This window comes from Roseateles sp. P4_D2, assembly GCF_056401875.1.
Window position 1 is genome coordinate 111924 of sequence record NZ_JBFUIM010000011.1, and the last position, 114451, is coordinate 226374.

General features: G+C 67.7%; 97 protein-coding genes and 1 other RNA gene (2 of these 98 only partly in view). 35 read left to right on the plus strand and 63 right to left on the minus strand.

The genetic code is table 11. From position 1 onward, the window contains the following. Together AC1DW0_RS19975 and AC1DW0_RS19980 are read right to left on the minus strand one after the other, a co-directional pair. On the minus strand, positions 1-680 hold the 5' portion of the coding sequence (locus AC1DW0_RS19975; protein WP_477947562.1) for an MFS transporter. Its footprint begins 661 nt before the window's first position; only the first 680 of its 1341 coding nucleotides appear in the window; it begins with the start codon at positions 678-680; the stop codon falls past the left edge of the window. Positions 681-845: 165 nt separating this feature from the next. Then, positions 846-2606 carry a DUF885 domain-containing protein gene (locus tag AC1DW0_RS19980; protein WP_477947564.1) on the minus strand — a complete coding sequence of 587 codons (1761 nt, stop codon included), beginning with the start codon at positions 2604-2606 and terminating at the stop codon, positions 846-848. A gap of 380 nt (positions 2607-2986) precedes the next feature. On the opposite strand from AC1DW0_RS19980, the gene mfd reads away from it, so the two are divergent. Beyond that, positions 2987-6442, plus strand: coding sequence for a transcription-repair coupling factor (mfd, locus tag AC1DW0_RS19985; protein WP_477947565.1), 3456 nt, complete (start codon positions 2987-2989; stop codon positions 6440-6442). 2 nt (positions 6443-6444) lie between these two features. On the opposite strand, the gene AC1DW0_RS19990 is transcribed toward mfd, so the two are convergent. Then, a complete protein-coding gene (locus AC1DW0_RS19990; protein ID WP_457443277.1) occupies positions 6445-9360 on the minus strand; it encodes an AAA family ATPase in 2916 nt (971 codons plus the stop codon). A gap of 31 nt (positions 9361-9391) precedes the next feature. Further along, positions 9392-10138: a PEP-CTERM sorting domain-containing protein gene (locus tag AC1DW0_RS19995; protein WP_457323681.1), complete on the minus strand. Its 747-nt coding sequence runs from the start codon at positions 10136-10138 to the stop codon at positions 9392-9394. Positions 10139-10268: 130 nt separating this feature from the next. Here AC1DW0_RS19995 and AC1DW0_RS20000 point away from each other — a divergent pair, with 130 nt between their 5' ends. Genes AC1DW0_RS20000 through AC1DW0_RS20010 form a run of 3 tightly spaced genes read left to right on the plus strand, consistent with a single transcriptional unit; the run spans position 10269 to position 12305 of the window. Further along, complete coding sequence (locus AC1DW0_RS20000; protein WP_056197974.1) at positions 10269-10814, plus strand: PEP-CTERM sorting domain-containing protein; 546 nt, start codon at positions 10269-10271, stop codon at positions 10812-10814. A gap of 13 nt (positions 10815-10827) precedes the next feature. Then, entirely contained in the window at positions 10828-11574 is a 747-nt protein-coding gene (gene serB, locus AC1DW0_RS20005) for a phosphoserine phosphatase SerB (RefSeq protein WP_056197976.1), read from the plus strand. Continuing rightward, positions 11571-12305, plus strand: a complete 735-nt coding sequence (locus tag AC1DW0_RS20010) for a substrate-binding periplasmic protein (protein ID WP_477947568.1) — start codon at positions 11571-11573, stop codon at positions 12303-12305. Before serB ends, AC1DW0_RS20010 begins: the two co-directional genes overlap by 4 nt. On the opposite strand, the gene AC1DW0_RS20015 is transcribed toward AC1DW0_RS20010, so the two are convergent. From AC1DW0_RS20015 to AC1DW0_RS20030, 4 genes are all read right to left on the minus strand, one after another. Further along, complete coding sequence (locus AC1DW0_RS20015; RefSeq protein WP_457392440.1) at positions 12306-13136, minus strand: PEP-CTERM sorting domain-containing protein; 831 nt, start codon at positions 13134-13136, stop codon at positions 12306-12308. It lies immediately after the preceding gene. 32 nt (positions 13137-13168) lie between these two features. After that, positions 13169-13909 carry a PEP-CTERM sorting domain-containing protein gene (locus AC1DW0_RS20020; RefSeq protein ID WP_457392443.1) on the minus strand — a complete coding sequence of 247 codons (741 nt, stop codon included), beginning with the start codon at positions 13907-13909 and terminating at the stop codon, positions 13169-13171. A 17-nt stretch (positions 13910-13926) separates the two neighbouring features. Beyond that, positions 13927-16248 carry a pectate lyase family protein gene (locus AC1DW0_RS20025; RefSeq protein ID WP_477947571.1) on the minus strand — a complete coding sequence of 774 codons (2322 nt, stop codon included), beginning with the start codon at positions 16246-16248 and terminating at the stop codon, positions 13927-13929. Positions 16249-17027: 779 nt separating this feature from the next. Next, complete coding sequence (locus tag AC1DW0_RS20030) at positions 17028-17258, minus strand: RNA-binding S4 domain-containing protein (protein WP_477947573.1); 231 nt, start codon at positions 17256-17258, stop codon at positions 17028-17030. Between the two features lie 256 nt (positions 17259-17514). On the opposite strand from AC1DW0_RS20030, the gene AC1DW0_RS20035 reads away from it, so the two are divergent. Then, positions 17515-18252, plus strand: a complete 738-nt coding sequence (locus AC1DW0_RS20035) for a PEP-CTERM sorting domain-containing protein (protein ID WP_457349785.1) — start codon at positions 17515-17517, stop codon at positions 18250-18252. Positions 18253-18342: 90 nt separating this feature from the next. On the opposite strand, the gene AC1DW0_RS20040 is transcribed toward AC1DW0_RS20035, so the two are convergent. The 4 genes from AC1DW0_RS20040 to AC1DW0_RS20055 are packed head-to-tail and all read right to left on the minus strand — an operon-like array spanning position 18343 to position 22518. Next, on the minus strand, positions 18343-20058 hold the full coding sequence (locus AC1DW0_RS20040; RefSeq protein WP_477947575.1) for a thiamine pyrophosphate-binding protein: 1716 nt from the start codon (positions 20056-20058) through the stop codon (positions 18343-18345). A 30-nt stretch (positions 20059-20088) separates the two neighbouring features. Further along, positions 20089-20580 (minus strand): hypothetical protein, encoded by a 492-nt coding sequence (locus tag AC1DW0_RS20045; RefSeq protein WP_477947577.1) that lies wholly within the window; start codon positions 20578-20580, stop codon positions 20089-20091. Positions 20581-20621: 41 nt separating this feature from the next. Beyond that, positions 20622-21182 carry an Lcl domain-containing protein gene (locus tag AC1DW0_RS20050; protein ID WP_477947579.1) on the minus strand — a complete coding sequence of 187 codons (561 nt, stop codon included), beginning with the start codon at positions 21180-21182 and terminating at the stop codon, positions 20622-20624. Between the two features lie 10 nt (positions 21183-21192). Next, a complete protein-coding gene (locus AC1DW0_RS20055) occupies positions 21193-22518 on the minus strand; it encodes a hypothetical protein (protein ID WP_477947581.1) in 1326 nt (441 codons plus the stop codon). Positions 22519-22615: 97 nt separating this feature from the next. On the opposite strand from AC1DW0_RS20055, the gene AC1DW0_RS20060 reads away from it, so the two are divergent. Continuing rightward, positions 22616-23176, plus strand: coding sequence for a YceI family protein (locus tag AC1DW0_RS20060; RefSeq protein ID WP_477947583.1), 561 nt, complete (start codon positions 22616-22618; stop codon positions 23174-23176). Between the two features lie 276 nt (positions 23177-23452). Here AC1DW0_RS20060 and AC1DW0_RS20065 read toward each other — a convergent pair whose 3' ends face one another. The 5 genes from AC1DW0_RS20065 to AC1DW0_RS20085 form a co-directional block, all read right to left on the minus strand. Beyond that, a complete protein-coding gene (locus AC1DW0_RS20065; RefSeq protein ID WP_477947585.1) occupies positions 23453-25630 on the minus strand; it encodes a S46 family peptidase in 2178 nt (725 codons plus the stop codon). Between the two features lie 119 nt (positions 25631-25749). Continuing rightward, positions 25750-26118 carry a hypothetical protein gene (locus AC1DW0_RS20070; RefSeq protein ID WP_056198000.1) on the minus strand — a complete coding sequence of 123 codons (369 nt, stop codon included), beginning with the start codon at positions 26116-26118 and terminating at the stop codon, positions 25750-25752. A 109-nt stretch (positions 26119-26227) separates the two neighbouring features. Then, positions 26228-27055, minus strand: a complete 828-nt coding sequence (locus AC1DW0_RS20075; protein WP_056198002.1) for a cupin domain-containing protein — start codon at positions 27053-27055, stop codon at positions 26228-26230. Positions 27056-27067: 12 nt separating this feature from the next. Further along, on the minus strand, positions 27068-27781 hold the full coding sequence (locus AC1DW0_RS20080) for a sigma-70 family RNA polymerase sigma factor (protein WP_082532694.1): 714 nt from the start codon (positions 27779-27781) through the stop codon (positions 27068-27070). Positions 27782-27790: 9 nt separating this feature from the next. Further along, positions 27791-28198, minus strand: coding sequence for a cupin domain-containing protein (locus tag AC1DW0_RS20085; RefSeq protein ID WP_056198005.1), 408 nt, complete (start codon positions 28196-28198; stop codon positions 27791-27793). Positions 28199-28283: 85 nt separating this feature from the next. On the opposite strand from AC1DW0_RS20085, the gene AC1DW0_RS20090 reads away from it, so the two are divergent. Continuing rightward, a complete protein-coding gene (locus AC1DW0_RS20090) occupies positions 28284-28769 on the plus strand; it encodes an SRPBCC family protein (protein WP_056198007.1) in 486 nt (161 codons plus the stop codon). Between the two features lie 152 nt (positions 28770-28921). On the opposite strand, the gene dcd is transcribed toward AC1DW0_RS20090, so the two are convergent. From dcd to AC1DW0_RS20115, 5 genes are read right to left on the minus strand one after another with little or no spacing between them, the layout of a single operon-like run. After that, positions 28922-29488 carry a dCTP deaminase gene (dcd, locus tag AC1DW0_RS20095; RefSeq protein WP_056198009.1) on the minus strand — a complete coding sequence of 189 codons (567 nt, stop codon included), beginning with the start codon at positions 29486-29488 and terminating at the stop codon, positions 28922-28924. Positions 29489-29502: 14 nt separating this feature from the next. Further along, entirely contained in the window at positions 29503-31062 is a 1560-nt protein-coding gene (locus tag AC1DW0_RS20100; RefSeq protein ID WP_477947588.1) for an ABC transporter substrate-binding protein, read from the minus strand. Between the two features lie 8 nt (positions 31063-31070). Continuing rightward, complete coding sequence (locus AC1DW0_RS20105; RefSeq protein ID WP_477856699.1) at positions 31071-33077, minus strand: amidohydrolase family protein; 2007 nt, start codon at positions 33075-33077, stop codon at positions 31071-31073. A gap of 15 nt (positions 33078-33092) precedes the next feature. Continuing rightward, complete coding sequence (gene rnhA / locus AC1DW0_RS20110) at positions 33093-33581, minus strand: ribonuclease HI (RefSeq protein ID WP_056198020.1); 489 nt, start codon at positions 33579-33581, stop codon at positions 33093-33095. Next, a complete protein-coding gene (locus AC1DW0_RS20115) occupies positions 33578-34309 on the minus strand; it encodes a class I SAM-dependent methyltransferase (protein ID WP_056198022.1) in 732 nt (243 codons plus the stop codon). Before AC1DW0_RS20115 ends, rnhA begins: the two co-directional genes overlap by 4 nt. A gap of 24 nt (positions 34310-34333) precedes the next feature. Between AC1DW0_RS20115 and gloB the strand changes: the two genes are divergently transcribed. Together gloB and AC1DW0_RS20125 are read left to right on the plus strand one after the other, a co-directional pair. Further along, complete coding sequence (gloB, locus tag AC1DW0_RS20120; RefSeq protein ID WP_056198025.1) at positions 34334-35119, plus strand: hydroxyacylglutathione hydrolase; 786 nt, start codon at positions 34334-34336, stop codon at positions 35117-35119. After that, positions 35116-36699 (plus strand): transglycosylase SLT domain-containing protein, encoded by a 1584-nt coding sequence (locus AC1DW0_RS20125; protein WP_477947590.1) that lies wholly within the window; start codon positions 35116-35118, stop codon positions 36697-36699. Before gloB ends, AC1DW0_RS20125 begins: the two co-directional genes overlap by 4 nt. An 8-nt stretch (positions 36700-36707) precedes the next feature. Here AC1DW0_RS20125 and AC1DW0_RS20130 read toward each other — a convergent pair whose 3' ends face one another. Genes AC1DW0_RS20130 through dnaX form a run of 4 tightly spaced genes read right to left on the minus strand, consistent with a single transcriptional unit; the run spans position 36708 to position 39876 of the window. Continuing rightward, complete coding sequence (locus tag AC1DW0_RS20130; RefSeq protein ID WP_056198029.1) at positions 36708-37100, minus strand: MAPEG family protein; 393 nt, start codon at positions 37098-37100, stop codon at positions 36708-36710. Between the two features lie 10 nt (positions 37101-37110). Next, entirely contained in the window at positions 37111-37692 is a 582-nt protein-coding gene (gene recR, locus AC1DW0_RS20135) for a recombination mediator RecR (RefSeq protein ID WP_457443302.1), read from the minus strand. Positions 37693-37699: 7 nt separating this feature from the next. Next, positions 37700-38026, minus strand: a complete 327-nt coding sequence (locus tag AC1DW0_RS20140) for a YbaB/EbfC family nucleoid-associated protein (RefSeq protein WP_056198033.1) — start codon at positions 38024-38026, stop codon at positions 37700-37702. Between the two features lie 14 nt (positions 38027-38040). Next, positions 38041-39876, minus strand: coding sequence for a DNA polymerase III subunit gamma/tau (dnaX, locus tag AC1DW0_RS20145; RefSeq protein WP_477947593.1), 1836 nt, complete (start codon positions 39874-39876; stop codon positions 38041-38043). 41 nt (positions 39877-39917) lie between these two features. Between dnaX and AC1DW0_RS20150 the strand changes: the two genes are divergently transcribed. The 3 genes from AC1DW0_RS20150 (at position 39918) to ffs (ending at position 41684) form a co-directional block, all read left to right on the plus strand. Then, positions 39918-41030, plus strand: a complete 1113-nt coding sequence (locus tag AC1DW0_RS20150) for an AIR synthase-related protein (protein ID WP_477947595.1) — start codon at positions 39918-39920, stop codon at positions 41028-41030. 159 nt (positions 41031-41189) lie between these two features. Continuing rightward, entirely contained in the window at positions 41190-41576 is a 387-nt protein-coding gene (locus tag AC1DW0_RS20155; protein ID WP_477947597.1) for a SirB2 family protein, read from the plus strand. A 10-nt stretch (positions 41577-41586) separates the two neighbouring features. Further along, positions 41587-41684, plus strand: an RNA gene (gene ffs / locus AC1DW0_RS20160) — signal recognition particle sRNA small type. Positions 41685-41722: 38 nt separating this feature from the next. On the opposite strand, the gene AC1DW0_RS20165 is transcribed toward ffs, so the two are convergent. The 7 genes from AC1DW0_RS20165 to AC1DW0_RS20195 all read right to left on the minus strand — a co-directional run bounded on the left by AC1DW0_RS20165 (position 41723) and on the right by AC1DW0_RS20195 (position 52436). Next, positions 41723-42151, minus strand: coding sequence for a hypothetical protein (locus tag AC1DW0_RS20165; protein WP_056198038.1), 429 nt, complete (start codon positions 42149-42151; stop codon positions 41723-41725). Between the two features lie 49 nt (positions 42152-42200). Then, entirely contained in the window at positions 42201-43127 is a 927-nt protein-coding gene (locus tag AC1DW0_RS20170) for an OmpA family protein (protein ID WP_056198040.1), read from the minus strand. Between the two features lie 18 nt (positions 43128-43145). Further along, positions 43146-43514 (minus strand): DUF4398 domain-containing protein, encoded by a 369-nt coding sequence (locus AC1DW0_RS20175; RefSeq protein WP_457349748.1) that lies wholly within the window; start codon positions 43512-43514, stop codon positions 43146-43148. A gap of 192 nt (positions 43515-43706) precedes the next feature. Next, on the minus strand, positions 43707-46103 hold the full coding sequence (locus tag AC1DW0_RS20180) for a protein kinase domain-containing protein (RefSeq protein ID WP_477947600.1): 2397 nt from the start codon (positions 46101-46103) through the stop codon (positions 43707-43709). A 9-nt stretch (positions 46104-46112) separates the two neighbouring features. Next, complete coding sequence (locus AC1DW0_RS20185; protein WP_477947601.1) at positions 46113-47888, minus strand: HDOD domain-containing protein; 1776 nt, start codon at positions 47886-47888, stop codon at positions 46113-46115. Between the two features lie 286 nt (positions 47889-48174). After that, on the minus strand, positions 48175-52017 hold the full coding sequence (gene hrpA, locus AC1DW0_RS20190) for an ATP-dependent RNA helicase HrpA (RefSeq protein ID WP_477947603.1): 3843 nt from the start codon (positions 52015-52017) through the stop codon (positions 48175-48177). 26 nt (positions 52018-52043) lie between these two features. Continuing rightward, entirely contained in the window at positions 52044-52436 is a 393-nt protein-coding gene (locus tag AC1DW0_RS20195) for a VOC family protein (protein ID WP_056198050.1), read from the minus strand. A gap of 86 nt (positions 52437-52522) precedes the next feature. On the opposite strand from AC1DW0_RS20195, the gene argA reads away from it, so the two are divergent. The 9 genes from argA (at position 52523) to hemH (ending at position 65038) form a co-directional block, all read left to right on the plus strand. After that, complete coding sequence (gene argA / locus AC1DW0_RS20200; RefSeq protein WP_056198052.1) at positions 52523-53866, plus strand: amino-acid N-acetyltransferase; 1344 nt, start codon at positions 52523-52525, stop codon at positions 53864-53866. Positions 53867-53945: 79 nt separating this feature from the next. Next, a complete protein-coding gene (locus AC1DW0_RS20205) occupies positions 53946-54224 on the plus strand; it encodes an oxidative damage protection protein (protein ID WP_056198054.1) in 279 nt (92 codons plus the stop codon). Positions 54225-54645: 421 nt separating this feature from the next. Next, on the plus strand, positions 54646-54942 hold the full coding sequence (locus AC1DW0_RS20210) for an H-NS histone family protein (RefSeq protein WP_056198055.1): 297 nt from the start codon (positions 54646-54648) through the stop codon (positions 54940-54942). A gap of 162 nt (positions 54943-55104) precedes the next feature. Further along, a complete protein-coding gene (locus AC1DW0_RS20215) occupies positions 55105-55260 on the plus strand; it encodes a hypothetical protein (protein WP_457394390.1) in 156 nt (51 codons plus the stop codon). A 10-nt stretch (positions 55261-55270) separates the two neighbouring features. Continuing rightward, entirely contained in the window at positions 55271-58432 is a 3162-nt protein-coding gene (locus tag AC1DW0_RS20220) for a putative bifunctional diguanylate cyclase/phosphodiesterase (RefSeq protein WP_477947606.1), read from the plus strand. A gap of 9 nt (positions 58433-58441) precedes the next feature. Then, entirely contained in the window at positions 58442-60322 is a 1881-nt protein-coding gene (gene dnaG, locus AC1DW0_RS20225; protein WP_477947607.1) for a DNA primase, read from the plus strand. A 341-nt stretch (positions 60323-60663) separates the two neighbouring features. Then, positions 60664-62916, plus strand: coding sequence for an RNA polymerase sigma factor RpoD (gene rpoD, locus AC1DW0_RS20230; protein WP_056198062.1), 2253 nt, complete (start codon positions 60664-60666; stop codon positions 62914-62916). 61 nt (positions 62917-62977) lie between these two features. After that, on the plus strand, positions 62978-63946 hold the full coding sequence (locus AC1DW0_RS20235; protein ID WP_056198063.1) for an adenylate/guanylate cyclase domain-containing protein: 969 nt from the start codon (positions 62978-62980) through the stop codon (positions 63944-63946). Between the two features lie 3 nt (positions 63947-63949). After that, positions 63950-65038 carry a ferrochelatase gene (gene hemH / locus AC1DW0_RS20240; protein WP_056198065.1) on the plus strand — a complete coding sequence of 363 codons (1089 nt, stop codon included), beginning with the start codon at positions 63950-63952 and terminating at the stop codon, positions 65036-65038. Here hemH and AC1DW0_RS20245 read toward each other — a convergent pair. Further along, entirely contained in the window at positions 65035-67749 is a 2715-nt protein-coding gene (locus tag AC1DW0_RS20245; RefSeq protein ID WP_157281640.1) for a beta strand repeat-containing protein, read from the minus strand. The genes hemH and AC1DW0_RS20245 overlap by 4 nt on opposite strands. Before the next feature lie 117 nt (positions 67750-67866). On the opposite strand from AC1DW0_RS20245, the gene AC1DW0_RS20250 reads away from it, so the two are divergent. The 6 genes from AC1DW0_RS20250 (at position 67867) to AC1DW0_RS20275 (ending at position 75842) form a co-directional block, all read left to right on the plus strand. Then, entirely contained in the window at positions 67867-68268 is a 402-nt protein-coding gene (locus tag AC1DW0_RS20250; protein ID WP_056198069.1) for an RNA-binding S4 domain-containing protein, read from the plus strand. Between the two features lie 81 nt (positions 68269-68349). Next, positions 68350-68874: a nucleotide exchange factor GrpE gene (grpE, locus tag AC1DW0_RS20255; RefSeq protein ID WP_056198072.1), complete on the plus strand. Its 525-nt coding sequence runs from the start codon at positions 68350-68352 to the stop codon at positions 68872-68874. Between the two features lie 127 nt (positions 68875-69001). Beyond that, a complete protein-coding gene (dnaK, locus tag AC1DW0_RS20260; protein WP_056198074.1) occupies positions 69002-70966 on the plus strand; it encodes a molecular chaperone DnaK in 1965 nt (654 codons plus the stop codon). A gap of 67 nt (positions 70967-71033) precedes the next feature. Beyond that, positions 71034-72188: a molecular chaperone DnaJ gene (dnaJ, locus tag AC1DW0_RS20265; RefSeq protein ID WP_056198076.1), complete on the plus strand. Its 1155-nt coding sequence runs from the start codon at positions 71034-71036 to the stop codon at positions 72186-72188. A 243-nt stretch (positions 72189-72431) separates the two neighbouring features. Further along, positions 72432-74072 (plus strand): response regulator, encoded by a 1641-nt coding sequence (locus tag AC1DW0_RS20270; protein WP_082532698.1) that lies wholly within the window; start codon positions 72432-72434, stop codon positions 74070-74072. A gap of 99 nt (positions 74073-74171) precedes the next feature. Next, positions 74172-75842, plus strand: coding sequence for a phosphoethanolamine transferase (locus tag AC1DW0_RS20275; protein ID WP_056198077.1), 1671 nt, complete (start codon positions 74172-74174; stop codon positions 75840-75842). Here AC1DW0_RS20275 and AC1DW0_RS20280 read toward each other — a convergent pair. Beyond that, positions 75839-76963: a PA0069 family radical SAM protein gene (locus tag AC1DW0_RS20280; RefSeq protein ID WP_477947612.1), complete on the minus strand. Its 1125-nt coding sequence runs from the start codon at positions 76961-76963 to the stop codon at positions 75839-75841. The two genes, AC1DW0_RS20275 and AC1DW0_RS20280, sit on opposite strands and share 4 nt — an antisense overlap. A gap of 94 nt (positions 76964-77057) precedes the next feature. Here AC1DW0_RS20280 and AC1DW0_RS20285 point away from each other — a divergent pair, with 94 nt between their 5' ends. From AC1DW0_RS20285 to AC1DW0_RS20300, 4 genes are all read left to right on the plus strand, one after another. Beyond that, positions 77058-77801 carry a hypothetical protein gene (locus AC1DW0_RS20285; protein ID WP_056198080.1) on the plus strand — a complete coding sequence of 248 codons (744 nt, stop codon included), beginning with the start codon at positions 77058-77060 and terminating at the stop codon, positions 77799-77801. Between the two features lie 94 nt (positions 77802-77895). Next, on the plus strand, positions 77896-79197 hold the full coding sequence (locus tag AC1DW0_RS20290; protein ID WP_235531991.1) for an MFS transporter: 1302 nt from the start codon (positions 77896-77898) through the stop codon (positions 79195-79197). A gap of 282 nt (positions 79198-79479) precedes the next feature. Continuing rightward, a complete protein-coding gene (locus AC1DW0_RS20295) occupies positions 79480-80007 on the plus strand; it encodes a DUF421 domain-containing protein (RefSeq protein WP_056198082.1) in 528 nt (175 codons plus the stop codon). A 62-nt stretch (positions 80008-80069) separates the two neighbouring features. Next, complete coding sequence (locus AC1DW0_RS20300; protein WP_056198084.1) at positions 80070-82073, plus strand: PAS domain-containing hybrid sensor histidine kinase/response regulator; 2004 nt, start codon at positions 80070-80072, stop codon at positions 82071-82073. Positions 82074-82081: 8 nt separating this feature from the next. Here AC1DW0_RS20300 and dnaB read toward each other — a convergent pair whose 3' ends face one another. The 7 genes from dnaB to ppsA all read right to left on the minus strand — a co-directional run bounded on the left by dnaB (position 82082) and on the right by ppsA (position 89860). Next, on the minus strand, positions 82082-83506 hold the full coding sequence (dnaB, locus tag AC1DW0_RS20305) for a replicative DNA helicase (protein WP_457349733.1): 1425 nt from the start codon (positions 83504-83506) through the stop codon (positions 82082-82084). A gap of 155 nt (positions 83507-83661) precedes the next feature. Next, complete coding sequence (gene rplI, locus AC1DW0_RS20310) at positions 83662-84114, minus strand: 50S ribosomal protein L9 (protein ID WP_457349731.1); 453 nt, start codon at positions 84112-84114, stop codon at positions 83662-83664. Positions 84115-84126: 12 nt separating this feature from the next. Next, positions 84127-84417, minus strand: a complete 291-nt coding sequence (gene rpsR, locus AC1DW0_RS20315; protein WP_056198092.1) for a 30S ribosomal protein S18 — start codon at positions 84415-84417, stop codon at positions 84127-84129. A gap of 45 nt (positions 84418-84462) precedes the next feature. Then, a complete protein-coding gene (gene priB / locus AC1DW0_RS20320; RefSeq protein ID WP_457349729.1) occupies positions 84463-84756 on the minus strand; it encodes a primosomal replication protein N in 294 nt (97 codons plus the stop codon). A 50-nt stretch (positions 84757-84806) separates the two neighbouring features. After that, positions 84807-85172 carry a 30S ribosomal protein S6 gene (gene rpsF, locus AC1DW0_RS20325; protein WP_056198096.1) on the minus strand — a complete coding sequence of 122 codons (366 nt, stop codon included), beginning with the start codon at positions 85170-85172 and terminating at the stop codon, positions 84807-84809. 148 nt (positions 85173-85320) lie between these two features. After that, positions 85321-87378 (minus strand): sodium:solute symporter family protein, encoded by a 2058-nt coding sequence (locus tag AC1DW0_RS20330; RefSeq protein WP_457349727.1) that lies wholly within the window; start codon positions 87376-87378, stop codon positions 85321-85323. An 85-nt stretch (positions 87379-87463) separates the two neighbouring features. Continuing rightward, the gene (gene ppsA, locus AC1DW0_RS20335) at positions 87464-89860 is read right to left on the minus strand and encodes a phosphoenolpyruvate synthase (protein ID WP_477947617.1); all 2397 of its coding nucleotides are present in this window, start codon (positions 89858-89860) and stop codon (positions 87464-87466) included. 442 nt (positions 89861-90302) lie between these two features. Between ppsA and ppsR the strand changes: the two genes are divergently transcribed. Beyond that, positions 90303-91124 carry a posphoenolpyruvate synthetase regulatory kinase/phosphorylase PpsR gene (ppsR, locus tag AC1DW0_RS20340; RefSeq protein WP_457349723.1) on the plus strand — a complete coding sequence of 274 codons (822 nt, stop codon included), beginning with the start codon at positions 90303-90305 and terminating at the stop codon, positions 91122-91124. Then, complete coding sequence (locus AC1DW0_RS20345; protein WP_457349721.1) at positions 91124-92008, plus strand: EamA family transporter; 885 nt, start codon at positions 91124-91126, stop codon at positions 92006-92008. The genes ppsR and AC1DW0_RS20345 overlap by 1 nt, the downstream gene beginning before the upstream one ends. A gap of 53 nt (positions 92009-92061) precedes the next feature. On the opposite strand, the gene AC1DW0_RS20350 is transcribed toward AC1DW0_RS20345, so the two are convergent. The 21 genes from AC1DW0_RS20350 to rpsB all read right to left on the minus strand — a co-directional run bounded on the left by AC1DW0_RS20350 (position 92062) and on the right by rpsB (position 112221). Then, positions 92062-92757 carry a hypothetical protein gene (locus tag AC1DW0_RS20350; protein WP_457391760.1) on the minus strand — a complete coding sequence of 232 codons (696 nt, stop codon included), beginning with the start codon at positions 92755-92757 and terminating at the stop codon, positions 92062-92064. A gap of 76 nt (positions 92758-92833) precedes the next feature. After that, positions 92834-94294: a glycogen synthase GlgA gene (gene glgA, locus AC1DW0_RS20355; protein WP_457349719.1), complete on the minus strand. Its 1461-nt coding sequence runs from the start codon at positions 94292-94294 to the stop codon at positions 92834-92836. Then, on the minus strand, positions 94291-95550 hold the full coding sequence (glgC, locus tag AC1DW0_RS20360; RefSeq protein ID WP_457443330.1) for a glucose-1-phosphate adenylyltransferase: 1260 nt from the start codon (positions 95548-95550) through the stop codon (positions 94291-94293). Before glgC ends, glgA begins: the two co-directional genes overlap by 4 nt. Positions 95551-95618: 68 nt before the next feature. After that, positions 95619-96803: a DUF2325 domain-containing protein gene (locus AC1DW0_RS20365; protein WP_477947620.1), complete on the minus strand. Its 1185-nt coding sequence runs from the start codon at positions 96801-96803 to the stop codon at positions 95619-95621. A 66-nt stretch (positions 96804-96869) separates the two neighbouring features. After that, on the minus strand, positions 96870-97058 hold the full coding sequence (hemP, locus tag AC1DW0_RS20370; RefSeq protein ID WP_056198114.1) for a hemin uptake protein HemP: 189 nt from the start codon (positions 97056-97058) through the stop codon (positions 96870-96872). 94 nt (positions 97059-97152) lie between these two features. Further along, the gene (locus AC1DW0_RS20375; protein WP_056198116.1) at positions 97153-97923 is read right to left on the minus strand and encodes a TrmH family RNA methyltransferase; all 771 of its coding nucleotides are present in this window, start codon (positions 97921-97923) and stop codon (positions 97153-97155) included. Beyond that, positions 97920-98561 carry a ribonuclease HII gene (gene rnhB / locus AC1DW0_RS20380; protein WP_056198118.1) on the minus strand — a complete coding sequence of 214 codons (642 nt, stop codon included), beginning with the start codon at positions 98559-98561 and terminating at the stop codon, positions 97920-97922. The genes AC1DW0_RS20375 and rnhB overlap by 4 nt, the downstream gene beginning before the upstream one ends. Beyond that, positions 98533-99657 (minus strand): lipid-A-disaccharide synthase, encoded by a 1125-nt coding sequence (lpxB, locus tag AC1DW0_RS20385; RefSeq protein ID WP_056198120.1) that lies wholly within the window; start codon positions 99655-99657, stop codon positions 98533-98535. The genes rnhB and lpxB overlap by 29 nt, the downstream gene beginning before the upstream one ends. Before the next feature lie 4 nt (positions 99658-99661). Further along, positions 99662-100450, minus strand: coding sequence for an acyl-ACP--UDP-N-acetylglucosamine O-acyltransferase (gene lpxA / locus AC1DW0_RS20390; protein ID WP_056198122.1), 789 nt, complete (start codon positions 100448-100450; stop codon positions 99662-99664). A gap of 11 nt (positions 100451-100461) precedes the next feature. Then, positions 100462-100956 (minus strand): 3-hydroxyacyl-ACP dehydratase FabZ, encoded by a 495-nt coding sequence (gene fabZ / locus AC1DW0_RS20395; RefSeq protein WP_235531993.1) that lies wholly within the window; start codon positions 100954-100956, stop codon positions 100462-100464. Beyond that, positions 100957-101985, minus strand: coding sequence for a UDP-3-O-(3-hydroxymyristoyl)glucosamine N-acyltransferase (gene lpxD / locus AC1DW0_RS20400; RefSeq protein WP_056198124.1), 1029 nt, complete (start codon positions 101983-101985; stop codon positions 100957-100959). A gap of 12 nt (positions 101986-101997) precedes the next feature. Further along, entirely contained in the window at positions 101998-102504 is a 507-nt protein-coding gene (locus AC1DW0_RS20405; RefSeq protein ID WP_394326333.1) for an OmpH/Skp family outer membrane protein, read from the minus strand. A gap of 2 nt (positions 102505-102506) precedes the next feature. Continuing rightward, positions 102507-104864 (minus strand): outer membrane protein assembly factor BamA, encoded by a 2358-nt coding sequence (bamA, locus tag AC1DW0_RS20410; RefSeq protein ID WP_056198129.1) that lies wholly within the window; start codon positions 104862-104864, stop codon positions 102507-102509. A gap of 15 nt (positions 104865-104879) precedes the next feature. Continuing rightward, on the minus strand, positions 104880-106235 hold the full coding sequence (gene rseP / locus AC1DW0_RS20415; protein WP_457322945.1) for an RIP metalloprotease RseP: 1356 nt from the start codon (positions 106233-106235) through the stop codon (positions 104880-104882). A gap of 2 nt (positions 106236-106237) precedes the next feature. After that, positions 106238-107407 (minus strand): 1-deoxy-D-xylulose-5-phosphate reductoisomerase, encoded by a 1170-nt coding sequence (ispC, locus tag AC1DW0_RS20420; protein ID WP_457349702.1) that lies wholly within the window; start codon positions 107405-107407, stop codon positions 106238-106240. Next, positions 107404-108240, minus strand: a complete 837-nt coding sequence (locus tag AC1DW0_RS20425) for a phosphatidate cytidylyltransferase (RefSeq protein WP_056198136.1) — start codon at positions 108238-108240, stop codon at positions 107404-107406. The genes ispC and AC1DW0_RS20425 overlap by 4 nt, the downstream gene beginning before the upstream one ends. 106 nt (positions 108241-108346) lie before the next feature. Beyond that, positions 108347-109060, minus strand: a complete 714-nt coding sequence (gene uppS, locus AC1DW0_RS20430; RefSeq protein WP_056198138.1) for a polyprenyl diphosphate synthase — start codon at positions 109058-109060, stop codon at positions 108347-108349. An 11-nt stretch (positions 109061-109071) separates the two neighbouring features. Then, positions 109072-109632 carry a ribosome recycling factor gene (gene frr / locus AC1DW0_RS20435; protein ID WP_056198140.1) on the minus strand — a complete coding sequence of 187 codons (561 nt, stop codon included), beginning with the start codon at positions 109630-109632 and terminating at the stop codon, positions 109072-109074. A gap of 75 nt (positions 109633-109707) precedes the next feature. Further along, positions 109708-110418, minus strand: coding sequence for a UMP kinase (pyrH, locus tag AC1DW0_RS20440; protein WP_056198141.1), 711 nt, complete (start codon positions 110416-110418; stop codon positions 109708-109710). A 93-nt stretch (positions 110419-110511) separates the two neighbouring features. Further along, complete coding sequence (gene tsf / locus AC1DW0_RS20445) at positions 110512-111405, minus strand: translation elongation factor Ts (RefSeq protein ID WP_056198143.1); 894 nt, start codon at positions 111403-111405, stop codon at positions 110512-110514. Positions 111406-111474: 69 nt separating this feature from the next. Beyond that, the gene (gene rpsB, locus AC1DW0_RS20450; protein ID WP_056198145.1) at positions 111475-112221 is read right to left on the minus strand and encodes a 30S ribosomal protein S2; all 747 of its coding nucleotides are present in this window, start codon (positions 112219-112221) and stop codon (positions 111475-111477) included. 321 nt (positions 112222-112542) lie between these two features. On the opposite strand from rpsB, the gene AC1DW0_RS20455 reads away from it, so the two are divergent. Together AC1DW0_RS20455 and AC1DW0_RS20460 are read left to right on the plus strand one after the other, a co-directional pair. Next, positions 112543-113799 (plus strand): NAD(P)/FAD-dependent oxidoreductase, encoded by a 1257-nt coding sequence (locus AC1DW0_RS20455; protein ID WP_457349700.1) that lies wholly within the window; start codon positions 112543-112545, stop codon positions 113797-113799. Between the two features lie 4 nt (positions 113800-113803). Then, on the plus strand, positions 113804-114451 hold the 5' end (the start) of the coding sequence (locus AC1DW0_RS20460; RefSeq protein ID WP_457349698.1) for an NAD(P)H-hydrate dehydratase. 711 nt of this gene lie beyond the right edge of the window; only the first 648 of its 1359 coding nucleotides appear in the window; it begins with the start codon at positions 113804-113806; the stop codon falls past the right edge of the window.

Here is a 114451-nt window from a genome sequence, read left to right on the forward strand (position 1 = left end):
GCCTGGGTCTCGGGCAGGTCGGACCGCATGATCAGCGCGACGATGGCCAGCAGCGCGCCGATGAAGAAGGGAATGCGCCAGCCCCAGGCCTTGAGCTGGGCGGCGTCGAGCACGAAGTTCTGCAGCACCAGCAGCACGACGAGCGCCGTCAGCTGGCCACCGATCAGCGTCACGTACTGGAAGCTGGCATAGAAGCCGCGGTGCTTGGACGTCGCCATCTCCGACAGATAGGTGGCGCTGGAGCCGTACTCGCCACCCAGGCTCAGGCCCTGCAGCAGGCGCGCGAACAGCAGGATGGCTGGTGCCCAGACGCCGACGGCCGCGTAGGTGGGCGAGCAGGCGATCAGCAGCGAGCCGCCGCACATCAGCAGCACCGAGGCCATCAGCGCCAGGCGCCGGCCGTGGCGGTCGCCGATGTAGCCGAACAGCAGGCCACCGACGGGCCGGATGAAGAAGCCCAACGCGAAGATGGCCGCCGTCGACATCGACTGGGCCACCGGATCGGATGATGGGAAGAAGGACGACGAGAAGTAGAGCGAGAAGGCCGCGTAGCAGTAGAAGTCGTACCACTCGACGAGGTTGCCGAGGGAGCCGACGAGGATGGCCTTCAGGCGGCTGAACTCGATGCGGTCGGGCGCTGCCGCCACAGCGGCCGAAGCCGGGGGATAGATCGCTGACATGGGGCTTGTCTCCTGGGTTGTGTGCCCCAGGATGAGCAGCTTGCGTGCCAAGACCGTGCGTGGCCGTGCGCCAGGGTGGCGCGCGATGCACGCCCCGTCACTTCGGCGGATTTCCGCCGAGCATGACGCCGCGCAGCCGCCGCTGGCGGAGATCCGCCGCCGCGCTCAGCGCTGCTTGGCGACCCACTCCATGACCAACTCGCGCAGCACCGGCAGCGGCACCTGGCCGGCGGTCAGCACGACGCGATGGAAGCCCTTGACGTCGAACTTCGGGCCCAGCGCCTGGGTCGCCTCGGCACGCAGCTTGGTGATCTCCAGCTGGCCGATCTTGTAGCCCAGCGCCTGGCCGGGCCAGACGATGTAGCGCTCGACTTCGGAGACGACATCGCTCTCGGCCATGGAGGAGTTGTCGAGCATGAACCGAATGGCTCGCTCCCGCGTCCAGCCCTTGGCATGCAGGCCGGTGTCCACCACCAGGCGCATGGCGCGCAGTTGCTCGTCCGACAGACGGCCGTACCACTGATAGGGGTCGGTGAAGAGGCCGAGTTCCTTGCCCAGGCTCTCCGCGTAGAGCGCCCAGCCTTCGACGTAGGCGGTGTAGTTGCTGCCGAAGCGGCGGAAGGCCGGCAGCGTCGCATCTTCCTGCGCGATGGAGATCTGGAAATGGTGGCCGGGCGAGGCTTCGTGCAGGGACAGGGTCTCCATGCCGAAGATGGGCTGGGCCTTCAGGTTGAAGGTGTTGACGTAGAACACGCCCGGCCGCGAGCCGTCGGTCGTGCCGTTCTGGTAGGAAGCGCCGGCGGCGCTCTCGGCGCGGAAGGCCTCGACTTCCTTGACCTCGTAGTCGGCCTTGGGTTGGATGTCGAAGAGCTTGGGCGTCAGGCCGTTGATCTTCTTCTGCAGGTCGCGGTAGCCATTGAGCAGGTCCTCCGGCTTGCTGAAGTAGAACCTGGGGTCGTCCTGCAGGTACTTGAAAAAACCTTTCAGGTCGCCCTGAAAGCCGACCTCCTTCCGCACGCCCTCCATCTCGCCGAGGATGCGCGCGACCTCCTTCAAGCCAATGGCATGGATCTGGTCGGGTGTCAGCTTCAGCGTGGTGGACTGCTGCACACGGTGGGCATACCAGGCCTTGCCGTCGGGCAGGGCCGACCAGCCCGTGCTCTTGCGCGCCTTGGGCATGTACTCGTCGCGCACAAAGGCCAGCAGGCGGGCATAGGCGGGCAACACGCCCGTCGACAGCAACTTGCGCATCTCGGCCGCAATGCGCTCGCGGTCGGCGGCGGGCACAGCCTCGGGGACGTTCTTGATCGGCCCCCAGAACAAGCTCTTCTCGGGGTCGGTCACGGCCAGGGCCGTCAGTTGCGGCAGCACCTTTTCCATGACCGCGCGCGGCTGGGTCACGCCGGCCTTGAGGCCGTCGCGCATATTGGCAATGCTGCCGTCGAACAGGGGCACCGCCAGAGCCAGGCGCTTGAGCCAGTCGTCGTAGTCCTTGGTCGTCCTGAAGGGCTGGATGGATTGGCCCGTGCCCATCTGCGCCAGGAAGCTGGGCAGGCCACCGATCTGGCTGATGGGCTGCATCCAGTCCGGGAAGCGCTCGCCAGCCAGGTTCTGCTCCAGGTCGAGCTTGAGGATGCTGTAGGAGACGCGGTCCTTGGGTTCCAGTTTGGCCTTGCTGAAACCGGCCAGGGCCTTCAATTGCTCCTGCAACTCGCGCTTGGCCTGGGCGCGGTAGGCCGCGGTCGTGGTGTCGATGAGGCGGTCGTTGTAGCGCGGGTCGCCGAGGGACGTGGCGAGGATGGGCTGGCGCTGCAGCGTCAGTTCCCACTGGGCGTCCAGCCATTGGTGGAAGCGTTCGCTCTCAGAAGGGGCGGCCCAGGCGGGCAGGCTTGCGACAAGCAGGCTCAGGGCAAGGCGACGACGCATGAGGTCTCCAGTTTCGAGGTGGCGCGATGCTAGCCATAGACCTGCTGACAGCCAAAGGGCATGGCTTCCCTAGAATCGCGGGCCTGTTAACACCACGGCAATGGGCCGCGAAGGCCAGCCGCCAGGGCCAATCAAGGCGCAGCGCGCCGGCCGCACTCATGTGCGGGCAAGCGCTGCAACGCAGAGTGGTCCTGGCAGCTGGCCTTCCCGGAGGGTTGTGGCCAGAAAGGCCGCGCTCGGCGTTGCAAATCCTCGCCGGATGACCGACCCGGCTGCGGTTTGCGCCTTGCTCGCGGCCTTTCTGGTCACAACGCGGCCCATCGCCGTGGTGTCAACAGGCCCCTGCCCCGCTTCGGGGCTGTTGTCGTTTGTAGAGCTCCATGACGCTGCCATCGCTGCCTGCCATTGCGCCGGGCAAGAAGTTCACCCACCCCCGCCCCGTCGGCTCGGCCGACGCCCTGCTGCTCGCGCGCTTCGTGCAGCAGCAGCGGGATGCCGGTCGCATGGCCGCCATCTTCACGGCCGAGCCGGGCGACACGCAGCGCCTGGAAGACGAGCTGAAATTCTTCGCGCCCGAGCTCAAGGTGGCCGTCTTCCCCGACTGGGAAACCCTGCCCTACGACAGCTTCAGCCCCCACCAGGACCTGATCTCCGAGCGCCTGGCCACGCTGTGGGAGCTGCTGCAAAGCAAAAAAACGAAAAGCATCGACGTGGTGCTGATGCCCGCGTCGACCGCGCTGACGCGCCTCGCGCCGCCCAGCTTCCTGGCCGGCACCACCTTCAACTTCAAGCAGAAGCAGCGCCTGGACGAGGCCTCGCTGCGCTCCCAGCTCACGCTGGCCGGCTACACCCACGTCAGCCAGGTCGTGCAGCCGGGCGAGTACGCCGTGCGCGGCGGCCTCATCGACTTGTTCCCCATGGGCTCTGCCGTGCCCTATCGCGTCGATCTGTTCGGCGATGAGGTCGATTCCATCCGCACCTTCGACCCCGACAGCCAGCGCAGCCTCTACCCCGTGCCCGAAGTGCGCCTGCTGCCCGGCCGCGAGTTCCCGATGGACGAGGTGGCGCGCAAGAAGTTCCGCGAACGCTGGCGCGAGAAGATGGACGGCGACCCGAGCAAGGCGCGCATCTACCGCGACGTCGGCGAGGGGATCGCCTCAGGTGGCATCGAGTACTACCTGCCACTGTTCTTCGACCAGACGGCCACGGTCTTCGACTACCTCGGTGGCGAGGCCGGCCTGGCCCTGCACGGCGAGGTGGATGAAGCCATCCAGCGCTTCTGGACCGACACCAAGGAGCGCCACCGTTTCCTGCAGCACGACCCCGAGCGGCCGCTGCTGCCGCCGCAAGAGATCTTCCTGACGGCCGAGGACTTCTTCGGCCTGACCAAGCCGCACGCGGTGCTGTCGGTGCGCGGCGGCGAGCCGGTGGACTTCGCCCGGCCTCTGCCCGACATCAGCGTCGAGCGCGGCGTGCAGGAACCGCTGGCCCGCCTGGCCGCCCACCTGAAGGCGACGCCGCACCGCGTGCTGCTGCTGGCCGAGAGCGAAGGCCGCCGCGAGAGCCTGCTGGAGCAGCTGCGCGACAGCAAGATCGAACCGCCGTCGGTCAAGGACCTGGCCGAGTTCCTGGCCGGCGACGAGAAATACGCAATAACCGCCGCGCCGCTGGCGACGGGATTCTTTTGGAACGACGCGCAGCAACCCGTTCAGCTTTTCACTGAGACGGAACTGTTCGCGACGATGCCGACGACCCGGCGGCGGCGCAAGCAGGAGCAGGTCAGCGACGTCAATGCGCTGATCAAGGACCTTTCCGAGCTGAAGGTGGGCGACCCGGTCGTGCACATCAACCACGGCATCGGCCGCTACCAGGGCCTGGTCAACATCGACGTGGGCGACGGCAGTTCGGAGTTCCTGCACCTGGAGTACGCCGACAAGGCGACGCTGTATGTGCCGGTGGCCCAGCTGCACCTGATCGGCCGCTACACCGGCGTGAGCGCCGAGGAAGCGCCGCTGCACAAGCTGGGCTCGGGCCAATGGGAGAAGGCCAAGCGCAAGGCCGCCGAGCAGGTGCGCGACACCGCCGCCGAGCTGCTCAACCTCTACGCCCGCCGCGCTGCTCGCGAGGGCCACGCCTTCCGCTACTCGGGCCACGACTACGAAGCCTTCGCCGCGTCCTTCGGCTTCGAGGAAACGCCCGACCAGCGCGCCGCCATCCACGCCGTCATCCAGGACATGATCAGCCCCAAGCCCATGGACCGCCTGGTCTGCGGCGACGTGGGCTTTGGCAAGACCGAGGTGGCGCTGCGCGCGGCCTTCGTCGCGGTGATGGGCGGCAAGCAGGTCGCCATCCTGGCGCCCACCACGCTGCTGGCCGAGCAGCATTACCAGAACATCGTCGACCGCTTTGGCGCCTGGCCGGTCAAGGTGGCGGAGATGAGCCGCTTCCGCTCGGCCAAGGAGATCAAGGCCGCCATGGAGGGCATCGCCGACGGGACGCTGGACATCGTCGTCGGCACGCACAAGCTGCTGTCCGCCGAGGTCAAGTTCAACCGCCTCGGCCTGCTCGTCATCGACGAGGAACACCGCTTCGGCGTGCGCCACAAGGAGGCGATGAAGGCCATGCGCGCCGAGGTCGACGTGCTGACGCTGACGGCCACGCCGATTCCTCGCACGCTCGGCATGGCCTTGGAAGGCCTGCGCGACCTCAGCGTCATTGCCACCGCGCCGCAGCGCCGCCTGGCCATCAAGACCTTTGTGCGCGCCGAAAGCAGCGGCACCATCCGCGAGGCGGTGCTGCGCGAGTTGAAGCGCGGCGGCCAGGTCTATTTCCTGCACAACGAGGTCGAGACCATCGAGAACCGGCGCCAGAAGCTCGAAGAGCTGGTGCCCGAGGCGCGCATCGTCATCGCCCACGGCCAGATGCCCGAGCGCGAGCTGGAGCGCGTCATGCGCGAGTTCGTGGCCGGCAAGCACAACCTGTTGCTCTGCTCGACCATCATCGAGACCGGCATCGACGTGCCGAGCGCCAACACCATCATCATTGCCCGTGCCGACAAGTTCGGCCTGGCCCAGCTGCACCAGCTGCGCGGCCGCGTCGGGCGGTCCCACCACCAGGCCTATGCCTACCTGATGGTGCCGGACATGCAGGGCCTGACCAAGCAAGCCCTGCAGCGGCTGGACGCCATCCAGGCCATGGAGGAACTGGGCTCGGGCTTCTACCTCGCCATGCACGACCTTGAAATCCGCGGCGCCGGCGAGATGCTGGGCGAGCATCAGAGCGGCAACATGATGGAGGTGGGCTTCCAGCTCTACAACGACATGCTCAGCGAAGCCGTGCGGTCCCTCAAGGCCGGCCGCGAGCCCGACCTGCTGTCGCCGTTTGCCGCCACCACCGAGATCAACCTGCACGCCCCGGCCCTGCTGCCCGATGCCTACTGCGGCGACGTGCAGGTGCGGCTGTCGCTCTACAAGCGCCTGGCCACGGCCGAGAAGAACGAGCAGATCGACGCCATGCTGGAGGAAATCACCGACCGCTTCGGCAAGCTGCCCACGCAGGGCCAGACCCTCTTCGACACCCACCGATTGCGCGTGCTGGCCAAGCCCTATGGCGTCAGCAAGATCGACGCGGCGCCGGCGCTGATCAACATCAACTTCCGCCCCAACCCACCCATCGACCCGATGCGCGTCATCGAGCTGGTGCAGAAGAACCGCAACATCAAGCTGGTGGGTAACGAGAAGCTGCGTGTCGAGAAGCAGCTCTCCAGCCCGCAGGACCGCGCCCAGGCCGTGCGCGAGGTGCTGCGACTGCTGGGCCAGCCAATCAAGACCGAATAGCCCTAGCGTCCTTGAACCGGCGCCAGCCCGCGCAGCGCCGCATCGGCGCGGCTCAGCAGCTCGGCGAAGCCCTGGCGCTGCGCCAGCTCCACCGCCTCCAGCAGCAAGGGCCGCGCGTCGCGCGCCGGCAACCCCTCGGCCTGCAGCAGCAGCCCCTCGGCCAGCGGCTCCAGCAGGCCGGCGTCGCGTGCGACGGCCACCTGGCGGGCGGCAGCAGCCGCATCGCCGGCCAGCAGTTCCAGCCGTGCCAGGCGGATATGCACAAGCGGATGCTGGCTGCGTGGCAGCAGCGCACGCAAGCGTTCGGCCAGAGTGGGGTCGTGCGGCAGGCCGCGGGCCTCGCGCAGCAGGCCGCGCAGCCAGGCGAGGTGTGACACGCGCAGCGGGTCGCGGCTGCTCGCCAGCAAGGGCTCGGCCAAGCCCAAGTCGGCTTCAGCAAGATCGAGGCAGCCGCTCTGCCAGTACAACCGCGCGCGCCGCGTCAGCGCCTCGGCCTCGAACAGGGCCGAACCTTGCGAGCGGCCCAGCTCCAGCGCGCGGTCCAGCACGCCGCGCGCCTCGCCGTAGCGGCCGGCGCTGGTCAGCGTGAGGCCCAGCATCAGCAGCGACAAGGTCTCGGTATGCGCCACGCCCTGCCAGCTCAGCAGGCTGCGCCGCGCCATCTGTTCGGCGCGATCCAGCTCGCCCAGCGCCTGCAGCATCACGCCCAGGTCGCTCTCGATGGTCAGGCCCCGACAGTAGTCGGGATGGCGCTCCAGCAGCAGCTCGAAGGCATCGCGCGCGGCCCGCACCTGGCCACCGAACCAGTGGATCTGGCCTTCGTAGCTCAGCAGCGAGGGCCGCGCCGGTGCGAGTTGGCGCAGCTGGCCCAGCAGCGCCCAGGCGGCCGGGATGTCGGGCTCGCGCATGGCCAGCTCGATCAACACCTCACAGGCATTGCAGCGCTCGGCCAGCGGCAGCCGCGGCAACAGCGGCCGCAGGCGCTCGGCCAGCGTGGCGGCATGCGCCAGGTCGCCCGAGAACACGGCGTTGTCCACCAGGCCGGCCAACGCCTGCCCCTGGATCTGCTCGCGCTGCGCCGGGTCGGCCACGGCGCCGGCCAGCTCCAGCACCTGCTGCAGCGCTTGGCGACCGGCAGGCAGGTCATGCAGCAGCGCACATTCGGCCAGACTGAGCCGGGCTTGCAGCGCCAGCGCCGGCTCGCGCGACTCGGCGGCAACGCGCTGCCACAGCGCCTGGGCCTCGTCGTAGCGGCCGCGCAGCTTCTGCTGGGCCGCGCCGCGGTGCAGCCAGGCCAGCGCCGTCTGCGCCTCACCGGCGCCCTGCCACAGCGCGGCCACGGCCAAGGGCTCGGCGGCGCCTTCCGCGCGCGCGCCCAGCGCCAATGCGGCCCGTTGTCGCAGCGCCTGCGCCTCGAAGGCCGGCAGCACCACGAGAACCGCTTCGCGCACCAGGTCATGCCGGCATTGCAGGGCGCCGTCGGGCTCTTCGCGCAGCAGCGCGGCCTGCAGTGCCGACCGGGCCGCGGGCAGCAATTCGGCATCGGGCACCGCGGCCACGCTGCCCAGCACCGCCAACGGCAGCGGCCGGGCCAGCACGGCGGCTGCGCCGACAAGGCCATGCGCTGCCGGGCTCAGGGCCTGCCAGCGCCGCAGCAGCAACTCGTGCACGCGCGGGGACACGGGCGCGCCGTCGGCCCGGGCCCGCAGCAGCTCACCCAGCACAAAGGCATTGCCGTGGCTGGCCGCGAGCAGCGCGGGAGCGTCGGCGGCGCTCTGGCCAGCGCGGTTCAGCAGCTGCTGCACAGCCTCCAGCGCCAGCCCCGGCAGCGCCAGGCAACGAACGTCCTGCTGCCGGGCCAGCCAGTCGCGGTGCTCGGCCGGCAGTTCCTCGCTCCGCGCGGCGCCGCGCCAGCGCAGCCGGCCGCGGTGGCTCAGCAGGGCCAGCAGCTCCAGGCTGGCCGCGTCCACCCATTGCAGGTCATCGACCAGCAACAGCGGCCCCAGCGCCTCCAGCACGCGCGCCAGGCCCTCCAGCAGCCGGGCACGGGCACTCAAGGCGTCCAGCGGCGGCAAGGGCTCGTCGATGGCCAGCTCGGGCAGCAGCCGCGCCAGGTCCAACCGGTAGGCGGCCAGGCCGCGCTCGGGCTGGCGCAGCAGCGCCCGCAACGTGTCCAGGCGCGGCAGCAGCAGTTCGACGACGGGCCGGTAAGGCATCTCCGCCAGCCCCTCGCGGCCTTGCAGCACGGGGGCGCCGGGGAAGGCCGCCTTCAGCACGCTGGTCTTGCCCACGCCGGCCTCGCCCAGCAGCACCAGCGCCGGCGCGGCCTCGCGGCGGATCTGGCCCAGCCATTCAGCGCGGCCGCACAGCGCCTGATCGGTTTCGGTCGGCGGCGCCCCGCCCCGCTCCAGCAGCACACGCAGCGGCGCCTGCCAGGCTGCGGTGCCGGCGCGTTGCAAAGCGCGCCGAGCGGCTTCGTCCCAGCGGCGTTGCAGCAGCGCGCCATGGTCGTCGGCCCAGCGCCAGAACTCGTCGAAGCCGGCAAACCTGAAACCCTGCAGCCAGGCCATGGCCGGACGGGCCAGCAGCTCGGCGCCGTCGGCCTCGGCGCAGGCCATCTCCAGCAAGGCCAGGTCGTGCGGCAGCTGGAGACAGACGCGCTGCCGCTCGGCCACCAAGGCATCGGCCTGGCCGAACCCGGCCAGCAGCTGGCGCAGCCGGTGCAAGTTGATGCGCAGATGGTGCCGGGCCTGTTCGCGCTCGGCATCCGGCCAGAACAGCGCCGCAAGCTGGCCACGCTCCACCCAGTGGCCCAGGCAGGCCAGATGGATCAGCAGGCAGCCCGGCAGTGTGGCGGGCAGAGGCAGACTTTCAGCGGCATCGGCCTGCCAGGCCGGCGCTCCCAGCAGCTTGAGCATGGCGCGCAGTGTGCCGTGGCGCTTCCCGCGGTCAAGCGCGGCGGCGGCGCAATACCAGCAAGCCGATGCCGGCCGCCAACATCAGCCATGCCGAGGGTTCGGGCACCGGCGTCAGCGTGGCGGAGAAGTTGTCCAGGCTGAGGAAGGCGCTGCCGCCGGTGCAGCCGTTGACGCTGTTGCAACTGGTGCCAAGCGTGTAGCGGAAGCCCACGTAGATCGGCAGGGCGCCCGCGCTGAAGTCGGGGCGCTGCGCGGACCCGGCCACCGGTGGCACCCAGTCGGCCGCCGCGGCCACGAAGGACCACTGCTGCGACAGGTAGTCGGGCTTGATCATTGCCTTGCCAGTCACGAGGTCGCTGCCGATGACGGTGTAGGTCACGCCGTTTTGCATCAGGGCCGGCCGGATGCTGCCAAGCGTGTCGAAGGCAAAGCTGCTGGACAGCCCGCGGATGTCGGCGCTGAATTCCAGCTTCTGCAGCGCGCCCAACTGCGCCGGGTCGTAGGCCAGCGCCGTATAGAAGGCGCCCAGCCGGTTCATCGAGCTGGACAGGCCGGGGCTGCTCGGCGTGACATAGCTGATCACCCAATGCGAGCCCGGGTTGCCCAGGTTGGCGTCGATGACCATGTTGGCGTCTGCCGGACCATCGTCGGTGATCTGGATCAGGCTCCAGTCGGCGGCATGGAAGTCACCGACCTGCAGGCTCAGGCCCGAGGCGGCGGCATGCGTGGCGAGCGCCAGCGCGAGGCCGGCGACAGAAACAGAGGCGAGGCGAGACATGAGCGAACTCCACGGCTTGAGGACGTGGCGGACTCTGCGCGACCAGCGTCTCTGCACCGTCTCAAGCTAGGGGCTGCCTGCGCCCGCGTCCCTGCCTAGACTGCGCCACCCTGCCGACCGGAGCATCGCGATGAAGAAGCTGGCTTTTGTTGCTGCAGTCCTGCTGCCCACCCTGGCCAGCGCCGCCGGCCTGGAGGGCACGACGGTGGACCTGCGCTATGACTTCGACAACGGCACAACCGTCTTTCACACCCAGGACAGCGTCCTTGTCGGCGCCGGCACCGAGCTGAGCTGCCCGGGCGCCGCCCAGGTCTGCCAGGTGCTGACGTCGCCGACCCAGACCCTGGATTTCGGCGACAGCAGCGTCCGCTATGACTACACCGGCCCGGGCAGCGGCTTCGACAACATTGCCGTCAACCACTTCCGCTTCGAAAGCCTGTTCGGCAGTGGCACCGCCATCACCGGCGTACAGCTGACGAGCAATGGCATCGCCGGCCTGGACGCGTCACGGCTGAGCTTCACCGCTCACAGCGTGCAGGTCGACATGCGCGGCCTGCCACTGGCGAGCCAGGCCTTCTTCCAGCTCGACCTGCAGACGGCGCCCGTGCCCGAGCCGGCCAGCGCCGCGCTGCTGTTGGGCGGTCTCGCGCTTTTGCTTGCCCGGCGCCGCGCATGAGCGCATCGGGATAATGCGGCCCATTGATGGCCTGCCCTATCCTGACTCCGTGACCTCCCCCGCTTCTGACGGCCTCGTCCTGCGCGACGGCCCCGCGCTGCCGCCGCTGTCCCATTTCAAGCTTGCCGCCTTCGACATGGATTCGACGCTGATCAGCATCGAGTGCATCGACGAGATCGCCGCACTGGCCGGCAAGGGCTCCGAAGTCGCCGCCATCACCGAAGCGGCGATGCGGGGCGAGATCACCGACTTCAAGGACAGCCTGCGCCGCCGCCTGGCCCTGCTCGCGGGCGTGCCGGCGACCGTGCTGGACCGCGTGCTGGCCGAGCGGCTGACGTTCAACCCCGGTGCGCGCGAGCTGTGCGCGGCGTTGAAGGCGGCCGGGCTCAAGCTCGTGCTCGTCTCCGGCGGCTTCACCTTCTTCACCCGCTTCGTCGCAGCCGAGCTGGGCATGGACTTCGTGCGCAGCAACGAGCTGGAGATCGTCGATGGCGCCCTCACCGGCCGCGTCGTCATGCAGGACTGGGGCGACATCTGCGACGGCGAGCAAAAGCGCCTGATGCTGCTGCAGAGCTGCGAGTCAGTTGGCTGCCGGCCCGACCAATCAATAGCCGTCGGCGACGGCGCCAACGACCTGCCCATGATGGGCGCGGCGGGCCTGTCGGTGGCCTATCACGCCAAGCCCAAGGTGCGCGAACAGGCGCGCATCGCCATCAACACAGGCGGCCTGGAGCGGCTGCTGGAGCTGCTCAGACCGTGAGGCGGCTGGCGGCGCTGCTGCTGGCCACCGTGCTCGCGGGCACGGCGACGGGGCAGCCGCTGCCTTCACCACCCCCGCTGCGATTCGTTGCGGCCACCAACAACGCCCTGCCCATCGCAGAGTTCGACGCCAACGAGCGCCTGGTCGGCGGCATGGTCAAGGACCTCGGCGAGCTGATCGCCGCCGGCCTGGACCGCCCGGTCAGTTTTGTGCCGATGGCGGGCAAGCGCGTCAGCGCCGCCCTGCTGGCCGGCGAGGCCGACGCCGTCTGCTTCGTGCTGCCGGAATGGCTGCAGGGCGACTTCCGCTGGACGCGCGGCCTCATTCCCGATGCCAGCCTCGTCGCAGCCCATGCCGACGCCCCGGCGCTCAAGACGCTGGAGCAGGTCGCCGGCCAGCCCCTGGGCACGGTGCAGGGCTACAGCTATCCGCGGGCAGAGCAGGCGCTGGGCAAATGGTTCAGGCGCAGCGACGTGCCCAGCATGGCGGCCAACCTGCGGCGGCTGGCCGCGGGCAAGGTGCGGTATGCGCTCGTGGAGAAAACCTCGCTGCAGTTCTTCCTGCGCGAGCAGCCGAACGCGCCGGTGCGCATCGCCTGGGTCATCAATCAGTTCGACGCGCGCTGCGCCTTCTCGCCACGCTCGGGTGTGCCCTTCGCCGAGCTGGCCTCGGTGCTGGACCGCCTCGTCAGCGACGGCAGCGTGGAGCGGGTGCTCGCACGCTACCGCTGATCAGCCCCGCAGGCGCCGGCGCGCCACGCCACCCATGACGGCCAGGCCAGCCAGCATCAACGCGTAGCTCTCGGGTTCGGGCACGGCCGTGACGGCCAGCACGTCGGCGACGATGGGCGTCGAGTTGGACCCGGCGACGGTCGTCCAGTTGGCGTTCACGGCCAGGGCTGACTTCAGTTGCGCCATCGAGCTGAAAGGCGCGTCGTTGGTCGTGACCTGCGCCGTGAACTGCGTGTAGCGCGTCGCCGTCGCGGCGTCGACCTTGTACTCGCGCAGTTGGATGCCGGAAAGGCCGGTCGCGGCAGTGGGATTGTCGGACGAGGTGTAGGTGCCGCGGTTGGAAAGTGCGCCCAGGAAGGTGATGGCCGAGGCCTGGTAGTTCGTCGCATAGGACGCGGCCTGGAAGGCGTAGAGGATGTCGCCGCCGCTGGAGATGTTTGACGCGCCGCCGTTCAGGTTGACGACCACGCCGTTGGCAGTGCCGCCGGCCGCGCCGGACTTGGCCGCGTACTGGCCGTTGACGCCCGTGCCCAGCAGCGCCACCGACGTACCTGCATTCACCTTGGCGCTGGCCGTCCAGGACCAGAAGGTCTCTGCCGTCGTCGAGAACACGCCGGCGGCCGGCGTCGTCTGCAGCACGTTGGTGTCGGTGAAGTAGATCGTCGTGCCCGCGGCGATGTCGACGAAGCTGACGAAGGACCAGCCGCCGACCGTCGTGTTGCCGTTCACGCCGGTGAAGGCGAATTGGGTGTTGGTCAGCGAAGTGCTCGCAGCCTGGACGGTGCCGATGGAAGCGGCGGCCAGGGCGATCAGGGTCAGGGGCTTGTTCATGGATGGTCTCCGTTGTGTTGTCGTGGTTGGAATCAGCGGGCGCGCCGGCGTCCGACGGCCAGGGTCAGCAAGCCGCCCAGGACCAGCAGGGCCGAGCCCGGCTCGGGAACGGGTGCGGCGGCGAGCACGAGGTTGTCGAGCGACACGCCGTAGTAGCTGTCGCGGTTGGTCAGCGAGAAGCCGGCGATGTCGGCCGCCCCGCCCGTGCGTGCGAAGGCATAGCGGCCATCGCTGCGGCCGCTCAGATCAACGGCCTGGATGAGGCTGCCGTCGGTGCGGTACAGGCTCAGCGTGATCGCGCCGCCGTCGGCATCGCGCAGCTGCAAGCCCAGGGCCGACACGGGCGAGGCGAAGCGGGCCGAGATCGCGCCGAAGCCGTCGGCCGCGCCGGCCTGCGGGCCGACGCCGAACAGGGCCAGGCCGTCGGCGTCACCATAGTTGTAGGCGCCGAGGTTGGCGCCGGCTGCGCCGGCCAGCAGCGTCAGGCCCACGCTGGGCGCGCCGATGCTGAGGTCGTCGAACCAGTCCTGCGCCACTGCGCCCGGCCGCGGCGCCTTGGCCACGGCCAGCTCCTGGCCCGCGAAACGCTCGCCGAACTGCATGCCGCCACTGCTCAGCAGGCCATCGATGGCAGCGCCATCGGTCAGCTCGGAGAAGGTGACGGCGGCACCGCCGAGCGAGGCATAGGCCACCTCGTTCGTCGCACCGGCCTGGGCCGCGCCCACGGCGAGGCCGAGCAGCAGCGCGGCCAGGGGTTGAAGTCGGAATCGCATGTTGTGGTCTCCTTTTTTCAGCGGCCGCCGCCGACGATGCTGACGTTGTCGAAATCGGCCGTGACGACCGCGCTGTTGCTGCCCGATGAGAGGGCCAGGCCGACGTAGAGGCTGGCGGCCGTCACGTTGACGTTGGTCTTCTCGGCCCAGGTCACGCCGTCGGTGGACGCGGCGGAATACAGCGCATTGCCGCGCCGCTGCACGCGCACCCAGACGGGCGGCGTGGACGCTGCAAAGCCAGCCAGGTTGGACTTGTTGTTGCCGTTGATGGCGGCGCGGATCTCGCCGGTCGTCGAGTAGCGCGCCGTCCAGGCATAGACCGGGCTGCCCGTGATGCCATCCGCCGCGACGACACCGGCACGCGCCGAGTCGGCGTTGCCGCCCTGCGTCACGACGCGGGCCGTGAAGGTGAAGTCCCCCGTCAGCGCCGTGTACTTGAAGTTGAAGGTGTAGGGGCTGCCGGTGTTGATGGCGCCGGCGCCGGACAGCGTGTAGGTGCCGGTGGCCTGCACATAGGCGGCAGCGGGCACGATGGCGGTGACCAGCGGGCTCATGGCCTGCTCGCCGCTGCCCGTGCTGCAAGGCAGGGTCACGGTGCAGGCCGTGCCTGGAATCAAGGGCGGCGGATTGGGCGACGGACTGGGCGCGGGTGTCGGGGCTGGCGCCGGCGTGGGCGATGGGCTGGGTGCGGGGCTGGGCGTCGGGCTGGGCGTCGGGGATGGGCTGGGCGCCGGCGAACCGGGCAGCGGCGCGGGCACGGGGCCCTGTGCGGCGAACAGGCCCACGCGACCGGCACCGGCCGCCGCCTGCACGGCACCGCGCGCGGCGTCGGCCGTGCGCAGCGTGTAGGCATACGGCGGCACCCAGTTTTGCGCCACCGGCACGCCCTCGCAGCCCTGTAGCTCGATGTCGACAACGGCGGTCATCGGCTTGCCCAGGTCGTCCTTGTCGCTGATGAAGCGATGACCGCTGCTGCGCATCGAGATCGCGTCCTTGCCGCCGGCCAGCTTGCCGCAGACCTCCTTGGGCTTGAGGCCGGTGAACTCGTAGAAGTTGTTCTCGTTGATGACGTCGGACTGGTAGCGCGCGTCCAGGCCCGAGCCGAACTTCATGTCGTTGTCGCTCGTCGTCGTGCTGCCGGTGACGAGGTTGTTGTACATGTGCAGCTGGCCGAAGCGCACCAGCGGCAGGCGGCTGTAGGCGTAGTTCCACCAGTTGCCGGTCAGCGTCACGTGCAGGCGGCCGGCGTCGCTCCAGGCGCGGCCGGAGTCGCCGTTGCCGATCAGGCTGTTCTTGTGGTGCTTGCTGAAGACGCTGTTGGAAATGGTCACGTAGTCGCTGCCACGCACCACGTCCAGCGCGCCGTCGTGGCGCGTGTCGCTGGCCAGCGAATCGGGCGTGTCGCCATCGCTGATGGTCACGTGGTCGAGCCAGATCTGCTGGCCGCGCGTGACAGTCAGGCCGTCCATGTAGGCGTTGTCGCTGTCCTCGGGGTTGACGTCCCAGGGCGTGTCGATGGCCAGGTTGCGCAGGATGATGTTGCGCGTCCAGGTCGGGTAGGCCTCCGGGTCCTTGCCCGCCGCGACCCAGGTCTTGAAATCGGCCTCGGGGTCGCCGCCGGGCGCCAGTGCGGCCTCGATGCCGATCAGCAGCTGGGTGCCGGTGATGCGCGCCGGGCGGCCGTTGCTGTCGTTGATGCCCACCAGCGTCGTGTTGGACGGGATGGAGAAGGAGCCGCCGTTCTTCTGGTCCAGGAAGCCCGTGTACTCCTCGAACACCGTGTTGCCATCGCGCCAGCGGAAGTCGATATGGCCGACGACGCGGATGATCTTGGGCTGGTTCTTCGCCTCGCGCAGCGCGGCCAGCAACTGCTCCTTGTTGAAGACCGTGTAGATGCGGTTGGCCGCGGCCGAGGAGCCCCCAGTGACCAGCACCCTGCCCTTGCGCGACTGGTTGTGCCAGCCGGTGTCGGGTGCCGTCTCGCGCTCGAAGGTCAGCTGGCCGCCGGTCGGGTCGACGGTGGCGAACTGCCAGGCCGGCAGCTTGGGCGCCGCGCGATAGTTGCTCGGGTTGTGCAGGCCGCTGATGGTGACCGGCGCCGCGTAGCTGCGCGTGCCGACGTCGAAGAGCAGCGGCGCGGTCGTGTCGGTCAGGTTGACGGCGTCGATGACCGGCGCGGGCGGCGGCGGTACCGGGCGCGGGTCACGCACCGCCAGGGCCTTGGCGGTTGCCGTCTCGTTGCTGGCTGCCGGTGCATCAAGGCGGCTAGCCGAGGCCTGCTCGCTCGACTGCGGCGAGGCGATGCTCGCGGGGTTCTCCTGGCCGCCCCCGCAGGCCAACAGGCCAAGCGAGATGGACGAGGCCAGCAGGCCCAGCTTGGGCCGAGTCCACCGAATCAGGGGACTAGCGCCCCCCGCCGAGTCGAGAAAGGGGGCTGGGGTAGGCGCGGCTTGCAGCACAGGCTGGGAGCCTGGGCTAGAGCCGCAACACCGCCCTGCCCCCTTTCCCGGCTCGGCCCGAAGGGTGAGCGGCAAAACGGCCGCACTCGTCGTTGAAACTGCTCGCCAGGTGTCCAACCTGGCTCCGCGTTTCGCCTCGATTGCGGCCGTTTTGCCGCTCACGGGGGGCACTAGCCCCCTGATTCGGTGGACTGGGGTCATGGCATGTCTCCTGGCGCGCTCGTACAGCGCGCGCTTTGTCTTTGTTGGGCATGCCGCCCCCTGGGCTCGAGCGTTCGCAAGGAAGCAGGCGCAGGCCCGCCTGGCACCGACCCGTCAGGGGTCAGGCGCGCAGCGCTTCAGCAATGGCAGGGGACGGGGGATCGGCGGCAGGCCGAGATGGCGCTTCGGCCCTCGCGGCACCGGCTCGCTTGGGCGTCAAACAGGGGAGCGGGCACAGCAGGCGCCTCGCACTGCGTCGGCTGACGAAACCCCGGCCACCCGGCGGTATCCGGTCAGCGGTTTCGGCTCAGCGAGCAGTTGGAACAGTGTTTCGTTTTTGGGATTGACGGTCAACGCCGGGCAATCCCTGAGGGCATTTGTTCAGGGGGCGAGGCGAACCCGCAGGCAACGTTGTCGGCCGCTCGCACGATGAACGCCTCACCGTCATGCCGGCCGAGTCAATCGCCGCTCGGCCCCTGGATCACCCTGACCTGCTGGCCGCCAAACTCAACGAGCTGGCCGGCGCGCATCTTGGCCGTCTTGCGCAACTCGACTTGGCCGTCCACCCTGACCTCACCGGCCGTGATCAGCGCGCGCGCCTGGCCGCCGCTGTCGGCCAGGCCGGTGGCTTTGAGCAATTTGTCGAGTTCGATGAACTCGCCGCGCAGTGGGAGGTCGATGGCAGGCATGCCGGGATTGTCGTCGCCGCGCTCCCGCGCGCGCTGCTCCACGTGGCCGTATGCTGGCCCGCGCAAGGTCATCATTTATTCCCACCCCCCTAGAATATCTATGTCGAAAACATTGACAGTCATTTCATTCGGACACACCCGTGAATAGGAATTAGTGTGTACCAACAATGACTTAGGTAACTTGGCACGGGTGGTGCTAAAGGAGGTTGTCTGGCGGTTTTTTCCGCATCTTCAGCAACCCTCAAGGGAGTTCTCGATGACCAAGTTCCTTACCTCCGTGGCACTTGCCGCAGGCCTGATGGCCGCTGGCAGCGCCAACGCCTACCTCGTCTTCACCGGCGTCGACAACAACGGCAATGCCAGCGCACAAGTCGCTCCCACGAACTCGATGGCTGCTGAAACCAGCTTCAAGAGCAACCTCGTCGGCGTTGGCACGGAAAACTTCGAAACCCGTGCTGGCGGCGCGCCGCTGGCCCTGGACTTCGGCGCTGCCGGCACCGCCACGCTGAACGGCGCTGGCTCTGTCGCCACCAACACCGCCGGCAACACCAACGGCGCTGGCCGCTACTCTGTCCCCGGTGGCACCCGCTACTGGGAAGTGTCTGCCGGCGGCGGCAGCCCCTTCCAAGTCGACTTCACCAATTCCCTGGCAGCCTTCGGCTTCTACGGCATTGACCTGGGCGACTTCGGCGGCACCCTGACGCTGGAACTCTCCAAGGGCGGCGTCGTGGTCGGCTCGCAAGTCGTCACCACCGCAGCGCAGAACGTCGCTGACGGCAGCGTCCTGTACTTCGGCCTGATCGCCTCCAACGCCTCTGAAGAATTCGACCGGATTCGCTTCCTGTCGACCGTCGGCTCCGGCGACATCTTCGCCTTCGACAGCTTCACGATCGGCACCAAGGAACAAGTGCGTCAGCTGCCCGAGCCGGCCAGCCTGGCACTCGTCGCCGGTTCGCTGCTGGGCCTGGGCCTGGTGCGCCGTCGCCGCGCCTGATAGAGCATCAGCTCACGCCAAAACGGCGGCCTTCGGGCCGCCGTTTTTTCTTGGGTCGCGCCGTTTTGCACCGCCGCGTGCAATGTCAGCTCAAGCGTGACCGGCCTTCAGCGCCGATTCACGGATCGCGGTCAGCGTCGTGCGCGAGGTGCTGACGTCGGCCGACAGGCGCAGGTGGATCAGCGCCGGCCGGCCCGCCGCGATTGCCGCATCCAGCGCCGGGCCGACCTGCTCCGTGCTCTCGGCCTTGAAGGCCACGAAGCCGAAAGCCTCGGCGAGCTGGGCAAAGTCGGGGTTGAAGAGGTCACTGCCCGACACGCGGCCCGGGTACTCGCGCTCCTGGTGCATGCGGATGGTGCCGTAGGTGCCGTTGTCCACGACCACGACGAGCAGCTTCTTGGCGCCGTAGCCGGTGGCCGTGGCCAGTTCCTGGCCCGTCATCAGGAAGTCGCCGTCGCCGGCGATGTTGACGACCCAGCGGTCCTGCTGCAGCAATGAGGCAGCGACCGCGGCGGGCACGCCATAGCCCATGGCGCCCGAGGTCGGTGCCAGCTGGCTTCGGCCCTCGCGGTGCAGCGCCGTGTAGCGATGGAAGCGGTGCAGCCAGCCGCTGTAGTTGCCGGCGCCGTTGGTGAAGATGGTGCCCTCGGGCAGCTTGGCATCAATGAGGCGGATGACCTCGGCCATGTCCAGCGGCGCCACCGGCACGGGCACGAGGTTGTCCTCGTAGTCGGCATGGGCCGCCTCGGCCCATGCACGCCAGGGAATGTTGGCGGGCGGGGCCAGCGCGGCCAGGGCCGGGGCGGCCGCGCTCATGCTCGCGTTGATGAGCAGCTCGGCCGTGTAGACGCGGCCCAACTCCTCGGCGCCGGCGTGGATGTGGATGAGCGCTTGAGCGGGCCTCGGCGCCTGCAGCAGCGTGTAGCCGCCGGTCGTCATCTCGCCCAGGCGCGGGCCGATGGCGAGGATGAGGTCGGCCTCCTTCACGCGCGCGGCCAGCCTGGCATTGATGCCGATGCCCACGTCACCGGCATACAGCGGGTGGCGATTGTCGAACAGGTCCTGGAAGCGGAATGCGCAGCCCACCGGCAAGCCCCACGCCTCGGCAAAGGCCTGCAGCGCGGCGGTGGACTCAGGCGTCCAGCCGCCGCCGCCGGCGATAACGAAAGGCTTCCTGGCCGCTGCCAGGCGCTCGCACAGCTCGGCCAGGGCGGCCGGCGTCGGCGCCGCTTCGGCGGGACGCACGGGCGGCAGCACGGGCGCCGTGATGGGTTTGGTCAGCATGTCCTCGGGCAACACCAGCACAACCGGGCCGGGCCGGCCCTGCATGGCGGTGTGAAAGGCACGTGCCACGTACTCGGGCAGGCGCTCGGCGTCGTGCACCTCGCCCACCCACTTCGCCATGCCCAGCGTGCCGGGGCCGAACATCTGGCGGTAGTCCACCTCCTGGAAGGCCTCGCGGTCGCGCTGATCGCTGGCGACCTGGCCGATGAAGAGGATCATCGGCGTCGAATCCTGGAAGGCCGTGTGCAGGCCAATGCTGGCGTTCGTCGCGCCCGGGCCCCGGGTCACGAAACAGATGCCGGGCCGCCCGGTCAGTTTGCCCTGCGCCTCGGCCATGAAGGCCGCGCCGCCTTCCTGGCGGCAGGCGATGAAGCGGATCTTGTCGGCGTACTCGTGGAAGCCATCGAGCACGGCGAGGTAGGACTCGCCAGGAACGCCGAAGGCCGTGTCGACGCCCTGGGCAATCAGCGCCTCGACCAGCTTGTGGCCGGCCAGACGGGGGGTGGTAGCTTGTCTAGTCATGTTGAGACTTTAGCTGGCGGCTGCTCCACTTCAGCGGTTCCCGTTGACTGCCCGTTCTATAACCCGCTCCCTCAGCGTGTCGTCACGCGTCAGGTCCAACGCCTTGTGAAGCGACGACGGTCCGCTGCTGAATTCGGCCGGCTTGCTGACCGGCGTGGCCGGCAGCACGTTGACGGGCGCTGCTGTCACGGCCAGCTCCTGGTGGCCGGGCGGGCACTCGACATTCGTATACGAAACCTGCTGGCCTTTGACACATTTGCGCAAGCCTGCCGGCCGGGACCTGGCCGACGTGGAGGTAGCAGCATCGGCCGCCGGGCGGGCGGCGACCAACGGCTCGCCGAGGCTCGGTGCCGATGTGCTTGACGCGCGCGCTGCCCCCAGCCATGCCTGCAGCTGTTCCTGCTTCTGCCAGACCAGGCCGAGTGCGGCAAGAAGAATCGTCGCAATCGCAAGGCTACGCAGTGACATGGCAGAACCGGGAAAACGTGGTGGCGACCACTTTACCGGCGAGGCGAACGTCACATCGGGCACGTCCTACCTGAGTTCCCCGCTGAAGGAGCCCGTCAGGGCGCCAGCGTGCGCACGAGACGCACCAGCTGCTTCTCGCGCTTGGGACTGCTGCGCACCGCGCCGCCAGGCTGCTCCACCACCCAACCCGTCTGAGGGGACAGCCGGTCGACCTGCCGCTCGGTCGTGCCGCGCTGCACGTTGGCGTAGCTGTAGGTGTTCACGGCTTCGCTCTCGATGCGCACGGTGCTGGTCCAGTACCAGCCACTGGGCGCATCGGGCATGAGCACGGCGGCTTGCTGCTTGCCGCCGATGTGTTCGGGCAGGCGCTTGAACTCCTGCGCGCGGGGCACGCGCCAGAGCCGGCCTTCGGCCTCGCTGCGTGTGCGGGCCGACACCAGCGCCTCAGCATGGGTGAAGAGCTTGATCTCGCCGTCGCAGCGCCGACCATCCCAGTGCCTGCCCTCCACACAGCGTGACCAGGCCAGCCCGGTGGCAGCGTCGATCAGCTCTTGGCCATCGGCACTGGGCGTGAGCTTGGGAGCGGCGTCCTCCGCCATCACGGCGCAAGGCATGGCCAGAGCAAGAGCCAAGGCGGCAATCACGCAGGTTCGCATACGGTCTCCATCATCGTCCGGCCGCCTGCACCAGCGCGGCGGCCTCGGTTGGGCTCACGGCCCCCTCGCCCGCCAGCTCGACGACAACGAGATAGCCCGCCAGGTCATTGCGCGGGCTGGCGGCCGCATAGGTCTGCGCCAGCGTCAGCTGCCGGCTGGCAAGAAGGCGGCCGGTGGCGGGGTCCCAGTCTTCGTTGGAGATCATGCAGCCCTGCTGCGGCGTACCGGGAAAGTAGCTCGTGCCGGCGTAGTAGGCCGGATTGAGGGTCGTGCCGTGGATGAGCAGCTCGTCGCGCCCGGCGCGGCCGGCCAGCCAGGCTTCCTTGATGGCGGCGAAGCTGCGCCAGCTGGGCGGCAGAAAGCTCTCGTACAGCGCCTCGCTCCAGGCGGCCGGCGTGTCGGCATGCTCGAACTCGGCCACCGTCGCCTCGACGGGCAGCTTGCTGTGCAGATAGGGCGTGGGGCCGATGTTGGGATTGGTGGCCGTGCCGGCGCCGACGATGGTGAAGACGCCCTGCGGCGTGTTGCCATTGGTGATGGTGCCGGGCAGGCCGCTGCGTGACAGCGCCAGCTGGGGCTGGGCGAAGAGCTGGCCGCGCGCATCGCGCACGAAACGGCCGTCGGCAGCACGCACCAGCACGAGGCCCATGTCGACGCGGCCGGGGCGTTGCAGGCTGTAGATGACGGGCAGGCCCGGGCGCAGCGGCGCGGCGAGCAGGTCGGCCAGCGGCGGCTGGGCCATGCGCACCGGGGCCACGTCGTCCATCAACGCCACCAGCCGCGGGTCGTCGCGCCACTGCGGGAACTGGCGCGGCACGAGGTCGCGGATGAATTCCGCGTAGCCGGGGTTCATCGCTTTCAGCGTGTAGGCCGCGATGGCAAAAGGCTTGCTCGCCGTGAGCTGGGTCAGCAGCGGCTGCAACGCGGCCTGCACTGCAGCTTCGTTCGGGGCCGCGTACAGAGCACGCGCCGCGGTCAACAGCGCACGCTGGTAGTCCACGTCCCGGCTGGCCAGAGTCGGCAGGGCCTGCAGCAGCAGCGGCCGGGCGGCGTCGATCTCCAGGTTGTACTGCGCCACCAGGTCAAACAGCTTGGGCAGCGCCGCGTCGCGCTCGGGGCCGGGCGGCAGGGCGATGCGGGCACGGATGTCGGCCAGGGCCGCCTCGCGCTGAGCACGTTCGCCCGCCGTCGACATGGCGGGCCAGCTGAAATCGGCCGGGCGCAGCGCCAGCAGTTCGGCGGCGCTGTAGCGCTTCTCGGTGGTTGGCTGGGGCTTCAGGGGTGCACAGGCAGCAAGGGCGAGCGCGAGCAGGGTGAGGAGGCGACGGGCGATCATGGGGCAGGGAAATTTGCAGGCTGCTGTCGAAATCGCGCGGCCCGCTTCGTCATAGTGTCAGGCAAGCGCCTCTCATCACCCTTCACCGGAGACTCCCATGAACCGACTGACCCTGCTCCCCGTCTTGTTCGCCGCCACACTGGCCCAGGCCGCGCCGGCCACCTATGTGGTCGACCCGGCCCACACCTACCCCAGCTTCGAGGCCGACCACATGGGCATGTCCTACTGGCGCGGCAAGCTGACGAAGAACGCGGGCAGCATCGTCTACGACAAGGCCAATGGCAGCGGCAGCGTCGACGTGCAGATGGATCTCGCCAGCATCGACTTCGGCTTGGAGGCGATGAATGCCTGGGCAAAGGGCGAGCAGTTCTTCAATGTCGCCAAGAACCCCGGCGCCAGCTTCAAGGGCCGCTTCGAGGGCGCTGTGCCGGCCAAGCTGGTCGGCGAGCTGACGCTGAACGGCCGCACCAAACCGATGACGCTGACCATCCACCAGCTCAAGTGCATGCCCCACCCCCTGTTCAAGCGCGACTGGTGCGGCGCCGACGCCTCGGGCACGTTCAACCGCGAGGACTTCGGCCTCACGGCGGGCAAGGACTGGGGCTTCAAGATGGACGTGAACCTGCGCATCCAGGTGGAAGCCGTCGTCAAGGAGTGATGAAGCCCCTCGCCTGGTCTCGCCCCGCTGAACGCGGGCGAGTCCAGTCGGTCTTGCAGACCGCGCTGCGGCTTGCACCGCAGCCCTTCGGCAGGCACATGCCGCCCACTGGGCGCCATGTGTCCGGCCTCAGCCCCCGCGGGGATGCCGATGCTTGCGGCATTGAGCCGCAAGCACATCGCTTTACGCGGGCCGGCTAGGGAGCGGCCCGGCGCTCGGTCCGCATGAAAACGAAAAACCGGCCCCTGGAGGCCGGTTTGCATTGGACGCGCTAGCTTACTTCACACCCATCTCGTCGAGCAGCCGCGTCGTCTTGTCGACGGTACTCATCTGCCACAGCATGTAGCGCGCGTCCAGCGAGATGCTGCGGACCATCTTGGGGTCGAAGCTCCAGTCCGAGATCACCGCGTCCAGCGTGCCGTCGAACAACAGGCCCACCAGTTCGGCGTTCTTGTTCAGCACCGGGCTACCGGAGTTGCCACCGGTCGTGTCCAGCGTGGACAGGAAGTTCACGGGCACCGAGTCCAGGCCCTTCACGTAGTACTTGCCGAAGTTGCGCGCCTTGATGGCGGCGAGCTGCTCGGCGGGCGCATTGAACTCGCCGCCGGCCTCGTCGGGCCCCTTGTGCTTGGCGACGATGCCGCGCAGCGTCGTGAACGGCGTCCAGGTGCTGCCGTCGGTGCCGGGGTTACGGCCCTCGACCTTGCCGTAGCTGATGCGCAGCGTGCTGTTGGCATCGGCGTAGACGGCTTCGCCGCGGCTGGCGTGGTAGTCAATCATGGCCTGCTGCACGCCGGCATAGGCCTTCTGCAGCTTGCCGCCGAGTTCCTTGTCGCGGTTTTCGAGGCGGCGATCATCGTCGTACAGCGCGACGGCGGCCTTGATGAAGGCGTCGTCGCTGGCCTTGAAGGCCGCCACGTCCTTGTCCAGCCAGGCCATGCGCACGGCGGTGTCGGAGAGCTTGCTGCCCGCGTAGAGCTTGTCCAGCTGGGCACGGATGCTGGCTTCGTCCTGACCAGTCTTGAGGCCGTATGCATCCACCCAGGCCGGGTTCAGCGTGTTGGCCGGCTGGGCCAGGTACTGGGCCAGGAAGTGCGAGGCCAGGCGCTTGTCGGTCTGCTCGTCGTAGCGGCGGTCCAGCGTCTGCTGGGCGGCGCGCAGGCGCGGCAGGTCGCGCTCCTGGTAGCCGGACTTGCGCTCGGCATCGGGCTTGGCGCGTTCCTGCGCCACGAGGTAGAGCTGGCGGGCCGAAGTCAGCAGGGCGGGCGTCATGAAATTGGCCAGCAGCTCGGCGCGCGTGATGGCCTCGCGCTCGGCCAGCAGGCTTTGCGCCGCGGCGACATCGGCGCCATAGCGGGCCTTGCGTTCTGGCGAGCCGTTGACCCAGGCCTTGAGCTTGTCGAACTCGGCCTTCTTGCGGGCCAGGATGTCGCTGCCGTCGTAGCTCTGCTGCTGGCCCTGCAGGTTCTTGTAGTAGTTCTGCAGGCCCTGCATGCGCGAGGCCATCTTGATCTCGCCATCACGGCGGCCGGCGGTCTCGGCCTTGATGAGGTCGATGGCCTCACCCATCACGCGGGTCTGCGTCGGCTGCTGCCAGCCGAAGGCGAAGTCGACCTCGGTGGGCAGGCGGTGGCGGTCGGTGCGGCCCGGGTAGCCGGCCACCATGACGAAGTCGCCGGCGTTCAGGGGGCTGCTCGCCATCTTCACGTGATGCTTGGGCAGATAGGGCTTGTTGTCCTTGCTGAACTCGGCCGGCTTGCCGTCCGGGCCGACATAGGCGCGGTAGAAGCTGTAGTCGCCGGTGTGGCGCGGCCAGACCCAGTTGTCGGCGTCGCCGCCGAACAGGCCCACGCCGGTGGCCGGCGCGTGCACGAGGCGCACGTCGCGGATCTCAAGCTGCTTGATCAGCTGGTACTGCAGGCCGCCGAAGAAGGCGTAGACGTTGCAGCGGTGGCCCTTGTCGGCCTCGCAGGCGGCGACCAGGCTCTTCTCGGTCGCCTCGATGGCGTCGGTGCGGGCCTTGCCGGTCAGGGCACGGGTCTTGTCGTTGAGGATCTCGGCGCTGACGTCCTTCAGGTCCACGGTCACCCACATGCGGCTGCCGGGCGCGGCGGGCAGTTCATCGGCCAGCGTGGCGGCGTAGAAGCCGTTCTTCAGCAGGTCGCGGTCGGGCTTGGAGTTGTACTGGATGCTGCCGTAGGCGCAGTGGTGGTTGGTCACCGCCAGGCCCTGGGGCGACACGAAGCTGGCCGTGCAGCCACCCAGCGACACCACGGCACCCATCGGAAAGTCGGTCAGGTCCTTGAGCTTGGCCGGGTCCATGGCCAAACCGCCAGCCTTCAGGCTCTTGGCGATCTGCGGCAGTTGCTTGGGCATCCACATGCCTTCGTCGGCATGGGCGGTGGCTGCGGCCAGGGCCGCGAGGGCCAGCAGCGAAAGAGAGTGACGTGTCATGGAGCGGTTCGGCAAAAAGACGAAACCGCGAGGGTAACTCGGGGGCGGCAAATCCCCGGGGTGAGGAAAGGCAGGCTTCGGCTGGCGGGAAGCCCCGCGATCAGGGGACGGTCAGCCCCTCAATGCGTCATACCGATCCATTCGCCGGCGGATTGATAAGCCTCGAACAGGTCCAACGCCAGCTCGCGCAGGCCGGGGTGGTCGCTGGCGTGGCCGTCGGCCAGGCGCTCGTAGGCGTACTGGCGGTCGTAGAGCATGCGCGTCGGGTTGATGGCCAGGCCGGCATCGTTCATCAGCTGGCCAAAGCGCAGCAGGTCGCGGCTGTTGACCGGACCGCTGGTGGCGCCCGCCACCGTCAGGCCGAGAGCGCGGATGTCGCCGAGATTGACGCCCTGCGCGATCTTCAGGCCGCTCCAGGCATGACCCGGGTCGCCCAGGCCGCGGGGTTCGTCGGCGGGGATGGGGATCAGGTGCAGCGGGATGAGCATGACGGGCCTCGGACAGCTTGGCTGTGATGGCTGCCATCGTGCCGGGGCCTCGGCAAAACAAAGACCGGATAAAGCCCGAAAAGACCGGGCTTGTCCGCGCTGATGCCGCTCAAGTGAACTGCAGGTCGAGATCGCCGTGCGCGTAGATGATGACGCCCGTGTCAGTCTCGGTGATGCGGTGGCCGGTGCCCGCGGGGGCGAGCTGGTAGTCGCCCTGCTGCAGCAGGACGTCATCGAGGAAGAGCTCGCCCTGCACCATCAGGCATTCCTCGTCATGGCCGTGGCTGTGCACGGGCACGCTGGCGCCGGGGTCGGCGCGGTAGAGCAGCGCGGCCTGGCCGCCGCCCGCCCACAGTACGCGCCGGCGAATGCCCGGCGCGAACTCGGGCCAGCCGGCCTCGGCGTCGCGCACCAGCGTGCGCTCGCTGGCGTGGCCCTCGGCCTCGCGCACGAAGACATGGGCGCCATCGCGGGTGGCGAGCTGCGGCGTATTGCCGGCGGGCAGCAGCAGGAAGTCGCGCAGCCCCAGAAGCTCGCCATCCACATCGACGCTGCCACGCACGACGAGGAATTCGCGTGCGCCGGCAGCGGCCAGGTCCAGGCGGGCGCCGGGCTGCAGCTCGATGACGCGGGCCGCACGCGGTTCGCCCGGGCGCAACGCCTGGCCCTCGGGGGCACGGTAGAGCCAGCGTTGATGGACGCCGTCGGCCAGCGCCTCGGGCTCGGTGCGGCGACGGCGCACGGTGACCATGCCGCGCTCGGCGTCGAGCGATTGCTGCAGGCGGCCGCTCAGGCGTTCACCGAGGCGGCCGGGCGACGCGGGGGCCGCCCAGGCGCTTGCAAAGGGTTCACTGAGCAACGGCGTCATGTCGTCACCCGCATCGGATTCGGGGCTGGATTCGGGGGCGGATTTGGAGGTAGGGGGCAGCGTCGTCATGGCGTCCTCCCTTCAGGCCGGCAGCGCATGCGCGCCAGTGTCGCCCAAGGCCTCGCGCAGTGTGATCAAGGCGCGGCGGATCTGGGATTTGACGGTGCCCAGCGGCAGGCTGGTCTGGCTGGCGATCTCTTCATGCGACAGGCCATTGAAGAAGGCCAGCGCGACGAGCTGGCGCGGCTGGGGCTTGAGCAGCAGCAGGGCGCGATGCAGTTCGGCATGGCCCTGGGCCACGGACAGCAGCTCGTCGCCGGACTCGGCCGCGGGCGCCGACAACGGCACGCTCTCTTCGTCGAGCTCCTCATGCTGGAAGCGAGCCTCGCGGCGGATCGCGTCGATGGCGCGCGAGCGGGCCATGCCCAGCAGCCAGGTCAACGGCCGACCGCGCTCGGGGTCAAAACGCGGCGCCTGGCGCCAGACCTGGAAAAACACCTCCTCGGCCACTTCTTCAGCCAGCTGGCTGCGGCGTACCAGCCGCAGCACCAGACCGTAGACGCGCGACAGCGTCGCTTCATACAGGGCCAGCAACGCGCGCTCGTCGTGGTCGACGATGCCCTCGATCCAGGCGGCAAGCTGGGCATCGTCCAGCGACGGGCAGCCGGGCTTGGCGGCAGCCGCCTCGATGGCACCGCCCTCTTCCATATCGGCGTCCGGCAGCTCGACGTCGTCGAACAGCAGCGCCGCATTGGGTGGCTCGTCGACAGCTTCGGTGGGGTGTGGCAGGGTCATGTGATGTCCTCAAACCAACAGTTGGTCCGCATGCGGCTCGGCGCCGCGCAGAAAGATGGTGGCACCCGTCTCGGTGCTGATGCTGGCGTGCAGGCTGCCCGCGCGGGCCAGGTGGTAGCCCCCGGGGCCAACCTCGATCTGGCTGCCGACCTTGAGCGTGCCTTCCAGCACCAGGCATTCCTCATCCACCGGGTGGCGGTGGGCCTCGAGCCGGGCGCCGGGCGCCAAGCGCAGCAGATAGCTCAGAATGCCCTCGTTCTCATGCAAGACCTTGATCTGCACGCCGTCGCCGAAAGGCTGCCAGCCGGCCGCACCCGCGGGCACGGTCAGGTGGCTGTCGTCGGTGTCGGCCACGCGCTCCAGCAGGCGCCGGCGGATGGCGCGGGCCTGGGCGGGGGTGGCGATGGTCGAGGTCATGTAAGGCTGATACGCAGCGGTAAGAATTCCGGATGCAGCGTAAACCTAGGCATCTACCCTGGGTAGCCTGGCGTATCCCCTTTGCATGCCTCAAGTCGCCTTTTTTGACCTCGTCAGCCACTGGCGCCTGGATGCGCCGGTCCCCCGTGTCTGGCAGGCCATCACCCAGACCGAACACTGGCCGCTGTGGTGGCCAGGGGTCGTCGCCGTGAAACGCCTCGTCGACGGCGACGCCCAGGGCGTGGGCCGCCAGCAGCAACTGACCTTTCGCACCGGCCTGGGCTACCGGCTGCACCTGGTGCTGGAGGTGACGGAAGTGCTGCGCGAAGAGCGCCTGCGCGCCCGGGCGGGCGGCACGCTGGCAGGGGAAGGCATCTGGCTGATGAAGCAAGCCCTGCCGGAGGCGGGCGGGCATACCGACGTCACCTTCGTCTGGCGCGTCACGCTGCCGCCAGGCATCCTGCGCTGGCTGGCGCCGGTGCTGGCGCCCTTGTTTCGCTGGAATCACAAGCGGGTGATGCGGGCGGGTCGGATCGGGTTAGTCCAATATCTGGCGGTGATAGGTGGGTGAGCCTTTGCGGGCCGAGTGCCGGGCCGCTCCCAAGCCGGCCCGCCTTGGCGATGTGCTTGTGGCTCAATGCCGCAAGCATCGCCGTCCCCTTGGGGGACCGGCTGGGTTCGCCCGCGTTCAGCGGCGCGAGACCGGACGAGGGGCTGTCAAGTTCATGCCTTGGGCAGCGTCACCCCCACCTGCCCCTGGTACTTGCCGCCGCGGTCCTTGTAGCTGACCTCGCAGACCTCGTCGCTCTCGAAGAACAGCACCTGGGCGCAGCCTTCACCCGCGTAGATCTTGGCCGGCAGCGGCGTGGTGTTGCTGAACTCCAGCGTCACATAGCCTTCCCACTCGGGCTCGAAGGGGGTCACGTTGACGATGATGCCGCAGCGGGCATAAGTGCTCTTGCCCAGGCACACCGTCAGCACATTGCGCGGGATGCGGAAGTACTCCATCGTGCGCGCCAGCGCAAAGCTGTTGGGCGGGATGATGCAGACGTCCTTGTTGATGTCGACAAAGCTGTTCTCGTCGAAGTTCTTCGGGTCCACCACCGTCGAGTGGATGTTGGTGAAGACCTTGAACTCGGGCGCGCAACGGATGTCGTAGCCGTAGCTGGAGGTGCCGTAGCTGATGATCTTGCGGCCGTCCTGCTCGCGCACCTGGCCGGGCTCGAAGGGCTCGATCATGCCGTGCTCCTGGCACATGCGGCGGATCCATTTGTCGCTCTTGATACTCATCTCGTTTTCCTTGTTTAGCGCGGCGTCACACCGTCGAAATACATGCCGCCATCCAGATCCAGGATGAAGCCTTTGACCGCTGCGCGCTCGGGCACGGCCAAGCGCCCGTGGGCGATGGGTGTCCAGGGCAGCTCCGTCATCGCGATGCGCTGGGCCTTGGCGTAGATGGCCTTGCGGTCTTCCTGCTTCAACGCTTGCCTGGCTTCGGCCAGCAGCTTGTCGTAGGTCGGGTTGCACCAGAAGCTGCCGCTGGCGGAGCCGCAGGCGAGCTGGCCGGCCGTGTTGGCGGGTTCGGGGTCGCCGTTCCAGCCGCTGAGCGCGGCGTCATGCTCGCCGGCATCGATGCGGCGCAGGTATTCGCCCCACTCATAGGTGACGATGCGCGCGTTGACGCCGACCTTGGCCCAGTCCGACTGGATCATCTGCGCCATGCGCTGGCCGTTGGGGTTGTAGGGGCGCACCACCGGCATGGCCCACAGCGTGATGTCCAGTGGCAGCACGCCGGCCTTCTGCAACATGGCACGGGCCTTGGCCGGGTCGTAGGGCACGGGCTTGAGCGTGGCGTCATGGGCCCAGTTGGCGGCCGGGATGACGCTGCTGGCCAGCACGCCGGCGTCGCCGTAGACGGTGCGGACGATGGCCGCCTTGTCGATGGCCATGTCCAGGGCCTGGCGCACCTCGACCTTGGACAGGGCCGGGCGCTTGGTGTTGTAGGCCAGGATGCCGATGTTCATGCCGGCCGCTGTCGCCAGTTTGATGTTGGGGTCCTTCTTCAACTCGTCCAGCTCGGCCGGGCCGACCGGGTAGGCGATGTCGCATTCGTCGCGCTTGAGGCGCTGGGCGCGCACGCTGGCATCGGTCGTGATCGCGAAGACGAGCTGGTCGGCGCGCGGCCTCTCGTCCTTGCGCCACCACGTCTGGTGCTTCACGTAGCGGATGACACTGTCGGCGCGAAAGCTCTTGAACTGGAAGGGGCCGGTGCCGACGGGCATCTGCGTGATGCGCTGCGGCGTGCCGGCCTTGAGCAGCTGGGCACCCAGCTCGGCCGACTGGATCATCGTGAAGGCGAAGCTCAGCGCCGACAGGAAGGACGCGTCGCGCTCGGCCAGCGTGATGCGCACCTGGTGGTCGCCCAGCTTCTCAACTTTGGCGATGAGTTTTTCCCAGCCGAAGGACATCACATAGGGCGACACGCTGGGCAGGGCCTTGGCGAAGGCGCTGTCGCGGCTCAGCAGGCGGCCGAAGGTGAAGATGACGTCGTCGGCATTGAACTCGCGCGTCGGCTTGAAGCCTTCGACGGTATGCCAGGTCACGCCTCGGCGCAGCTCGAAGGTGTAGGCCAGGCCATCGGGGCTGATGCTCCAGCTCGTTGCCAGGCCAGGAATCAATTGATCCGTGCCGCGCTTGACCTCGATGAGGTTGCTGAAGATGGGCATGTGGGCGACATGGTCGATGCCGCTGTCTGTCATCGCCGGGTCGAAGGTCTTGGGGCTGCCGGCGGCGCAGAAGCGCAGCGTCGTGTCGGCCTGTGCGATCAGCGGCAGGGCCAGCAGCAGTGCGGCCAATCGCTTCAATTCCGGCTTCACTTGATGATCTCCGCGGCGGGCACGAAGGGCAGGATGCCCATGGATTGGTAGAGGGCCGAGGGCGACAGCGCTTGCTCGCCCTTGATGACCAGCGCAATGCGCCGGATGGCGCGGATGTCGGCCACCGGGTCGCCGTCGATCAGCACGAGGTCGGCGCGCTTGCCGCGCTCGATGCTGCCGATCTCGCTCAGGCGGTCGCTGTATCTGGCGCCGTTCCAGGTCGCGATCTTCAGCGCCTGCGCGGCGGGGATGCCGGCCTGCACGTAGAGCTCCAGCTCGCGCTGCAGCGCAAAGCCGGGCGTTGCGTCCGTACCCGCCACCAGCGGGATGCCGGCTGCATGCATGCGGCGCAGCAAGTCCATCATGACCTTCCAGCTCGCGCCCCAGCGCCGGGCCTTGGTGTCGTCCATGTCGACTTCGGCCGACAGATAGCTGCGCTGCAGCACAGCCGGCCAGTTCGCGGACACCATCGCATAGCTGGGATTGGGCTGCCCCTGGCGCTGCGTGTACTGGGCCTCGAAGGCCGTCATCGTCGCGTCGACGACCGTGCCCTTCTTCTTCAGCAGGGCCAGGAAGTCCTGCGTGCGGCGGTCATTGAGCTTGAGGTCGGCCGCTTTGTCGCCGGGCAGGTTGAAACGCAGCAGGGTGCGCGTGTCGTCGCCCTTGCTGACCAGGAAGTTCAGCGTGACCTGGTTGATGTGGTGCAGCTCGTCATAGCCCGCCTCGACCGCCTGGCGCGCCGTCATGAAGGCCGGCACATGGCCGCCGGTGCGCAGGCCCAGCGAGCGCGCATGCGCCACCATGGGCTTGACCCACTCGGGGCGGATGGAGTTGTAGAGCTTGAGCTGGCGGTAGCCGTGGGCGGCGTACCAGTCGATGGCGGCCAGGGCCTCGTCCAGGTTGTCGGCCACGAAGTCGGACTGCGAAGAGAACGGGCTCTTGCCCTCGATGAAGCCATTGGCCGCGATGCGTGGGCCCAGCACCTCGCCGCGCTCGATGCGGCCTTTCAGTTCGGCCAGGTCGGCATTGCTGTTGCCGACATCGCGCACGGCCGTCACGCCCGCGGCCAGGTTCAGCAGCAGCGCGCTGGCGTCCAGGTGGGAGTGCATGTCGATGAAGCCCGGCAGCAGGGTGCGGCCCTTGCCGCTGATGCGCTGGGCCGGCTCGGCGTTCTTCAGGCTGCCGGGCTTGGCTATTGCCGCGATGCGCCCCTCGAGCAGGTAGACATCGGACGGCCCGCGCAGCACGGCGGCCTGCGAGTCGAACCAGCGCACGCCTTCGATGACGGTCAGGCCGGGCAGCGGCTTGGGCAGGGTCTTGGCCAGGCGCTCCAGCCGCGCCAGCTGAGCAGCCTTCTGCACGTCGGACAGCCGGTCCATCTCGGCCTCGAAGCCCTGCAGCAGCGTGCCGCCCCAGCCCGGCGAGACCTGGGCGAACAGCGCCTGGTTGTCCTCGCGCAGCCAGAGGTAGCTGGGATCGAGGTCCAGGCCGTCGATGGCGTACAGGCCAACCTCGAAGCTGGCACCGGCCGGCTTGAGCGTCTGCACGCGCTCGATGCTGATCTGGCCCACCGGCAACGCGGCCGCGCGGTGGTCGGAGCGCTGCAGCAGGGTGCGCGCCAGGCGGCCGGCCCAGGCCGGGCTGGCCTGCACGGGCAGATAGACGAGATCGCGGCCCACGCCGGGCTTGTCGCCGCGGTCCACCGGCGAGCGCCAGCTGGCACGGCCGTCCTTGAGCTCGAAGCTTTCGTCGATGCGCGCGCCGTAGGTTGAGACGCCCTCGGTGCGGTAGGCCGCCCAAGTGCCGTCTGCGGCCAGTTCCAGCACCTCCTTCTGGTCGGGCCCGCGGCCGTTGTTGCGGTAGCTGTAGTCGGTCTCGAGGCGGGTGGCCGTTTCGGTGACCTTGAGGTGACCGCAGGCGGTCTTGGCACACACCACGGTGTAGGTCTGGGCCTGGACAGCGCCGGCAACACACAGCGCGAACAGCAAGGGCAGCAGCTTCATGAGGCGGTTTCTGTCTTAGGTGGCGCGGACTTTACTGAGGGAGGCGACACCCTTGTTTGCGAGCATGTCCGCGCGCTCGTTGCCGGGGTCGCCCGCATGGCCCTTGACCCAGCGCCAGTCGACCGTGTGCAACTTGCGCAGCGCGTCCAGCCGCTGCCAGAGGTCGGCGTTCTTGACCGGCTTGCCGTCGGCCGTCTTCCAGCCACGGCGCTGCCAGTTGATGATCCATTCGGTGATGCCCTTGCGCACGTATTCGCTGTCCAGGTAGACGACGACGTCGCAGCTGCGCTTGAGCGAGGCCAGGGCCTCGATGGGCGCGGTCAGCTCCATGCGGTTGTTGGTCGTCTCGCGCTCGCCGCCGAAGAGCTCCTTGTCGTGGCCGCCGCTGCTCAGCCAGGCACCCCAGCCGCCAGGGCCGGGGTTGCCCTTGCAGGCGCCGTCGGTGTAGATGGTGACCTGCGGGCGCTTGATAAGGGTGGTGGGCTTGGGGGTCGGTTCGGTCATTCTTTTTTGTGGTGGTTGTTCAGCGCAACGGCGGGCGCCTTTTTTGCCGCTGCACGCGAGTTCTTGGCCAGGCCGATCATGCGCATGCCGTGCACGCGCTTGACCGCCTGGATGAAATAGACCGCACCCAGCACCGGCCACCAGCGCGAGCCGATGCCGTCGACCCAGCGCCAGCGCTGCAGCCACGCCTCGGAGCGCAGCGGTGGCCGATAGATGCCGAAGCGCGCCGCCTCGACGTCAAAACTCAGCAGCTTGAGCCAGTCGCGCAGCCGCCAGTAGCCGATGAAGTCGCCATCACGGGGCAGATAGGGCTCGCCGCGGCGCTTGAGGCGGCCGAGGTTCTGGCGCAGGCCCCAGAGGCTGGCCGGGTTCAGGCCGAAGACGATGAGCCGCCCCTCGGGCCGCAGCACGCGCTCGACTTCGCGCAGCAAGGCGTGGGCGTCGGGCGCCAGCTCCAGCGCGTGCGGCAGCAGCACGAGGTCGAGGCTGGCGCTTTCGAAAGGTAGCGCGTCAAAATCGCAAAGCAGGTCACGACCGGCCAGCCAGCGGTGGGGCATGCGGTTGGTCTGCAGACCGTTCAGTTCGGGCAGGCCGAGTTGTAAGGCGTGAAACCCGAACAAATCGGTCACGGCTGCGTCGACCTGGGCCTGCTCCCAGGCAAGCAGATGGTGCCCGGGCGGGGTTTGCAGCCAGGCTGTCAAATCTATACTCGGCGCTTTATCTGTCATGGGTTGGCGCCATTGACGCTCAGTTTGACGCTCACGCCGCTTCCTGCATTCGACGACAACTACCTCTGGCTGCTGGACAACGGCCGCGAGGCCCTCGTCGTCGACCCCGGCGACGCCGCGCCGGTGGCTGCGGCGCTGGATGCCCGGGGCCTGACGCTGGCGGGCATTCTATTGACCCACCACCATGGCGATCACGTCGGTGGCGTCGACGCACTGCGGCCGCGCCTGCAAGGCCCCATCTACGGCCCCGTCCACGAGGAGCTGCCTGAGCCAGTACAGCGCCTGCATGGCGGCGATGCGGTCGAGTTGCTCGGCCTCAAGTTCGCCGTCATGGACGTGCCCGGCCACACCGCGGGTCACATCGCCTACTTTGCTGCTGACGTCCCTGGCAGCGACCCCCTGCTCTTCTGCGGCGACACCCTCTTCAGCGCCGGCTGTGGCCGCCTCTTCGAAGGCACGCCGGCGCAGATGCATGCCTCGCTGCAATCCCTGGCCGCGCTGCCGTCCGAGACCCAGGTCTGTTGCGCCCATGAATACACCCTGTCCAACCTGCGCTTTGCGCGCGAGGTGGACCCGGCCAACGCGGCGCTGGCGACCTATGCCGCCTGGTGCGAGGCCGAACGCGCCGCCGGCCGGCCCACGCTGCCCGGCCGCATCGGCAACGAGGTGCGCATCAACCCTTTCCTGCGTTGTACCGAAGCCGCTCTGCGTGAGGCCGCTCGCCGCCACGCCCCCCTCAAACTCCCGGCCGCGCCCAGCCCGGTCGATGTGTTCGCCACCCTGCGCGAATGGAAGAACGGATTCCGATGACCCTGATTCACCGACTCTCTCCCAAGGCGCTCGCGCGCCTTTCTCCGATCCTTTTGGCTGCCCTGCTTGCCGCCTGCGCCACCACCGCTCCGGTCGATCCCGCCAGCCTCGACACCCCGCCTACCCCACTCCCCGTTGCCGCTGAACCTGCCCCCGCGCCGCTGACGCTCGCGGCACCCGCGCCGGTGCGCGCCATCGCGGCCGAGCTGCTCGAGGACAACCTGCGCCCTGGCGAGAAGGTCGACCTCGACGCGCCGGATGTGAACGCCGACCTCTGGGCCCGCGTGCGCAAGGGCTTCCAGCTGCAGGACCTGGACGACGACTGGGTGCGCAAGGCCGAGGCCTGGTACACCGCGCGCCCCGACTACGTCGAGCGCATGACGACGCGCGGCAGCCGCTACCTCTTCCACATCCTGGACGAAGTCGAGAAGCGCGGCATGCCTGCCGAGCTGGCCCTGCTGCCCTTCGTGGAGAGCGCCTTCGTCACGCACGCCGTGTCGACGGCCAAGGCTACCGGCATGTGGCAGTTCATGCCCGCCACCGGGCGCGACTTCGATCTCAAGCAGAACATCTTCCGCGACGACCGACGCGACGTGCTGGCCTCCACCCGCGCCGCGCTGGACTACCTCGGCCGCCTGCACAAGCAGTTCGGTGACTGGCATCTGGCGCTGGCGGCCTACAACTGGGGCCAGGGCAATGTGCAGAAGGCGGTGGCGCGCAATCAAAAGCTCGGCCTGCCGACCGACTACGCCAGCCTGAAGATGCCCGATGAAACGCGCTACTACGTGCCCAAGCTGCAGGCGGTGAAGAACATCGTCTTCGCACCCGATCGCTATGCGCTGACGCTGCCGGTGGTGGCCAACCACCCGTATTTCCTGAGCGTGAAGATCGAGCGCGACATCGACGTGGCCCTGGCCGCCCAGCTTGCCGGCATCACGCTGGAAACCTTCCAGCAGTTCAACCCGCAGATGAACAAGCCGGTCATCCTGGCCGCCGCCACGCCCCAGGTGCTGCTGCCTTATGACCAGGCCAGTGCCTTCGCCGAGAACCTGGCCCGCCACAGCGGCCCGCTCGCGAGCTGGACGGCCTGGGTCGTGCCCAAGACCATGAGCCCGGGCGAGGCCGCCAAGCGTGCCGGCACCAGCGAAGCGCTGCTGCGCGACATCAACAAGATTCCGCCCAAGATGCTCGTGAAGGCCGGTTCGACGCTGCTGGTGCCGCGCGGCGAACACATCGTCGCCGACGTGTCCGAGCGCCTGGCTGACACCGCCGCGCTCAACCTCGCGCCCGACGCGCCGCCGCTGCGCCGCGTGACACACAAGGCCGGCAAGGCTGACACCGTGGCCACCATCGCCGCCCGCTACAAGGTGCGCAGCGAGCAGGTGGCGCAGTGGAACAAGCTGGCCGCCAACGGCCGCCTCAAGCCGGGCCAGGCCGTCGTCGTCTACACCGCCTATTCGCCGGCCAAGGCACCGGTGGCCAAGGCGACGCCCGCCAAGGTCGTGAAGGTGGCCGCCAAGGCGCAGCCCAAGGGCAAGGGCGGCAAGGGCCGCACCGTCGTGGCCGCGGCCACGCCTTGAGCCTTGTTTCAGCGAACGAGGAACAGTGCGACGCAGGCCGCCAGGCCTGCAGCCCACACCAGTGAGCGCAGCGAGGCGCGGTCCGCCACATAGAGGCCAATGAAGGCCAGGCGCGCAGCGACGAATCCCACGGCCAGCGCATCCACGCTGCCCTGCGCGGCCTGGTGCTGATGGGCGACAAAGAGGCCGGCGACGAAGATGGGCAGGGCCTCCCAGCTGTTGGCCTGGGCCGCGTTGGCCCGCGCCTGCCAGCCGTCGAGCTTGGCCAGCCATTCGCGCGGCTGGTTGTTGTCGAAACCGCCATCACGCCTGCGCTTGCCGAAGCCCTTGGACTTGGCCAGGAATGTGCAGCCCAGGGGCAGCAGGCAGGCGACGAGCAGGCAGAGTTGGGCAATCGTCATCCGGGCTTCCTCAGCGTCGATCAGTCAAGGCATGAGCTATGGTGCCCAGGTCCACGTATTCGAGCTCACTGCCAACCGGCACGCCGCGCGCAAGCCGCGTCGACTTGATGCTCCGGGCGCGCAGCGCCTCGGCCAGTACATGGGCCGTGGCCTCGCCCTCGGCGGTGAAGCTGGTGGCGAGGATGACTTCCTCGACACCTTCCTCGCTCGCCCGCGCCAGCAATTCGGCCGCGCCGATCTGGCGCGTGCCCACACCATCGAGCGGCGACAGCCGCCCCAGCAGCACGAAGTAGTAGCCGCGATAGGACGCGGTGCGCTCCAGCGCCGCCTGGTCGGCCGGCGTCTCGACGACGCACAGCAGCCGCGCGTCGCGCTCGGCGTCCGCGCAGACGCTGCAGATCGGCGTTTCGCTGAAGGTATGGCAGCGCTCGCAATGCTTGATGTGCTCGCCCGCCGCCGTCAGCGCATCAGCCAGACGCGGCATGGCCAGCCGGTCATGCTGCAGCAGGTGGTAGGCCATGCGCTGGGCCGACTTCTGGCCCACGCCGGGCAGGCGCTTGAGCGCCTCGATGAGGGTCTCGAGCGCGGTCAAGTCGAGATCAAAACGGGAACTTCATGCCGGGGGGCATCGGCATGCCTTGCGTCAGCTTGCCCATCTTCTCGGAGCTGGTCGCCTCGGCGCGGCGGGCAGCGTCGTTGAAGGCGGCGGCGACGAGGTCTTCCAGCATGTCCTTGTCATCGGCCAGCAGGCTGGGGTCGATGGTCACGCGGCGAACCTCGTGCTTGCAGGTCATCAGCACCTTCACGAGCCCGGCGCCACTCTGGCCCTCGACCTCGATGTTGGCGAGTTCGTCCTGCGCCTTCTTCAGGTTGTCCTGCATCGCCTGGGCTTGCTTCATCAAGCCGGCGAGTTGGCCTTTCATCATGATCGTGTCCTTGTCTATGGAGTGAGAGTCAGCGGCTGCACGGAGCCCGGCAGGATGCGCGCTGAAGGGAATTGGGAGAGCAGTGTGCGCGTCATCGGATGCTGGGCGGCCAGATCCTCGGCCGCGCGCTGCTGGGCCTCGGCGCGGGCGACCGTGCGCAGGGCAATGGAGTCTTCGGCCACGCCGGCCTCGATGTCGAGCCTGGCCTCGAGGGCCGACTCGAGCTTGGCAACCAGGGCCGGCGCGCGCAGCGATTCACGCTCGACGCGCAGCGTCCAGACCTCACGGCCCTCAGCGGTCTTGCAGCCCAGCGCCTGAGCCTGGCGAGCCAGCTCGCCCGTCATGCCGACGAGGTTGAGGGCCGCGATGCGCTCGGCCCATTGCGCGCCTTCGGGTGTCTCGCGCAGTTCGGCGCGGCGCGGCGCCTCGGGCTCGCGGGCAGCGGCGGTCGACACGGGCGCGTCATCGGCTTCCATCCACGGCGGCGGCGCATCGTCGGGCGGCGGGCCATCCATGTCGTCATCGGCCTGCGCCTCGACTTCGACCGGGCGCGGGCGCAGTCGGTCGCTGAGCCTGGGGGCTGCCGGCTCGGCCACCACGGGCGCCGCGACCACCGGGACCGGCGCGACAACCTTGGGCACCGCCACCGGCGCCGGTGGCGCCACCTTGGGCAGCGGCACGGCGACAACCGCCTTGGCCACTGCCGCCGGCCTCACCAGGGCCGCGGCCTTGATGGGCTTGGGGCTCGTGCCGGCCGGCCGGAAGGCCAGCATGCGCAGCAGCACCATCAACAAACCCGCATATTCGTCTGGCGCCAGATGCAGCTCGGCGCGGCCATGCAGGGCCATGCTGTACATCAGCTGGATCTCGTCGGCCGGCAAGGCAGCAGCCAGGCGGCGGATCTCGGCGGTTTCGGTGTCGGCATCGTCCAGCGCCATCGGCGCGGCCTGGGCCAGGGCCATCTGCTGCAGCAGCGTGGCCAGGTCCTCCAGCGTGCCGGCGGCCGACAGGCCCGCGCCACGCAGCGCATCGGCCTGGGCCACGACGGCCTCACCGCTCGCCGCGGCCAGCGCATCCACGATGGCGACGACATGGCCGCGGTCGACGCTGCCCAGCATCTGGCGCACGCCGGCTTCAGTGAGCGACCCCGCGCCGAAAGCGATGGCCTGGTCGGTCAACGACAGCCCGTCGCGCATCGAGCCGCGAGCCGCACGCGACAGCAGGCGCAGCGCGCCCGGTTCGGCCGGTACGCTCTCCGCGCCCAGCACATTGCCCAGGTGCATCTGCACGTCCGCCGCCGCCATGGGCCGCAAGTTGAACTGCAGGCAGCGCGACAGCACGGTGACCGGCACCTTCTGCGGATCGGTCGTCGCCAGCACGAACTTCAAGTAGTCGGGCGGCTCCTCCAGCGTCTTCAGCATCGCGTTGAAGGCAGTGTTCGAGAGCATGTGCACTTCGTCGATCATGTAGACCTTGAAGCGCCCGACGACCGGCTTGTAGACGGCCTGGTCGAGCAGTTGCGAGATCTCTTCGACACCGCGGTTGGAGGCCGCGTCCAGCTCGACGTAGTCGACGAAGCGACCCGAATCGATATCCCGGCAGGCATGGCAGACGCCGCAGGGCTGGGCCGTGATGCCGCCTGTGCCGTCCGGCCCGGTGCAATTGAGGCTCTTGGCGAGGATGCGCGACACCGTCGTCTTGCCGACGCCGCGGGTGCCGGTGAACAGATAGGCGTGGTGCAGGCGCCCCTGCGTCAGTGCATTGGCGAGGGCCTGCACGACGTGCTCCTGCCCGACGAGCTGCTCGAAACTCTGCGGGCGGTATTTGCGGGCCAGGACCTGATAACTCATGACGGTCATTCTATGAGGGGCCCTCCGTCGATAATTGGCGGATGACCAGTACCGCAGCCCCCCTCACCTACGACCAAGCCGGCGTCAACTACGACCTGATCGACCCGCTGAAGATCACGGCCCAGCGCGCCGCCGCCGCCACGGCGACCCACCTCGCCGGCCACGGCTTCACCGAGGTCAAGGCCTCTCGCGGCGAATCGGCCTATGTCGTGGACGTGGGGCCGTTCTACCTTGCGTCCATCGTCGAATGCCTGGGCACCAAGACCCTGGTGGCCGACGAGATGGCCAAGCTGACGGGCGAGAGCTTCTTCGCCGGCATCGCCCAGGACACCATCGCCATGGCGGTCAACGACCTGATCACCGTCGGCGCCACGCCGCTGGTCGTGCAGGCCTACTGGGCGGCCGGCGGCAGCGACTGGTTCGGCGACGCCCAGCGAGCGCAGGCCCTGGTGGCCGGCTGGAAGGCCGCCTGCGATACCTGCCAAGTGGCCTGGGGCGGCGGCGAGACGCCTGCGCTGGCCGGCATCGTCGAGGACGGCCGCATCGACCTGGCCGCCTCCTGTACCGGCCTCATCAACCCGAAGGAACGCCTGTCGGTGGGCGACAAGCTCGGTGCCGGCGACGCCATCGTGCTGCTGGCCTCCAGCGGCATCCATGCCAACGGCCTGAGCCTGGCTCGCAAGCTGGCCGAGCGCCTGCCCCAGGGCTACCTCACCGAGATCGAGCCGGGCGTCAGCTACGGCGAGGCCCTGCTGGCGCCGACGGCCCTGTATTCGCCCGTCACCGAAGCGCTGTGGAAGGCCGGCATCGCGCCGCACTACTGCGCCAACATCACCGGCCACGGTTGGCGCAAGCTGCTGCGCCACCCGAGCCAGCTGACCTACCGCATCCATACCGTGCCGCCCAAGACGGCGGTGCTGGACTTCATCCAGAAGCAAGCCGGCCAGGACGACCGCGAGGCCTATTCGACGCTGAACATGGGCGCGGGCTTTGCCATCTTCGTCAAGGCCGAGGACGCCGAGCGCACTGCGCAGGTGGCGCGCGACTGCGGCATTGAGGCCTGGGTGGCCGGCACGGTGGAAGCGGGCGAGAAGCAACTGCTGATCGAGCCGCTGGACATCCGCTTCAGCGAAGACGACCTACACCTGCGCTGATATGTGGCGTGACGCTCCACGGGCCGAGCGCTGGGCCGCTCCCGAGCCGGCCCGCCATGGCGATGTGCTTGCGGCTCGATGCCGCAAGCATCGCCGTCCCCTCGGGGGACCGACCGGGGTCGCCCGCGTTCAGCGCGGCGAGACCGGGCGAGGGGCTCCATGAGTTGGTATTACACGCAGATGATTCAGTGGCATGTGCTGCTGGCCTGGTGCAGCGTGAGCCTGTTCTTCGTGCGCGGCCTGCTGGTCCAGTTCGGCAGCCCACAGCTGCAGGGTTTCGCCAAGGACGCCCGCCTGCTGGTGCTCGTCTTCGGCGTGAATGCCTGCCTCGTCGTCACGGGCCTGAGCCTGTGGGGTTCCATCGGCTACCACCCCATCCGCGACTGGTGGCTGGGCGCGAAGCTCATCGCGCTCGTGGGCTACATGATCTGCGGCCACTGGGCCATGAGCCAGGCGCGCCTGCATCTGTTGGGCTATCTCACCGCACTGGCTCTGCTGACCCTCGCGATGGACCTTTCGATCAACCGACAATTTCTCCCCGGTTAGAATCTCGCTCGACGGGCCTCCCCGCATGGAAGCGCGCCCAACCGGGTCAGGTGGGGAACCAAGCAGCCCTAAGCGTTGCAACCAGTGCCGGGGGTAAGGCTCGTCACCCTCCCCCAGTCTTCATTGCGTTCCGATCAACCCGGCGATCAACCCGGATTTTTTGGGGTTTCGACGGTCCGCACGGTCAGCGTCGTCATCTGGCCGCCGGCCTCCACGCTGCCCACAACCTGGCCTTCGCGCACGCGGCGTTCGCACATCTCGCGATCTTCCATGGTGGGCTGAGCCTGGCAGCGTTTGAGCGCATTCGCCGCCCACTGCTCAGGACGGTCGCCTGGCGAGATCAGCTTGCCCTGGCGCGCCTGGGCATAGGCCGCGCCGGCCTCGCGCAGGCAGACGTCACGCGGCTGGTTGGTCTGGCCGGTCATGCAGTTGGCCCGTTCGCGCTCGTACTGCAGGCGCTGAGGGTCGACGTTCTTGGCCCGGGGCGCTGCCTGGGCGATGCCGCCAATGGCCATGAGGCCGGCGGCCAGCCAGGCGGTGGCCAGGCGACATCGTGAGCTGTGGTACTGGGTCATCTCAATCTCCTGTGATGCGTGATGACAGCGATGTGGCGCAATGTGGCGATCAGCCACGCGCGCGGACCGGCTGGTTATCGTTAGAGATGTAAACCTCGACGCGGCGGTTCATTGCGCGGTCGGACGTGCTTGAGTTGCTGGCCACCGGGTAGGCCTCGCCATAGCCGCGGGTCGCGACACGGGTCGGGTCGACACCCTGGGCGCGCAGCGCTTCGGCCACGGCCTGCGAGCGGCGCTGCGACAGCGTCAGGTTGGCCGAGTCGCTGCCGACGCTGTCGGTGAAGCCCTCGATCAGCACGCGGCGGTCGGGATGCTGGGTCAGGTAGTGGGCCAGCTTGGCGATGGACGTCTGCGCGGCGGGCTTGATCTCGGCGCGGCCGAACTCGAACAGCACGTCGCCCAGCGTGACCAGCATGCCGCGGTCGGTCTGGCGGGCCTGCAGATCGGCCAGTTCCTGCGCGAGTGCGGCAGCCTGGGCCTGGGCCTGGGCGGCGTCCACGTTGGCGGCGGCCGCCTGCTGGCGAGCGGCGTTGGCGTCGGCATTGGCATTGGCGGCTGCGATCTGAGCGTTGGCGGCCTGGTTCTGGGCAACGTTGGCGCGGTTGGCATTGGCGTCGGCGCGGGCGCGTTCGCGGTCGGCCTCGGCGGACTTGATGGCCTCTTCTTCCGTGGCAGCGCGGCCGATGGCCATCGCCGTGCGCGCCTGGGTCGATGCGACATAGGCCGCGGAGTCGATGTCAGCGGGCGACTCGCGCTTGGCACTCAGCTCTTCGGCTCGGCGCAGCGAATCAGCGGCCTTCTTGGCGTCCAGCGAGGCGTACTTCAGCACGGCCGGGTCAGCCTCGGCGCTGCGCACATTGGAGCGTGCCTGTTGCAGGGCGGGCGTGACGGTGGGGGCGCTGGCACAGCCCGCGAACAGGGCGGTTGCAGCGGCCAGGGCGGTCAGTGTCGAAACAAATCGGGTAGGGGAAGTCATGGCAATCCTTTCAATGAATCAGGAACGGTTCAGCTGCGCCCGCAACTGCTGGATGCTTTCGCGCACCTCTGCCAGCGCGCGGCTGGAGCGGGCGGTGCGGGCGGTCGCCTGGGCCAGGGCCGCATCGGCCGCGGCTTCATCGGCCAGATGGCGGGCCGCCACATAGTCCTTGCGGGCCATGGCGACGTTGGCACGGGCCAACTTGTCGCGGGCCGTGGACAGCTCCGCGGGTGCTTCTGCGGCATTGCCGCTGGCCTGGTCGACAGCGGAATTGGCCACCGCCATCTGCTCCTTCGGGGCGTCGCCCGTCGTGGCACATGCGGCCAGTGCGGCAGCGGCAAGCACCGCCAACACGACCCCTCGGCCATTCATCGAATGGTGATTCATACGAACTCCTGTTGTTTGACATACCCGGCGTTCGAGCATCGCCACCCGCCGGTTCGGGTTCTCTCAGGATGCCTAACGAGTATTCGCGACGGAGGGCCTGGCCCCAGTCGGAGGGCCGGTGCGGCACCGGTCAGCGTGGGGCCTCAAGCGGTGTGGGATTTGCCCTACAGCGGCGTTAGGGCCGCACGCGCCTCAGCCAGTGGCTTGGCGGAAGGCCATCACGGCCTGGTTGCGCAGGGTGCGCAGCAAGGAGAGTTCCTTCTCGCCCAGTTGCACGGCGCCGGCCAGAGCGTGGTCGGCGTAGATGAGCCCCAGGGGCGAACCCTTCAGCATGAGCGGCAGCAGCAGGAAGCTCTGCGCCTGCAATTCGCCACGGAACCAGCTCGGCAGCCGCGGGGCGATGTTGGCGGCACGCGCATCCTGGATCAGCGTGTCGGCGCCCTTCAGGCAGACGGCGGCGAACAGGTCCAGCGGCTGGGCCGTCAGGTCGATGCGCAGCAGCGGCGCAAGGCGCTCCACATCGGCACCCACGCCGAGCCGCCCGGTGAGGGCCTGGCCGCGCGCATCGCGCAGGCAGAACAGGACACGTCGGAAGCCCAGCGCCCGGTAGATGGTCTCCAGGATCATGCGCAGCACGGCATTGAGCTGGAACTGCTCGACCATAGCGTCGGTGATGTCCTGCACGCCGGCGGCCAGCAGCTGCGTGGCCTGATCGGCGGGTGAGACTGCACGCTGGTCCTGGGTGCGCTCCAGCACCTGGGTGGGCGCGAGTTCGTGCGCGGTCAGCGAGTCATGCGCTGACGGTGTCAGCGGCGCCAGCAGGCGCTGCGCACGCGAATCCTTGGGCAGGTGCAGCTCCAGCGCCTCGGTCATCTGCGCGAGATGCTGGCGCGCGGTGTCGGCAGCCTTCTCGAAGGTCTCGGCGCTAAGCCCCAGCGCACGCGAGTGGCGCTGGGCCATGGCACGCAGCTTGGCGTGCGCCTGCTCGGGCGGCGTGTTCAGGATCAGGTCGGCCATGTCGTTGCTGGCCCGGGCCAGCCAGCGCTGGCGCTCGGTGCCGTCTTCCAGCAGGCGCTGCGGCGCCTCGCCGACCGGTCGGCGCATGGCGCGCTGCAGGCTGTCGGGCAGGCCCCATTGCCTGGCCACGCCCAGGCCCAGGGCCTCGTAGCTCATGCCCAGCACCTGGGCCGACGCGGCAGCCTCGCTGATGGCGGGCTGGCCGTCTTCAGTCGGGCTGACGAGCCGGCGCACGGCATCGGCCTCCTCGGGGAAATAGAACTCGGTCAGCGAGCGGCCGAGGTGATGGAACATCGCGCCGAGAAAAGCCTCCTCGGCCTCGCGCGGGTTGGGACAGAGCTCACGCGCCAGCGACGCCGCCATCAGCGAGCGCAGATAGTCCTCGCGCAGCCGCTTGGCGTGGCCCTTGTTCTCCATGCGCTCCAGCAGCACCAGGCTCAGCGCCAGGTTGCGGATGCCGGCAAAGCCGATCAGGGCCACCGCGCGCGACACCGTGCTGATGCCGCCACCACCGGCGTGCCGGTACTGGGCCGTGTTGACCAGGCGCAGCAGCTTTTGCGTCAGCGCCACGTCCTTCAGGATCTCGTTGGACAGGCTGGCCAGGCTTTCGTTCTCGGACTGCGTCAGGCGCTGGATGCGTTGAATGGCGTCGGACAGCGCCGGGAAATCGCTCTTGTGGCGCATGCGGCGCAGCAGAAAGTCCAGCACCGGCGCGTCCTGGGCCTCGGCGTCGGGCTCGGCGACAGGGCGCAGCCAGGCGGCCAGTGCGTCGCGCAGCAGGGCCGCACTCGGCCAGCGTGCCGATGGCTCACGCGCCAGGCCGCGCTGCACGATGGCGCGCAAGGCGTCGTCCACGCTGCTGTCCAGGCCCGAGGGCAGCATGAGGTCGGTGGTCTGCACGCGCTGGATGGTGCGCCAGGGATCGGGGTCGTGGTTGAGGCGCTGGCCGCTCAGCATCTCGGCCAGCATGACGGCCGCAGCGAACACGTCCATCTGCGGATGCGGCGGCGCGCCGCGCGCGGCCTCGGGCGAGATATAGCCCGGCGTGCCGACGATGCGTGACGGTGCGTTGGTGTCGGTCGAAACCCGCGCCGCGATGCCGAAGTCCATCACGCGCGGCCGCCCGCGAGCGTCGAGCAGGATGTTGCTGGGCTTGAGGTCGCGGTGCACGAGGCCGGCGGCGTGCGCTGCGGTGAGGCCGTCCAGGATGCCCAGCATGAGGGTGACGGCCTCGGCCGCCGTCGGGCGGGGGCCGGCGCGCAGGCGCTGGCTGAGCGTGCCGCCGGACACGTATTCGAAGACGAGATAGGAACGCCCACCCTGGGCGTCGGCCTCGAAGACCGGCACGATGTTCGGGTGGGTCAGCCGGCTGACGGCGCGGGCCTCGTGCAGCCACTCGTCGAGGGTGCCGGGCTCGCTGGAATCGGCAAACTGGGCCTTCAGCAGCTTGACGGCGACCTCGCGGTCCAGCAACGGGTCGTGGGCCAGCCAGACCGTCGCCTGCGCTCCCTCGCCCAGGCGCTGCAGCAGACGGAAGCGACCGAGTTGGGGGGGCAGGTCGTCGTCGGCCATGAATCCAGCTCAGGAGCCGCCGCGGGCGGACAGACGTTCGCGCAGCGAGGACGACGGCGCGCCATCGTCGGCCGGCGCGGCCGCAGGCGGCTTGTGCGCGCCCGGGTTCAAGGCTTCCATGACCTCGCGCAGGCCGACACCCAGCGCCTTGGCATAGCGCCGCGTCGCGGCTTCCAGCGCCGGGCGGCGGCGCGCCTCGGGCAGGCCGAGGGCGTCGATCAGTTCGTTGGCAAAGCTGCAGGTCAGGCGGATGGCATCGGCATCGCTGCGCGCCGGATGCACGGCGCCGTCCAGCGGCTGGCGGCGGATCATCTGCAGCAACTCGTCACCCAGGCCCCAGTGCCGCGCCACCGCGGCACCCATGGCGTCCAGGTCGCAGCCCAGCACGGCGTAGGCCGCCGCTTGCTCGCTCATCGCGGGCGGGTTGGGCTGCTCTTCGGTGGGCTCGGGCGGCACCATCAGCTGGCGGATCTGCTGGGCGTCATCCGGGAAGTGGTATTGCAGCAGCAGGCGGCCCAGGTTCTGCATGACCGTGATCAGGTGCACGACCTCGCCGTCATAGCCCGCCGGGCGCAGCGCCTGCGCGACCTGGGCAGCCTTGGTGACGCGAGCCATCAGCTGGCGCAGCATCTCGGCAGCCATCGGCGCCAGCGGCCCCGGCCAGGGCTTGAGCGCGTTGGCCGCGAGCTGCACGCCGTCCAGGCCCAGCATCTGGATGGCGCGCTGCATGTTCAGCACCGTTTCGCCGTGGTGGCCGCTCTGCCTGAGCGCGTTGTTCACGCGGCGCACCAGCTCCAGGCTCAGGGCCATGTCCTTCAGCACGAATTCGGACAGCGCACTGGCATGCTGAGACTCCAGGCCTGAACCGCCCGTGAAGCGGTGCAAGCCGGTCATCGTCGTCGGCAGGTGGCCGATGCGCTGCAGCTTGTCCATCAGCAATGCGACGGGGCCGCCGCTGTCGTGCGCGGCCGAGGTGCGCCAGCCGTCCAGTGCACGCCAGAAGCTGCGCGCCAGGTGGTAGCGCTGGCGCAGCTGGCGCTCGGTCGCCCGGTTGCAGATGGCGCGCAGCGGGTCGGCGATGGGGTGAGGCGTCTCCCAGCCCAGGCGCACCATTTCACGCCCGAGGGGCTGCATCTGCTGCACGACGTGCTGCAGGTCGTTCTCCTCCAGCACGGGCTTGCCGCTGAGGATGCGGTTGAGCAGCAGACCGACACAGAGCACGTCCTCCTCGGCCGACTCGCGCACCGCACGGCGCGTCACGGCGTTGAAATCCACCGTGGCCGGGAAGACCTCCTGCGCGACTTCCAGGCCAATGAGGCGCACCTTGTCGCCGGCGTCGATGACGAGGCTGGCGGTCTGGATGTCGCGGTGGGCGTGGCCGGCCTCATGGGCGAAGGCCAGGCCTTCGAGCAACTGGGCAATCCAGCCGGCCGCGTCGATGGGCAGGGGCGCGTTCTGGCGCGCCAGGCGCTCGTCCAGCGTCTCGCCCAGGGCGCGGTCGTAGGCCACATAAGGCCAGTTCTCGATCTGGCCGATCTCGAACGGACGTGCCAGGTTGGGGTGCTGCACCCGCTCGGCACCTTGGGCCATGCGCAGCCAATGCTCCAGCGCGGCCGCGCTGTTGGGCTTGTCACGCGGCATGCAGAGCATCAGCTCCTGGCCATGGCGGGGGTCGAAGACGCCCCAGATCAGGCTGCGGGCGCTCTTGGACAGCAACGCGCGCAGCTCAAAGCGGCCAAAGCTCTTCGGCGGTGGGGCGGCGGGGCTGGAACTGGAATCAGGCACGGCAGACGTGGGTGGGCTGTAACAGATGGTTTCCCTGCATTGGACTCCAGGCCAGGAGGGTCCAGCTTGCAGGCAAGCGTCGAAATGCGACGGAATTCCCTGGCAGTCCAGGTCTTGCGTGCATCAGCTCACATCTTGGCCCGGATCGTGTCCGTTTTACACCGGCATTGCGCCTGATGCGTAGGCCGTCGCCGCGATTCGACTTCAGGCTGTGAGCTGACTCCAGACTTTGTGGCTGCGACATAACTTGCCTGCGGCAAGTGAGTCTGCGCCGCAAGGTTCGATCTCAGCCCGTCAGCTGAGACCAAACCTTGTCCAGCCTCTTCACGCTGACGGGTTGCGGCGTGCGCAGTTCCTGCGCGAACAGGCTCACCCGCAGTTCCTCCAGTTGCCAGCGGAAGTCGTCGAGCCTCGCGTCGCGAACACCCTTCAGCTCTGCCATGCGGCGCGTGTAGCGCTGCTCCAGCGGCTTGACCTCGCTCATCAGTTTGGCGTCGCGGTCCGGGTCGGCGCGCAGCTTGTCCAAGCGCGCGGTGATGGCCTTCAGGTAGCGCGGCAGGTGCTGCAGCTGGGCCCAGGGCGTGTCCAGCGCAAAGCGCTTGGGCACCAGGCGCTGCAACTGCGCAGTGATGTCATCGCCGACATCCTTGGCTGGCCGAGAGTCTTTCAGTTTGCGACTCGCATTGGCCAGCTCCTGCAGCACGGCATGCGCAGCGCGGGCCACTTCCTGCGCAATGAGATTCAGGCGGCTGCGGCCTTCTTCAATGCGCTTCTTGAAGCTGATCGGATCGGTCGGCAGAGGGTCGGCCAGGAAGGCGCGGTCCAGGGCCACGCCGATGATCTGGTCACGCAGGTCCTCGGCCGTACCCAGGCCCATATAGAGCACGGACATGCGTTGCAGGTCGGGAATGTTCTTTTCCAGGAACTTCAAAGGTTCCTTGAGCTGCAGTGCGATCAGCCGGCGCAGGCCGGCGCGGTGCCTGGCGGCGGCGACCTCGGGCTCGTCGAAGACCTCGATCTCCACATGCGCACCCTTGTCGATCAGCGCCGGGAAGCCGATCAGCGTCTGGCCGCCAGAACCCGGTTTCTGGACTTCGAGCAGCTCGGGGAGTTCGCCAAAGGTCCAGTCCGTATAGGCCTGAGCGGCATCGCGCACGGGTGCCGCGGGCTTGACGATCTCGGCGCGGATGCCGCGTTCGGGTTGCGGCTTCGGAGCAGGTTCCGCGGCGGGTAGCTTCAATGCCGCCAGCGCCTGGAAGGCCGACCTCGCCTGCCCGCCCAGCTCCGCCTTTAGCGCCGCCAGTTGGCGGCCCTGACCGAGCTGGCGGCCATGCTCGTCGACGACGCGAAAGTTCATGAACAGGTGGGGCGCCAGTTGCTCGAGCTTGAAGTCGTTGCGCTGCACGGCGATCTGGCTGCGGTCCTTCACGGCCCTGAGCAGCGTGTCCACCAGTCCACCCTGGCAGAACGGCTGCAGCTCGATGAACTCGGCGACGAAATCCGGCAGCGGCGTCAGCCGCGCCCGCGGTTTCTGGTGCAGGCTCTTCAGCAGCGCCGTCACCTTTTGCGCCAGCATGCCCGGCACCAGCCATTCGGCGCGTTCCTCGCTGACCTGGTTGAGCGCAAAGATGGGCACGGTCACCGTCAGGCCGTCGCGGGCGTCGCCGGGCTGGTGCAGATAGGTCGCCGCGCAGTCCACGCCGCCCAGGCGGATGACCTTGGGGAAGGCCTCGCTCGTGACGCCCGCCGCCTCGTGGCGCATCAGCTCGTCCTGGCTGAGCTGCAGCAGCTTGTCGTCGCTCTTGCTGGCCTCGCGCCACCACTTCAGCAGCGTCGCGCCGGAGAACACGTTCGCCGGCAGCTTGTCGTCGTAGAAGGCGTAGATCAGCTCGTCGTCGACCAGCACGTCCTGGCGGCGCGACTTGTGCTCCAGCGCCTCGACCTTGGCAATCTGGCGTCGGTTGTGGGCCAGGAAGGGCAGCTGCCGCACGAGGTCATCCGGCAGGTCGTCATTGACCAGGCCCTCGCGGATGAAGATCTCGCGCGCCGCCTTCGGGTCCACGCGGCCGAAGTTCACGCGCTTGTTGCTGTACAGCACGATGCCGTAGAGCGTCGCGCGCTCGAGCGCCACGACCTCGGCAGCCTTCTTCTCCCAGTGCGGCTCCAGCAGCTGGGTCTTGATCAGATGGCCGGCGATGGGCGGCAGCCACTGTGGCTCGATGTTGGCGATGCCGCGGCCGTACAGGCGCGAGGTGTCGACCAGCTCGGCGGCCACGATCCAGCGGCCCGGCTTCTTGCTCAGGTGGGCGCCAGGGTGGCGGTAGAACTTGATGCCGCGCGCGCCGAGATACCAGTCCTCGTCGTCGCTTTTCTGGCCGATGTTGCCGAGCAGCCCGGCCAGCATGGACAGGTGCAGCTGCTCGTAGGTGGCGGGGCTCTGGTTCAGCCGCCAGCCGTGCTCGGCAATGACGGTGTGGAGCTGCGAGTAGACGTCGCGCCACTCGCGCACGCGGCGCGGCGAGATGAAGTTCTCGCGCAGCAGCTGCTCATGGCGGCGGTTGCTGAGCTTGTGCTCGGTGCCGCCACCCTTCGATTCCTCCAGCCACTTCCACAACTTCAGATAGCCACTGAACTCGCTCTTTTCGTCGTCGAACTTCTTGTGCTTTTCGTCCGCGGCCTGGGCGGCTTCCATCGGCCGGTCGCGCACGTCCTGGCCGCTGAGCGCCGACGCGATGACCAGCACCTCGGACAGCGCCTCGCGGTTCTTGGCCTCCAGGATCATGCGGCCCACGCGCGGGTCCAGCGGCAGGCGCGACAGTTCCTTGCCCAGCGGTGTCAGCTCGTTGTTGTCGTCGGTGGCGCCTAGCTCCGCCAGCAGCTGATAGCCGTCGGCAATCGCCTTAGGGCGCGGCGGCTCCAGGAAGGGGAAGCGCTCGACCTCGCCCAGGTGCAGCGCCTTCATGCGCAGAATGACGCCGGCCAGGCTGCTGCGCAGGATCTCGGGGTCGGTGAACTTGGGCCGCTCGTTGAATTCCTTCTCGCCGTACAGGCGAATGCAGATGCCGTTGGACACGCGGCCGCAGCGGCCCGCGCGCTGATTCGAAGCCGCCTGACTGACCGGCTCGATCAGCAACTGCTCGACCTTGTTGCGGTAGCTGTAGCGCTTCACCCGCGCCAGGCCAGGGTCGATGACGTAGCGGATGCCCGGCACTGTGAGCGAGGTTTCGGCCACATTGGTGGCCAGCACGATGCGGCGCTGGCCATGCGGCTCGAAGACCTTGTCCTGCTCGGCCTGCGACAGCCGCGCGAACAGCGGCAGCACCTCCACCCCCGGCGGGTGGTGCTTGCGCAGCGCCTCGGCCGCCTCGCGGATCTCGCGCTCGCCGGGCAGGAAGACCAGCACGTCGCCGCCGCCCTCGCGCCACAGTTCGTCCACCGCGTCGGTGATCGCGTTGTTCAGGTCGTACTCGCGGCTTTCCTCGAAGGGCCGGTAGCGCTGCTCGACCGGGAATAGTCGCCCCGACACCGTCAGCACCGGCGCGGGACCTTTGCTCGACTCGAAATGCCGCGCAAACCGGTCCGCGTCAATGGTGGCCGACGTGACGACGATCTTCAGGTCGGGCCGGCGCGGCAATAGCTCACGCAGATAGCCGAGCAGGAAGTCGATGTTGAGGCTGCGCTCGTGGGCCTCGTCGATGATGAGGGTGTCGTAGGCGCGCAGCAGCGGGTCGCTCTGCGTCTCGGCCAGCAGGATGCCGTCCGTCATCAGCTTGACCGATGCGGTCTTGGTGAGGCGATCCTGGAAGCGGACCTTGTAGCCCACCACGTCGCCCAGCGGCGTCTTCAGCTCCTCGGCGATGCGCTTGGCCACGCTGCTGGCGGCAATGCGCCGCGGCTGGGTGTGGCCGATCAGGCCGCCGCCGTTGATGCGCCCACGCCCCATCGCCAGCGCGATCTTGGGCAGCTGGGTGGTCTTGCCGGAGCCGGTCTCGCCACAGACGATGACGACCTGGTGCTCGGCCATCGCCGCGGCGATCTCATCGCGCCGCGCGGAGACCGGCAGGGATTCAGGGAATGAAATGGAGAGAGCCGGCTTCACGGGCCGGCTCTCGGGATTCGGAGCTGTCATTGCGGCGGGATTGTCCCGCAAGCGCTTTATTCGCTGCGCGGGAAGTAGCTGATGACCTGGATCACGGCGCCCTGCGGGTCTTGCAACACGGCCATGCGGCCGATCGTCGGAATGTCGAAGGGGCCGGCGCAGACCGTACCGCCGAGGCTTTTGGCCTTCTCGACGGTCGCGTCGCAGGACTCGACCGTGACATAGGCACCCCACATGGCCGGGCCGGGTGCCGGCGGCGTCATGACGCCACCGACAGCGACGTCACCGACCTTGATGACGTGGTAATCGCCCTGGCCCATGTTCATCGTGTCAAAGGTCCAGCCAAACAGGCTGCCGTAGTACTCGCAGGCGGCCTTGGGGTTGGGCGTGCCCAACTCATTCCAGCTGAAGGCGCCGGGGGTCATGTAGACGTCTTGATAGTCCTTCATCGCGGTCTCCGGGTGGTGGGGCGGCCATCGTCGGAGCCGAACATGACAGCGTCAAGTGACCCGCGTCACGGGCGACAATTCGGCCCATGACCGGTCTTGTCTTTCCCCACACCTTCGTGCCCTGGTTCCGCGCCGTGGCGCCGTATATCCATGCCTACCGCGGCGAGACCTTCGTCGTCGGCATGCCGGGCGAGCTGATCGCGGCAGGCAAGCTCAATGCCTTCGTGCAGGACCTGGCCATCCTGCATGCCATGGGCATCAAGATCGTCCTGGTGCACGGCTTTCGGCCCCAGGTCAACGAGCAACTCGCTGCCAAGGGCCAGACGCCCCGCTTCAGCCATGGCCGCCGCATCACCGACGCCGTGGCCCTGGATTGCGCCCAGGAGGCCGCCGGCCAGCTGCGTTTCGAGATCGAGGCGGCCTTCAGCCAGGGCTTGCCCAACACGCCGATGGCCAATGCGACGGTGCGCGTCGTCTCCGGCAATTTCCTGACCGCCCGGCCGGTCGGCATCGTCGACGGCGTGGACTTCCAGCATTCAGGCCTGGTGCGCAAGGTCGACGCCGCAGCCATCCAGCGCGCCATGGACATTGGCGCCATCGTGCTGCTGTCCCCCTTCGGCTTCTCACCCACGGGTGAGGCTTTCAATCTGTCGATGGAGGACGTGGCCACGTCCACAGCCATCGCGCTGCAGGCCGACAAGCTGCTGTTCGTCTGCGAGGTCGACGGCGTGCCCGAGAACCCGGACGACCCGGACAGCCCCATCGATACCGAGCTGGCCGTGGCCGACGCCGACCGCATGCTGGCCAAGGCCGGCCCGGCGCCCCAGCCGACCGACGTCGCGTTCTACCTGCGCCATTGCGCCGAGGCCTGCCGCGCCGGCGTCGAGCGCTCGCACATCATCCCGTTCGCGGTGGACGGCGCGCTGCTGCAGGAGGTCTACACCCACGACGGCATCGGCACCATGGTCGTCGACGAGAAGCTGGAAAGCCTGCGCGAGGCCAGCGCCGACGACGTGGCCGGCATCATCCAGCTCATCGAACCCTTCGAGCGCGACGGCACCCTCGTCAAGCGCAGCCGGACCGAGATCGAGCGCGACGCCGAGCTCTACACCGTCATCGAGCACGACGGCGTCATCTTCGGCTGCGCCGCCCTTTACCCCTATGTCGAGGCGCGCACCGCCGAGATGGCCGCACTGACCGTCTCCGCCGAAGTACAAGGTCAGGGCGACGGCGACCGCCTGTTGAAAAGAATCGAGCAGCGCGCCAAGGCCCAGGGCCTGGACAGCATCTTCGTGCTGACGACGCGCACCATGCATTGGTTCATCAAGCGCGGTTTCCAGCAGGTGGACCCGGAATGGCTGCCCGAAGAGCGCAAGCGCAAATACAACTGGGACCGGCGCTCGCTGGTGCTGGTCAAACGATTCAACTAAGCCCCGCCGGGTTCGCCCAAACGGCCGCCGCGCTAAAGTGCCGGCCGTTTCTCATTTCTCGTGTTTGTAGGAGTCCGCCATGCCCCGCACCGTTCAATGTGCCTATCTGAAGAAGGAAGCCGAAGGGCTGGACTTCCCGCCCTACCCGGCTCATACCGAACTCGGCAAGAAGGTGTGGGAAAGCGTCAGCAAGGAAGCTTGGGCGGCCTGGATGAAGCATCAGACCATGCTAGTCAATGAAAACCGCCTCAACCTCGCCGACCAGCGTGCCCGCCAATACCTGATGCGCCAGGCTGAACAGTTTTTCTTCGGCACAGGTGCCGAAGCGGTGGCGGGCTATGTACCGCCATCGGCCTGAGCGCAGCTCAGGTGAAAAACTGTGGGGGATGCTCATCTGCGCGCAGCGCAGGTGATGCAGCCACCAACAATTTCTTTGGTACCGGTGCGGAACAAGTGGCCGGCTACGTGCCGCCGGCCAACGAATAAGCGCAAATCACCGCATATGTGCAGGGCCGGGACGCAAGTCGCCGGCCTTTTCTCTTTCAGTTTTGCAAGGCTGCCGTCGCAGCAGAACGCCGGCCGGCCCCGCCAAATCGGCAAATAGCCCGAACCAGCAAGAAACTCGTCGCAACCGACCAACGAAAACTCTTGCATTTATGCTGCCCGTCGGGATTTAATTCGCCTACGGAGATACTCGCGGTCAATCGGCCCCAAGGCTCCGGGGCCGCGGCGGTCAATGTCGCGAGTCTCCCCGCTCAAATCGCAAGAGGAATAGCAGCATGTCCACTCTGAAAGAACTCCTGGCCCAGCGCGAGGCACTTGATCAACAGATCAGCCAAACCAAGGACCGCGAACGCAGCGAAGCGGTGGCCAAGGTGAAATCCCTGATGAGCGAATATGGCCTGACGGTGGCCGACCTCAGCACGCGCACGCCCAAGCCGGCCAAGGTGTCCAAGGTGGCCGCCAAGTATCGCAACCAGGCCACCGGTGAAACCTGGAGTGGCCGGGGCCTGCAGCCCAAATGGCTCAAGGCTGCCGTTGCAGGCGGTGCCAAGCTGACCGATTTCTCCGTCTGACCGGCAATTCCTGCAGGCCAATTGCCCGGCATACGCCGGCGATTTGACTGCGGGGTTTGAACAGATTCCCGCTGCCGGCGCCCGCTGGCGCGGCCGACCAGGGCCATCCATCTACGGGATGGCCCTTTTCCTTTTTGGTGCAGGTCCCGCCTAAACTGCGCCATGCCTTTCGTCACGCTGCCAGCGACCCTGTGCCTGGGGTTTTCCCAGGGATCGTCGCGCTATGGCGGCGACGAGATTGCGGCGATGCCGGATTTTTGCCACCCATTCACCTGGCCAGCGCCCTGCGTGCGCGCGCTGACCCAGGTATCGGCCTGAGGCCCCGGCCATGGATCTGCATTCCGGCCACCCGGAATCCGACGAACACGCCCCGGACCTGAGCGTCCAGGCGCCGCCCTCCACGACCCTGCCACCTGGCCCGCGCCGCATCCATGACCGCCGCCGCGGCTGGCGCCGTCTGCGCCGCGTCGGCCTGGCCGCGCTGGCCGGCCTGGGGGGCGGCCTGGTTACCGCCTGGGGGCTCGCCGCCGATGCGCTGCCGCCTCTGCTGCGCATTCCCCAACCCGCTGCGGCCATGCCAGCGCAGGACCTGCTGGTGCCCATGCTGCTGGCGGCTCTGGGCCTGCTGACGCTATGGCGGCTGAGCGCCTGGGTGCTGCCGCTGGTCATGGCGGGCTTGCTGCTGGGCGCCGGGCTGCCCTTGCTGGCGCGCTCGCCCGCGGATCCGGCAGCAGCACTGGACCTGCTGATCTCGGCACCCGTGCTCACGGCGCTGGCCCTGCCCCTGCTCGCGATCGCTTTGAATCGCACGCTGATGCGCCGGCTGCGCCTGACGGGCCGGCTCACTGGTCGCCGCGAAGTCCTTCTTTTCGGCCTGCTGGGTGGACTGGCCGCACCGGTACTGGCTGGCCTGTTCGCACTGGCAGCCTCGATGGCCGCGGGACTGACCCGAAGCGGCGCGCTTGGTGGCGCGCTGGAACTCGCGGCCGCCTGGGGCTTTGGGCTGCTCTGCGCCGGTACCTGCCTGCAGGCCAGCACCCAACGCCCGCGCCGCGGCGGCCGCTGGGCCGCCCGCATGCTGGCCACAGCGGCCGTTCTTGCCCAGGCGGCCCTGATCTGGCTGCCGGAGGCCGGCGCCGCGCTGCTGTTGCCACATCTGCTCCTCTGTCTGCATGCCCTGCAAGCCTCGCCTCGCGCCAATGCCATGCTGGGTGCCGGCCTGCTGGGTCTGTGGGCACTCAGCGCGCCGCCGGCCCTGCTCTCCTATGCCTTGGGCGCTGGCTTCGCCTTGCTGCCACTGGTCCTTATCGCGCTGAGCCACCACCAGTTGCGCGACCGGGACGGCTGGCGCAGCGCCCTGGATGCCCAGGGCCTGGCCCTGGCCGAGTGGCGCCTGCCCGAGGGCCGCCGCCACGCGTCGGCGCGCTGGCAGGCCCTGACGACGCCCGTCGACGGCACCGCAGCCGGCAGTGCGCCGCTGGACTGGGTACGCCTGGCTCACCCGCGCGACCGCGAACCGGTGCGCCGTGCGCTGCGCGAGCTGCTGGCCGACCCGCAGCTCAACCAACTGGGTGTGTCGCTGCGGCTGGCGGCCGACGGCGGCGACTGGCGCTGGCATGAGCTGCAGGCCCATGTCCCGCTGCGCGACCGCCAGGGCCGCGCGCGTGGCCTCATCGCAACGCTGGCGGATGTCAGCTGGCGCCACACGGCCGAGGAACGCGAGCGCATGTCGGCCACCCTCTTCCAGCAGGCCAGCGAGGGTCTGGCTGTCATCGACACGCAGTGGCGCGTCGTCGAGGTCAACTCAGCCTATTGCGACATCCTGCATGCACCGCGCGAGGCTCTCGTCGGCCGGCCGGCCACACCGCTGAGCATCCCCAATCTGCAGCGCAGTGGCCACGAGACCGTCGAGCTGCAGACAGCGCTGAATGATGGCCTGTCATGGAGCGGCCAGTTGCAGGCCGAGCTTGAGGACGGCGGCCGACACGTCTTCTCGGCCAAACTCAGCCCCGTGCCGGAGCCCGACGGCGTCAGCCCGAGGTGGCGGCTGCTCAGCCTGACCGACCTCGGCGAGAGCCTGCGCCAGCAGGACCTGCTGCGCCGCAGCCTGCGCTTTGACGTCGCCACCGGCCTGCCCAACCGCGACGAGTTCATGCGGCGGCTGCAGCTGGCCCTGGTCGCGGCCAACCGCGACGGCTTCAGGCTCGTTGTCGGCCTCATCGACCTCGACGACTTCGCCCGCGTCAACGCGGAGCACGGCCAGCTTGTCGCGGATTCCGTGCTGCTTCAACTCAGTGGCCGATTGCAAGCCACATTGCGCGGCTCGCGTGGCGCCGCGCCAGATACCGCCGACCAGCTGGCCCGGCTGCATGGCGACGAGTTCGCCGTGCTGATGCGCGTGCAGACGCCCGAAGAGGCCCAGCGCGCCGCCGACCGCCTGCTGGCGGTGCTGTCCACGCCGGTCGCCATCCGCGAGAACCGTGTCGGCAACGGCCTGGCCATTGAAATCGGCGCCAGCATGGGCGCCACCCTCTATCCCCAGGACGACGCCGACCCGGAAACGCTGCTGCGCCACGCCGGCCACGCCCTCTACCGCGCCAAACATGCAGGCCGCGGCGGCATCCAGTTCCATGACCCGACGCTGGACCAGCGCGATGAGGCCGGCATGATTGCCGTCGCGCGACTCCAACGCGCCCTGGACAGCAATGAACTGCTGCTGCACTACCAGCCGCAGATCGACCTGCGCAGCGGCCAGGTCATGGGTGTGGAAGCCCTGCTGCGCTGGCAGCACCCCGAGCGCGGCCTGCTCGCACCGGCGCATTTCCTGCCGCTGGTCGAGGCGACCGGCCTGGCCGTGCAGATCGGCGACTGGGTCATCGAGCAGGCCCTGGCGCAGGCGATGGCCTGGCTGCGCGCCGGTGTCAACGATGGCAAGGGTCTGCCGGTCAGCGTCAACGTCGGCGCCCGCCAGCTGCGCCGCCACGACTTCCCGCAGCGCCTGCAGGAACTCATCCAGCGCCAGTCGCCTGAGGTCGCCCATCTGCTGCACCTGGACGTGCTGGAGTCCGACGCACTGGTCGAGACGGTCGCCACCCAAGCCCTCATCCAGCGCTGCCTGGGTCTGGGCATTGGCATTGCGCTGGACGACTTCGGCGCCGGCTACTCGCGGCTCAGTTCACTCAAGCGCCTGCCTGTGGACACCCTCAAACTCGACCGCAGCTATGTGCAGGGCATGCTGGGCGATGCCCAGGACCTGTCGCTCGTCGAGAGCGTCATCGGCTTGGCGCGCAATATCGGTTGTGCCGTGCTGGCCAAGGGTGTCGAGAGCCGCGCCCATGCGCGCGAGCTGTTGCGCCTGGGCTGCCGCCTCGGCCAAGGCAACGGCATCGCGGCGGCCATGCCCGGGCCGGCCCTGCCGGGCTGGATACAAGCCTTTGCCAACAGCGACTGGATTGCGCAGTTGCGCAGCCCGTCCCAGGCCAATCTCTAAAATCCACGGGTGATCCCGCCCGGCTTTATTCAGGACCTGCTCTCCCGCGTCGACATCGTCGACGTGGTGGGTCGCCATGTCGAGCTGAAAAAGGCGGGCATCAACCACAAGGGTCTGTGCCCCTTCCATGGGGAAAAGTCGCCGAGCTTCATCGTCAGCCCAAGCCGCCAGACCTACCACTGCTTCGGCTGCGGCGTGCACGGCAATGCCATCGGCTTCCTGATGGAACACACCGCCGCGACCTTTGTCGAAGCGGTGGAGGACCTGGCCCAGCAGGTCGGCATGCAGGTGCCGCAGGACGAACGCAGCCCCGAACAGCGCGAGCGCGCCAAAGCCGACAAAGCCAGGCAGCAGAGCCTGACCGATGTGCTGGCCCGCGCGGCGGAGTTCTACAAGGCCCAGTTGCGCCAGGCGCCCCGGGCCGTCCAGTACCTGAAGGGCCGCGGCCTGACCGGCCAGATCGCGGCCCGTTTCGGCCTTGGCTATGCGCCCGAAGGCTGGCGGTCGCTGGCCAGCGGCTTCCCCTCGTACGACGATCCGCAACTCGTCGAATCCGGCCTGGTGATTTCGCCCGACGTCGAGCCCGGCGAGGATGCCAAGCGCTACGACCGCTTCCGCGACCGCATCATGTTTCCCATCCGCAACGTGCAAGGCGAGGTCATCGGCTTCGGCGGCCGTGTGCTGGACAAGGGCGAGCCCAAATACCTGAACTCGCCCGAGACGCCCGTCTTCATCAAGGGCCGCGAACTCTACGGCCTCTACGAAGGCCGCCAGGCAATGCGCCAGCGCGGCCATGCCCTGGTCGTGGAAGGCTATATGGATGTCGTCGCCCTCGCTCAATACGGCATCGGCAATGCCGTTGCAACGCTGGGCACGGCTTGCACGGCCGAGCATGTGCACAAGCTCTTCCGGCATACGGACATGGTCGTTTTCAGCTTTGACGGCGACGCCGCTGGCCGCCGCGCTGCCGGCCGGGCGCTTGAAGCCGCCCTGCCCCACGCGACCGAAACCCACGCCGTCAAATTCCTGTTCCTGCCCACCGAGCACGACCCGGACTCCTATGTGCGTGAGCTAGGCGCGGAGGCTTTCGAACGCTGCATCGAGAGTGCCGTGCCGCTGTCGCGCCAGCTCATCACGGTCGCCGCCGAGGGCTGCGACCTCGGCACACCCGAAGGCCGCGCCCGCATGTTGAACCAGGCCAAGCCCCTCTGGGCCCTGCTGCCGGAAGGTCTGTTGCGCCGCCAGCTGCTCGGCGAACTCGCCCGCCAGGGGCAGTTGCCCGAGGCCGAGCTGCAAGCGCTGTGGCTGGGCGCACCCGCACCTGCCGCGGGTGCCACCAAGGAGACGGCGGCACCCGCCGAAAAGCCGCGTTGGCAGCCCAAAGGTGAATGGAAGCCGAAGGGGGAATGGAAAGGCAAAGGCGACTGGAAGTCGCGCCGCGATGCCGAGCCTCGCCCCGCCGGTCCGCGGGTTACGCCGGCGACCGCCGCCGACCACGCCACCCGACTCTTGCTGCAGCACAGCGAGCTCTGGGACAGCCTGCCCGACGAGGACCGCGTCCTGCTGCACGACCTGCCCGGCGGCCATGGCGAACTCGTCCATTGGCTGGAACGCCACCTGACCCACCACGGCGCCAGCCCCTGGGCCGTCGTCCAGGCCGGCCTGGCGGCGGAAGGCCATGCCGAGGCCGTGCATCGCTTGGTGCGCAGCGTGCAGGAACTGGGCATCGAGGAGTCCGACCCGGCTGGCGACCTCGCCAGCGCGATCGCCGCGCTGCGGTCCCGAGCCCCTGCCGCGTTGCCCGGCGGCAGCGGCGCCACCGACGAGGAACGGCGCCTGGCGCTGGAGGCGTTGGCCCGGTTGCGCGAGCGCCATGGCGTGCAAAGCTAGGGTTTACCTGTCACAGTTTTGCAATTCGGCCGCAAATGGCTGATAATCTTGCGTTTTCCGCGCGCGTCAACAAGAGTGACGGCAGAGAGATGCCGGCCCCGGCCACCCAGCGACACTGGGTAACCCATCAGGGTTTTAATGGCCAAAACATCCGCCAGCTCTGCATACCAAACGATCACGCCAGCTTGTTCGCGCCACGCCAGGGTCCCTCGATCACTCGCTGATTGATACCTTGACGACGAAAGCCACCGCCCCCTGCCCCGCCGGTTTGACGCCGAGCCCGGGTTGGCCGCGGTGGCTGCCGCATTTCTGAATTGACCGCGCAAATACGAAGGACCTGCATGACCGCCAAGAAGACCGCGCCCAAGGCCAGCCCCGCTCCTGCCGAAGAACTCAAGAAGAAGACGGCCGTGAAGGCCGCTGCCGAGGCGCCCGCCAAGACCGCGAAGGCGGCGGCCAAGCCTGCCACGAAGACGGCCAAGACCGCCGTGGCCGAAGAGGACAAGCCCAAGCGCGGCCGCAAACCCAAGGCGGCCACCGAGACCAAGAAGGTCGGCAGCAAGAAGGAAGCCGAGGACGAGGAAGACTTCTCCGACATCGAGGCCGAAATCGAAGGCGAAGAGGCCGAAGTCGTCGAGGAAGTGGCTGCGGTCGAGGAAGAAACGGTCAAGGCCAAGCCCTTGCGCATGAAGGTCAGCCGCGCCAAGGAGCGCGCGCTGATGCGTGAATTCGGCCTGGAAGAGACCGCGCTGACGGAAGAAGAAGCCGTCAAGCGCCGCTCCGAGCTGAAGACCCTCATCAAGATGGGCAAGACGCGTGGCTTCCTGACACACCAGGAGATCAACGACCACTTGCCCGAGAAGCTGGTCAGCGAGGAAATCCTCGAGGCCATCATCTCCATGCTCAACGACATGGGCATCGCGGTCTACGAGCAGGCGCCCGACGCCGCCACGCTGCTGATCCAGGGCAACACCACGGCCACGTCGACCGAAGAAGAGGCCGAAGAAGCCGCCGAAGCTGCGCTGTCGACGGTGGACTCCGAGTTCGGCCGCACGACCGACCCGGTGCGCATGTATATGCGCGAAATGGGCACGGTCGAACTGCTGACCCGTGAAGGCGAAATCGAGATCGCCAAGCGCATCGAAGGCGGCCTGCAGGCCATGATGCTGGCGATCTCGGCCTCGCCGACGACCATCGCCCACATCCTCGAGTTCGCCACCAAGATCCGCGCTGGCGAGATGCAGATCTCGGACGTCGTCGACGGCTTCGTGGCGGAAGACGAGGCCGACGACTACGTGGCCGAGGAAGACTTCGACGAGTTCGACGAGGAAGACGATGACGACGGCAACGGCGGCTCCAAGGCGCTGACCAAGAAGCTCGAAGAGCTGAAGAACGCCGCCCTGGTCAAGCTCGACTCGATGTCCGCTGCCTTCGACAAGATGCGCAAGGCGTTCGAGAAAGACGGCTACAAGTCGATCCCGTACAACAAGGCCCAGCAAGCCATCAGCCAGGAGCTGATGACCATCCGCTTCACGGTCAAGACGATCGAGAAGCTGTGCGACATCCTGCGCAGCCAGGTCGACGACGTGCGCCGCTATGAACGCGAGCTGCGCAAGATCGTGGTGGACAAGTGCGGCATGCCGCAAGAGCACTTCATCAAGACCTTCCCGCCCAACGCACTGAACCTGAAGTGGGCCGAGAAGGAAGTCGCCGCCGGCAAGCCGTACAGCATCATCCTGAGCCGCAACCTGCCGCCGGTGCAGGAGCTGCAGCAGAAGTTGACGGACATCCAGGCCAAGGCCGTGGTGCCGCTGGACGACCTCAAGGACATCAACAAGAAGATGAACGAGGGCGAGAAGGCCTCTCGTGACGCGAAGAAGGAAATGATCGAGGCCAATCTGCGCCTCGTGATCTCCATCGCCAAGAAGTACACCAACCGCGGCCTGCAGTTCCTGGACCTGATCCAGGAAGGCAATATCGGCCTGATGAAGGCGGTGGACAAGTTCGAATACCGCCGCGGCTACAAGTTCTCGACGTACGCGACGTGGTGGATCCGCCAGGCCATCACGAGGAGCATTGCCGACCAGGCCCGCACCATCCGCATCCCGGTTCACATGATCGAGACGATCAACAAGATGAACCGCATCTCGCGCCAGCACTTGCAGGAGTTCGGCTATGAGCCGGACGCCCCGACGCTGGCCGAGAAGATGGAGATCCCGGAAGACAAGATCCGCAAGATCATGAAGATCGCCAAGGAGCCGATCTCCATGGAAACGCCGATCGGCGACGACGACGACAGCCACCTGGGCGATTTCATCGAGGACACCAACAACACGGCGCCCATCGAAGCGGCCATGCAGGCCGGCCTGCGCGACGTGGTGAAGGACATCCTCGACTCGCTGACGCCGCGCGAAGCCAAGGTGCTGCGCATGCGCTTCGGCATCGAGATGCAGAGCGACCACACGCTGGAAGAAGTCGGCAAGCAGTTCGACGTGACGCGTGAGCGCATCCGCCAGATCGAGGCCAAGGCGATTCGCAAGCTGAAGCACCCGAGCCGCAGCGACAAGTTGCGTACCTACCTCGACAACCTCTAATCGCTGTATTCGCAACAAAGGCCGGCCTGTCCGGCCTTTCTTACGTCGATAAACTGCCCCAATGACCGCGATCCGCGAGCGCACCGTCCTTTTTGCCGACCTGCGCGGCAGCACCGGGCTGTACGAGGCCCTCGGGAATGCCGAAGCCAGTGGCATGGTCACCCAGACAGTCGGCCAGATCAGCGAAGCCGTGCTGGAAAGCGGCGGCCAGCTGATCAAGACTCTGGGCGATGGCCTGATGGCCGCCTTCGATACGCCGCGCGATGGCGTGCGTGCCGCCCAGCGCATGCAGGAAATGCTCGAACGCACCGTGCAACGCGCGCGCCGCCAGAGCAACCCGCCCATGCTGGCCATGCGGCTGCAAGTGGCGCTGGCGCGTGGCGAGGTCGTCGAGCTCAACGGCGACTGCTTCGGTGACGCCGTCAACGTCGCCGCCCGCCTCATCGACCATGCCGGCGACGGCGAGATCCTCATCACCGCCGAGGTGCTGACGGGCCTGCACCATGCGTCCAAGGGGCGCTTTCGCAGCCTGGACCGCATCTCGGTGCGCGGCCGCGTCGAGCCTGTACACGTCTACCGCATGGACGCAGCGCCCTTGGTCAGCGCCGACGACACCGCCACCCAGTTCGGCGAGCCGATGCGCTCGACCGAGCCGGACGGCATGCGCCTGATCTGGCAGGACCTGGACCGCGTCTTCGACATCGGTGCCATGCCCATCGTGCTGGGCCGCAGCGTGCAGGCCACCTATTGCATCACCGACGCCCGCGTGTCGCGCTCACATGCCCGCATCGACTGGCAAGGCAGCAGCTTCGAGCTGACCGACCTGTCCTATAACGGCACGTATGTGCGCTTCGGTGATTCGGGCGAGCTGCTGAGCCTCAAGCGCGGCAGCTGCACGCTGCACGGCAGTGGCGTCATCGGCCTGGGCGGCATGCCCACGGACGAGCAGTCGCCCATCGTGCGCTTCGAGGTGCTGCACTTCTACGACACCGAGCCCCAGCCCTTCGGCGGCCCTCGCTCCAGGCGCTGACTCATGGCCTTTCTTCCCGAACCGCCGCAGCGCCACGGCGTCGCGCCCGCTGGCCCGGATGTGGCCGTGCTGCTGTGCAATCTCGGCACACCCGACGCGCCCGATGCCCCTGCCCTGCGCCGCTACCTCGCCCAGTTCCTGGCCGACCCGCGCGTTGTCGAGATCCCCAGGCTGATCTGGCTGGCCATCCTGCACGGCATCATCCTGCGCGTGCGGCCGGCCAAGTCAGCGGCCAAGTACGCAACGGTATGGACGCCCGAGGGCTCGCCGCTCAAGGTCTGGACAACAAAGCAGGCCAAGCTGCTGCAAGGCGCATTGGGCGGCCGCGCGCGCGTCGCTTTCGCGATGCGTTATGGCCAGCCTGCCATTGCCGCCACGCTCGACGCCCTCAAGCGCGAAGGCGTGCGCCGCGTGTTGGTGCTGCCCGCCTACCCGCAGTACTCGGGCGCGACCACCGCCAGCGTCATCGACGACGTCGCCCGCTGGGCGCTGCGGACCCGTCACCTGCCCGAGCTGCGCTTCATCAACCGCTATCACGATGAGCTGGGCTACATCGCCGCCCTGGCCCAGACCGTGCGCGAGCACTGGCAGCGCGAGGGCCGTGGCGACAAGCTGGTCATGAGCTTTCACGGCATGCCCGAGCGCACCCTGCACCTCGGCGATCCTTACCACTGCGAATGCCTGAAGACCGGCCGCCTGCTGGCCGAGGCGCTGGGGCTGCGAGACGGTGAATGGCTGGTCACCTTCCAGAGCCGCTTCGGCAAGGCCAAGTGGCTGGAGCCCTACACCGAGCCCACGCTGGTCAAGCTGGCCAAGGGCGGCCTCAAGTCCGCCGACGTCATCTGCCCCGGCTTCGCGGTCGACTGCCTGGAGACGCTGGAAGAGATTGCCCAGGAAGCCCGCGCCGCCTTCCTGGCCGCCGGTGGCCAACGCTTTGCCTACATCCCCTGCCTGAACGACCACCCGGCCGGCATCCGCGCCCTGGCCAAGCTGGCCGAGCGCCACCTGCAGGGCTGGGCCGGTGAAGCCCCGCATCCCGACACCCTGGCCCTGCAGCGCCAGCGCGCGCTGGCGGCAGGCGCCAAGAACTAGCGGCGCCGCCGCCGCACCACGCCGGCCAGCACTGCCAGCCCGGCCAGCGCCATCACGCCGGCGCCCGGCTCGGGCACGGCGGCCGCCGTGAACACCGCCCCGTCATTGGCGCTGAAGCTGAAGCTGGTGAACTGGTAGGCATCGGCCCGGGCACTGAAGCTCGCCCCGGCGAAGGCCTGATGGCCCAGACCCTGGCCGCCCGAGGTCTGGAAGAAGGTGTCGACGTTGAAGCCGCCGCTGGCCTGGAAGGCATTCGGATCGGTATTGCCCAGGAAGCGGAACTCCACGCTCAGATGGCTCAGGTCGAGGGCCGTGCCATTGCCGAACACGACGCTGTCGGTGCGCCAGCCACCACTGCCGTCAGCCTGCACCTCCATGATGAGGCGGCTGCCGGCCGCGGCCGTGAAACTGCCGTCGATGCGCATCTGGCCAGGCGAGTTGCCCGGACTAAAGATGCCGTAGTTGGTCACCGCGCCGATGATGGTGCCGTTGCCGCCGAGGAAGCCGTTGGTGCCGATGACGATGGTGTTCGCGGTCAGCGTGCTGTTGTTGACCACCAACGTGCCCGTGCCGCCATCCACCGAGCCGCCGGCGGTCCGGTTGCGGCCGACGCCGATCCAGTTAGCGCTGACGCTGGAGCCCTCGCTGATCAGCAGCGTGCCGTCCGACCCGCCGAGGCGGCCGACGAAGATGCCGCCCCCGGCCACGTCCACGCTGCTGCCGCCCTTGACGCGCATCAGCCCGGTGCCTTCGCGCCCGATGGTCATCGCGCTCTGGCCCGGTGCGGCCTGGATGCTGATGCTGGAAGCGCCCGACAGCGTCAGAGTGCCGTCGCCGCCCGGGCCCACGCTGGTGCCGCCGAGGTTGAGCGATGCCCCCGCGCTGCCCGCGTTGACCAGCGTCACATGGCTGCCGTTGGTGATCGTCGCCACGCCCGTGCCATCAGAGCGGCCGATGGACAGGAAAGCGCCCGACAAGGTGCTGCCGGTCTGCTGGCCGCTGAAGCTCAGGCTGGCATGGTCCACGCTGAGCACGCCCACGCCGCCGGAGCGGCCCACGTTCATGCCGATGGCGCTGACCAGCGCGTTGTCCGCCACCGTCAGCTGGCCGAAGCTCTGAGGGCCGTGGCCGACGCCGATATAGCTGTCGGTACCGATCAGGCGTATTTCGGAGCCCGCGCCGGTCACCACGGCCACGCCACGGCCACCGGGCTGGGTGTCGCTGGTGCCGCCTATGTAGAGGCTGGTGCTGCGCGAGTTGGTCGCGGTGGACACCGCCTGGCCGTCCAGGATCAGCTGGCCGCCCGCGCTGATGTTCAGGAAGCCTGAGCCGTCGCGGCCCACGCGCATGATGGGATTGAAGGCCTCGCCGGCGCCTCCCCCCGGCAGCACCGAAGCGGCCGAGATGGAGACGACGGAGCCGGCGCCGCTGATGTTCAGCGTGCCGGACGAAGCCGCCTCACGACCGAGGTTGAGCGCCGTGCCCGAGGGCTGGGCCGTGGTGGCGACGAGATCGATGCGGCCGCCGTTGCTGACCGTGACCCGCCCCGTGCCATTGCGCCCGACATCCAGCACCGGGCCGGTCAGGACGCCGTTGGCGGCGGCCGAGCCCAGGCCGTCGATGCGCAGCTGCGAGCCCGCGCCGTCTACCTGCAGCTCGCCATGCCCGCCGTCCCGGCCGATGGCCACGTAGAACAGGCCGCTCACCTGGCCGCCGTCCTGCAACTGCAGCAGGCCGGTGGCGTTGTTGCGCCCCACCTGCAGATAGCCAGCGTCACCGCTATAGACGACGGCCGAGCCGGCGCCGGCCACGCGCATGTCGCCCCGCCCGCCGGTCGAGCCCACGTTGATGCCGTTGTAGATGCCGGCGCGGCCCTGGATCTGCACCTGCCCGCCGCCGGTCACGTCCAGCGTGCCCCAGGCATTGGCGTGCTCGGCGAGGTTGATGAAGGCAGACCCGTTGCCCAGCGTCGGGCCGGTCACTCGCCATATCGAGCCGACGCCGTCGACGACGACCGAGGCAAAGCTGCGCTCGCTCCCCAGCGGGCTGGAGCCGCCCGGCGCGACGCCGATCGAGCCGCCGTCGGTCGTCAGCAGGCCGCCCGCCAGCACCTCGACGCGTCCGCGCGTGATGCCACCCGGCGTGCCGAAGGTGAAGGTTTCGATCGGCGGGCGGAACACTGCCAGCCCGCCGACGACGAAGGCGCGCAGGAAGCTCGCGCTGGAGCCGGCGCCGGTGACGGTCAGCGTCGCGTCGCTGCCGGCGGCATTGCCGATGAAGTTGTGGCACCACTGCGGGCCCAGCAGGCATCGGGCGCTGTCGGCGCGCGCGTCCAGCGTGGCGCCGTCGGCGATGGTCAGCGACCCCTGGCCCCAGGCGCCGAGCTCCAGCCGGTTGGTGCTGCCGTTGCCATTGATCGTCAGCAGCGAGCCGGCGCCAGTGACCAGGCCCGTCGCGATGCCCGTGCCGCCGTCGGCGAAGCGCACCGAGGCTGCACTCAGGCGCGAGCCACCATTGACGAGCAGCTGCGCCGTGCCGTTGCCGCCCAGCCCCAGCGTGTTGCCGCCCAGGTTGGTATCGCCCGGTCCGGGCGCCGTGAAAGTCGGGTAGACGCTGTAGGCCCCCGTCACGATCACATCCGCCGTCGCCGCCCCGCAGGCCAGCATCGCCGCCACCGCCGTTGCACGGCCCACCCACGCACGCTTTTTCATTGCGAACCTCCCCCAAGCAGCGCCCCTATCGGGCTGCGCAACGCTACCGGCGGGCTTGGCGACAATCATCCCTAAACCTGAGGACCTTTTTCGCCCGTGCCCGATTCCCCGACTTCGATGCGCCTGGACAAATGGCTCTGGGCCGCGCGCTTCTACAAGACCCGCGCCCTTGCCGTCGACGAGATCAATCTCGGCCGCGTGCGCGTGGGCGGCCAGCCGGTCAAGCCGGCGCGCGACGTGAAGGTCGGCGACCTGCTCAGCATCCGCATCGGCACGCTGAGCCGCGAGGTCGAAGTCCTGGGCCTGTCCAACCTGCGTGGCCCGGCGCCGCAAGCCCAGGCCCTGTACGCCGAAACCCAGGCCAGCATCACCGCCCGGGAGGCGGCCGCCGAGGCGCGCCGCCTGGCGCCGGAACCGGCCGACACGATCATGCAAGGTCGTCCGACAAAGCAGGACCGGCGCCGCTTGGCAGACTGGGACCGATGGTCCGTCTCGCTGGATGATGAAGATCCGGGTTGACCCGGATAATCCGTTTTGAATCTCCCCTCTTGAAACCAGGGCATCGCGCCCCATGTCGACGCGATCCCCTCCTTTTCTGCCATGACGACCGAAAACCCCCTGCCCGAAGACGCAGCCGGCGCCGCCGAGCCCACGGCCGCCGAGCTGAACCCCGAAATCAAGATTGCCGAGCTGGAAGGGCGCCTCGCCGAAATGAGCGACGCTTATCTGCGTGCCAAGGCCGAGACCGAGAACGCCCGCCGCCGCGCGGATGAGGACGTGGCCAAGGCCCGCAAGTTCGCCGTCGAAGCCTTCGCCGAGGCCATGCTGCCGGTGATGGACAGCCTGGAGGCGGCCATCGCCACGCCCAGCGCCAGCGTCGACACGGTGCTGGAAGGCGTGCACGCCACGCGACGCCAGCTGTCCAGCGCGCTGGAGCGCAACAAGGTCGTGGAGATCAACCCCGGCCAAGGCGCCAAGTTCGACCCGCACCAGCACCAGGCTATCTCCGTAGTGCCGGCACCGACCCAGGACGCCAACACGGTCGTCGCGGTGCTGCAGAAGGGCTTCCTGATCGCCGACCGCGTGCTGCGGCCGGCCTTGGTGACCGTGTCGGCGCCTCGCTAAGGACCTGGGGACAGACCTTGGCGCGAAGCGACATGCTCTGTCCCCACTAATTCACAGCCTGCCGCCCTTGAAGGACGGCGAGTTATCCACAAATCGAATACATCCAACAAATCTTCAGGAGTTCCAAATGGGAAAGATCATCGGCATTGACCTGGGCACCACGAATTCGTGCGTGGCCGTCATGGAAGGCAACACCACGCGCGTCATCGAGAACGCCGAAGGCGCCCGCACCACGCCGTCCATCATTGCCTACCAGGAAGACGGCGAGATCCTCGTCGGCGCCTCCGCCAAGCGTCAGTCGGTCACCAACCCGAAGAACACGCTGTATGCCGTCAAGCGCCTGATCGGCCGCAAGTTCGCCGAGAAGGAAGTGCAGAAGGACATCGACCTGATGCCCTACACCATCGCCGCCGCCGACAACGGCGACGCCTGGGTGGAAGTGCGCGGCAAGAAGTTCGCGCCTCCCCAGGTCTCGGCCGAAGTGCTGCGCAAGATGAAGAAGACGGCCGAGGACTACCTCGGCGAGGAAGTGACCGAAGCCGTCATCACGGTGCCGGCCTACTTCAATGACGCCCAGCGCCAAGCCACCAAGGACGCCGGCCGCATCGCCGGCCTGGACGTCAAGCGCATCATCAACGAGCCCACCGCCGCGGCCCTGGCCTTCGGCCTGGACAAGCACGGCAAGGGCGACCGCAAGATCGCCGTCTATGACCTCGGCGGCGGCACCTTCGACGTGTCCATCATCGAGATCGCCGACGTCGATGGCGAGATGCAGTTCGAAGTGCTGTCGACCAACGGCGACACCTTCCTGGGCGGCGAGGACTTCGACCAGCGCATCATCGATTTCATCGTCACCGAGTTCAAGAAGGAACAAGGCGTCGACCTGACCAAGGACGTGCTGGCCCTGCAGCGCCTGAAGGAAGCCGCCGAGAAGGCCAAGATCGAGCTGTCCAACTCGTCGCAGACCGACGTCAACCTGCCCTACATCACGGCAGATGCGACCGGTCCGAAGCACCTGAACGTCAAGCTGACCCGCGCCAAGCTGGAGTCGCTGGTGGACGAGCTGATCGAACGCACGATTGCGCCTTGCCGCACCGCGGTGAAGGACGCTGGCGTTGCGCTGACCGACATCGACGACGTCATCCTCGTCGGCGGCATGACCCGCATGCCCAAGGTGCAGGACAAGGTCAAGGAGTTCTTCGGCAAGGAACCGCGCCGTGACGTGAACCCCGACGAGGCCGTGGCCGTCGGTGCCGCCATCCAGGGCCAGGTCCTGGGCGGCGAGCGCAAGGACGTGCTGCTGCTGGACGTCACCCCGCTTAGCCTGGGCATCGAGACCCTGGGCGGCGTGATGACGAAGATGATCAAGAAGAACACGACCATCCCGACCAAGTTCGCGCAGACCTTCTCCACCGCCGACGACAACCAGCCAGCCGTGACCATCAAGGTCTACCAGGGCGAGCGTGAACTGGCGCAAGGCAACAAGAGCCTGGGCGAGTTCAACCTGGAAGGCATCCCGCCGTCGCCGCGCGGCACGCCGCAGATCGAGGTCAGCTTCGACATCGACGCCAACGGCATCCTGCACGTCGGCGCCAAGGACAAGGGCACCGGCAAGGAAAACAAGATCACCATCAAGGCGAACTCGGGCCTGAGCGAGGCCGAGATCGAGAAGATGGTGAAGGATGCCGAAGCCAACGCGGCCGAGGACAAGAAGAAGGTCGAACTCGTGCAGGCCCGCAACCAGGCCGACGGCATGGTGCACAGCGTGCGCAAGTCGGTCACCGAGCATGGCGACAAGCTCGAAGCGGCCGAGAAGGAAGCGATCGAAGCCGCGGCGAAGGACCTGGAAGAAGCCATCAAGGGCGACGACCAGGCCGACATCGAGGCCAAGACCGAGAAGCTGATGACGGCCAGCCAGAAGCTGGGCGAAAAGATCTACGCTGACCAACAAGGCGCGCAGGCCGCTGCGGCAGCGGCCACAGGCGCCGGTGGTGCTGAACAGCCCCAGGCCGCACCGCAAGGTGAAGCCAAGCGCCCGGCCGACGACAACGTCGTGGACGCCGAGTTCAAGGAAGTCAAGGACAGCAAGTAAGTCCCGCATGACCCCTGGCCCGGGACCGCGACAAGCGTGCCCGGGCCTTTGCCCTTGAAAGAAGACGATGGCGTCCAAGCGCGATTACTACGAAATCCTCGGCGTCGCCAAAAACGCGACCGAGGAAGACATCAAGAAGGCCTACCGCAAGCTGGCCATGAAGCACCACCCCGACCGCAACCAGGGCGACGGGGCGAAGAAGTCCGAGGAAAGCTTCAAGGAGGCCAAGGAGGCCTACGAGATGCTGTCCGACGCGCAAAAGCGCGCGGCCTATGACCAGTACGGCCATGCCGGCGTCGACCCCAACATGGGCGCCGGCCGCGGCGGCCCGGGCGCGGAAGGCTTTGGCGGCTTTGCCGAGGCCTTCGGCGACATCTTTGGCGACATCTTTGGCGGCCAAGGCGGCCAGCGCCGTGGTGCGGGCGGCGGCCAGCAGGTCTACCGCGGCAGTGACCTCAGCTACGCGATGGAGATCACGCTCGAGGAAGCCGCCCGCGGCAAGGAAACGCAGATCCGCATTCCCAGTTGGGAAGGCTGCGAGACCTGTGGCGGCACCGGCGCCAAGCCTGGCACCAGCGCCAAGACCTGCGGGTCATGTCAGGGCTCGGGCACGGTGCACATGCGCCAAGGCTTCTTCAGCATCCAGCAGACCTGCCCGCACTGCCACGGCAGCGGCAAGATCATTCCCGACCCCTGCACCACCTGCAACGGCCAGGGCAAGGTCAAGAAGCAGAAGACGCTGGAAGTGAAGATCCCAGCCGGCATCAACGAGGGCATGCGCATCCGCTCGGCGGGCAATGGCGAGCCGGGCGTGAATGGCGGCCCCAGCGGCGACCTCTACATCGAGATCCGCATCAAGCAGCACGAGATCTTCGAGCGCGATGGCGATGACCTGCATTGCACGATGCCGGTGTCCATGATCACCGCCGCCCTGGGCGGCAACATCGAAGTCCCCACGCTCGGCGGCAAGGCGGAGATCGAACTGCCCGAAGGCACCCAGCACGGCAAGACCTTCCGGCTGCGTGGCAAGGGTATCAAGGGCGTGCGTTCGAGCTATCCGGGCGACCTGTACTGCCACATCGCCATCGAGACGCCGGTCAAGCTGACCGAGCATCAGAAGAAGCTGCTCAAGGAGCTCGATGAGTCGCTGAAGAAAGGGGGCGAGCGCCACTCGCCCAACGCCAAGAGCTGGACGGATCGGGTCAAGGACCTGTTCAAGTAAGCGAGCACCAAACCGGTCAGAGCCGCGGCTTCCGCAAGGAGCCGCGGCTTTTTTACGCCTGTCACGCGCAGCCCGCCTGCGTCGTAAATCACGCCGCGCACCAAAAGAGCGAGTAAACGAGATCTCCCGACTTGACTCATAAACCCTAAAGTCCGTCGACTGTCACCCCAATGACTCATAAGTGACTTCTTCTGCGCGTCTCCCGATCAAAATCCACGGCCCGGCGCCGGGGCGGGAGGCCGCATGTTCCTGATGGACCAGACCATCCAGACGGCGTCGGCGTTGATCATCGACAGCAACGCCAACTCACGCAGCCTGATGTCGGCGCAGTTGCGCGACCTGGGTGTCGGCACCGTGCGCCAGACGCCACGCGTGAAGGATGCGCGGGTGATGCTGGAGCATCAGACGTTTGACATCGTGCTGTGCGACTACCACTTCGACAGCAGCGACACCTCGGGCCAGGACCTGCTCGACGAACTCCGTCGTGAAGGCCTGCTGCCCTATTCCACGGTCTTCGTCATGGTGACGAGCGAGGCCACGTACGCCAAGGTGGCCGAGGCCGCTGAAGCCGCGCTCGACGCCTACCTCATCAAGCCCTACACCAGCGCCAACCTCGCCGAGCGCCTGGCCAGTGCGCGCCACCGCAAGCGCGTGCTCAAGGGCATCTTCGAGGCCATCGAGAACCAGGACTTCGAGACCGCTGCCAACCTCTGCCTGGCGCGCTTCGATGCCAAGGACAAGTACTGGCTCTATGCCGCGCGCATCGGTGCCGAGTTGCTGCTGCGGCTGAAGCGCTTCGACGACGCGCGCACGCTGTACGAGGCCATCATCGCTGCCAAGACCGTGCCCTGGGCGCGACTGGGCGTGGCGCGTACCGAGGTGGCCAGCGGCAATTTGCAGGCCGCGCGCCGCACGCTGGAAAACCTCACCGGCGACCTGCCCGACTACGCCGACTCGCATGACCTGATGGGCCATGTGCAGATGGAACAGGGCGACCTCGCCCAGGCACTCAAGACCTATCAGACCGCCGCGACGCTGACGCCCGGCTGCCTGCTGCGCCTGCAGCGCTGCGGCTCACTGGGTTTTTACGCCGGCCAGCGCGCCGAGGCGCTGAAGATGCTGGAGCGCGCCATGTCCCAGGGCCTGCGCTCCAAGCTCTTCGACATGCTCAGCCTCGTGCTGATCGGCCTGATGCGCTTTGACGCGAAGGACCACAAGGGCTTCAAGTACACCCACGACGCGCTGGCCGCCGCGCTGGAACGCGCGCCGGGCTCCATCCGGCTGCAGCGCTTTGACCTGGTCTTGCGCGGCCTGGCCTTCCTGCTGGAGCGCCGTGTCGGCCAGGCCCTGGTCATGGCACGCGAGGTCACCGAGCATGCCCAGAGCGGCAACTTCGACCTCGAGGCGGCCTCGCTGCTGACGGCGCTGTGGATACGCTTGTCCAGCCAGGAGGTCGAGCTTGAAGAGATGATGCCCATTCTGCGCGGCCTGGGCACGCGCTACTGCTCGGCCAAGGCCAGCACCGAGATCCTCGTGTCCATGTCCGAAGGCCACCAGGGCGCGGCCGAGCAGTTCCGCGATTGTCACCAGCAGATCTTCAATGTCGCCGAGACGGCCATGCGCCACTCGCTGCGCGGCAGTGCCAAGGTGGCCGTCGAGCTGCTGATCCAGCAGGGCGAGGCCACGCGCAACGCCAAGCTCATCGACATGGCCGGCCTGGTGCTGAAACGCCATGCCGAGAAGATCGAAGGCGCTTCAAGCCTTGCCGAACAGATCGACGACCTGCACGGGCGCTATGTGAAGCCCATGGGCGGCGGGCCAGGCAAGGCGCGGGCCGCGGGCGGCGTCACGCTGCGCGCGGCGACGGCCGAAATCGCCGCTTGAGCTGACCCGGCGCTGTCGGCCACGTATCACCCGAGACGCCAGCCCGCGCGGGGCCGCGAGAATGCGTCGCCGCCTCTTTCCGCCTCTTTCCGCCTCCTGATGCCTTTGCTCAAGCGCCTGCTGGCCTGGTTCCAGCCCGACACCTCGCGTCCCCTCACCCAGGCCTGGCTGGCCGCCCTGTGGATGGGGTTGCTGGCCAATTGGCCGCTGTGGCAGCAACTGCACGGCATGGCCGATGTGCGCCCCTTCTTCATCCTTGCCTTTGCCGGCATGGTCACCGCCGCGACCGGCGCGCTGCTGAGCCTGCTGGCCTGGCCGCGCTTCATCAAGGGCCTGCTCGTCGTGCTGCTGCTGAGCGCCGGCGCGCTGGCCCACTTCATCGGCAGCTACGGCATCGTCTTCGACCCCACCATGGTCACGAACATGGTGCAGACCGACGTGCGCGAAACGCGCGACCTGCTGAGCTGGCGGCTGCTCGTCAGCATCGGACTGCTGGGCGCCCTGCCCGCCTGGTGGTTGCTGCGCCGGCCCACCGCGCCGCGGCAGGCCCTGCCAAAGCGCCTGGGCGGCAACGTCGTCGCCTTTGGCCTCGGCCTCGTCGCGATGGTGCTGCTGGCGTTGAGCGTGTTTGCCGATCTGTCATCGACGATGCGCAACTACAAGACCATCCGCTACATGGTCACGCCGCTGAACGCGGTCTATTCGATCAGCAGTGCCGCGCTGCGCCGCCAGGCCGCACCCAGCGGCCCGCCCGCCGTCATCGGCGTCGACGCCCGGCTGCTGCCGCGCGCGGAAGGGGCCAGGCCGCCGTTGCTGCTGTTCGTCGTCGGCGAGACGGCGCGCTCCATGAACTTCAGCCTGAACGGCTACGCACGGCAAACGAACCCGGAGCTGGCCAAGCTGCCAAGCTCAAATCTGATCAGCCTGCGCCAGGTCACCTCCTGTGGCACCGCCACGGCGGCCTCCCTGCCCTGCATGTTTTCGCCGCTGGGCCGCGAGGCTTTTGGCGACGTGAAGGGTACGCAGGAAAACCTGCTCGACGTGCTGCAACGCGCCGGCCTGGCCGTGCTGTGGCTGGACAACCAGAGCGGCTGCAAAGGCCTTTGCGACCGCGTGCCCAACAGCTCAACAGCCAAGCTGCCTGAAGGCGCGGCTCCGCTGCCGGCGGGCCTGTGCGATGGCGAAGAATGCTTCGACGAAGCTTTGCTGCATGAGTTGGACAAACGCATCGCGGCGCTGGATCCGGCGCGTGTGAAGCGTGGCCTCGTCCTCGTCATGCACCAGATGGGCAGTCACGGCCCGGCCTACTTCAAGCGCTCACCGCCCGACCTCAAGCCCTTCCAGCCCGAGTGCAAGAGCAACGCGCTGCAGCAGTGCCCGCGCGAGCAGGTCGTCAATGGCTATGACAACACCCTGGTGACGACCGACCGGCTGCTGGCGCGCAGCATCGCCTGGCTGCAGGCGCAACAAGCCTTCGATGTGGGCATGCTCTACGTCTCTGACCACGGCGAGTCGCTGGGCGAGAACGGCCTCTATCTGCACGGCATGCCCTATGCCATGGCGCCGGCCGAGCAAACGCATGTGCCCATGGTGCTGTGGGTGCCCGAGGGTGGAGGGCTGGCTGCGTCGCTGAAGCCCGGCTGCCTGCAAGGCCTGCGCGACAAGCCCGCCTCGCACGACAACCTCTTCCACACCGCGATGGGTTGGGTGGGCGCTCGGTCGGACGTCTACAAGGCCGATTGGGATTTGCTCGCCGGCTGCCGGCGCTAGAACAGGCTCCCCTGCGCTGACGGTTTGCGTGGCGGTGTGAACAGCGCCAGTTGCACCGGCCGCCGCTTGTTGCGCAGGCCCAGCTTGTGGACGGCCCGCTGGAAGCGCGCCTGCAGCAGCTGAGCCCACACGCCTTCGCCGGTAAAGCGCGTGCCGAAGCGAGCGTCGTTGTCTTTGCCGCCGCGCATGTCGCGGATGCGCGCCATGACACGCTCGGCGCGGTCGGGGAAGTGGCGCTGCAGCCAGTCCTGAAACAGCGGATTCACCTCCCAGGGCAGGCGCACCGGGATGCTGAACGCCGAACTCGCCCCGGCCGCAGCAGCGGCTTCGAGGATGCGTTCCAGCTCGGGCTCGTTGATGAAGGGAATGATGGGCGACACGCTGACGCCCACGGGCACGCCAGCCTCGGCCAGTGCCTGGATGGTGCGCAGCCGCCGCGCGGGTGCCGCAGCGCGTGGCTCGAGGATGCGGGCGAGGTCGTTGTCCAGCGTCGTCACCGACAGATAGACCGACACCAGGCCCTGGGCGGCCATCGGCGCGATCAGGTCCAGGTCGCGCTCGATGCCGCTGCTCTTGGTGACGACCGAGAACGGGTGGCTGCACTCCGCCAGCACCTCGACGATGCGGCGCGTGATGCCCAGCTTGCGTTCACCCGGTTGGTAAGCATCGGTGGCCGTGCCCAGCACCAGCGACTTGGGCACGTACTTGGCACCGGCCAGCGTTTCACGCAGACGCTCGGCCGCATTGACCTTGGCCACGATGCGGGTCTCGAAGTCCAGCCCCGGCGACAGATTCAGATAGCTGTGCGTGGGCCGCGCAAAGCAGTAGATGCAGCCGTGCTCGCAGCCTCGATACGGGTTGATGGAGTAGTCGAAGGAGATGTCGGGCGACTGGTTGCTGGTGACGATCTTCTTGGCGTGCTCTTCGATGATCTGCGTGGCCACCGGCACATGCTCTTCGCCGGCCTCCTGGTCCAGCGAACCCCAGCCGTCGTCGTACTGCTCACGCTCGCGCTGCTCGAAGCGATGGGGCATGGCGGTGGCCGTGCCACGGCCCTTGATGGAGTCGATCGGGACGAGGGCCGGCTGGGCGGCGGCAATGCGGGTGGGAGCAGGCGACATACTGTAAATATATACAGTATTTTGACGATATTCCAGGCAAACCCCGCGCCTCCTCGGGATGGTGGCGTGACACGCCTTGCGTAGAGTCCGCCCGATGCCCCATCCACTTGCGCGGCCCTGGCCGCTGTTGCTTCTTGCCCTGGCCGCGACCTGCGGCGCCGCCTCACCCCTGCCGACCCCGGGGCACTACCGCATCGATGGCGAAGCCACCATGCGCAGCGGCAGCGGCCCCCTGTTGGTCGAACGCGTCGAGCGCTGGGACGGCAGCAACGGCAACCGCTTCATCACCACGCGGGCCGACGGCCGCTCCCACCAACAGACCTATGCCGGCACCGAGCCGGTGACCTGGTGCGTGCCGGCTGCCTCGGTGCCGCCCAACCAGTTGCCCGACCGCTGCAAGACACGCTGGTGGCCGGCACAGGGCGGCACCCTGCTGCAGGCCGAGTGCCAGGCCGGCCGGCTGCAGGAGCAATGGAAGCAGCTCGACGCCAAGACCTGGGAGCGGCAGATGCGCCTCACGCTCGCGCCGGGAGGCGGTGGCAGCGACCCCGCGGCTGCTCTGGCCATGGTCGAGCGGGGCCTGTCGCCAGCCGAGGCCGCCAAAGCCCGCGCGGCGATCGCGGCCCTGCCCTCGGCCCAGGGCCGGGCCGCCGCGATGGCGCCGGTCTACGAAAAGATCGAGGCCACCATCCGCAACGGCAAGCCGGAGGAAGCAGCCGCCGCGCGCCAGCAACTGGCCGCCCTGCAAGCCGCCCAAGGCGGCAGTGGCGTGACGTGGACGACGACGCTGACCGAGCGCTGGACACTCACCGGCGATCACTGCAAGCCGGGCTCCTGAAACGCAGCCGCGACCGCGAGAACGCGGCCGAGATAATCCGCCCGCTTTCCCCTTGGCGACTTTTGCCCTTTTGGCAGGTGCCCTCGTCCGCCCAATGCCTCTCGAAGCGATTCCCGGCACCCCCGCCCGACTGCGCGATCAGCGCGACTACATGCGCCTGCTGGGGGCCCGCGTGACCGGCGGCGCAGCCAACCAGATGCTGATGGTGGCCCTGGGCTGGCAGATGTACGACCTCACCTCCAGCGCCTGGGACCTGGGCCTGGTCGGCCTCGCGCAATTCCTGCCTGCCCTGCTGCTCACCTTGCCGGCCGGCCATGTCGTGGATCAGCACGACCGGCGCCTGCTGCTGGCCGCCAGCCTGGGCCTGCAACTCGTTGCCGCGGCCTGCCTGGCGCTGTCCAGCGCCAGTGGCTGGGTGGGGCCGAACATGATCCTGATGCTGTCCGTGCTGCTGGGCTGCGCCCGCGCACTGCAGATGCCATCGCAGCAGGCCCTGATGCCGACGCTTGTGCCCCCCATGCTGCTGCCCCGTGCCGTGGCGGCGGCCAGCTCGTCGATGCAGGTGGCCATCATTGCGGGCCCGGCCCTGGGCGGCGTGCTCTATGCGCTCGGGCCCTGGGCGACGGGTGCTGCCGCGCGCGGCGATGCGGCGCATTGGGGCGCGGCCATCGTCTACGGCGTCTCGCTGCTGTTGCTCGCCGCGGCGATAGCCAGCGTGTTGACGATCCGCCATCGCGCTGCGCCGTTGCGCCGTGCGGCCCCCGACCTGGCGCAGCTGACGGCCGGCATCCGTTTCATCTGGCAGAGGCCCGTCTTGCTCGGTGCAATCTCGCTGGACCTGTTCGCCGTGCTGCTCGGCGGTGCCACGGCCCTGCTGCCCATCTTCGCGCGCGACATCCTGCACACCGGCCCCGAGGGGCTGGGCCTGCTGCGCTCGGCCCCGGCCCTGGGCGCCGTCGTCGTCGGCGTCTGGCTGGCCCGCCACCCCATCGCACACCGCGCCGGCCACTGGCTGCTCGGCGCCGTGGCGGTGTTCGGCTTGACGATGATCGCGTTTGCGCTGACGACCTCCTTCCTGGTCGCCTTCGCCGTGCTGGCCGTCAGCGGTGCGGCCGACATGTTCAGCGTCGTCATCCGCCAGTCCCTGGTGCAGCTCGAGACGCCGGACGAGATGCGCGGCCGCGTCGGCGCCGTGAATTCGGTCTTCATCGGCGCGAGCAACCAGTTGGGCGAGTTCGAGTCCGGCGCAACGGCGGCCCTGCTTGGCCCGGTCGGCTCAGTGCTGCTCGGCGGCATCGGCACGGTGGCCATCGTCGCGCTTTGGTTCAAGGTCTTCCCGGCGCTGGCACGGCGAGACAGCCTGCAACCCGAGTCGCGCGAAACGTTGGTGCGTTGATCGCGCCGACTACGCGTAGGCCACGACCTACATCTCCACGCGGCCTCGGCGAGATGGCTGGCCCACGCGCCGGCGACTAGATTTGAACGGTCGGAAGCCAGGAGCTGTAGCCTCAACAGGCCGCTCAACAGGCCAACGGCGGAACGCTCGACGCCTCGCGTCGAGCGTTCTCTTTTTGCCCAACGCTTCGGAACGCCGCCAGGCACACGGCTTGCCCATCGCCCATCACATGAGCAGCGTCCGCATCCAACCCTTCAATCCCGACAAGATGAGGAGGTGAACATGGACGTCTCGGGGCTTTTCGCCATCCACGTGTCGCCACTGGAGCTGATGCTGCGGGGCACGCTGATGTACTGGTTCCTGCTGCTGATCTTTCGCTTCGTGCTGCGGCGCGACCCCGGCTCCTTCGGCGTCGCCGACGTCCTGATGGTGGTCGTGATCGCAGATGCCTCGCAGAACGCCATGTCGGGCAGCTACGACACAGTGGCCGAGGGCTGGATCCTGGTCGCTACGCTGGTGTTCTGGAACTATGCGCTGGACTGGGCCAGTTGCCGCTGGCCCCTCGTGCACAAGCTCACCGAGCCTGCGCCACTGCAGCTCGTCAAGGCGGGGCGCGTGCTGGGCCGCAATCTGCGCAAGGAGTTCCTGACGCGCGAGGATCTGGAGGCCCAATTGCGCCAGGCTGGCGTCGAGGACGTCGGCGCGGTGCGGGCGGCCTACCTGGAGGGCGACGGCAAGTTGTCGGTACTGCGATACGACGAGAAGAAGCCTGCCCGCCGGGACAAGGACGAAGGGCCGCCCGGCACATGACGTCGGACGAGACACGGGCACACTGCCTGCCCCTGGACCGCCCTCAACACGGAAGGACGAACTTGAAAGTCGATGACGAAGGCCTGCAGCGCAGCGAGGAGCGTTTTCGCCTGCTGGTGGACAGCGTGCGCGACTATGCGATCTTCATGCTGGATCCCGCCGGCCATGTGCTGACCTGGAACGCCGGCGCCGAACGCTTCAAGGGATACAAGGCGGACGAGATCATCGGCAGCCATTTCTCGCGGTTCTACCCGCCGGAGGCGCTGGCCCGGCAGCTGCCTGCTCATGAACTCGAGATGGCCGCGCGCGAAGGCGCCTTCGAGGACGAGGGTTGGCGCGTGCGCAAGGACGGCTCGCTGTTCTGGGCCAATGTCGTCATCACGGCGATGCGCGACCCGACGGGACGGTTGGTGGGTTTCGCCAAGGTCACGCGTGACCTGACGCAAAGGCGCAACCACGAGGAGGCGCTCAAGCGCAGCGAGGAGCGTTTCCGGCTGTTGGTCGAGGGCGTGGCCGACTACGCCATCTTCATGCTGGACGTGAATGGCCGCGTGGCGTCCTGGAACGAAGGCGCGCAGCGCATCAAGGGCTATGCCGCCGAGGACATCCTGGGCGAGCATTTCTCCATCTTCTACCCGCCCGAAGTGCGCGCAAGCGGTTGGCCCGAATACGAGCTGCAGCAGGCCCAGGAGATCGGGCGTTTCGTCGACACGGGCTGGCGGCTTCGCAAGGACGGCACGAGCTTCTGGGCCCAGGTGAGCATCACGGCGCTGCGGGACGAGACCGGGCAGTTGATCGGCTACGCCAAGCTGACGCGCGACCTGACGGCCAGCATGCGCATCGAGGCCATGGAAATCGCCAACCGCGAACACGAGGAAATCCTGGACGCCGAGCGCAATGCGCGCATTGCCGCCCAGCGCGCCACGCGCATCAAGGACGAGTTCCTCGCCACGCTGTCGCACGAACTGCGCACGCCGCTGACGGCCATCCTCGGCTGGACCCAGGTGCTGCTGCGGGCCAAGCCGGGCGATGAGCGCGTCAATCTGCAGCGCGCCATCGAGGTCATCGATCGCAATGCGCGTGCCCAGGTGCAGCTCATCGACGACCTGCTGGACCTGAACCGCATCATGACCGGCAAGCTGAGGCTGGACCTGCAGCAACTGAGCATGGCCAACGTCATCCAGGCGGCCGTCGAAACCGTCACTCCGTCAGCATCGGCCAAGGGGGTGGAGCTGCAATCCCTGCTGGATACCGGCCCGGCCATGGTCAACGGTGACAGCGGACGGTTGCAGCAGGTGGTGTGGAACCTGCTGAACAACGCCATCAAGTTCACGCCCGCGGGCGGCCGGGTGCAGGTGCTGCTGCAGCGCGTCAACTCCCAGGTGGAATTCAGTGTCAGCGACACCGGCATCGGCATCCCGGCCGCCTTCCTGCCTCAGGTGTTCGATCGCTTCACACAACAGGACGGTTCCACCTCGCGGGCCCACGGCGGCCTGGGCCTGGGCCTGGCGATCTGCAAGCAGCTCATCGAACTGCACGGGGGCAACATCCGCGCCGAGAGCGCCGGCGAGGGCCGGGGCGCGAGCTTCTTCGTCAGGCTGCCGCTGTCCGCCCTTCAGGCGGCCGGAGAGCGTGACGAGGATCCCGCCTCTGCCGATGCACGGGCCAGCGAGAACCTCGCCCTCCCCAAGCTGGACGGCGTGCACATCTTCGTGCTGGACGACGAGCAGGACACACGCAGCCTGCTGTGCCGCATCCTGGAGGACCAGGGGGCCCGGGTGGTGGCCTTTGCCTCGGCGCAGGAGTTGCTCAAGGCCGTCCAGCTGTCACGGCCGACCGTCATCGTCAGCGATGTGGGCATGCCCGGCGTGGACGGCTATCAGATGATCCGTACCTTGCGGGCGACCGAGACGCGGAACTCCCGCATCCCCGCCTTGGCCCTCACGGCCTTCGCCCGGGCCGAGGACCGCAAGCGCTCGCTGCTGGCCGGCTTCCAGGCCCATCTGGCCAAGCCGTTCGACGTGGCCGAGCTCATCCTGCTGGTGGCCAATCTGGCCGAGAAATAGCGCGCGCCTCAGTACTCGTCACGCTCCACACCCACATACCCAGGTGCGAGGTTCTCAAACTTGGTGTGCATCCGCTGGAACATCAGCTTGACTGTCCCGACCGGGCCGTTACGCTGTTTCGCAATGATGATCTCGGCGACACCCGGCTCCTTGCACTCGTCCTTGGTGTAGTACTCGTCGCGGTAGATGAACATGATGATGTCAGCGTCCTGCTCGATGGCGCCGGACTCACGCAGGTCGGACATCATCGGCCGCTTGTCGGGCCGCTGCTCCACCGAGCGGTTCAGCTGCGACAGGGCGATGACGGGGCACTTCAGCTCCTTGGCCAGGGCCTTCAGGCCGCGCGAGATCTCGCCCAGCACCGTCGCGCGGTTTTCCTCGCTGCCGCCGCCGTTGCCGCTCATCAGCTGCAGGTAGTCGATGACGATCAGGCCGAGCTGGCCGCAGATGCGCGCCTGGCGGCGTGCACGGGCGCGCACCTCACTGGGCGACAGGCCGGGGCTCTCGTCGATGAAGATGCTGGCCTTGCCGAGCTTGTCGACGGCCTCCGACAGGCGCCCCCATTCGTCGTCCTTCAGCTGGCCGGTGCGCAGATGGCTCTGGTCGATGCGGCCGATCGAACCGACCATACGCAACGCGAGCTGTGCGGCACCCATTTCCATCGAGTAGATGACGACGGGCAGGCCTTCGTTGATGGCGACGTTCTCGGCGATGTTGACCGCGAACGCGGTCTTGCCCATGGACGGGCGCGCGGCGAGCACGATGAGGTCGCCGCCCTGCAGGCCGGCGGTCTGGCGGTCCAGGTCGTAGAAGCCGGTGCGCACGCCGGTCACGTCCTGGGCGCCGCTCTCTGCCAGCTCGTTGACGCGGTCGATCAGCTGCACGACGAGCTGATCCATGCTCTGGAAACCCTGGCGGCTGCGCGAGCCCTCCTCGCCGATGCGGAAGATCTTGCCTTCGGCTTCGTCGAGGATCTGCGTGACGGCACGGCCCTGCGGATTCATCGCGGCGGTCGCGATCTCGTCGCTGGTGGCCACCAATTTGCGCAGGATGGCCCGCTCGCGAACGATCTCAGCATAACGGCGCAGGTTGGCGGCACTTGGCACGCTCTGAGCCAGCGCGTTCAAATAGGCCAGGCCGCCGCATTCCTCGGCGCGCCCCACCGAGGTCAGTTCGTCAAAGACGGTGACGACGTCGGCCGGCTTGCCCGCGTTGATCAGCTTGCCGACCGCTGCGTATACATGCTTGTGCTCGAAGCGATAGAAGTCGGTCTCGGTCAGCAGGTCGGCCGCCTTGTCCCAGGCCGAGTTGTCGATCAGCAGGCCACCGAGCACGCTCTGCTCGGCCTCGACCGAATGCGGTGGCACGCGCAGGCGTGCGACCTCGTCGTCATACGGCGCGGCGGAAGAAGAAGCAGGAAAGATCGCGGACATGCCTGTGGATAAAGCTGTGAACGAACTGGGAGCAGACGGTGGACGAAGCGGGAAAACTCGTCCCAGAAAAACCAAAGGCCGAAACCCTGTGGGGCCTCGGCCTTCTTCAATGTTGCGGCGTCAGACGCCGCAGCGCAAGGGCGCTTACTCCGACGTTACTCGGCTTCAGCAACCACCTGGACGGTGATCTCGACCACGACGTCGGTGTGAGCCGCGACCTGGACCGGGAACTCGCCGACGGTCTTCAGCGGACCGTTGGGCAGGCGCACCTGCGACTTGGCGATGGCGCTGCCAGACTTGGTCAGCGCTTCGGCCACGTCGGCGTTGGTCACCGAGCCGAACAGGCGGCCGTCAACGCCCGCCTTCTGGGCGATGCGCACGGTCTTGCCGGCGATGGCTTCACCCAGTTTCTGGGCTTCGGCCAGCTTGGCGGCGGCGGCCTTTTCGAGTTCCGCACGGCGGACTTCGAATTCCTTGATCGCGGACTCGGTGGCGCGGCGCGCCTGCTTGGTCGGGATCAGGAAGTTGCGGGCATAACCATCCTTGACCTTGACGACGTCGCCGAGGTTGCCGAGGTTGGACACTTTTTCGAGCAGGATCACTTGCATGTCGTCAGCTCCTTAGACCTTGTGCTGGTCGCTGTACGGCAGCAGGGCCAGGAAGCGCGCGCGCTTGATGGACACCGTCAGCTGACGCTGGAAGAAGGCGCGCGTACCGGTCAGGCGAGCGGGCGTGATCTTGCCGTTTTCGGAGATGAAATCGCGCAGCGTGTCGATGTCCTTGTAGTCGATCTGCTCGACACCGGCGACGGTGAAGCGGCAGAAACGCTTGCGACGGAACAGCAACGATTGTTGGTTGCGCTTGGGCTTCTTGTCTTTGGAGAAGCGACCTTTACCACGTGGCGGGGGCATAGAGGACCTCTGTTAAATCTATCCGGATTCAATCAATTCCGGGTTCTAGGAAGCAGCGGGTTCGATCTCGGTGACGTGGGCGATAAAGCCCCGGCCGTTGCGCTGGTGGGTCAGGAAACCGCGGAAGACCGCGATGCCACCGACTCCCAGCGCCTGCAACTGCTTGGCCACCTCGCCCACCGCAACCGCTTTGATCTCCAGCGAGATCTTGCGCGGCTTGCCGGCTTCGATGACTTCGGACTCGGCCTTGAGGCTTGCGTCCAGGGCCATCAGCCCGGCGGGTGTGTAGCGAACTTGTCCGAGTTGCTGGATCTGCGCCTGGAGGTGAAGCTGGTTCACGCCAGGGGCACGCTGCTCGAAAAACCTGGTTCTTTAGCGATGACCTGTGCTCAGGCCGCTTCTTGCGGTTGCGGCGCCTTGCGGGCTTCTTCGCGCTCGACGGCCTTCATCATGACCGAGGGGGTCGCGATGGCCTTGTCCTGAACCACGGTGAGGTGGCGCAACACGGCGTCGTTGAAGCGGAAGCCAGTCTCGAGCTCAGCCAGGACTTCCTTGCTGCACTCGATGTTCAGGCACAAGTAATGGGCCTTGGCGAGCTTCTGGATCAGGTAAGCCATCTGGCGACGGCCCCAGTCCTCAACTCGGTGCACGACACCACCACCGGTGGTGATCAGGCCCTTGTAGCGCTCCAGCATGGCCGGAACTTGTTCGCTTTGATCCGGATGGATCAGCAGAACGATTTCGTAGTGACGCATATTTACTCCTTGTGGATTCCAGCCCGACAGGGTTGCCGGTCTGAGGAAGCCGCGCCACGGCGTCTACACGCGGTACGGCAAGGGGGAACCAAGGATTCTAGCCCGGAAGGGGTGAATGACCAAATCGCCGCCCCTTCACTCTCGTTGATCAGGCCACCGGCCGACTGCGCAGCTTGTCGACGAAATCACGATCGCGCTGGCTGGGCGCGGCTGTCAGCAGGCTGACGAGGGCCAGGACCAGCGCACCGGCGGGCACGCCGAAGAGGCCGGCCGAGGCCGGCTGGATGCCCCAGATCAATGTCGCCGGGCCGGGCAGGCCGATCAGAGCCCGCGCGCCGGGGTGGGCGATGACGAGATAGATCAGGCAGACGACGAGGCCGGTCAACATGCCCACCAGGGCGCCAGCGCGGTTGGCGCGACGCCAGAACACGCCGGCGACCAGGGCCGGGAAAAAGGTCGAGCCGGCGATGGAGAAAGCGGCCGTGACGACGGCCAGGATGTCCGCCGGCCGGCTGGATGCCACCGCCGCCGCCGCCAGCGCCGCCGCCAGCAGCAGCGCCTTGGACAAGGTGACCCGCCGTGTGCGCGAGGCCTCTGGGTTGATGGCCTTGTAGTAAAGGTCGTGGGACAGCGCGCTGGAGATGGCCAGCAGCAGGCCGTCTGCGGTGGATAGCGCCGCCGCCAGCCCACCGGCTGCCACCATGCCCGAGATGACATAGGGCAGGCCGCCCAGCTCGGGCATGACCAGCATGACGAGATCGGGGTGCAGGCGCAGTTCGCCCAGCTGCAGGCGGCCGTCACCGTTCAGGTCCACGGCCGACAGCAGGGTAGGGTCGACGCGCTGCCATTGGCGTATCCAGGCAGGCAGCTGGTCGAAGGACGTACCCACCAGGCTGTTGAAGACCTCGGTCTTGACCATGACGGCCAGGGCCGGCGCCGTCAGATAGAGCAGGCAGATGAAGACCAGGGACCAGGCCACCGACTGGCGCGCCGTCGCGACGGAGCTGGTCGTGTAGTAGCGCGTCAGCAGATGCGGCAGGCCGGCCGTACCGACCATCAGGCAAAAGGCCAGGGCGATGAAGTTGCGGCGTGCCGCGCTGGCCTGCTCGCGCTCGGGCGGGCTGCCGTCGGGGTTGCCTGCAAAGGGCTGCATATGGGGCACGAGGCCGGACAGCGGCTGGGCGAGCTGAGCCTCCCCCGCCTGCTCGCGCCGCCAGCGCTCCTCGGCCTCGGGGGCTGTGCGCGGCAGCGCGGCGCGCTGCTTCTCGGCGGCCTGGATGCGGGCCAGCGGCGCGCCCTCGGCCTTTAGCGCGGCGACCTGAGCGGCCGCCCTGCCCTGCTCGTCGGCCAGCGCCTGGGGCACGTCGGCCAGGCGCGCGGCGGCTGCATCGGCACGCCGCTGGTGGATGGCGCGTACCTGCAGCTCGCCCGGATCGCGCATCAGCTCACGCTCGCGCTCGGCCAGTTGATGCAGCTGCTGGCCGTAGACGAGCTGCGGCAGGGGCCAGCCGGTCTGCTTGACGCTGAGCCAGATGACCGGCACCAGGTAGGCCAGGATCATGATCAGGTACTGGGCCACCTGGGTCCAGGTGACGGCACGCATGCCGCCCAGGAAGGAGCAGACCAGCACGCCGCCCAGGCCGACGAAGACGCCGACCTCGAAGCCCAGGCCGGTGAGCCGCGTCGTGATGAGGCCGACGCCGTAGATCTGTGCGACCAGGTAGACGAAGGACACCAGGATGGCGGCACCGGCTCCCACCAGCCGCAAGGCGCGGCTGTCGAAGCGTTCGGCGAGGAAGTCCGCCAGCGTGAATTGCCCGAAGCGACGCAGATAGGGCGCGATGCACAGCGCCACGAGAACGAAGCCACCCGTCCAGCCCAACACATAGGCCAGGCCCGCGTAGCCGCTGGCGTAGAGCGTGCCGGCCAGGCCGATGAAGGTGGCCGCGCTCATCCAGTCCGCACCGGCGGCCATGCCGTTGTACAGCGGCGGCACGCGCCGGCCGGCGACGAAGTATTCGGCCGGGTCGGTGGTGCGGCAAAGGATGCCGATGACGGCGTAGACGGCGACAGTCGCGCCGAGGAAGGTGTAGCCGATCCAGACCTTGGGCAGGCCGCGCTGCTCGCCCAGGCCCAGGCCGACCACCAGGGCGATGAAGCTCAGTGCGAACAGGAAATAGCGGCGGTGCAGGGGGCTGGCGGACACGGCCGCGATCATGGCAATAAAAAGCCCGGATTCCCCTTACGGAGAACCCGGGCTGGTCGTCAATCGCGAAGACTTGCTTGGCGCTTTACTTGGCGGCCAGGCGCTGCCAGGTCTCGATCACCGTGTCCGGGTTCAGCGAGATCGACACGATGCCCTCCTCGGCCAGCCAGTCGGCGAAGTCCGGGTGATCGCTGGGACCTTGGCCGCAGATGCCGATGTATTTGCCGGTGGCGCGGCAGGCGCGGATGGCGCGCGAGATCATGGCCTTGACGGCCGGGTCGCGCTCGTCGAAATCGCCGGCCAGCTGCTCCAGGCCCGAGTCACGGTCCAGACCGAGTGTGAGCTGCGTCAGGTCGTTGGAGCCGATGGACATGCCGTCGAAATGCTCCAGGAACTGCTCGGCCAGGATGGCGTTGCTCGGCACTTCGCACATCATGATGATGCGCAGGCCGTCCGTGCCACGCTTCAGGCCGCGCTCCGCGAGCATCGCAACGACCTTTTCGGCCTGCTTCACGGTGCGCACGAAGGGCACCATGATCTCGATGTTGTTCAGGCCCATTTCCTTGCGCACGCGCTTGAGGGCCTCGCACTCCATCGCGAAGGCGTCCTGGAAATCGCCGCTGATGTAGCGCGAGGCGCCGCGGAAACCCAGCATGGGGTTCTCTTCGTCCGGCTCATAGCGGCTGCCGCCGATGAGCTTGCGGTACTCGTTGCTCTTGAAGTCAGAGAGGCGAACGATGACCGGGCGCGGGAAGAAGGCGGCGGCAATCGTCGCGATGCCTTCGGCCAGCTTATCCACATAGAAGGCGCGCGGCGAGGCGTGGCCGCGGGCGACGGACTCGACGGCCTTCTTCAGGTCGGCATCGATGTTCGGATAGTCCAGGATGGCCTTGGGGTGGACACCGATGTTGTTGTTGATGATGAACTCAAGCCGCGCCAGGCCCACGCCGCCAGAGGGCATTTGCGCGAAGTTGAAGGCCAGCTGCGGGTTGCCGACGTTCATCATGATCTTGATGGGGCAGTACGGCAGCTCGCCGCGGAGCACCTCGCTGATCTCGGTCTCGAGCAGCCCGTCGTAGATATAGCCGGTGTCGCCCTCGGAGCAGGCCACCGTGACGAGCTGGCCGTCCTTGAGCTTCTCGGTCGCGTCGCCGCAGCCGACCACGGCCGGGATGCCCAGCTCGCGCGCAATGATGGCCGCGTGGCAGGTGCGGCCGCCGCGGTTGGTGACGATGGCGCTGGCGCGCTTCATGACCGGCTCCCAGTTCGGGTCGGTCATGTCGGTGACGAGCACGTCGCCGGGCTGCACGCGCTCCATCTCGGCCACGCTATCAACCAGGCGGACCGGGCCGGTGCCGATCTTCTGGCCGATGGCGCGGCCTTCCGCCAGCACGGCGCTGTGGGCCTTGAGCTTGTAGTGGTGCTCGACCTGGCCTGCAGCTTGGCTCTTCACCGTCTCCGGGCGGGCCTGCAGGATGTAGATCTTGCCGTCGACGCCGTCACGGCCCCACTCGATGTCCATTGCGCGGCCGTAGTGCTGCTCGATGATGAGGGCGTACTTCGCCAGCTCGGTCACCTCGGTGTCGTTCAGCGAGTAGCGGTTGCGTTGCTCGGGCACCGTGTCGACGGTCTTGACGAGCTTGCCGGCAGCGGCCTTTTCCTCGGGCGACGCGAACTCCATGCGAATCAGCTTGGAGCCGAGGTTGCGGCGGATGATGGCCAGCTTGCCGGCCTTCAGCGCCGGCTTGTGCACGTAGAACTCGTCCGGGTTCACCGCGCCCTGCACCACCGTCTCGCCCAGGCCGTAGCTGGACGTGATGAAGACGACTTCCTGGAAGCCGCTCTCGGTGTCGATGGTGAACATGACACCGGCCGAGCCGAGGTCGCTGCGCACCATGCGCTGGACGCCAGCGGACAGTGCCACGTCGTTGTGGGCAAAGCCTTTGTGCACGCGGTAGCTGATGGCGCGGTCGTTGTAGAGCGACGCGAACACCTCGCGCATCTTGTGCAGCACCTCGTCGATGCCGACGACGTTCAGGAAGGTTTCCTGCTGGCCGGCAAACGACGCGTCGGGCAAGTCTTCGGCCGTGGCGGACGAACGCACGGCGAAGGAGACGCCTGGGTTGTCGGCGGTCAGCTGCGCGAAGGACGAGCGCACGCCGGCTTCCAGGTCGGCCGGGAAGGGTTGGTTCTCGATCCAGCCGCGGATCTCGGCGCCGGCCTCGGCCAGCGCGCGGACATCGTCGGTGTTGAGCGTGGCCAGGCGCGCCGCGATGCGCGCGTCCAGCCCCTCGTGCTTGAGGAACTGCCGGAAGGCGTGCGCCGTGGTGGCGAACCCTCCGGGGACGCGCACGCCGCTGGCGGCGAGCTGCGAGATCATTTCGCCGAGGCTGGCGTTCTTGCCGCCAACTGCCTCGACATCGCTCATCCTCAGGTTCTCAAACGGTACGACCAGGGCGGTCGCCTCGAACAGGGTGGACATGGGGAAACTCCGGGAGGTTGAAAAACCGGTGTCGTCGCGTCGTCCACGCCCAGTGCCGAGCCAAGATGCTCAAGGCAGGCGCAGCTCCGTCCATTTCTGGATTCTTTGAGGAGGAGGGAGGCGCGCATGGGCTGATCGCGATGAATTGCCGCGGATTCTAGGCCTCGGGTTTCATCCAGGTACGGCGGGGGGATGTGCAATAAGTCCCTTCTCGGCGCCGTGTCCCCTCTTTCGGGGTGGCATGAAAACGTTGACGGCCGACTGATGCGGGTCAGGCCAAGGGAGCCCTGGCTGTGCACGATGCCCGCGTGAGCAGCGACGAAGCCACCGCACAGGAGATCAATCGCACGACCTGGAAGATGTGATCCATGTGTCCGAGGTTGCAGGGCGAAAGCAGGGTGCTGGCTATCATGGCCGCGCCGTAACTCGATGGAATGCCGCCATGACCGCCAGAACCGTTTACTTCGTCTCTGACGGCACCGGCATCACCGCTGAGACCTTCGGCAATTCCATCCTCGCCCAGTTCTCGATCAAGGCCCGCCATGTACGCCGGCCGTTCGTCGACTCGGCCGAGAAGGCGCACGCCGTCGTCGCTGAGATCAATGAAGTCGCCGTGCGCGAGGCCCAGCGGCCCATCGTCTTCGCGACGCTGGTGGACCGCGACGTGCTCAAGATCGTGCGCGAGCATTGCCAGGGCCGCGTCATGGACATGTTCGGCACCTTCATCGAGCCGCTGGAAGACGAGTTCGGCATCAAGAGCAACCACCGCGTGGGTCGCTTCTCAGACGTGGCCGAAAGCAAGGAATACCACGACCGCATCGAGGCCATCAACTTCTCGCTGGCCCACGACGACGGCCAGTCGGCGCGCAACCTCGACGTGGCCGACGTCATCCTCGTCGGCGTGTCGCGCTCGGGCAAGACGCCGACTTCGCTGTACCTGGCCATGCAGCATGGCATCAAGGCCGCCAACTACCCGCTGATCCCCGAGGACTTCGAGCGCCGCAAGCTGCCCGCACCGCTGCTGCCGCACAAGCGCAAGTGCTTCGGCCTGACCATCGACCCCGAGCGCCTCTCGTCCATCCGCAACGAGCGCCGTCCCGGCAGCAAATATGCCGACGTACTGAACTGCCGCTACGAGGTCAACGAGGCCGAGGCCATGATGAAACGCGACGGCATCTCCTGGCTGTCGTCCACGCACAAGTCCATCGAAGAGATCGCGACGACCATCCTGCGCGACATCCGCCCGGACAGGCTGATGTACTGATGCCGCTCCACGCGCTCGCACTGGTCCTCACCGCCGCCCTTCTCCACGCTGTCTGGAACCTCGCCGCCAAGAAGTGGGGCGGGGGCACGCATTTCGTCTTCAGCTGTGCGCTCGGTGTGGTGGTGCTGTGGCTGCCTGCTGTGCTCTGGGTCGGCCTGGATGAGCTGCCGCACTGGTCACTGCTGGCCTGGGGTTTTGTCGCCGCCAGCGCCGTGGTCCACCTGGGCTACTTCAACTGCCTCATCGCTGGCTACCGGGCCAGCGACCTGACCGTCGTCTACCCGGTCGCACGCGGCAGCGGCCCTTTCCTGTCGGCGCTTGCGGCCGTCGTGTTGCTGGGTGAGCACCTGGGCGTCCATGGCGCGCTGGGCCTGGCCGGCGTCGTCGGCGGCATCCTGCTGATCACCATGGGGCCGCGCCTGATCGGCCGCGGTGTGGACCACGATGCCGAGGCAGCCATGCGCCGCCGCCGCGGCGTCTATTGGGGCGCCGCCACCGGCACGCTGATCGCCGGCTACACGGTGCTGGACGGTTATGCCGTCAAGGTGCTGGCCGTGTCGCCGCTGATGCTGGACTACTTCGGCAATGTGCTGCGCGTGCCGCTGCAACTGCCGACGCTGCTGCGCAACCCGCAGAGCTTCTGGCCGGAGCTGCGCCGCTCATGGCGCGGCGTGCTTGCCGTCGCAGGCCTGGGGCCGCTGGCCTACATCCTGGTGCTGATGGCCATGCGCGAGGCGCCGCTGTCACGCGTGGCGCCAGCGCGCGAGGTGTCTATGCTGTTTGCGGCACTGCTGGGCGGGCAGTTGTTGGGCGAAGGCGAACGAGGCTGGCGTATCGCCGGCGCCGCGCTGATTGGGGTTGGAGTCATCGCGCTGGCCATTTGACGGTAGGAATGGCTGCATCGTGACACGCCGCGCCATGGCACCTCGCGACCACGTCAAACCTCTGCCAGTTGAGGCGCGCAAGGATAGGACGGGTGCGCCTCGACCTCGGGCCTGAAAGCGTCGTCAGGCGGAAGCGGGCGCCAGATGTTCAGAAAGGCCAGGTTGAGCATCGTCGTCAGCCCGACGTATGTAAAAACTGGATCGAAGCCTTCGGGACCCAGTGATTTGGCGCATTGCCAGGACCAGGCCTTCCAAACGGCCTTCCCTGCAGTTTTGGCAGGCAAACGAATACCGCGCACTTTCAGGTAGGCCATCCAATCCATATGCACGCCACCGGAAAGCGCTCTCTCACGCTCACGCTCATACAACAAGCGTTCGAAGCCCGCTCCGTACGACGCATTGACGCCTCGCTCGATGAGGGCGAGGCGCACAAAGTAGTGATCGTTCTTGGGCGTGAACCGCGAGGCCGGATGCAGGTGATCCACCTGCAGGTTGTGCGGGATGCCGTCATCGCCGATTCCGCCCCACTCGGACAGGAAAAGCCGGAAGGCCTTTCGATACCCGCGATATCGCGATCGCACCCACAACTCCGGTTGCATATTGGGCTTCCGAATCACGACGCAAGATGTCGGCTTGATGCCTGGAAGATGTGCAGCCGTCCAGCCATAGGACTCACAGTGCTCAAGCAGCCGTGTCCTCGTCGTGGCGATCAAGCAGGTGACGCTCCCGTCCCTGAAATCACCGGTCATTGAGTCGAGTTGGTGCCCGAGAAACAGGGACAGGCCTCGCATGAAGTCGCTTGTCTGTGCGCAGTCCAGTTTCACATCAACGACCCAGCACACCGCGATACACATCCGCATACCGTTGCGCGGCGGCGTTCCAGTCAAAGTGCTGTCGCATCGCCGCCAAGCGCACGCGACCCCAGCACTCTTGCCGGCTCCACAACGCAAAGGCACGGCGCAGCGCGCGACGGTAGGCGTCGGCCGTGAAGGCGTTGAAGACAAAGCCCGTGGCGGCGCCGGCATCGAGGTCTTCCAGCGTGCAGTCGACCACCGTGTCGGCCAGCCCACCGACGCGGTGCACCAACGGCAGCGTGCCATAGCTCAGGCCGTAGAGCTGGGTGAGACCACAAGGTTCGAAGCGGCTGGGCACCAGCATCACATCGCTGCCGGCATAGATGCGGTGTGCCAGCCCTTCATCCATGCCGATGCGGCGGGCGATTTGGCCCGGGTGCCTGGCGGCGGCTTCGCCAAACGCTGCTTCAAGGCGGGCGTCGCCGCTGCCAAGAATGACAAGCTGCCCACCCGCGTCGATCAGGTCGTTCAGCGCCTCGATCACCAGAGGCAGACCCTTCTGCTCGGTCAGGCGGCTGACTACGCCGAACAACGGCGCCTGCGCCTTCACATCCAGCCCACATTCGCGCTGCAGCGCGGCCTTGCAGACGGCCTTGTCTTCGGCGCTGTCGACGTCATAGGCTCGTGCGATGCTGCGGTCGTGGGCGGGCGACCACACGCCGTAGTCGACGCCATTCAGGATGCCGTGCAACACCTCGGCGCGATGGCGCAGCAGGCCGTCCAGACCACAGCCCTGCTCGGGCGTCTGGATCTCGCGTGCATAGCTCGGGCTGACCGTGGTGATCGCGTCCGCGAAATGCAGGCCGGCCTTCATGAAGCTGACTTGGCCATAGAACTCCACGCCCTCGACCGCGTAGTGTTGGGGTGGCAAGCCGAGATCGCAGAAATGGTCGGCCGGGAACAGGCCCTGGTAGGCCAGGTTGTGCACGGTAAAGACCGTCCGCGCCTCGGTGCGGCGGCGCGAGCGGCTGGCGGCGATGTGGGCGCAGGCAAGGCCCGCGTGCCAGTCATGGGCGTGCACGATCTGCGGACGCCAGGCGGCATCCACGCCCTCGGCAAGACGGGCAGCCGCCAGGCCCAGCAGCGCGAAGCGACGGTGGTTGTCCGCGTATGCGACGCCGCTCTCATCCGCGTAAGGGTTGCCGGGCCGGTCGAAAAGACCAGGAGCGTCCAGTACATAGACGGGCATGTCGAAGCCCGGCAGCCGCCCGCGCAGCAGCGCTGCCCTGCCCTCGCTCCACGGTAGTGCGACGGGAACGACGGCGCATTCCAGGGTCAACGAATCGCGGATGGCCGGGAAACCCGGCACCAGCAGGCGCGGCTCCGCGCCTGCAGCGGCCAACGCCGCAGGCAGCGCACCAGCCACGTCGGCCAGGCCGCCCGTCTTCAGCAGCGGGAAGAGTTCCGCGCTGACCTGCAGAACTCTGGTCACAGCCTGGCCAGCATCTGCTTGGTGATCAGCACGACGCCGTTTTCCGTGCGCTCGAAGCGTTCGGCATCCAGCACCGCGTCCTCGCCGACGACGAGGCCATCGGGGATCTCGCAACCGCGATCGACGATGACCTTGGTCAGCCGGCAATGCCGCCCGATCTCAACGCCGGGCAGCAGCACGCACTGGTGGATGTTGCAGAAGGAGCGGATGCGCACGTTGTTGAACAGCACCGACTGCACGACATGCGAGCCCGACACGATGCAGCCTGCGCTGACGATGGTGTTGACTGTCATGCCGTGCATGCCGTTGTGGTCGGGAATGAACTTGGCCGGAGGCAGCTGGCGCTGGTAGGTCCAGATCGGCCAGTCGGTGTCGTAGATGTCGAGCTCGGGGCTGATGGAGGCCAGGTCGAGGTTGGCGGCCCAGAAGGCGTCCAGCGTGCCGACGTCGCGCCAGTAGGGCGTGGCACCGTTGGGATTCATGATGCAGCTCATGCCGAAGGGGTGAGCCACGGCGCGGTTCTCGGTAACGACCTTGGGAATCACGTCCTTGCCAAAGTCATGGCTGGAGGTGGGGTCGGCCAGGTCTTCGGCCAGAAGCCGGTACAGGTAGTCGGCGTTGAAGATGTAGATGCCCATGCTGGCCAGGCAGACGCCATCGCGGCCCGGGATGCAGGGCGGGTCGGCGGGCTTTTCCTTGAAGGCCGTGATGCGGCGCTCGTCGTCCACGGCCATCACGCCGAAGGCACTCGCCTCGCCCTTGGGCACCTCGATGCAGCCAACGGTGCAACCCGCCCCTGTGGCGACATGATCCACCAGCATGCTGGAGTAGTCCATCTTGTAGATGTGGTCGCCGGCCAGCACGACGATGTAGTCCGCGCCGGTGCTCTGCACGATGTCCAGGTTCTGGAACACCGCATCGGCCGTGCCGCGGTACCAGCTCTCATCGTCGGTGCGCTGCTGGGCCGGCATCAGGTCGACCGTCTCGTTGAGCTCGGCGCGCAGGAAGCTCCAGCCACGCTGGATGTGGCGCAGCAGCGAATGGCTTTTGTACTGCGTGACGACGCCGATGCGACGGATGCCGCTGTTGACACAGTTGCTCAGCGCGAAATCGATGATGCGGAACTTGCCGCCGAAGTAGACGGCCGGCTTGGCGCGCGAATCAGTCAACTGCTTGAGCCGCGAGCCGCGGCCACCGGCCAGGACGAGGGCGATGGCGCGGCGCGCGAGCTGGTGGGGAGAGGCGACGGGGGGCATGACAGTCTCCGGCTGCAAACAATTGCAGTTTGCGACAGCCAGTTTGCCCGCCCGCTGGGGGCTTCCCCTCAGACCGCCGTATTTGCCCCTTCTTCGGCCGCCGCCAGGGCAAGCGCGCGCTCAAACGCGCTGCGGCTGGGCGTCTCGACGAAGACGCAACGCTTGCCGTGCCGCTTGCAATGGTCCTTCACGCGCCAGTAGGCGTCATGGCTGATGCAACCCGTCTGGCAGATGACGAGATCGGCCGCGGCGAGCTGGGGCTCCAGCTGGGCTGGCTTGTGCTCGCTGCCGCCGTCATGGTGCAGGAACTGCGCGCCACAGCCTTCCACGGCCTGACGGTACTGGGGCACGCTGCCGCTGCGGCCACCGACGCAGAGCACGACCCGGTGCTCCAGCTTCACGGTCTCAACGCGGACCTCTTGTTCGACCCATGCGGCGGCGGGTTCGGCGGCATCCGCCACCGCCGGTGTGCGCGACGCGAGTCGGTTGACCTCGCGTTGCAGCGCCAGGTTGCGCTCCAACTGTTCGGCCAGGCGCTCGCGCAGGGCCTCGCGTTCGGGCAGATCGGGGCGCGCGGCCTGCCAATGCAGCAGTTGCTCCTGCGCCTGGGCGAGTTGGGTCTGCAGGCCGATCTGCGTGGCGCGGAACTGCATGCGCTCCTGCTCCCAGGCCTGCTGCTCGCGGGCGCGCTCCAGGCTCCAACCAGTCACGCGCTGCTGCACCTCGGCATAGTCGCGCGCCAGCGCCTGATGTTCGGCAGACAGCTCACGGTGGGCAGCCAAGTCCATGCGCTGCGCGGCGCCGACCTGGTGCTGCAGCATGTGCACCTGGCCCAGCACGCGCATCTCCAGCCATTCGTCGCACCGTGCGTGCGTCAGCGTGGCCCACAGCGCGCCGGCAATTTCGCCCTGGACGGCGCGGTTGCGCCACCAGCTCATCAGGCTTTCGCGGCATTTGGCCTGGGCGGCGTTGCGCACGTCGAGCGCGAAGCGCTGCTCCAGATCCTTTTGCAACGACTCGGACACCGCGTTGCGGCGCGCGGCTGCAGTGACGAGGCTGCAATGCAGCGTGTAGTCGTCCTCGTCGCCCTGCAGCACCAGTAGCTTCCTGGCCAGGATGCGCACGCGTTCCAGCGGCACGCAGACGCCGATGACGGGGCAGTGGGCATGGCTGCCCAGCTCCCACAGGCGGCGCCGGCGCGAGCCGGTGAGGGAGGGGAGCGCGGCATGCACAGCGCAGCAGGTGTCGGCCATTCGGGAGTCTCCAGGGGAGAAGCGCGGGCGGGCGACGGCTGGCTGGCGCGGTATGACGAGCGAGGGCTATTTGGTCAGGATCAACTTGCCCTGGGACGTGATGCGCAGGCGGTAGACCTGCTGTTGATGCACGATGAAGACTTCGCCCATGGGGCCGAGCAGCGTGGCGCTGTCGATCTGGCGGGCCTGGCCTCTGCCCAGGATCACAGCTTCCGGCTGTGCCGCAGGCTTTGGCGGATAGGAATCAGTGAGCATCAAGTCACTGTAATGAGAATCATTCTCGATTGCAAGCGGCAATCGAGGGGTCAGCCCAGTGGCTCCCGGCACAAGGCAAAGCTTCCGCGCGTTCTCAGCCCTTCTGCCGTTCGCTCTCGTACAAGCAGATCGCCGCCGCCGCCGCCACATTGAGCGACTCTTCACCGCCTGGCTGCGGGATGCCCACGGTCAGCGCGCAGCGGGCCATCAGCTCGGGCGACACGCCCTGGCCTTCGTGGCCCATGACCCAGGCACAAGGCGAGGGCAAGGCGACGCGATGCAGCACATGCTCGGTGTGGGAACTGGTCGCGATCATGGGCACATGCAGCGCCGCGAGGTCATCGGCCGCCAGGCCTTCAACGAGGCGCAGGCCGAAATGGGCGCCCTGCCCTGCGCGCACGACCTTGGGCGACCACAGCGCCGCAGTGCCTTTGAGGGCCAGCACCTGGCGCACGCCAAAGGCCGCCGCGCTGCGCAGGATGGCGCCGACGTTGCCGGCGTCCTGCAGGCGGTCCAGCACCACGCTGGCGGCATTGGCGTCGATCTGGGAGGCCGCGGGCAGCGTCAGCTCGGCGCCGATCTGCGCCGGCGATTCCAGGCCGCTCAGGCCCTTGAACAGCGCCACCGGCACGACCAGAGCGCGCGGTGCGGATTCGGCCAACGCGGCCAGGGCAGCCTCCTGCATCGCTGTTTCCGTCAGCACGACCAGGGCCGGCTGCCAGCCGCGTTGCAGGGCCGCACGCAGCAGGTGGTCGCCCTCGATCCAGACGCTGCCGGTCTTGCGGTAGCCATTGGCGTCCGCCGTCAGCTTTCGCAGCCGAACCAGCGCCGGGTTGTCGCGCGAGGTGATGTGGTCCAGCTTCATGCCAGCGGATTGATCGTCACGTCAATGCAGACCTCGCGCACCGGCGCGAAGCTGCGGCGGTGCCAAGGGCTGGCGCCGTGCGCCTTCAGTGCCGCCAGGTGCTCCGGCGTGCCATAGCCCTTGTGCGCGGCGAAGCCGTATTGCGGGTGGCTGGCATGCATCTGCTCGCAAAAGAGGTCCCGCGCCACCTTGGCGAGGATGCTTGCAGCCGAGATGGCCTGCACGGTGGCGTCGCCCTGCACGATGGCCTCTGCCGGTACGGCCAGCACCGGCAACCGGTTGCCGTCGATGCGCACAAGCGCTGGCTTGAGCCGCAGGCCCGTCACCGCGCGCTGCATCGCCAGCATCGTGGCCTGCAGGATGTTGATGCGGTCGATCTCTTCGTGCGTCGCATGCGCGATGCAGCAGCACAGCGCCTTGGCACGGATCTCGTCGTACAGCCGCGCGCGCTTGGCCGGTGTCAGCACCTTGGAGTCGGCCAGGCCCTTGATGGGCTGCAGGTCGTCCAGAATGACGGCCGCCGCGAACACCGGGCCCGCGAGCGGCCCGCGTCCGGCCTCGTCCACGCCGGCGACGAGGCCGGGCGGTGTCCAGTCGAGGGACACCTGTTCAGGCTTGGATGAGCGTCGCGATGGCATCGCTGGCACGCTGCGCGGTGTCTTGCCGCAGCAGCTCGTGAAGTTGGACAAAGCGCTCGTGCAGGGCGGCACGGCGCGCTGCATCGGCAAGCAGGCCTTCCGCCTCCCGCGCCAGGTTGTCGGGTGTGCAGGCGTCCTGGATCAATTCAGGCACCAGGAACTCGCGCGCCAGGATGTTGGGCAGGCCCACCCAGGGCTGCAGGCCGCGGCCCTTCATGCGCCACCAGTTCAGCGCGTTCATGCGGTAGGCGATGACCATGGGACGCTTGAACAGGGCCGCCTCCAGCGTGGCGGTGCCGCTGGCCAGCAGCGTCAGGTCGCAGGCCGCCAGGGCCGTGTGGGACTGGCCGTCGATGAGCTGGATGTCGACCCCCGTCAGCATGGGCTCGATGAGACCGCGCAGGCCCGGCACGACGGGCATGACAAAGCGGCGGCCGGGCCCGGCGAGCAGCTTCGCCGCACCGATCAGCGCCGGCGCAATGTAGTTGATCTCGCTCTTGCGACTACCAGGCAGCAGGGCAATGACGGTGTCGGCTTCGGCCAGGTCCAGCGCCTCACGCGCTGCGGCGCGTGGTGGCTCCATCGGAATCGCATCCGCCAAAGGATGGCCCACGTAGGTTGCGCCGATGCCAGCCTTGTGCAGGATCTCAGGCTCGAAGGGGAAAAGGCACAGCACGTGATCGGCCGCCGCCTTGATCTTCACGACCCGCTCCGGCCGCCAGGCCCAGATGGACGGGCAGACGAAGTGGACCGTCTTGATGCCGGCCTCGCGCAGCCGCGTTTCCAGGCCGAAGTTGAAGTCGGGCGCGTCAACGCCGATAAAGACATCGGGCCGGTTCGAGATGAGGCGTATGCCCAGTTGTTTGCGGATGGACAGCAGCTCGCGGATGTTCAGCAGCGCGTCGACATAGCCAAAGATGGAGAGCTTGCTGTGCGGCCACCAGGTCTCGAAGCCCTGGGCGATCATCTTCGGCCCACCGATGCCCTGCGCTGTCAGCGCCGGCCAGCGGGCACGCAGACCCTGCAGCAGCAGGCCGGCCAGCAGATCACCGCTGGCCTCGCCGGCCACCATGCCGAGGCGGGGCGCGGTCTGCATTGGGCTACCGAACAATGCCGCGCGTGGAGGCGGCGAGGAAGTTCAGCATCAGGTCGATGTCACCATCTGCCGCGCCCGCTTCCGTGCCACGCAGCGCTGCAATGCCGGCCTTGGCCTCATCCAGCGTGTGGCCGCTGCGGTAGAGCAGCTTGTAGATCTGGCGGATGACGCCGATGCGCTCGCTGCTGAAGTCGCGCCGCTTCAGGCCGACGATGTTGACCGCACGCGCCGCGAGCGGATTGCCGTCCACGGTCATGAAGGGCGGCACGTCCTGGGCCACATGGGCCTGGAAGCCGATCATGGCGTGGTCGCCGATGCGCATGCGCTGCAGCACGCCGGTCAGGCCGCCAATGGTGACCCAGTCGCCCACCTGTACATGGCCCGCAAGCGTGGCGTTATTGGCCAGCACGCACTCGTTGCCGACGACGACGTCATGGGCCAGGTGGCAGTAGGCCATGATCCAGTTGTCGTTGCCGACCGTCGTCTCGCCGCGGTCCTGCACGGTGCCGATGTTCAGCGTGCAGAACTCGCGCACCGTGTTGCGGTCGCCGATGACCAGCTTCGTCGGCTCGCCCGCGTACTTCTTGTCCTGGTTGGCAGCACCGATGGAGCTGAACTGGAAGAAGGTGTTGTCGCGGCCGATGGTCGTGTGGCCTTCGATGACGACATGCGGGCCGACCTTGGTGCCGGCGCCGATCTTCACGTGCGGGCCGATCAGCGAATAGGCACCGACCTCGACCGACGAGTCCAACTCGGCGGCGGGGTCGACGATGGCGGTGGGGTGGATGGCCATCGTTGAAAGGCTCAGGCTTCGATGCGGCGCATGGTGCACATCAGTTCAGCTTCGGCGGCCAACTGCCCGCCCACCAGAGCACGGGCATTGAACTTGTAGATGCCGGCCTTGGCGCGGCCCAGCGTCACTTCCAGCACCAGTTGGTCGCCTGGCTCCACCGGGCGCTTGAAGCGGGCGCCGTCGATACCGGCGAAGTAGACGACCGACTTCTCGTCCAGCACGATGCCCACGGTCTCGATGGCCAGCAGCGTCGCGGCCTGGGCCAGCGCTTCCAGCACCAACACGCCCGGCATGACCGGGCGGTGGGGGAAGTGTCCGAGGAAGAAGGGCTCGTTGATCGAGACGTTCTTGATGGCGCGGATGCGCTCGCCCTTGATCAGCTCGACGACGCGGTCCACCAGCAGGATGGGGTAGCGGTGCGGCAGGCGCTTGAGGATTTCGTGGATGTCCATCGTCGTCGGGACGGTGGCCTGAGTCTGGGTCGAGGTCTGGGTCGGTTCGTTCATTTATTTCTTCTCCAGCGCGCGCACGCGCTCGCGCAGGGTGCTGAGCTGTCGCAAGGTGGCCGCGTTCTTCTGCCAGCTCGAATTCTCTTCGAAGGGATAGGGGCCGCTGTAGACGCCCGGCTCGGTGATGCTGCGGGTGACGGTGGTGGCGGCGGAGATGTGCACGCCGTCGACGATGGTCAGGTGGCCGATGATGTTGGCCGCGCCGCCAATGGTGCAGTTCGCACCGATCCTTGTCGAGCCGGCGACCGCCGAACAGCCGGCCATGGCCGTGTTGCGACCGATGTGCACGTTGTGGGCGATCTGGATCAGGTTGTCGAGCTTGACGCCGTCTTCGATGACGGTATCGGCCAGCGCGCCGCGGTCGATGCAGGTGTTGGCGCCGATCTCGACGTCATCGCCGATGGCGACATTGCCGAGCTGCTCGATCTTCACGTAGCCGCTCTTGCTGGGCGCGAAGCCGAAACCGTCGGCGCCGATGACCACGCCGCCGTGCACGAGGCCACGCACGCCGATCCGGCAGCCATAGCCCAGCACGACGCGCGGCGCCAGCCGTGTGTGCGCGCCCACGACCGCCTCGCGCTCGACGACGCAGTGAGCGCCGATGCGGGCGTGGTCGCCGATGACGGCACCAGCCTCGATGACGGCCAGCGGACCGATCTCGACGCCCTGCCCCAGCTTTGCATCGGGTGACACCACGGCGCTGGCGTGCACGCCGGCCTTCGGGGCCGGGCGCGTGCGCGCTGCCCACCACTGCGTCAGCCGCGCAAAGTACTGATAGGGATCGGGCGTAACGATGGCCGCGCCACGCGCTGACGCCACCTCGGCAAAAGCCGGCGCAACGATGACGCAGGCGGCCGCCGTGGTGGCCAGCTGGGCCTGGTAACGCGGGTTGGCGAGGAAGCTGATGCTCGTGTCGTCAGCCTCGTCAAGCGGCGCGATACGCGTGATGCGCATGTCGGGCCCACCAAGCAAATCGCCGCCCAAGGCGGCGATCAACTCGGAGAGCGCGACGGTCGTCGAGCTCATGGAACTGGCGACTTACTTCTGCGCGTTCAGCGCGTCGATCACCTTCTTGGTGATGTCGACACGCGCGCTGAAGTGGATCGCGTCCTGCAGGATGAGGTCGTACTTCTCGGCATCGAAGATCTGCTTGATGACCTTGTTGGCGCGCTCGACCACGGCCGACAGCTCCTCGTTCTTGCGTTGGGTCAGGTCTTCCTGCCACTCGCGGCGCTTGCGCTGCAAGTCACGCTCCTGCTCGACGATGTCGCGCTGGCGGCGGTTGCGCTCAGCTTCGGACAGCGTGGGCGCGTCCTTTTCCAGCTTCTCGGCAGCGCCGCGCAGCTTGGTCTCCAGATCGCGCAGGTCTTTCTCGCGCTTGCCAAACTCAGTCTCCAGCTTGACCTGGGCTGCCTTGGCCAAGTTGGCCTCGCGCAGCACGCGCTCGCTGTTGACGTAGCCGATCTTCAGTTCCTGGGCTTGCACCACCGTGGTGGCCACCATCATCGATGCGGCCAGGGCCATCGATTGCAAGAGCTTGCTCATCATCAGAATGCAGTCCCGATCTGGAATTGGAATTTTTCGATTCTATCCGTCCGCGCCTTGCGAACGGGCTTGCCGTAACTCAGCCGCAGCGGGCCCATCGGCGAAATCCAGGACAGGCCGATACCGGCGGACATGCGCAGCATGTCGCGGCCCTCATTGTCCTTGCCGTTGGTCAGCGTGTTCCAGTTGAGCTTGGCGTCCGGCCCCCAGACACCACCGAGGTCGGCGAAGCCGAAGATGCGGAAGCTCTTGTCGTTGCCGCTGCCGGGCACCGGCAGGTAGAGCTCGGCATTGGTGTTGAAGCGCCGGTTGCCGCCGATGTAGGAGCCGGTCGGGTCCACAGGGCCCAGCGAGCCGGCCTCGAAGACGCGCACGGAGCCCAGGCCACCGCCGTAGAAGTTCTTGAAGATGGGATAGGGCTTGCCGCCCAGGCCCACGCCCCAACCCAGTTCGCTGTTGATGCCCAGCGTGATCTTGTTCGTGACCTCGAAATACTGCTGGTACTGCAGGTTGATACGCGCGAACCGGGCGTCGCCGATGGCGCTGGTCTCGACGTTGACGCGCTGGTACTTGCCCTTGAGCGGAGAGATGACGCTGTCGCGGCTGTCACGCTGCCAGCCGATGGTGAATGGGATGGAATTGCTGCGCTGGCCGAACTGGTTGACGAACAGCAGATAGCTGTTGGGCAGGCCCTTGGACGTCGTGATGTCGGTCTGCTCGTAGCCAAGGCCAAAGAAGACGGTGTCGATTTCCGAGAAGGGCACGCCAAAGCGGATGGCACCGCCCTTGGTGACGTACTGGTATTCCTCGCCCAGCGTGTTGATCGGGCGCGTGGTCCGATAGAACACATCGAGCGAGCGCGACACACCGTCGACCGTGAAGTAGGGGTCGACCGTGCTGACCTGCACCTGGCGGCCCGTGCGGGCGGTGGCCAAGTCGATGCCGAGGTAGTTGCCCGATCCGAACACGTTGTCCTGGCGGATGGAGCCGGTGAAGGACAGCTTGGTCTGGCTGGAGTAGCCCGCACCGACCGTGATGGCGCCGGTGGGGCGCTCGACGACGGTCAGGATGACATCGACCTGATCCTGGGCGCCCGGCACCTCCTGGGTGTCGATGCTGACTTCCTTGTCCTTGAAGTAACCCAGGCGCTCGACGCGGTCACGCGAGGACTTGATCTTCTGGCCGTCGTACCAGGCTGCTTCGAACTGGCGGAACTCGCGGCGGATGACTTCGTCACGGGTGCGCGAGTTGCCGGAGATGATGACCTTGCGCACGTAGACGCGACGCTGCGGCTCGGCGACGAAGGTGACGACGACCTGGCCGGTCTCGCGGTTGATGTCGGGGCGGCTGTCGACGCGGGCGAAGGCATAGCCATAGGTGCCGAACAGGTCGCTGAAGGCGCGCGTGGTGTTGGCCACCGCTTCGCCCTGGTAGGCCTGGCCGGGCTTGAGGAAGACGAGGTGCTTGAAGTCCTCCTCGCGGCCCAGGTAATCACCCTCGAGCTTGACGCCCGTGACGGTGTAGGGCTGGCCTTCGCTGACCGTGATGGCGATGCTGATGCTCTGCTTGTCCGGCGAGATCGTCACCTGCGTGGAGGTGACGGCGAACTCCAGGTAGCCGCGGTTCAGGTAATAGCTGCGGATGGTTTCCAGGTCCGCGTTCAGCTTGGCCCGCGAATAGCGGTCGGTCTTGGTGTACCAGGTCAGCCAGCCGGTAGTGGTCTGCTCGAGCAGGCCCATCAACGTGCTTTCGGAGAACACCTTGGAGCCCAGAATCCGGATCTCGGCGATCTTGGCCGGCTCGCCCTCCGTCACATTGAAGCTGACGTTGACGCGGTTGCGCTCGATGGGCGTGATCGTCGTCGTGACCTCGGCACCGTAGAGGCTGCGCGTGAGGTACTGGCGCTTGAGCTCCTGCTCGGCACGGTCGGCCAAGGCCTTGTCGAAGGGCTTGCCTTCGCCGATGCCGACGTCCTTCAGCGACTTGGTCAGCGCCTCGGTATCGAACTCCTTCAGGCCGACGAAGTTGACGTTGGCGATGATGGGGCGCTCGTCGATGATGACGACGACGGCATTGCCGTCGATGCTGATGCGCACGTCTTTGAACAGGCCCGTGGCGAACAGGGCACGCAGCGCGGCAGCGCCTTTTTCATCGTTGTAGGTGTCGCCGATGCGAAAGGGCAGCGACGCGAACACGGTGCCCGGGTCGGTCCGTTGCAGGCCTTCGACGCGGATGTCCTTCAGCACGAAGGGATCTGCCGCCCAGGCTAGCCCCGACTGGAACATCCCCGTGACAGCCAAAGCCAGCAAGCCGAGGCGGAAGGGGCGACGCTTCGCTCCCGAACTGAAAGGAAAGGACATGGGAACCGGGGAGTGTCAGTGCCAGCCCGCGAGGCGGGCGACGTCGTTGGAAAGGGCCAAGGCCATCATCAGCATCAGGATCAGCGCGCCAGCGCGCTGCAGTTGCCGTTGCCACCATTCGGAGACGGGGCGGCCACTCAAACCCTCGAAAAGATGATACATGAGGTGCCCGCCGTCGAGCATCGGCAGCGGCAGCAGGTTCAGAATCGCCAGGCCGAGCGAGATCTGCGCAAGCCGTTCCAGGTAGTAACTGGGCCCGGCCTTGGCGGCATCGCCGATCGCCTCGGCCATGGTGAGCGGCCCGCTGAGCAGCTTCAACGAGGCCTGGCCGGTCAGCATGCGGCCCAGCATCCGGACGGTGGTGACCGCCATGTCCCAGCTCTGCGTCACGCCCTGCCACAGGCCGTCGACCAACCCGTAGCTGATGCTCACGCGCTCCAGCGACGACCCCACGCCAATGCCCAGCCGCGCCACGCGCTGGCCCGCCTCCTGCACCAGGCGCGGCGTCGTTGCCAATTCCAGCACCTGGCCGGCTCGCTCGATCCGCCATTGCATGGTGCGCGGCGTGTCGCCATCGCGCGCCAGGCGGATGGCATCGCGCAGGAAGGCAGCGTCGGGCACGGCACGGCCATCGATGGTCAGCACACGATCGCCTGCCATCAGGCCGTCCGCCGCCCCCGCGCCGCCGTCAGCCACGCGGCTGATCACCGGCTGCGAAAACGGCGTCAGGCCGATGTCCGCAATCAGCTGCGCATCCGGCGCGCGGCCCACCAGGCGCTCGGTCTCGAGGCGCACGCTGCGCGGCGAACGGCCATGGGCGTCACTGACCGACAGGTGCAGGCTTTCGCCCAGCACCTGGGCGCGCAGCATCGCCGCCTGCAGGTCGGGCAGTGACCGGACGGGCTGCCACTCTCCTTCCGTGTCGGAGGCAGCCAGCACGGTGTCACCCGCACGCAGACCAGCTCGCTCCGCCAAGGAGCCGCTGGTCGGGGTACCGAGCAAGGCCTTGGGCTGGTCGATGCCCATCCAGGCCACCACGGCGAACAGCACGATCGCCAGCAGCCAGTTGGTCAACGGCCCGGCCGCAATGATGGCGGCGCGCTGGCGCAGCGGGCGCTGATTGAAGGCCTGCTCGCGCTCGTGCGGCGCTACGGGCGCGTTGCGCTCGTCCAGCATCAGCACATACCCGCCCAGCGGGATGGCGCTGAGCGCGAACTCGGTGCCGCCGCGGCCGATACGACGCCAAAGCACCGGGCCGAAACCGATCGAGAAACGCAGCACCTTGACCCCACACGCCCGGGCCACGCGGTAGTGGCCCCATTCATGGATGGGGATCAGCACCGCCAGCGCCAGCAGGATGCCCAACGTCATCGTCACAGCAGGCTCCTGGCATGCTCTCGGGTGCGGGCGTCCAGCGCCAGCAGCGCTTCGATGCTGGCGCAATCGCCCGGCTGGATGTCGGCCAGACACTGCGAGTTGATCGCGTGGATCCGGTCAAAGCGCAGAAGGCCGTTCAGGAAGGCATCCACCGCCACTTCATTGGCCGCATTCAGCACCGTGGTGCTGCCTTCCGGCGCGCGCAGGGCCTGCCAGGACAGGTGCAAGCCGGGGAAGCGCACGGCGTCGGCCTCCTCGAAGGTGAGGTTGGGCGTCGTCAGCAAGTCCAGGCGGCTGGCACCAGACGTGATGCGCTCGGGGAAGGACAGGCCGTAGGCGATGGGCACGCGCATGTCGGGCGTGCCGAGCTGGGCCAGCACCGACTGGTCACGGCAGACCACCATCGAATGGATGATGCTCTGCGGGTGGATCAGCACCTTGATCTGTTCGGGCACGAGGTTGAACAACCAACGCGCCTCGATGACCTCCAGCGCCTTGTTCATCATCGTCGCCGAGTCGACCGAGATCTTGCGGCCCATGACCCAGTTCGGGTGGGCGCAGGCTTGGTTCGGCGTCACGTCGGCCAATGTGGCCGGGTCGCGGCTGCGGAAGGGGCCGCCGGAGGCCGTAAGCACGATGTGGTCGATGCGTTCATGCCAGGCCGCACGGTCCTCGGGCAGGCATTGGAAGATGGCCGAGTGCTCACTGTCGATGGGCAGCAGCGTGGCTCCGCCCTCTTCCACCGCCTGCATGAAGAGGGCCCCGCCGACGACGATGGCCTCCTTGTTGGCCAGCAGCAGGCGCTTGCCGGCGCGCGCCGCGGCGATGGCCGGTGCCAGGCCGGCGGCGCCGACGATGGCAGCCATGACGGTATCAACTTCGGGATGGGCGGCAATGTCGGCCAGCGCCTGAGCGCCGTCCAGCACCTCGGTACGGCTGCCGGCTTCACGCAGCCGCTCGCGCAGGCGGCCAGCAGCGTCCCGCTCGGGCATGACGGCGAAACGCGGCTTCCACACCAGGCATTGGGCGAGCAACTCGTCAACTCGGCTCATCGCGCTCAACGCAACGACTTCATAGCGCTCTGGGTGGCGTGAGAGGACATCCAGCGTGTTGACGCCGATGGAGCCGGTCGAGCCGAGGACGCAGACGCGTTGGCGACGGTTCATAAGCTGATCAAGGCAAGCGCCAAGGGAAACACGGGCAGCAGCGCGTCGATGCGATCCAGCACGCCGCCGTGACCGGGCAGCAGGTTGCTGCTGTCCTTTGCGCCAGTGGCGCGCTTGACGAGCGATTCGAACAGATCGCCGACGACACTCATCGCGCCGAGGAAGACCAGAGCCAGCAACGACACCCAGCCATGGCGCTGGACCAGCAGCGTGTAGAGACTGGGCGAATCCACGGCCAGTTTCACGTCGATGACATGCACCCAGATGAAGCCGAGCAGGATGACGCCGGCCAGGCCACTCCAGACGCCCTCCCAGCTCTTGCCCGGGCTGATGCTGGGCGCCAGCTTGCGCTTGCCGAAGGTGCGGCCACCGAAATAGGCGGCGATGTCGGCCATCCAGACGAGGCAGAACACCGACAGGATGAAATTGACGCCATGCACCTTGGCCTGCACGATGGCCAGCCAGGCACCCCACAGCAGCACGGCGCCCAGGGCCAGCCGCGCGCCGCGCGCGATGCGCGGCCAGCCGCTCGGGCCGGCGCGCAAGGCATAGGCGCCGCCCAGCACCCACAGGAGGCTGGCCAGCGACCAGATCCAGGCCGGCGGCGCGTTCAGGCCACCGAGCAGCAGCGTCCATACGCAGGCCAGCGCCAGCGCCACACCGCCCGCGATCGCACCGGTGCCGGGCAGGCCGTTGAGCCGCGTCCATTCCCAGCCGGCCGCGCCCATCATGACGACCGTGACCCAGGCAAAGGGCCAGGGCGAAGCCTGGAAGAGCACCGGCAGCAGGACGGCCAGCAGCACGACGGCGGTGATGACGCGGGTCTTAAGCATTACGCCTCCTTCAAGGCATTGCCGAGGCGACTGCCGTGGATCCGGCTTTGCTGGGCCACTGGCAGTGCCCCCTTGAGGGGGCCGGCGAAGCCGGTACGGGGTGGGCTCATACCACCTCTTTGACACCGCCGAAGCGGCGATCGCGTTCGTGGAAGGCCGCAATGGCCGCGTCCAGCTCACGCTCGCCGAACTCGGGCCACAGGCAGTCCGAGAACACGAATTCGGTATACGCCGCCTGCCAGAGCAGGAAGTTGCTGATGCGCACCTCACCGCCGGTGCGGATGAAGAGGTCGGGGTCGGGCGCATAGCTCATGGCCATGAACTCCGACAGCTTGGCTTCGGTCAGCTCGTCAGGCTTCACACCCGCCTTGATCGCGGCCTTGCAGGCCTGCACGATGTCCCAGCGGCCGCCGTAATTGAAGGCGACATTGAGCGTCAGCTTGGTGTTGTGCAGGGTGCTGGTCTCGGCCTCGTTCCAGGCGTTGCGCAGCTTGTCAGACACGGCGTCACGGTCGCCGACGATGCGGATGCGCACGCCCATCGCACCCATCTTGGCCAGGTAGCGGCTCACCGCAGCCAGCACCAGGCCCATCAGGCCCGAGACCTCGTCGCTCGGACGCTTCCAGTTCTCGCTGGAGAAGGCGAAGACGGTGACGTATTCGATATCGCGGTCGATGCAGGCCTGGACGACCTTGACGAGGCTGTCCACGCCGGCCTTGTGGCCGAAGAAGCGCGGCAGGAAGCGCTTCTTGGCCCAGCGGCCATTGCCATCCATGACGATGGCCACATGGCGCGGCGGCGCCGGGCGGTCTTGCGCCATGAGCACGGCGCTCAAACCGCCAGGATCTCGGCTTCCTTGCCCGAGATCAGCTTGTCGATCTCCGAAATCACCCGGTCGGTGAGCTTTTGCACTTCATCGAGGCTGCGACGCTCGTCGTCCTCGCCGATTTCCTTGTCCTTGAGCATCTTCTTGGCATGCTCATTGGCGTCACGGCGCAGATTGCGAACGGCCACCTTGGCGTCCTCGCCGGCGTTGCGCACGACCTTGGTGAGGTCACGGCGGCGCTCTTCGGTCAGCGGCGGCATCGGCACGCGGATCAGGTCGCCCTGGGACGCCGGGTTCAGGCCCAGATCGCTCTCGCGGATGGCCTTCTCGATCTTGGCGCCCATGCCCTTTTCCCAGGGTTGGACGGAAATGGTGCGCGCGTCCAGCAACGTCACGTTGGCCACCTGCGAGATCGGCACCATGGCGCCGTAGTAGTCGACGCTGACCTGGTCGAGGATGCCGGGGTGGGCACGGCCAGTGCGGATCTTGTGCAGGTCGTTCTTCAGGGATTCGACCGACTTGGCCATCTTGGCCTCGGCGTTCTTCTTGATGTCGGCAATGCTCATGATCGATACCTATGAATTTGCGGGACAGACCGCCCGAGCGTCAGACAGTAGCTCTGCCCCCAACTGACTAAGGTTTTAGACGTGCACCAACGTGCCTTCGTCCTCGCCTTGCACCACGCGACGCAGTGCGCCGGGCTTGAAGATGCTGAAAACCTTGATCGGCAGCTTCTGGTCGCGGCACAGCGCAAAGGCGGCGCCGTCCATGACCTGCAGATTGCGCGTGATGACCTCGTCGAAGCTGATGCGCGCATAGCGCGTGGCGGTCGGGTCCTTCTTCGGGTCGGCCGAGTAGACGCCGTCGACCTTGGTGGCCTTCAGCACGATCTCGGCGCCGATTTCGGCGCCACGCAGCGCCGCAGCCGTGTCGGTTGTGAAGAAGGGGTTGCCGGTACCGGCAGCGAAGACGACGATCTTGCCCTCTTCGAGGTATTGCAGCGCCTTCGGGCGCACATAGGGCTCGACGACCTGCTCAATGGCGATGGCCGACATCACGCGGGCAGTCATGCCCTCCTGGCGCATCGTGTCGGCCAGGGCCAGCGAGTTCATGACCGTGGCGAGCATGCCCATGTAGTCGGCGGTGGCGCGGTCCATGCCGACCGAGCCGCCAGCCACGCCGCGGAAGATGTTGCCGCCGCCGATGACGACGGCCACCTCGATGCCCATCTGCGTCACTTCGCGGATCTCTTGCACCATGCGAACGATGGTCGCGCGATTAATGCCATAGGCGTCGTCGCCCATCAGGGCTTCGCCGGAGAGTTTGAGCAGAATGCGCTTGTACGCGGGCATGGTGTCCTCAGGTTTGGGGGGCCTATGGTGGGCCGCAAGTTTAAAGGGCGCCAACTTGGCGCCCCTTCATTTCGTACGATTTCGCAAGCGTCTTTACTGACCCTTAGCAGCTGCCACCTGGGCAGCCACTTCGGCCGCGAAGTCGTCGACCTTCTTCTCGATGCCTTCGCCAACGACGTAGAGCGTGAAGCCCTTGACCGTGGTGTTGGCCGACTTCAGGTAGGCCGCCACGGTCTGCTTGCCGTCGGCAGCCTTCACAAAGACCTGGTCCAGCAGGCTGACTTCCTTCAGGAACTTCTGCACCGAGCCTTCGACCATCTTGGCGACGATGTCGGCCGGCTTGCCGGATTCGGCAGCCTTCTCCGTGGCAATGCGGCGCTCCTTATCGACCAGGTCTGCCGAGACTTCGGCGCTGGACAGCGCTGCCGGCTTCATGGCGGCCACGTGCATGGCAACGTCCTTGGCGGCGACGTCGTCACCCTCGAACTCGACCATCACGCCAATGCGGGTGCCGTGCAGGTAGGACGCCAGCTTGGTGCCGCTGTAGCGCCGGAAACGGCGGATCGACATGTTCTCGCCGATCTTGCCGATCAGGCCCTTGCGCACGTCTTCCACCGTCGGGCCGAAACCTTCCTGGGACAGCGGCAGCGCCGACAGCGCAGCCACATCAGCCGGGTTGGCTTCAGCAACCAGGCCGGCCAGCGCGTTCACGAAGGCCAGGAAAGCGTCGTTCTTCGAGACAAAGTCGGTCTCGCAGTTGACTTCGATCAGGGCACCATTGCCGCCGACCACGGCCGAGGCGACGATGCCTTCGGCGGTGATGCGCGAGGCAGCCTTGCCGGCCTTGTTGCCGAGCTTGACGCGCAGGATCTCTTCAGCGCGGGCCAGGTCGCCTTCGGCTTCAGTCAGCGCCTTCTTGCACTCCATCATCGGGGCGTCGGTGCGGGCACGCAGTTCGCCCACCATGCTTGCGGTGATAGCAGCCATTTCTCTTCTCCAGATTTCGGTTGGCAAAAGGGGCCTCGCGGCCCCTTTCAAATGCAGGGCGGAAGGGCTTTAAGCCTCTTCGGAGACCTCGACGAACTCGTCGCCGGCGGGAGCAACCGCAGCCAGCACTTCGTTCGTGGCGTTGGCCTTGCCTTCGAGCACGGCGTCAGCAACGGCGCGGGCGTACAGCGCCACAGCCTTGGCCGAGTCGTCGTTGCCGGGGATGACGTAGTCGATGCCGATGGGCGAGTGGTTGGTGTCCACCACGCCGATGACGGGAATGCCGAGCTTCTTGGCTTCGGCAACGGCAATCTTGTGATAGCCGACGTCGATGACGAAGATGGCATCGGGCAGTGCGGTCATGTCCTGGATGCCGCCGATGTTCTTCTCGAGCTTGGCGATGTCGCGCTGGAACATCAGCGCTTCCTTCTTGATCGCGGGCTGGGTGCCGGCGTCAATCTGGGCCTGCATGTCCTTCAGGTTCTTCAGCGAGGTCTTGACCGTCTTGAAGTTGGTCATCATGCCGCCGAGCCAACGCGAGTCGACGTAGGGCATGCCGGCGCGCTGGGCTTCCAGGGCGACGACTTCACGGGCCTGGCGCTTGGTGCCGACCATCAGGATGGTGCCGCGCTTGGCAGCCAGCGAGCGGACGAACTTCATCGCGTCGTTGAACGCAGGCAGCGTCTTCTCGAGGTTGATGATGTGAATCTTGTTGCGATGGCCGTAGATATACGGGGCCATCTTGGGATTCCAGAAGCGGGTTTGGTGGCCGAAATGGACGCCGGCTTCCAGCATCTCGCGCATCGTGACAGACATGGGTCTTACTCCGAAGGTTGTGTCTAAAATCCGGCCCGAATTGCGTTGCAGCATCTGGAAACGCTTGTTTCTCAAGCGAAATCCAGGCCGCAAACTACAACACCTTTGAGTGGCCGGTTTGCGATTTGTTGCGACGGTGGCGACCGAGAAGTTCAGCCACAACACCCTCACAACCGTTCTGCCGAGTCTTGCAACGCCTAAAACAGCGCAGCACCCCCGGCAAAACCCGCAGAGTATACACAAACCCATGGCCTTTCCCAGCCGACGCCGCTTTGCAGCGGCCGCAAGCTTGCCCGTCAGGGCGTCCCTCCGGGTGTGCGCTTGACCCGCCGCGTCGCGGTGGTTGGTGCCGGCCTGGCCGGTGTGACGACGGCCTACGAACTGGCCGCCTTGGGGCTCCAGGTGCAGGTCTTCGAGCGCGGCGGCAGCGTCGCCGAGCAGGCCAGCTTCGCCAGCAACGCCCTGCTCTCGCCCTTTACACCCAACTTGGCAGACACCACGTCACCGGCACCTCTGGCCTTTCGACTTCGTCGTTGGCGCGCGGGGCGCAGCACGGGTGACGCAGCAGGCCAACTTGTTGCGCTGAGCCAGTTGGGTCTGGCCCGTGCCGTTGACCTGCGCCGCGCACTGGGCTTGGACGATGAAGCGACCGATGGCCTTCTCGTCGCGCTGACTGACGCCAAGCGCGTCGCAACCGCCCAGGCCCGACTGGCGGGTTGGAAGGCCCTGGGCCTGCAGGTCGAGCTCATCGAGGCGGGCGAGGCTCGGCTGCGCGAACCCGGCCTGAACGCTGACGCCCCGCTGGCCGCGGCGCTGGCCTTCGCCCGCGGCGGTGCCGGCAATCCGCGCCTCTTCGCCCAGCAACTGCGCCTGCAAGCCCAGCGCCTGGGCGCAGGGTTTCGCTTCCACACCACCGTGCGCGCCATCGCCATCGCCGCCGACGGCACCGGCCTGATGCTGCGCCACGAGTACACACCGCCGCTGGAGGCGCCGATCCGCGGCACCGAGCGCGACGCCGGAGACACCCTGCCGCAGCTGCCCGGCGCTCAGGACGAACGCTTCGACGCTGTGGTGTTGTGCAACGGCCTGGACGCCGCCACGTTGTCGGGCCAACGCCTGCCCCTGGCGGCGCAGCACGAAGCCTCGGTCACGGCACCGCTGCGGCTGCTCGAAGCCCATCCCGACCTGGGCCCCAAGGCTGGCTGGATCGACCCGACGCTGGGCCTGGCCATTGCCCGCACCGGCCAGCGCGTACGCGTGACCGGCGGCCTCACCGTCGCCGGCGCCCGAACCCGAGTGACCCCGGACTTCGAAGCCCTGCACCGCGGCCTGCAACACTGGTTCCCTGGCTCGGTGCTGCACAGCCAAGTGCAGCAGAGCCAGAGCCGCCGCGCGCTGCCGGCCGATGGCCTGCCCGTGCTTGGCAGCGGCGGTCGCGCGGGCTTGTGGCTCAACATCTCGCCAGGCGGACTGGGCTGGGGCCTGGCCTGTGGCAGCGCCCAGATCCTGGCCCAGCAGATCGCCGGGCTGGCACCCGCGCTGGACATCGCCGCACTCGGGCCGCAACGACTGCTCTAAGCTCATGGGCATGCATCCGGTGCTGCCCACGACCTCCACGCTGCCGCTGTTCGATGTAGCGGCCAGCAGGCGCATTGAGGCGCGCGCGCTCGCCCACTCGCCCGACCTGATGGAACGCGCAGGACTGGCCGTCGCCAAGCTCGCCCTGGCGCTGCGCCGGGGCGCAGGCCCGGTATGGGTGGTCTGCGGCCCCGGCAACAACGGCGGCGACGGCCATGTTGCCGCGCGACGGTTGGCCGAGGTCGGTGTTCCGACCCACGTGAGCCACGACGCGCCGCAGTGCCCTTCTCTCGTCATCGACGCGCTGCTTGGCCTGGGCCTGAATCGCGCGCCCTCACCCGAGCTGCTGGCACCCATCGTCGCAATGGGCAATTGCGGCGCACCCGTCCTCGCCGTTGATCTGCCCAGCGGCCTGCTCGCCGACACCGGCCAGCTCGCAGGCGAACGCGCCGTGCGCGCCGATCACACACTGACACTGCTGACGCTCAAGCCCGGCCTCTTCACCGGCGAGGGACGCGCGCACGCAGGACGGATCTGGTTCGACGAGTTGGGCATTGCACCCGACGAGTCGCCCACGGCCGACCTGCTCGGCCCGGGCGCTGCCCTGCATCGCAGCCCGACCAGCCACAAGGGCAGCCACGGCCAGGTGCTG

Coding starts and splice junctions, on each gene's coding strand:
- hemP (WP_056198114.1), bottom strand. CDS start 97,058: ATGCTCACTGATTCCTATCCGCCAAAGCCTGCGGCACAGCCGGAAGCT.
- rpsR (WP_056198092.1), bottom strand. CDS start 84,417: ATGCCCCCGCCACGTGGTAAAGGTCGCTTCTCCAAAGACAAGAAGCCC.
- rpsB (WP_056198145.1), bottom strand. CDS start 112,221: ATGTCTGTCACGATGCGCGAGATGCTGGAAGCCGGCGTCCATTTCGGC.
- fabZ (WP_235531993.1), bottom strand. CDS start 100,956: ATGAACGAACCGACCCAGACCTCGACCCAGACTCAGGCCACCGTCCCG.
- lpxA (WP_056198122.1), bottom strand. CDS start 100,450: ATGGCCATCCACCCCACCGCCATCGTCGACCCCGCCGCCGAGTTGGAC.
- AC1DW0_RS20115 (WP_056198022.1), bottom strand. CDS start 34,309: ATGACAGATAAAGCGCCGAGTATAGATTTGACAGCCTGGCTGCAAACC.
- argA (WP_056198052.1), top strand. CDS start 52,523: ATGACCGGTCTTGTCTTTCCCCACACCTTCGTGCCCTGGTTCCGCGCC.
- bamA (WP_056198129.1), bottom strand. CDS start 104,864: ATGTCCTTTCCTTTCAGTTCGGGAGCGAAGCGTCGCCCCTTCCGCCTC.
- AC1DW0_RS20065 (WP_477947585.1), bottom strand. CDS start 25,630: ATGACACGTCACTCTCTTTCGCTGCTGGCCCTCGCGGCCCTGGCCGCA.
- AC1DW0_RS20105 (WP_477856699.1), bottom strand. CDS start 33,077: ATGAAGCTGCTGCCCTTGCTGTTCGCGCTGTGTGTTGCCGGCGCTGTC.
- hemH (WP_056198065.1), top strand. CDS start 63,950: ATGGCCTTTCTTCCCGAACCGCCGCAGCGCCACGGCGTCGCGCCCGCT.
- grpE (WP_056198072.1), top strand. CDS start 68,350: ATGACGACCGAAAACCCCCTGCCCGAAGACGCAGCCGGCGCCGCCGAG.
- AC1DW0_RS20345 (WP_457349721.1), top strand. CDS start 91,124: ATGCCGCTCCACGCGCTCGCACTGGTCCTCACCGCCGCCCTTCTCCAC.
- mfd (WP_477947565.1), top strand. CDS start 2,987: ATGACGCTGCCATCGCTGCCTGCCATTGCGCCGGGCAAGAAGTTCACC.
- dcd (WP_056198009.1), bottom strand. CDS start 29,488: ATGAGTATCAAGAGCGACAAATGGATCCGCCGCATGTGCCAGGAGCAC.
- lpxB (WP_056198120.1), bottom strand. CDS start 99,657: ATGCAGACCGCGCCCCGCCTCGGCATGGTGGCCGGCGAGGCCAGCGGT.
- AC1DW0_RS20405 (WP_394326333.1), bottom strand. CDS start 102,504: ATGAGCAAGCTCTTGCAATCGATGGCCCTGGCCGCATCGATGATGGTG.
- AC1DW0_RS20020 (WP_457392443.1), bottom strand. CDS start 13,909: ATGCGATTCCGACTTCAACCCCTGGCCGCGCTGCTGCTCGGCCTCGCC.
- AC1DW0_RS20000 (WP_056197974.1), top strand. CDS start 10,269: ATGAAGAAGCTGGCTTTTGTTGCTGCAGTCCTGCTGCCCACCCTGGCC.
- AC1DW0_RS20090 (WP_056198007.1), top strand. CDS start 28,284: ATGCCTCAAGTCGCCTTTTTTGACCTCGTCAGCCACTGGCGCCTGGAT.
- AC1DW0_RS20155 (WP_477947597.1), top strand. CDS start 41,190: ATGAGTTGGTATTACACGCAGATGATTCAGTGGCATGTGCTGCTGGCC.
- AC1DW0_RS20125 (WP_477947590.1), top strand. CDS start 35,116: ATGACCCTGATTCACCGACTCTCTCCCAAGGCGCTCGCGCGCCTTTCT.
- AC1DW0_RS20175 (WP_457349748.1), bottom strand. CDS start 43,514: ATGAATCACCATTCGATGAATGGCCGAGGGGTCGTGTTGGCGGTGCTT.
- uppS (WP_056198138.1), bottom strand. CDS start 109,060: ATGGCGCAAGACCGCCCGGCGCCGCCGCGCCATGTGGCCATCGTCATG.
- AC1DW0_RS20030 (WP_477947573.1), bottom strand. CDS start 17,258: ATGCCTGCCATCGACCTCCCACTGCGCGGCGAGTTCATCGAACTCGAC.
- frr (WP_056198140.1), bottom strand. CDS start 109,632: ATGAGCATTGCCGACATCAAGAAGAACGCCGAGGCCAAGATGGCCAAG.
- dnaK (WP_056198074.1), top strand. CDS start 69,002: ATGGGAAAGATCATCGGCATTGACCTGGGCACCACGAATTCGTGCGTG.
- AC1DW0_RS20130 (WP_056198029.1), bottom strand. CDS start 37,100: ATGACGATTGCCCAACTCTGCCTGCTCGTCGCCTGCCTGCTGCCCCTG.
- AC1DW0_RS20140 (WP_056198033.1), bottom strand. CDS start 38,026: ATGATGAAAGGCCAACTCGCCGGCTTGATGAAGCAAGCCCAGGCGATG.
- AC1DW0_RS20375 (WP_056198116.1), bottom strand. CDS start 97,923: ATGAAGCTGGACCACATCACCTCGCGCGACAACCCGGCGCTGGTTCGG.
- dnaJ (WP_056198076.1), top strand. CDS start 71,034: ATGGCGTCCAAGCGCGATTACTACGAAATCCTCGGCGTCGCCAAAAAC.
- AC1DW0_RS20015 (WP_457392440.1), bottom strand. CDS start 13,136: ATGAACAAGCCCCTGACCCTGATCGCCCTGGCCGCCGCTTCCATCGGC.
- AC1DW0_RS20210 (WP_056198055.1), top strand. CDS start 54,646: ATGTCCACTCTGAAAGAACTCCTGGCCCAGCGCGAGGCACTTGATCAA.
- lpxD (WP_056198124.1), bottom strand. CDS start 101,985: ATGAGCTCGACGACCGTCGCGCTCTCCGAGTTGATCGCCGCCTTGGGC.
- rnhB (WP_056198118.1), bottom strand. CDS start 98,561: ATGCCATCGCGACGCTCATCCAAGCCTGAACAGGTGTCCCTCGACTGG.
- AC1DW0_RS20180 (WP_477947600.1), bottom strand. CDS start 46,103: ATGGCCGACGACGACCTGCCCCCCCAACTCGGTCGCTTCCGTCTGCTG.
- rseP (WP_457322945.1), bottom strand. CDS start 106,235: ATGACGTTGGGCATCCTGCTGGCGCTGGCGGTGCTGATCCCCATCCAT.
- AC1DW0_RS20290 (WP_235531991.1), top strand. CDS start 77,896: ATGCCTCTCGAAGCGATTCCCGGCACCCCCGCCCGACTGCGCGATCAG.
- AC1DW0_RS20035 (WP_457349785.1), top strand. CDS start 17,515: ATGACCAAGTTCCTTACCTCCGTGGCACTTGCCGCAGGCCTGATGGCC.
- AC1DW0_RS20425 (WP_056198136.1), bottom strand. CDS start 108,240: ATGCTTAAGACCCGCGTCATCACCGCCGTCGTGCTGCTGGCCGTCCTG.
- AC1DW0_RS20085 (WP_056198005.1), bottom strand. CDS start 28,198: ATGACCTCGACCATCGCCACCCCCGCCCAGGCCCGCGCCATCCGCCGG.
- rpoD (WP_056198062.1), top strand. CDS start 60,664: ATGACCGCCAAGAAGACCGCGCCCAAGGCCAGCCCCGCTCCTGCCGAA.
- AC1DW0_RS20280 (WP_477947612.1), bottom strand. CDS start 76,963: ATGTCGCCTGCTCCCACCCGCATTGCCGCCGCCCAGCCGGCCCTCGTC.
- rnhA (WP_056198020.1), bottom strand. CDS start 33,581: ATGACCGAACCGACCCCCAAGCCCACCACCCTTATCAAGCGCCCGCAG.
- AC1DW0_RS20250 (WP_056198069.1), top strand. CDS start 67,867: ATGCGCCTGGACAAATGGCTCTGGGCCGCGCGCTTCTACAAGACCCGC.
- dnaB (WP_457349733.1), bottom strand. CDS start 83,506: ATGTCCGCGATCTTTCCTGCTTCTTCTTCCGCCGCGCCGTATGACGAC.
- AC1DW0_RS20080 (WP_082532694.1), bottom strand. CDS start 27,781: ATGACCCTGCCACACCCCACCGAAGCTGTCGACGAGCCACCCAATGCG.
- ispC (WP_457349702.1), bottom strand. CDS start 107,407: ATGAACCGTCGCCAACGCGTCTGCGTCCTCGGCTCGACCGGCTCCATC.
- AC1DW0_RS19995 (WP_457323681.1), bottom strand. CDS start 10,138: ATGTCTCGCCTCGCCTCTGTTTCTGTCGCCGGCCTCGCGCTGGCGCTC.
- AC1DW0_RS20050 (WP_477947579.1), bottom strand. CDS start 21,182: ATGCGAACCTGCGTGATTGCCGCCTTGGCTCTTGCTCTGGCCATGCCT.
- AC1DW0_RS20350 (WP_457391760.1), bottom strand. CDS start 92,757: ATGACCGGTGATTTCAGGGACGGGAGCGTCACCTGCTTGATCGCCACG.
- AC1DW0_RS19990 (WP_457443277.1), bottom strand. CDS start 9,360: ATGCTCAAGCTGCTGGGAGCGCCGGCCTGGCAGGCCGATGCCGCTGAA.
- pyrH (WP_056198141.1), bottom strand. CDS start 110,418: ATGCCCGCGTACAAGCGCATTCTGCTCAAACTCTCCGGCGAAGCCCTG.
- AC1DW0_RS20060 (WP_477947583.1), top strand. CDS start 22,616: ATGAACCGACTGACCCTGCTCCCCGTCTTGTTCGCCGCCACACTGGCC.
- AC1DW0_RS20070 (WP_056198000.1), bottom strand. CDS start 26,118: ATGCTCATCCCGCTGCACCTGATCCCCATCCCCGCCGACGAACCCCGC.
- hrpA (WP_477947603.1), bottom strand. CDS start 52,017: ATGACAGCTCCGAATCCCGAGAGCCGGCCCGTGAAGCCGGCTCTCTCC.
- rpsF (WP_056198096.1), bottom strand. CDS start 85,172: ATGCGTCACTACGAAATCGTTCTGCTGATCCATCCGGATCAAAGCGAA.
- AC1DW0_RS20055 (WP_477947581.1), bottom strand. CDS start 22,518: ATGATCGCCCGTCGCCTCCTCACCCTGCTCGCGCTCGCCCTTGCTGCC.
- AC1DW0_RS20220 (WP_477947606.1), top strand. CDS start 55,271: ATGGATCTGCATTCCGGCCACCCGGAATCCGACGAACACGCCCCGGAC.
- dnaX (WP_477947593.1), bottom strand. CDS start 39,876: ATGAGTTATCAGGTCCTGGCCCGCAAATACCGCCCGCAGAGTTTCGAG.
- tsf (WP_056198143.1), bottom strand. CDS start 111,405: ATGGCTGCTATCACCGCAAGCATGGTGGGCGAACTGCGTGCCCGCACC.
- ppsR (WP_457349723.1), top strand. CDS start 90,303: ATGACCGCCAGAACCGTTTACTTCGTCTCTGACGGCACCGGCATCACC.
- AC1DW0_RS20040 (WP_477947575.1), bottom strand. CDS start 20,058: ATGACTAGACAAGCTACCACCCCCCGTCTGGCCGGCCACAAGCTGGTC.
- AC1DW0_RS20215 (WP_457394390.1), top strand. CDS start 55,105: ATGCCTTTCGTCACGCTGCCAGCGACCCTGTGCCTGGGGTTTTCCCAG.
- AC1DW0_RS20365 (WP_477947620.1), bottom strand. CDS start 96,803: ATGGCCGACACCTGCTGCGCTGTGCATGCCGCGCTCCCCTCCCTCACC.
- AC1DW0_RS20295 (WP_056198082.1), top strand. CDS start 79,480: ATGGACGTCTCGGGGCTTTTCGCCATCCACGTGTCGCCACTGGAGCTG.
- ppsA (WP_477947617.1), bottom strand. CDS start 89,860: ATGTCCACCCTGTTCGAGGCGACCGCCCTGGTCGTACCGTTTGAGAAC.
- glgC (WP_457443330.1), bottom strand. CDS start 95,550: ATGCCCCCCGTCGCCTCTCCCCACCAGCTCGCGCGCCGCGCCATCGCC.
- AC1DW0_RS20150 (WP_477947595.1), top strand. CDS start 39,918: ATGACCAGTACCGCAGCCCCCCTCACCTACGACCAAGCCGGCGTCAAC.
- AC1DW0_RS20270 (WP_082532698.1), top strand. CDS start 72,432: ATGTTCCTGATGGACCAGACCATCCAGACGGCGTCGGCGTTGATCATC.
- AC1DW0_RS20285 (WP_056198080.1), top strand. CDS start 77,058: ATGCCCCATCCACTTGCGCGGCCCTGGCCGCTGTTGCTTCTTGCCCTG.
- AC1DW0_RS20245 (WP_157281640.1), bottom strand. CDS start 67,749: ATGAAAAAGCGTGCGTGGGTGGGCCGTGCAACGGCGGTGGCGGCGATG.
- AC1DW0_RS20205 (WP_056198054.1), top strand. CDS start 53,946: ATGCCCCGCACCGTTCAATGTGCCTATCTGAAGAAGGAAGCCGAAGGG.
- serB (WP_056197976.1), top strand. CDS start 10,828: ATGCGGCCCATTGATGGCCTGCCCTATCCTGACTCCGTGACCTCCCCC.
- rplI (WP_457349731.1), bottom strand. CDS start 84,114: ATGCAAGTGATCCTGCTCGAAAAAGTGTCCAACCTCGGCAACCTCGGC.
- AC1DW0_RS20195 (WP_056198050.1), bottom strand. CDS start 52,436: ATGAAGGACTATCAAGACGTCTACATGACCCCCGGCGCCTTCAGCTGG.
- AC1DW0_RS20235 (WP_056198063.1), top strand. CDS start 62,978: ATGACCGCGATCCGCGAGCGCACCGTCCTTTTTGCCGACCTGCGCGGC.
- AC1DW0_RS20165 (WP_056198038.1), bottom strand. CDS start 42,151: ATGACCCAGTACCACAGCTCACGATGTCGCCTGGCCACCGCCTGGCTG.
- AC1DW0_RS20170 (WP_056198040.1), bottom strand. CDS start 43,127: ATGACTTCCCCTACCCGATTTGTTTCGACACTGACCGCCCTGGCCGCT.
- AC1DW0_RS20275 (WP_056198077.1), top strand. CDS start 74,172: ATGCCTTTGCTCAAGCGCCTGCTGGCCTGGTTCCAGCCCGACACCTCG.
- AC1DW0_RS19980 (WP_477947564.1), bottom strand. CDS start 2,606: ATGCGTCGTCGCCTTGCCCTGAGCCTGCTTGTCGCAAGCCTGCCCGCC.
- AC1DW0_RS20075 (WP_056198002.1), bottom strand. CDS start 27,055: ATGACGACGCTGCCCCCTACCTCCAAATCCGCCCCCGAATCCAGCCCC.